Here is a 93,809-nt window from a genome sequence, read left to right as displayed (position 1 = left end):
CCAGCGCGCAGCCATCCATGTCCAGAGCTCGGGGCGGCAGGAGGTGACCGGCGCCAATGTGCTGGTCGCGATCTTCGCCGAACGCGAATCGAACGCGGCCTATTTCCTGCAGGAAATGGATATGACCCGCTATGACGCGGTGAATTACATCGCCCATGGCGTCGCCAAGAACCCGTCCTTTAACGAGCCGCGCAAGGTCGTGGGCGCCGAAGAACCGGTCGAACAGAAGGCCGAGGCCGCGCAGGAGCCCAAAGAGGAAACTGCGCTTGGTAAATATTGCGTCGATCTGAACGCCAAATCCCGCAAGGGCGATGTGGACCCGCTGATCGGCCGCGAATCCGAGGTCGAGCGTGCGATCCAGGTCCTTTGCCGCCGCCGCAAGAACAACCCGCTGCTGGTGGGCGATCCGGGCGTGGGCAAGACCGCCATCGCCGAGGGGCTGGCGCTGAAGATCACGCGGGGCGAGACGCCTGACGTGCTGGCCGGTGCCACGATTTTTTCGCTGGATATGGGGGCGCTGCTGGCCGGCACCCGCTATCGCGGCGATTTCGAGGAACGGCTGAAAGCGGTCGTCAAGGAACTTGAGGCGCATCCCGACGCGATCCTGTTCATCGACGAGATCCACACCGTGATCGGTGCGGGCGCGACCTCGGGCGGGGCGATGGATGCCTCCAACCTGCTGAAACCGGCGCTGGCCGGGGGCAAGCTGCGCTGCATGGGCTCCACGACCTATAAGGAATACCGCCAGCATTTCGAAAAGGACCGCGCGCTGTCGCGCCGGTTCCAGAAGATCGACGTGAACGAGCCTTCGGTGCCCGACACGATCAAGATCCTGATGGGGCTCAAGCCGCATTTCGAGGCGCATCACGACCTGCGTTACACCAATGATGCGATCAAATCGGCGGTGGAACTGGCCAGCCGCTATATCAACGACCGCAAGCTGCCCGACAGCGCCATCGACGTGATCGACGAGGCGGGCGCGGCGCAGCATCTGGTCGCGGAAAGCAAACGCCGCAAGACGATCAGCCCCAAAGAGATCGAGGCCGTGGTGGCCAAGATTGCGCGCATTCCGCCCAAGAATGTCAGCAAGAACGATGCCGAGGTGCTGCGCGATCTGGAAGCCTCGCTCAAGCGGGTGGTCTTTGGTCAGGACGATGCGATCAGCGCGCTGTCATCGGCGATCAAGCTGGCGCGTGCGGGTCTGCGCGAACCGGAAAAGCCCATCGGCAACTATCTGTTCGCGGGCCCGACCGGCGTCGGCAAGACCGAGGTCGCCAAACAGCTTGCCACCACGTTGGGGGTCGAGTTGCTGCGCTTCGACATGTCCGAATATATGGAGAAACACGCGGTCAGCCGGTTGATCGGCGCGCCTCCGGGCTATGTCGGCTTTGATCAGGGCGGGCTGCTGACCGATGGCGTCGACCAGCACCCGCATTGCGTGCTGCTGCTGGACGAAATCGAAAAGGCGCACCCGGATGTTTATAACATTCTGCTGCAGATCATGGATGCGGGGCGTCTGACCGACCATAACGGCCGCCAGGTCGATTTCCGCAATGTGATCCTGATCATGACCTCGAATGCGGGCGCCTCGGATGCCGCCAAGGCCGCGATCGGCTTTGGCCGCGACCGGCGCGAGGGCGAGGACACCGCCGCGATCGAGCGGACGTTCACGCCCGAATTCCGCAACCGTCTGGATGCGATCATCAGCTTTGCGCCGCTGTCGCGCGAGGTTGTGGTGCATGTGGTCGAAAAGTTCGTGCTGCAGCTGGAGGCGCAGCTGATGGACCGCAATGTCCATATCGAGCTGACGCCCGAGGCGGCGGACTGGCTGGCGGAAAAAGGCTATGACGACCGCATGGGCGCCCGCCCGCTTGGCCGGGTGATTCAGGAATACATCAAGAAACCGCTGGCGGAAGAGCTGCTGTTCGGCCGCCTGACCAAGGGCGGCATGATCCGGGTGAAGATCGAGGACGACAAACCGGCGTTTGACATCACCGGCCCTGAGGCTCCGCGGATCGGTCGGTCAAAGACGCCGCTGCTGACGGCGGAGTGATTGCTGCGGTGAGGTGAGAGAGACGGCATGGCGTTCTTTTGGGGGCGCCATGTCGGGGTTTTTGGGGTGAGCGAAAGTGCTTCGTGTGAGACGGTTTTAGCGCGTTGACTCTGATACTTGGCTGAGAGTGTTCTAGAAAGAGTGAGCGCGCACTCAGGCAGCGGCACATTAGCGACTTCGCATCGAATGAGTCGCCTGGCTATGTTGCCATCCTTGACCTCTCTCCTCACAAAATGGTTACCAAAAAATCTGTTTCTGCTTTAGTGTGCTCTCAAGCTGTATGGGAATCAACGCGACGAGCGGAGCACCGCAATGGCAGAGGCATTTCCTGTCGCCGCAGCCACATCTGTCGTGGCATCCGGCGTCTATCTGTGTGGATATCGTTATCTGGGCGGATACTTTTCCTTTTACGATCTTTCATCAATTGGCGGCGACTACGGATTTCAAACAGTTCTGGCGCATGCTCTTCCGTCAATATTGTCCACGCTAAATAATTCCTGGATTTTGTTAATACTCGCTGTTCTCGCTGCAGCTCTTATCACAATTTACACTAGAACTATTTCCGTCCCCTTATTTGCAGTTGCTTCTTTTATCTTTTACGCCGTATGGGATGCCCCAAGGCAAGGATTCTTGACGGCACAAGAAGACTACCCGTTCTTGAAGCCTGCTAATGTCATTTCCGGACCAGCAAAAATAGAATTAGACAAGTTTCTTTCAAAAAACACCGGAACCACCCTTCATCATTTGATCAGCACGACCAACGACGTATACCTAATTTCAAAATGGAGTGGGAGCAAAAGACGATGGATATATCACTTCCCAAAAAACTCAGGCCATGTGATAAGAGTATATCAAGACACACACCCCGAAAGAAACTCATACTAGCCTCACTAGGGCTTTCGCTATCACCGCTTCATCTCGCGCTCGCTTCACCTGAAGCGGAGAAATCAACGCGAGCGGCGTTAGATGGAATTATCTCGTTTCCGTCAGAAGAATACCAATATTATAGAATAAATAACTCAGACGATCCGAGAAAGGTCCGTGTCAACGCATTTGCTGAATTGAAAGATGGCAAGGTCTTGGTGGAGTTCTGTGGAAACGAAGGCTCTGCAGAGGTCGATTTTTCAACTCTCATTCTGGCCGATAGCGACTGCAACAACAGGACGACCGGTCCATTCACTTTAGCAAATGCAGAAAATCGAGCCATTTTGAGCGTCGGATCGCACGTTCTTACCTCCAATGGAGTTTTGATAGGCGAGATCTCAGCAGTTGGAAGCGAGTTTCCGTATGCAGTGCAGGTCGAACTAATGCCCGAATTCGACAACGGATCAACTATAGTAAAACCGCTCTCAGACTTCGCTATAATTCAAAAGCCCACGGGGGAGTTCAACGCAGTCACAACTTACGAGATGCCCTTTTTACAAGATGCCCCTTCTTAATATGTAGCTACTCTCACCCATCCATCTTCAACGCCTGAATAAACGCCGTCTGCGGGATCTCCACCTTGCCGAACTGGCGCATCTTCTTCTTGCCCGCCTTCTGCTTCTCCAGCAGCTTCTTTTTCCGCGTCGCGTCGCCGCCATAGCATTTGGCGGTCACGTCCTTGCGCATGGCCGACAGGGTCTCTCGCGCGATCACGCGGGACCCGATGGCGGCCTGAATCGGGATCTTGAACATGTGCCGGGGGATCAGCTCTTTCAGCTTTTCCACCATGACCCGGCCCCGCGATTCCGCGCGGTCGCGGTGGACCATGATCGACAGGGCGTCGACGGGCTCATCGTTCACAAGGATCGACATCTTGACCAGATAATCCTCGCGGTATTCGCTGATCTGATAGTCAAAGCTGGCATAGCCCTTGGTCACCGATTTCAGGCGGTCGTAGAAATCGAACACGACCTCGGCCAGCGGCAGGTCATAGACGACCATCGCGCGGGCGCCCGCATAGGTCAGGTCCAGCTGGATGCCGCGGCGGTCCTGGCACAGTTTCAGCACATCGCCCAGATAATCGTCAGGCACCATGATCGTGGCCTTGATGCGCGGCTCCTCGATATGGTCGACCAGCGTCAGGTCGGGCATGTCGGCGGGGTTGTGCAGCTCGCGCATCTCGCCGTCGCGCATGTGCAGGCGGAAGACGACCGAGGGGGCGGTGGTGATCAGGTCCAGATCGTATTCGCGTTCCAGACGGTCGCGGATGACCTCAAGATGCAGCAGGCCCAGGAAGCCGCAGCGGAAGCCGAAGCCGAGGGCGGCCGAGGTTTCCATCTCGTAGCTGAAGCTGGCATCGTTCAGGGCCAGCTTTTCGATGGCGTCACGCAGGGGTTCGAAATCATTGGCGTCCACCGGGAACAGGCCGCAGAAGACCACGGGTTGCGCCGGTTTGAAGCCGGGCAGCGCGGTGGTGCAGGGCTTGCGTTCGTGGGTGATGGTGTCGCCGACGCGGGTGTCGCGGACCTGCTTGATCGAGCCGGTGAAGACGCCGATCTCGCCCGGCCCCAGCTCGTCGATGTCGACCATGGCGGGGGTCAGCACGGCCAGCTTGTCGATGCGGTGGGACGCGCCCGTCTGCATCATCTTGATCTGCTCGCCCTTGCGGATGACGCCGTCCATGACGCGGATCATCACGACGACGCCCAGATAGGCGTCATACCAGCTGTCGACCAGCATGGCTTTCAGCGGTGCGTCGCGGTCGCCTTTCGGCGCGGGCAGGCGCGTCACGATCGCCTCCAGCACGTCGGGGATGCCGAGGCCGGTCTTGGCGCTGATCGGGATGGCGTCCTGTGCGTCGATGCCGATCACATCCTCGATCTGGGCCTTCACGCGGTCGGGCTCGGCGGCGGGCAGGTCGATCTTGTTCAGGACCGGCACGATGTCATGGCCCGCGTCGATGGCCTGATAGACATTGGCCAGGGTCTGCGCCTCGACGCCCTGCGTCGCGTCCACGACCAGCAACGAGCCCTCGACCGCGCGCATGCTGCGGCTGACCTCATAGGCAAAGTCCACATGGCCGGGCGTGTCGATCAGGTTCAGGACATAGGTGTGACCATCCTTCGCCGGATAGGCGATGCGGACGGTGTTGGCCTTGATGGTGATCCCCCGCTCGCGCTCGATGTCCATGCTGTCCAGCATCTGGGCTTTCATGTCGCGGTCGGCGACAGTGCCCGTCGACTGGATCAGCCGGTCGGCAAGGGTGGATTTTCCGTGGTCGATATGGGCCACGATCGAAAAATTGCGGATGAGGGAAAGCTCGGTCATGGCCGGGCTATACAGGGGCGCGCGGGCCACGAAAAGAGGGTTTCGCGGGCCGCGCGCGCTTTGCGGTCACGGCATGGCGGGCTGGTCGGCCACCGCCAGCATCAGCCGTGCCACCTCGGCCGAGGAGGCCGGGTTCTGGCCCGTCACCAGCCGCCCGTCGGCCAGTGCAAAGGGCTGCCAGTCGGGGCCGGTCTGGTGCTGCGCGCCCTGCGCCTTCAGTTGATCGGCCAGCAGGAAGGGGACGGTGCCGGTGAGGCCCGCCGCGTCTTCCTCGGCATTGGTAAAGCCCGCGACGCGGCGGCCCTTGACCAGCGGATCGCCTGACGCGAGGCGCGCCGACAGCAGCCCCGCCGGGCCGTGGCAGACGGCGCCGATGACCGCGCCCTTGTCCCAGGCCTGCGCCAGCAGAAAGCCCAGGGCGCGCGAGTCCGGCAGATCCCACATGGTGCCGTGGCCGCCGGGCAGAAAGACGATGTCGCAGCCCGAAACCTCGACCTGATCGACGGCTTCGGTGTTGCGCAGCTTGTTCATGGCGGGTTCGTCGGCCATGAAGCGGCGCACATCGTCGTTCAGCGCATCGCCTTTGGCCGAGGCCGGGTCGGCGGGCGGCTCGCCGCCCTTGATGCTGGCCAGCTCGACCGTCCAGCCAGCGTCGGACAGGGCCCAATAGGGGGTGGCCAGCTCTTCCCAGTAAAAGCCGGTGGGGGTGTCGCTGTCGCCAAGGCTGTCATGCGAGGTCAGAATGAAAAGCGCGCGGGGCATGGAAGGCTCCTGTGTGGTCGGGGCCTGCGGGGGCAGGCCGTTGCCCGCTCAACCATTGGCGGCGCGCAAGGTTCCCGGCCAGGCCCGCGGGGCGGTGCCGCGCGGTCCCGCAGGGCCGCGCAGCCGCCAAGGCCCCTCGATGGGGCCGCAGGCGGCTGCCCCTGCGGCGGTCGCGCCGCGTGGGCTCAGCGCCGGCCGGGACGGGTCAGACCGTCCACCGCCACAGCAACCGGGCGCCGCACCTGCGCCTCGCGCCACATCGCATAGCCGCCCGCCAGCGCGATCAGGGCCGCACCCGCAAGGGTCAGCGCATCGGGGCGTTCACCAAAGACCACCACCGCGACCAGCAGCGCAAAGCCCAGCCGCGTATAGCGGAACGGCGCCACAACGGACGCCTCGCCCAGCCGCGAGGCCGCCACCAGCGCGCCATAGCCCAGCACCCCGAACAGCACCGTGCCCGCCAGCAGCGCCAGCTGCACAGCCCCCGGCACCACGACCGGGCCACCGCCCAGCAACGCCAGCACGATGCCCGCAGGCACCATCGCGCCAAAGGCCGAGGCCGACAGCTGGTCCGACGGGACATGCGCCGGGATCCGCCGCGTCGCCAGATCGCGCAACGTCAGCCCCGCCACGCCCAGCACCGCCCAGAGCATCGCCATGTCGACATCGCCCGAGCCGGGCCGCAGGATCAGCAGCACGCCCGCAAACCCCACCGCGACCGAGGCCCATCGCCGCCAGCCCACCGCCTCGCCCAGAAACAGCGCCGCCCCCATCACCAGCGTCAGCGGCAGCACCTGCAGAATGGCCGAGGTCACCGCCAGATCGCCCACCGCCAGCGCCGTGACAAAGGCGAAGGCGCCCACCAGCTCGCCCAGATTGCGCGCCAGAACCATCGGATGCAGCAGCGCCCGCGTCCACAGCGCCCGCCGCCGCCGCGCCAGCAGCCCCCAGAAGACCAGCGCCCCGCCCAGCCCGGTCAGCGCCAGAAGCTGCGGCACCGGCAGGCTCAGCGTCAGCGTCTTGATCAGCGCATCCTCGACCGCGAACAGCGCCATGGCGCCGGTCATCAGCAGCGCCGCGCGGCCATTCTCGGTCACGCCGCCCCCTCCTCGATCGCCGCGACCAGCGCGGGCAGTCCGGTCAGGGAGGTCAGCTGGTGCAGACGCGGATGATCGGGCGCATCGGCATGTTCGGCCACCCAGGTCTGGTCGTGGGGGATGAACACCCCCCAGCCGCCCAGGTCCAGCACCGGGATCACATCGCTTTTCATGGAATTGCCCGCCATCAGGAATCGCTCACCCGCCACCCCCTGCGCCCAGAGCACGCGGGCATAGGATTCGGGCGTCTTGTCGGCCAGAATCTCGACCGAGGCAAAGCGCTCGGCCAGCCCCGAGGCGGCGATCTTGCGCTCCTGATCCATCAGGTCGCCCTTGGTGATCAGAATCAGCCGCCGGTCGGCCAGCGCGTCCAGCGCCGTCCCGACACCGGGCAACAGATCGACCGGATGGGCCAGCATCTCGCGCCCCAGATCCAGGATGCGTCCGATCGTGCGGCCATCGGCGCGGCCATCGGTCAGCTCGATCGCCGTCTCGACCATCGACAGCATGAATCCCTTGATCCCATAGCCATAGCGGACCAGATTGGCGCGCTCGACATCGTAAAGCCTTGCGGCAATGTCTTCGGGGGCCGCGTGATCGGCCAGAAGCGTGCAGAATTCGGCCTCGGTCAGGCGAAAGAAGGTCTCGTTCTCCCACAGCGTGTCGTCGGCATCCAGCCCGATGGCCTCGATCATCCACGCCTCCTGTCCCGGTTCATCCTGTCAGGACCATGCGGCCACGCATTTGTCAAACCGCCCCGAGCGTCGGAGATGATTGAGCGTCGACGCCGTTTTTGCTATGGCTGGTGGCACAGGGCATGCAGACTGGGGCAACCGGCGGCCCGACCGCGAATGAGGAACCCCGAGGAGACAGTCCATGCGCAAGCAATCCATGCTGAACCGGCTGGTGATCGCCGCCGCCGCCGTGGTGATGACCGCGCCCCTGGCGATGGCCGGGCCGATCGACAGCGCCTGTGTGCGCTCGGACCGTGCGCGCGGCAATGCGCCGCTGTGCGGTTGCATCCAGCAGGTCGCCAACCAGACCCTGTCGCGCGCCGACCAGCGCCGCGCCGCGGAGTTCTTCCGCGACCCGCACCGCGCGCAAGAGGTCCGCACCTCCAAGCGCAACGGTGACAGCGAATTCTGGCGCCGCTATCGCCATTTCGCCAGCCAGGCCGAGGGGCTGTGCCGCCGCTGAGGCGCCGCATCGCGGTTCTGACCGGGGCGGGCGTCTCTGCCGAAAGCGGGCTGGCGACGTTCCGCGCCGCCGACGGCCTGTGGGAGCGCCACCGGATCGAGGATGTGGCCACGCCCGAGGCCTTTGCCCGCGACCCCGCGCTGGTACATCGTTTCTACAATGCGCGCCGGGCGGCGGCTGCGGCGGCCCAGCCCAACGCGGCCCATTTCGCGCTGGCGCGGCTGGCGCAGGCGCATGATCTGGTGCTGATCACGCAGAATGTCGATGATCTGCACGAACGCGCGGGCAGCCCAGATGTGATCCATATGCATGGCGCCCTGTCGCGCGCGCTGTGCGCGGCCTGCGGGCATCGCTGGCCCGCGCCTGCGGTGATGGCGCCCGGTGACCCCTGCCCCGCCTGCGCGGCGCCCGCGACCCGCCCCGACATCGTCTGGTTCGGAGAGATCCCGCAACAGATGGAGACAATCTGGCAGGCCCTGCAGGACTGCGAGATTTTCGCGGCCATCGGCACTTCGGGTCAGGTCTGGCCTGCGGCGGGCTTTGCCCAGCATGCCGCGCGCATGGGCGCCGATTGCGTCGAGCTGAACCTTGAGGCCAGCGCCGTGGCGCGCGATTTCGACCGCCATATCACCGGCCCGGCCTCAAAGACCGTGCCGGAATGGGTCGAGGGGCTGACCGGCGGCTGACCCTCAGCCGAGCCGGGCCAGAACCTCGTCCAGCAGCGCCGCCATCTCATCGCGGGCGGCGGCTGTGCCGCTGCCTTCGATCACGCCCAGGCCCTGCCCCAGCGTCTCGGCATAGGCGACGCGGTTGGCGACGCGCGTTTCGGCCACGATGGCGCCCAGTTCGGTCGCCCGCTCGGCCACCTCGACCGACAGGCGGGTGTTGGGGCGGGTGCGGTTCAGCACCACCAGCACCTCGGCCCGCTCGCGCCGCGCCAGATCCAGCACGCCCTCGGTCGCCCACAGATCGACATGGCTGGTCGCCACCGGCACCAGCACCAGATCGGCCACCCGCAACGAAGGCCGCAGGTCGCTGTCGATCTTGGGCGGCGTGTCGATGATGACATAATCGAACCGCTTCTTCAGCTTTTCCGATTCGTAGCTGGCCCCCCAGGCCGACGAGGTCGAGAAATCCAGCGCCTCATCCTCGCCCCGCGCGGCAATGCGTTCGAGGAACCAACGCCCCATGCTGCCCTGCGGATCGGTGTCGACAAGGGCCACCGAACGGCCCCGGCCATGCAGCGCGACCGCCAGATTGACCGCCAGCGTGGTCTTGCCCGAACCGCCCTTTTGCTGCGCCACGGTGATGATCCGGCCCGTCATGTGCTGCTCCTCCTTGTCGGTTGGGTGACGTTATCAGGCAGCAGAGCGATTGCACGGGGTTTCTGCATGTGCAGCATCAGGGATGCACCGATTGCACCTCGTACATGACCGGCTCGAAACTTTTGCACATGGCGTGGATCTCGCGGTTGCGGCGGCGCATCTCGGGGTGGCGCAGCATGGCCTGATAATCGCGCCGGTCGCGCCATTGCGAATAGGTGGCGATGCGGGTCTGCGCGTCGTTCAGATGGATCGCGCCGGACAGGCAGCCGGGCTGCTGGCTGATGACCTGCGCCCAGGCATCGGTCAGCGCGTCCAGCACGTCATGGGCATTGCCGGGCGTGACCTCGAAGGTGGTGATAACGGTCTGGCCGTCGAAATCAGGGCGGATATGGGGCATGGGCTGGCCTTTCGCTGGCAGGGCTGTGCCCGGCCAGCCTAACCGGGCACGCCCGCCGCGCAAAGCGCATTGCGGCGGGCTTGCACGACGTGCATCCTGCGCGCGGATGGCAGAAGGATGGCAGAATGATCCCGGTTTTTGACGGTCACAACGATACGCTGCAACGGATTGTCGCAGCAGGTGAAGGGGGTGCTGCGCTGTGGCAAGCAGGCGGCGGGGTTGGCCATCTGGACCTGCCGCGCGCACAGGCGGGCGGGCTGGTGGGCGGATTTTTCGCGATCTGGATCCCCTCGCCCCAGACGCTGGACGATGTCGACCATGTCCACGCGATGGAGAACCCGCCCTTTGCCCTGCCGCTGCCCGATGAAATCCCCGCCGCCACCGCCCTGCCCCATGCCTTTGCGCAGGCCGCCGCCCTGCGGATGCTGGAACGGACCGGCACGCTGTCGGTCGTGACCACGGCGGCTGAACTGCACGCAGCACTGGCCGCCGGACGCTTTGCCGCCGTGCTGCATATGGAGGGGGCCGAGGCGATCGCCGACCCCGACGCGCTGCATCTGTGGCACGGCATGGGGCTGCGCTCGCTGGGGCCGGTCTGGTCGCGGCCGACGCGGTTCGGCCATGGCGTGCCCTTTGCCTTTCCCGCCTCGCCCGATCTGGGCGGCCCGCTGACCGAAGCGGGCCGGGCGCTGGTCCGGGACTGCAACGCGCTGGGGATCATGCTGGACCTGTCGCATCTGAACGAGGCCGGGTTTGACGACATCGCCCGCCTGTCGGATGCGCCACTGGTCGCCAGCCACAGCGCGGTGCACGCGATCTGTGCCAGCAGCCGCAACCTGACCGACCGGCAGCTGCGCCAGATCGCGGACAGCGGCGGGCTGGTCGGGCTGAATTTCGCCTCCAGCTTCCTGCGGCCCGACGGGCGGCGGCTGCCCTTGCAGGATCTGGGCGTGATGCTGCGCCATCTGGACCATCTGCTGGGCATTCTGGGCGAGGATGGCGTGGCGCTGGGGTCGGATTTCGACGGCGCGCTGATGCCGCGCGACCTGCCCGATGCCGCCGCCCTGCCCCGCCTGCTGGAGGCGATGGCGGCGCATGGCTATGGCGAGGCACTGATCCGCAAGATCGCTTGCGGGAACTGGATTTCGATGCTGGAACGGACCTGGCGCAGCTGACGCAAGAAAAACGGCGCCTCGCGGGGCGCCGTTCTGCTGTCAGGTCTAGTCGCCTTCGGGCGTCCCGGCGGGACCAGCCTGCGCCACCGCGATCAGTTGCGCCAGTTCCGGCTCGGCGCCCAGATCGGCCAGCGCAAAACGTTCGGTCAGGCTGTCGGGCGACAGTTCGACATTGCTGACGACCTGCGCGCCGGGCGCCGCCGGGCCGTAAGCCTGCCCGTTGACGGCGAAATAAACCGCACCGGAATTGCCGGTCCGCAGGCGCGGCGGCTCTTCCAGCTTGGGCAAGGCAAAGCGTTCGCCGGCATCCATAATCTTTTCCAGCAGCACAGTGCCATCCGCCGAGGTCACGCGCACCCAGGCCGGGCGCACCGCCAGAAGTTCGGTCTGCGGCGCGTCGGGGGCCAGCGTGCGCACACCCGCATCGGCGGTGGTGGTGGCATCTGCCGGCGCCGCGTCAGGCGTGTCCGCAAGCGCCGGGCCGAACATCTCGGACATCGTCTGCGACATATCGGGCTGCGGAACCGCCGTCACAAGGCCCGCATCGGCAATGATCGTCTCGACCGACAGGGCACCGTCCATCAGGCCGGGGTCGATCGCGGCAATCGGGCCGTCGCGCGCGGTCAGGACCGGCGCCTCAAGAATCTGGGGACGATAAAGGCGGTCCATCGCTTCGGGCTGCGGCAGGCTCTGGGCGATCTGCGCCGGATCGCGGGTCTCGATTTCAGGGCCACCAAGGCCTGCGCCCTGCGTCGGGTCCAGATCGGTGACCAGCCGCGGCAGATCATCGCCCGGCGTCAGGGTCACGCGCTGAACCTCTTGCAGGACCGCATAGCCGCCATAGCCCAGCCCGGCAATCAACGCCATCAGCACAACCAGCGCGCCCACGGCACGCGGCTCAAGATCCGACCAGAAGTTGCGTTCCTGCGGGATGAACAGCGCGCGGGGATTTGCCAGCGCCTCGGCGGGGTCAGAGGGGCGGCGGCCGGGTTTCGGCCCTGCGGCCGAAGGCGCCATGCCATGGGTCGGCTGAAAGCCCGATTCCACGCAGAAGCGACGGAAGGTCCAGTCAGGGTCCATCCCCAGATAGCGCGCATAGGAACGCACATAGCCCGAGATGAAGCTGGGGGCGTCAAAGGCCGAAATATCGCAATTCTCGATCGCCGCGACATACGAGGCACGAATCCGCAACTCGCGCTGAACATCCAGCAACGACTTGCCAAGTGTCGCGCGCTCGCCGCGCATGATGTCGCCTAGGCGGGTGTCATCGTCGTAGAAATGCTGGATTTCCCCGACCGCCGCACCGTCCTCTGCCGGGTACTTTGCCCGCAGCCTGCTCATCCCGATTGCCTCATCTGCCCGCCGTGCAGCCGGTGACGAATCACCGTCTGCCGCTCTTCTTTACAGGTAGGGTATCACGCAGACGAGAGCAGTTCACCCGTCATCGGGCTTACGCACTCAATTCAGCGCGATTCAGCGCACAATGCGACCAAAGCGCATCCATGGCGCGAACCAGATGGTCAATCTGCTTCGGATCGTGCACCGGAGAGGGGGTAAAGCGAAGCCGCTCGGTCCCGCGAGGCACGGTGGGATAGTTAATTGGTTGTACATAAATATTATAATCGCGCAAGAGCATATCTGACAGCGCCTTGCAATGAACCGGATGACCGACATGGACGGGCACGATGTGGCTGCCATGGTCGATGATCGGCATGCCAAGCGATTTCAGCCGCATCTTGAGGATACGCGCGTGCAATTGCTGGGCATCGCGCAGCTTCTGCCCCTCGGGCGTCTTCAGCAGGGCGATGGCGGTCGCGGCCCCGGCAGCCACGGCAGGCGGCAGCGAGGTGGTAAAGATAAAGCCCGGCGCATAGGAGCGGATCGCGTCGCACATGCGTGCACTGGCCGCGATATAGCCGCCAAAGACGCCGAACGCCTTGCCAAGCGTGCCGTTGAAGATGTCGATGCGGTCCACCAGCCCGTCCCGCTCGGCCACGCCGCCGCCGCGCGGACCATACATGCCGACCGCATGCACCTCGTCCAGATAGGTCAGGGCGCCGAATTCGCGCGCCAGATCGCAGATCGCCTCGATCGGGGCGAAATCGCCGTCCATGGAATAGATCGACTCAAACGCGATCAGCTTGGGCGCATCGGGATCATCCGCCGCCAGCAAGGCACGCAGATGGGCCACATCATTGTGACGGAAGATGCGCTTGGCGCCGCCATGACGCTTGATCCCCTCGATCATCGAGGCGTGGTTCAGCTCATCGGAATAGATGATCAGGCCGGGAAACAGCTTGGGCAGGGTCGAAAGCGTGGCGTCATTGGCGATATAGGCGCTGGAAAAGACCAGGGCCGCGTCCTGCCCGTGCAGATCGGCCAGCTCGGCCTCCAGCCGCTTGTGATAGACGGTGGTGCCGCTGATATTGCGCGTGCCGCCCGATCCGGCGCCGGTCGCATCCAGCGCCTCGTGCATCGCGGCCAGAACGGCGGGATGCTGGCCCAGACCCAGATAGTCGTTGCCGCACCAGACGGTGATTTCCTGCTGCTGACCATCGGGACGGTTCCAGACGGCCTGCGGAAAACGGCCCTTTGCCCGCTCGATGTCAATGAAGGTCCGATAGCGGCCTTCGTCGTGCAGGCGGGCAATGGCCTGATCCAGAGCAGCGTTATAGTTCATTGCGGGCGTTCCCTTGCATAGCTGGCTGGGTGCAATCATTGTCGATTGCGCGCGGCCCGGCTTTGATAGAGGTCAAGTCGCGAAATTGACAGGCCCAAAAATGTCATCTTCGACGAAAGGCGCATGTCAAAACCCAAGGTTTACACTCGGAAAGGTAGGAAACATGGCGGATCAGGCAAGGCTGCGAGACATCCTGACGCAGCTTGACGCAGGCCGGGATCAGGCGCTTGACCGGCTGATGGCGTTTCTGCGCATCCCCTCGGTCTCGACCGACCCGGCCCATGCGGGCGATGTGCGCCGCGCGGCGGACTGGCTGGCGGCGGAACTGACGGATCTGGGCTTTCAGACGCAGATCCACGACACGCCGGGGCACCCGATGGTCACGGCGCGCTCGGCCCCCGGCGGGGCGCGGCCCTTGCTGTTTTACGGCCATTACGACGTGCAGCCGGTCGATCCGCTGGATCTGTGGGACAACCCGCCCTTTGCCCCCGCCATCGAGGACACACCCACGGGCCCGGTGATCCGCGGCCGCGGCGCCTCGGATGACAAGGGCCAGCTGATGACCTTCATCGAGGCGTTCCGGGCGTGGAAGGCCGTCCATGGCCACCTGCCCACCGACCTGATCCTGCTGTTCGAGGGCGAAGAGGAATCCGGCTCGCCCTCGCTGCGCCCCTTCCTGCAGGCGCATGCCGACGATCTGCGCGCCTCGCTGGCGATGATCTGCGACACCGGCATGTATGCCGATGGCCGCCCCGCGATCACCACGCAGCTGCGCGGTCTGGTGGGACAAGAGGTGGTGATCCGCGCCGCCGACCGCGACCTGCATTCGGGCAGCTTCGGCGGGCTGGCCGCCAACCCGATTCTGGTGCTGGCCCAGGCGCTGGCGGCGCTGAAGGACGATCAGGGCCGCGTCACCCTGCCGGGCTTTTACGACGGCGTCGCGGACCTGCCCCCCGATCTGGCCCGCGACTGGCAGGCGCTGAACTTCGATGCGGGCGGTTTTCTGGGCCGCATCGGGTTGTCGCAACCCATCGGTGAAACCGGCCGCACGCCGCTGGAAATGGTCTGGAACCGCCCCACGGCCGAGATCAACGGCATCTCGGGCGGCTATACGGGCGAGGGCTTCAAGACCGTGCTGCCCGCGACGGCCCGGGCCAAGGTCAGCTTCCGCCTGACCGGGCGCCAGAACCCCGAGTCCATCCGCGCGGCGTTCCAGTCCCATATCCGCCGCTTTGTCCCCGCCGATTGCCAGGTCGAATTCCACGACCACGGCGCCAGCCCGGCCAGCGTCATGGACATCTCCGACCCGGCATTCGGGCTGGCGAAACAGGCGCTGACCGAGGAATGGGGCCGCGAGGCCGCCTTTATCGGCGCCGGCGGCTCGATCCCCATCGCGGGCGATTTCAAGGACATCCTCGGGATGGATTCGATGCTGGTGGGCTTTGGCCGCGACGACGACCGCATCCATTCCCCGAACGAGAAATACGACATCGAAAGCTTCACCAAAGGCGCCCGCTCATGGGCCCGCATCCTCGCGGCGCTGCGCCCCTGACTGCCCACCGCAACGAAAACGGGGCGCGCCACCGGCCCGCCCCTTCTTCTTCACCAAAATATCCCGGGGTGAGGCCCGGAACGGGCCGAGGGGCAGCGCCCCTCACCCCGCCCTCAGCCTCAGCCTCAGGCCCGGCAGTAGTTTTGCGACGAGGTCCATGCCGCAATATCGGCCCGTTTCGCAGCACTGCGCATCGGCGCCCAGTCCCGTGCCACGCCGCGCCAGCCGCTGCCGTCATGGGCCACGGCATTGTCGCGCCCGACCTGCCGCGACATGATCCGCACCGCGCAGCTCATGTTGTCGGCGCCGTTGCGGATATTGCCGTCGCAGCCGTAATGCCGCCATGTCGCCGGCGCGATCTGCATCAGCCCCAGCCAGCGCCCGCCACCGCCCGCGGCCTGCGGGTTATAGGTGCTTTCATGCTTGGCCACCGCCGACAGCAGCCCGGCCCAGAAGGCGCGGCGCCCGGTCCCGTCCAGCGCCGCATATTGCGGGCAATAGGTCTCGACATCGGCGGGCACGCGCGACATGATCGTCACGCCCTCGCGGTCCAGCGCGGCCAGCGTCGCGCGCGTCCAGTCATCCGCGCCCTGCCGCTGCCCCCAGCGCATCGGCGGGGTCGCGGCCAGCGACATCTGCTGCGCCTGCGCCTCGGCGCGTGCGGCAGTGTCGGGCGAGGGGGCGGTGGAACAGGCGGCAACCAGCGCCAGAACAACAAGGGACAGCGCAGCGCGCATTCAGGGCCTCATCAGGCAGTTTCATTCCCTTCTGCGCATAGAGCAGTCTGGTCATCGCGCAATCGCCCATCTGACCCGCGCCAGACCCTCGGCAGATTCACGCCACCGCAGCTTGCCGGAATCGACGGTTTTCCGCCGACGCCACCCGCAGGGCGCGCCCCTGGGCCGGATCGCGGTGATTTTCCTGTGATCGCGGCGGGGCTGCGCGGCAACCCGTGACAAGCCGCGCGCACTGTCCTAAAACCCGCGCCAGACCGTATGACTGCCGGAAAGGCCCGCATGATGCTTGACCATCTGACCTATACCGCCCCCCAGCCCAAGGTGATTCAGGGCGCGCAAAGCGAATGGGAACTGGTGATCGGCCTTGAGGTCCATGCGCAGGTCGCCTCGAAGGCCAAGCTGTTCTCGGGCGCCTCGACCACCTTCGGGTCCGAGCCCAACAGCAATGTGGCCTTTGTCGATGCGGCCATGCCGGGCATGCTGCCGGTGATCAACGAATTCTGCGTGGCCCAGGCCGTACGCACCGGTCTGGGGCTGAAGGCCGCGATCAACCTGCGCAGCGCCTTTGACCGCAAGAACTATTTCTACCCCGATCTGCCGCAGGGCTATCAGATCAGCCAGCTTTATCACCCGATCGTGGGCGAGGGCGAGATCATCGTCGACATGGCCCCCGGCGTGGCCCGCCGCGTGCGGATCGAGCGCATCCATCTGGAACAGGACGCGGGCAAGTCGATCCACGACATGGACCCGACGATGTCTTTTGTGGATCTGAACCGCACCGGCGTCGCGCTGATGGAGATTGTCAGCCGCCCCGACATCCGCGGCCCTGAAGAGGCCGCCGCCTATGTCGTGAAACTGCGCCAGATCCTGCGCTATCTGGGCACCTGCGACGGCAATATGCAGAACGGCAACCTGCGCGCCGATGTGAACGTGTCGGTCTGCAAGCCCGGCGATTACGAGCGTTTTACCGCAACGGGCGATTTCGGCCATCTGGGCACGCGCTGCGAGATCAAGAACATGAACTCGATGCGCTTCATTCAGGCCGCGATTGATTACGAGGCCCGCCGCCAGATCGCCATTCTGGAAGACGGCGGCAAGATCGTGCAGGAAACCCGCCTCTATGATCCCGACCGCGGTGAGACGCGGTCGATGCGGTCCAAGGAAGAGGCGCATGACTACCGCTATTTCCCCGATCCCGACCTGCTGCCGCTGGAAATCGAACAGGCTTGGGTCGATGACATTGCGGCCTCGATGCCCGAACTGCCCGATGAGAAAAAGGCCCGCTTCGTGCGCGACATGGGCCTGTCGGAATATGATGCGGGCGTGCTGACCGCCGAGGTCGAGAATGCCGATTACTTCGAGGCCGTGGCTGCGGGCCGTGACGGCAAGATGGCCGCCAACTGGGTCATCAACGAGCTGTTCGGGCGGTTGAACAAGGAGGGGCTGGTGGTTGCCACCTCGCCCCTGTCAGCCGCCCAGCTTGGCGGCGTGATCGACCTGATCGCGGATGGCTCGATTTCCGGCAAGATCGCCAAGGACCTGTTCGAGATCCTGTGGACCGAGGGCGGCGACCCGGCGGCCATCGTCGAGGCGCGCGGCATGAAGCAGGTCACCGATCTGGGCGCCATCGAGGCGGCGGTCGATGAGATCATCGCGGCCAACCCCGCACAGGTCGAAAAGGCCAGGGCGAACCCGAAACTGGCGGGCTGGTTCGTGGGTCAGGTGCTGAAGGCCACCGGCGGCAAGGCCAACCCCGCCGCCGTCAACGAGCTGGTCGCCCGCAAGCTGGGCCTGTGACACCACCCGCGCGCCCGGCATCTGGCGCGCGCCCCCTTCCCCGGCGCCGCAGATGCGCCCCATTCCCGCAGGTTCCCCATGGGCTATGAATACCACGCCATCCCGGCCCCCATGCGCGGGGAAAAGGCGCGCGACGCCAAGACCCCGACCGACCGCTATGCGCTGGCGCTGACGACCGAACTGAACCGCATGGCCGCCGGGGGTTGGGAATATCTGCGCGCCGATGTGCTGCCCAGTGAGGAACGCAGCGGGCTGACCGGGCGCACGACGCTGTACCACAACCTGCTGATCTTTCGCCGCCCGGTTGTTGTGGCTGCCGCGCCGGAGCCGCTGGCGCTTGCGCGCCCGGACGAGGCTCACGCCGAGGTCGCGACCCCTGCACAATCCGAAGCGGCACCCGCCCCCGCTGCTCCCGACACCGCACCCGAAAAGTAAGGCTCAGGCGGCGCAGGCGCTGTCGGTCAGGGCAAAGGGCAGGATCTGCACCCGGTCACGCTCGAAGATGCAGAAACTGCCGGGCGGCACCTCGCGCCAGTCTTCCTGATCCGTCTCCAGCGGCTCAGAGACCACCGCCCAGCCCTGCCGCGACACCGACCAGCGATGATAGAGCGAGGGCGCATGTTCGTCGCTGGCATGGCGCAGCGCATAAAGCCGCTGCCCGTCGGAAAAGGCGCAGGCCGCGCGCACATGCGGCGCGCTGCCCCGGCGCAGGGCCAGCGCCGTCAGCCGCGCCATCGCCCGCTGCATCGCGCCCTGCGGATCATCCTCCAACCCCTCGCCAAGCGCGATCAGAAACAGCGCCTCGCTGTCGGTGGCGCCCTTGCGATGGCTGTAGAATGCATCCGGGATCAGCACATCGGCATCGCGGCGATAGCTGTCATACCCGCCGAACTGACCGTTATGCATGAAGCTCCACCGGCCGACGGCAAAGGGGTGACAGTTGTTGCGGCTGGTCGCGGTCCCGGTCGAGGCGCGCACATGCGCCATGAACAGCCCCGACCGCACCTGCGTGACAAGGCTGCGCAGATTGGGGTCGGACCAGGCGGGCATGACATCACGGTAAAGACCGGGCTCGGGCCGCTCGCCATACCAGGCCAGACCGAACCCGTCCGCATTCACCGGCGTATGGCAGCGCAGCGCACCCTGCGCCTGCCGGATCAGCGAATGCGCGGGCCTGCTGACAATATCCTCGATAAGGATCGGCTGGCCCATATAGGCGGCCCAACGGCACATGATCCTGCCCCTTTTGCGACTGCTTTGTGTCAGCCCTAGCACAAAAGTATGAAGGCTTCATCTATTCCGCAGCGGTCGGAACCTCTTCGACGATAACAAGATCGCGTTCGCTTGCGCCTTTGGCATGTTCCAGCGCGGCCTGATAGTCGCTGCTGTTGTAGCAGGCAACCGCCGCATCAAAGCTGGGAAAGCGCGCCACGACATTGCGCGGACGATCCCGCCCCTCCATCTGCTGATAGCGCCCGCCACGGGCCAGAAACACCCCGCCATGGGCGGCGATGGCCGGCCCGGCGGCCTGCGCATAGCGGCCATAGGCCTCGGGGTCCGACACGGTCACATGGGCAATCCAGAGGGCGGTCATGCGCTTTCCTCGATCAGCTTGCGTGCGTCCGAGAACGCCTGATCCGCGGCCGCAAGACTGGGGGCGCCCCCCTGCGCGCGGTCGGGGCGGCCGCCTCCGCCCTTGCCGCCAAGCGCCGCGGTGGCTGCCTGCACCAGCGCCACAGCGCTGATCCGCCCGGTCAGATCCGGCGTCACACCGGCGGCGACCGTCGCCTTGCCCTCGGCCTCGGCCAGAACCAGCACGACACCGCTGCCCAGACCGGCCTTCATCTCATCGACCAGCGCGCCCAATTCCTTGCCGCCGACACCCTCGACCTGACGGCCGATGAATTTCAGCCCGCCGACCTCCTGCGCCTGCGCCGCGTCACCGCCGCCCATGGCCAGTTGCCGCTTGAGCTGCGCCACCTCATTGGCCAGCGCCTTGCGCTCATCGGCCAGCGCGCGGACCCGGTTCACCACCTCGGCGGATTGCGCCTTGAGGATGCCCGCAATCTCGCCCAGACGCCGTTCGGCATCGCGCAGATGGTCCAGCGCGGCCTGCCCCGTCAGCGCCTCGATCCGCCGCACCCCGGCGCTGGAGGCGCTGTCGCCCAGCAGCGCAAAGGCGCCGATATCGCCGGTGCGCGCGACATGGGTGCCACCGCACAGTTCCAGCGAATAGGTCGCGCCGTCATGGCCCTTGCCGCTGCCGGGCAGCTGGCCCATCGACACGACCCGCACCTCATCGCCGTATTTCTCGCCAAACAGCGCCTGCGCCCCCAGCGCGCGCGCATCGTCGGGCGTCATGATCCGCGTCTCGACCGGGGCGTTCTGGCGGATAAAGCCGTTCACCTCGGCCTCGACCTGCGCCAGTTCGTCCGCTGTCACGGCATGGTTGTGGCTGAAATCAAAGCGCAGCCGGTCGGGCGCGTTCAGGCTGCCGCGCTGCGCGACATGATCGCCAAGCGCGCGCCGCAGCGCCTCGTGCAGCAGATGCGTGGCCGAGTGATTCGCCCGGATCGCGCCGCGCCGCGCAGGGTCCACGGTCAGCGTTGCCCCCTGCCCGCGCGCGATGGTTCCCTCGGTCACCTCGGCCTGATGGATAAAGATGCCCGCGACCTTTTTCGTGTCGCTCACCCGCGCGGCACCTGTCTCGGTGCGGATCAGACCGTGATCGCCGACCTGCCCGCCGCTTTCGGCATAAAACGGCGACTGGTTCACCACGATGGCGACGGCAGCACACTGCCCCGCCTCGGCCAAATCGGCACCCTCCGCGACCAGCGCCAGCACCTGCCCCTCGGCCTCTTCGGTGTCATAGCCCAGGAATTCGGTCGCGCCATGCGCCTCGGCCAGCTCATACCAGATCGTCGCATCCGCCGACTCGCCCGAGCCGGACCAGGCCGCCCGCGCCATCCGCTTCTGCTCGGCCATGGCGGCGTCAAAGCCCGCCACCTCGACCGCGCGGCCCTTTTCGCGCAACGCATCCTGCGTCAGATCCAGCGGAAAACCATAGGTGTCATACAGCTTGAAGGCGGCAGCACCCGGCAGGTCGGCCCCCTCGGGCAGGCGCGCGACCTCATCATCCAGCAGCCGCAGACCCCGGTCCAGCGTCTGGCGGAACCGCGTCTCCTCGCTGCGCAGCGTCTCTTCGATCATCGCCTGCGCGCGGGTCAGTTCGGGATAGGCCGCCCCCATCTGGCGCACCAGCGCGGGCACCAGCTTGTGCATGACCGGATCGGCCGCGCCCAGCATATGCGCATGCCGCATCGCCCGGCGCATGATCCGGCGCAGCACATAGCCGCGCCCCTCATTGCTGGGCATCACCCCGTCCGCGATCAGAAAACTGGTGGATCGCAGATGATCCGCGATCACCCGGTGATGGACCTTCCCCGGCCCGTCGGGATCGGCGCTGGTCGCATGGGCGCTGGCCTCGATCAGGGACCGCATCAGGTCGGTGTCATAGTTGTCGTGCTTGCCCTGCAGCAATGCGCCGATCCGCTCCAGCCCCATGCCGGTGTCGATCGACTGCATGTCCAGCGCCCGCATGGACCCATCCTCGAACTGCTCGTTCTGCATGAAAACAAGGTTCCAGATCTCGATGAAGCGGTCGCCATCCTCATCGGCGCTGCCCGGAGGCCCGCCCCAGATCTTGTCGCCATGATCGAAAAAGATCTCGGTGCAGGGACCGCAGGGGCCGGTCGGACCCATCTGCCAGAAATTGTCACTGGTCGGAATGCGGATGATCCGGTCGTCCGACAGGCCCGCGACCTTCTTCCAGATCTCCACGGCCTCGTCATCGGTGTGATAGACGGTGACCAGCAACCGGTCCCTGGGAATATCGAATTCCTTCGTCAGCAATTCCCAGGCAAAGGGAATCGCACCCTCCTTGAAATAATCGCCAAAGCTGAAATTGCCCAGCATTTCAAAGAAGGTATGATGGCGGGCGGTATAGCCCACATTGTCCAGATCGTTGTGCTTGCCCCCCGCGCGGACGCATTTCTGCGCGGTCGTTGCGCGGGTATAGTCGCGCGTTTCCAGACCCGTGAACAGGTTCTTGAACTGGACCATGCCCGAATTGGCAAACATCAGCGTCGGGTCGTTTCGCGGCACCAGCGGGCTGCTGTCCACGACGCGATGGCCGTTCTTCTCGTAATAACCAAGGAAGGTCTGGCGGATGTCATTCAGACTGGGCATGGCGGGCCTTCATCGCAAAAACGGGTCTCTCCGGCCGGGCCGGTCTGGACCTTGGTCTACCCCCCGCCCGCATCCCTGTCCAGCAATCGCCCGCAGCTTCTTCGGTCAGAAAAATATCCCGGGGAGTCCGGCGCCCGCGCCGGACGGGGCAGCGCCCCCTCCTGAAAAAAACAGCGCGCGGAGGCCCTGCCTCCGCGCACCGTTTCCTCCGCGCTTCAAGCGGTCAGATCACTCTTCGGTCAGCGCGTCATCCGCACCGCCCGCAATCCCGAATTCCAGCCCGTGACTGGCGCGGATCTTGTCCTCGATGGCCGTGGCGATCTCGGGGCGGTCGCGCATGAACTGCTTGGCATTCTCGCGGCCCTGCCCGATGCGCTCATCGCCATAGGAATACCAGGCACCCGATTTCTCGACCACGCCGGCCTTGACGCCAAGGTCGATCAACTCGCCGACCTTGCTGATGCCCTCGCCATACATGATGTCGAACTCGACCTGCCGGAAGGGCGGTGCCACCTTGTTCTTGACCACCTTGACGCGGGTGGCGTTGCCCACCACCTCATCGCGGTCCTTGACGGCACCGATGCGGCGGATGTCCAGACGCACCGAGGCGTAGAATTTCAGCGCATTGCCGCCCGTCGTCGTCTCGGGATTGCCGAACATGACGCCGATCTTCATGCGGATCTGGTTGATGAAGATCACCATACAGTTGCTGCGCCCGATCGAGGCGGTCAGCTTGCGCATCGCCTGGCTCATCAGGCGGGCCTGGCTGCCCATCTGCATGTCGCCCATATCGCCCTCGATCTCGGATTTGGGCGTCAGCGCCGCCACCGAGTCGATCACGACCAGACTGACCGCGCCCGAGCGCACCAGCGTATCGACAATCTCCAGCGCCTGCTCGCCGGTGTCGGGCTGGCTGATCAGCAATTCGTCCAGATTGACGCCCAGCTTGCGCGCATAGAGCGGGTCCAGCGCATGTTCGGCATCGACAAAGGCACAGACGCCGCCCTTTTTCTGTTCCTCGGCCACGACATGCAGGGTCAGCGTCGTCTTGCCCGAGCTTTCCGGCCCGAAAATCTCAATGATGCGGCCCTTGGGCAACCCGCCGATCCCAAGCGCGATGTCCAGACCAAGCGAGCCGGTCGAGGTCGACTCGATCTCGGCCACGGGATTGTCCTTGCCCAGCTTCATGATCGAGCCTTTGCCGAACTGCCGTTCGATCTGGGCCAAAGCGCTGTCGAGCGCCTTCTGCTTGTCCGCGCTGCGCTTGTCAGTCATGTCGAAAATGCTCGCCTGTGCCATGTCGTCACCCTTGTTATTTCACAGCCCTCCCGGCGGGGCAATCACTTCGACCGACCGGATGTTCATGTCTTGTTCACCACTAGATGCGCCATTCCCCGCCGGTTTTCAAGCACCATCGTCACCACATCCGATTCGTTGTCTCGCACCATGCACCCGTCAGGTTAACAAAGCGTTTACACCCCACCGGCGCGCCGCTATCCACATCCGGCACTGCACAGGATACGGGGCATCATGCTGATTTTCTGGGACGAGCGGCTCGTGTTTCTGGCGACGCCCAAGACGGCGTCGACCGCGATCGAAATGTCGCTCGAGTCACTGGCCTCGGCCTCACTTCAGCGCCCGGCCGCGTTGAAGCACACCGGCATCGGCGGCTTTCACCGCCATCTGGGGCCGTGGCTGACCGAGCAGACCGGAGAGACCTTTACCACAGTGGCGCTGATGCGCGAGCCGGTCGACTGGCTGCGCAGCTGGTATCGCTTCAAGCTGCGCGACGAATTCGAGGATCCCCGCCACCCGATGGAGGGCGTCAGTTTCACCGATTTCGCGCGCCGTTTCGCCGCGCCGGGCGGTCAGGCCGCGCTGGGGATCACCAGTCAGGCAGGCTTTCTGACCGATGGCGCCCACCGGACCGACCGCATCTTTCGCTATGAGCAGATCGGCGATTTCGTCGATTTCCTCGAAACCCGTCTGGACTGCGCGATCGAACTGCCACGCATCAACGTCCCGCCAAGCGTGGACGTTCACCTTGACCCGGCGCATGAGGCGATCCTGCACGAGGCCATGGCCGCCGATCTGGCGCTGTATCGCGCGCTCTAGCGTCTACAGATCGCAGGGCCGGTCGATGTCGCGCAACTGCCCCGACGCATGGACCAACTGCGCCGGGGGCAGATCGCGCAGCAACCGGCCCGCGCCCTGATCGCCGCGCAGGCGGCGCAACGCCGGCAGACAGGCGCGCGGAAAGCAGGCCGGGGGCATCGGGGGGCTGCCCTCATGGCTGGCGTCAAAGCTGGCTGAGGGCAGGTCATCCGTCGCGCGCGCCAGCACCTGCGACAGATGGCCGGACGTCACATCGGGCATATCGCCAAGCGCGATCAGCAGCCGGTCGGGCGCACCCAAAGCGGCCAGCCCGGCCCGCAGGCTGTCGGATTGCGCCGCCGGGGCAATGGTCACAATCTCGAACCCGGCCAGATGAGGCGCCAGCGCCGGATTGGCGATCACGGCGATGCGGCGGTCCAGCGCCAGCACGCGCAGCGCTTGCGCGGCATGACCGATCAGGGGCTGTCCGCGCAGGGGCGCCAGCAGCTTGTCACCCGGCCCGAAGCGGCGCGACGCACCCGCGGCCAGCAGCAGGCCCGCGCGGATCATCGCTCAGGCAAAGCGGATATGGTTGCCAAAGGGCATCTCGCGCAGGCGCTGGCCGGTGGCGGCGCGGATGGCATTGGCCAGAGCGGCGGCAGCAGGCGGCAGGCCCGGCTCGCCCAGCCCCCGGATGGGCCCGTTTTCCAGCAGCCGCACCGTGACCTCGGGGGTCTGGGGCAGCCGCAAACCTTCGTAATCATAGTAGTTCTGCTGATCGGGGCGGTGCGCCTGCCAGGTCAGCTGGCAATTCATCGCATGGCCCAGCCCGAACAGCATCCCGCCCGACAGCTGCGCCTGCGCATTGACCGGGTCCAGCACGGCGCCCACATCGGCCACCGCAAAGGCGCGGGTCAGGCGCAGGCCCTGCGGGCTGTCCGCGACCTCGATCACCTCGGCGCAGGGCACGCCGAAGCTGAGGCAGAAGGCCACGCCCCGACCGACCCCGTCACGCGGCTGCCGCCCGCGCCAGCCCGACAGGCGCCGCGCCTCTTCCAGCACCGCGCGCGAGACATCGTGATTGCACAGCCGCAACAACCCCTCGAACGGGTCGATCCCCGCCGCCTCGAACATCTCATCCAGAAAGCTGCCAAGGAAGAACCCGTTGGTCGATGCCCCGACCGAGCGCCAGCTGCTGACCGGCACCGTCTCATCGGCGCGCAGGCCGGTGACGCGGAAATCCGGGATGGCAAAGGGCTGTTCCCACGCGCCCGCGACAATGCTGATGTCGGGGCCGGGCGGGCTACGCCAGACGCGGCTGAACCACGAGGCCATGACCGAGGGCGAGGCCACCGCCAGATCCAGCGCCGCGATGGCGCCACCCTCGATCCGGCCCCGCGCGCGGGCGATCTGGGCCGGGCGCGGGCGGCTCTGGGCGAAATCCTCTTCGCGGGTCCAGGTCATCTTGACGGGGCGACCGGGGACGGATTGCGCAATCTCGATGGCCTGAAGGATGAAATCCAGCTCCAGCCTGCGCCCGAAACTGCCGCCGATCATCTGGTTGTGCAGCCGGATCGCCCCGCGTGGCAGGCCGGTCAGTGCGGCGGCCTTCGAGACGACGAAATCGGGGATCTGCGTGCCGGTCCAGATCTCGCAGGCGGTGTCGGTCACGCGGACGGTGGCGTTCAGCGGCTCCATCGGCGCATGGGCCAGAAAGGGCACGCGGTATTCGGCCTCGATCACCTGACCCGGCGTCTGCGCGGCCCGGGTCAGCGCGGCCTCGACATCGCCGTCATCGCGGTTGCGGCTGTCGGGGCGGGCTGCCTCATGCGCGGCGGTCAGGCTGTCCCAGATCGCGGCGCTGTCGCCGGGGCGGTCATTGGGCGCGGTCAGCTCCAGATCCAGCGCCTCGGCTGCACGAAAGGCGTGCCAGGTGGTCTGCGCCAGCACCGCCACGCCGCCGGTGATCGCCACGACGCTGTGAACGCCGGGCATGGCGCGGGCGGCGCTGTCATCGCGGATCTGCGCGGCCCCGCCTTCGGGGGCGCCGCGGACGGTCGCGTGCAGCATGTCAGGCAGGGACAGGTCGATGCCATAGATCTGCCTGCCGGTGGATTTCGCCACAATATCGCCGCGCTGCATCGGCTGGCCCAGATAGCGCCATTGCGCCCGGTCGCGCAAAACGATCTGGGTCACCGGCTCCAGCGTGGCGGCCTCAGCGGCCAGCGCGGGATAGGGGATGCGGCGGCCATCCGGCAGGATGACATGGCCGTCTTCGGTCGTCAGATCGGCGCGGTCCAGCCCTTCGCGCCGGGCTGCGGCCTCTTTCAGCGTCTCACGCGCGACGGCGCCCGCCTCGCGCAGCTTCTGGAACCCGTCGGGCACGGTCGAGCTGCCGCCGGTCATCTGCAACCCCAGCAGCCGCGCCGGGATGTCGGCGGCACTGCGGGCCGCGTCGGCCAGCCAGCTTTCGTCTGTGGGCAGAAAGGGCAGATTCTCGGCCAGCAGCGCACGGTTGTAATAGGCCGGGCTGACCGGGCCGGGCTCGATCCGGGCCGAGGCGGGGTCGATGTCCAGTTCCTCGGCGATCAGGGCGGCCTGCACCCAGCGGCTGCCCTGCCCCTTGTCAGCGCGGGGCGCGATCAGGGTGATGCCCGCCGCGTCGATCACCACATAGGGGGTCAGGGCCACGGCATCGGCGGGCAGTTCCCCCTCGAACGGGTCGGGCAGCGGGCGGGTGTAGCGCCAGGCGCCAAAGGCCACGCCCCCCGCCACCGCGACCGAGCCGATCAGGAACCCCCGCCGCGCAATGCGCCCGGCGCGGGCCAGCCCGCCCTTGCGCGGACGGCCATGAGAAAAGCCGCTCCGCGCCATCAGGAGCCACCCATGCGCAGCGCCGCGCCGCGGATCGCGGCGCGGATGCGGGGATAGGTGGCGCAGCGGCACAGATTGCCCTCCATCGCGGCGTCGATCTGGGCGTCGCTGGGGGCCGGGCTTTCGGCCAGAAGGGCGGCTGCGGCCATGATCTGGCCCGACTGGCAATAGCCGCATTGCGCGACCTGCGCCTCGATCCAGGCGGCCTGAACGGGATGGGGGTCTGCGGGCGTGCCCAGCCCCTCGATCGTGGTCACCTCGCCCGCGACATCGCCCAGAGCGGTCTGGCAGGCGCGCACGGCCTGGCCGTCCAGATGCACCGTGCAGGCGCCACAGGCGGCGACGCCGCAGCCGAATTTCGTGCCGGTCAGGCCCAGAATGTCCCGCAAGACCCAGAGCAGGGGCATGTCGGGATCGGCCTCGATCCGGTGGGTCTGTCCGTTGACAATCAGGTCCATGACGGGAGGCTAGGACAGAGCCACCTGCCCTGCAAGCACCCGCCGCACGCTTTGCAGCTGCGGCATACGGAAAGGACCGCGATCCTTGCGGATGCGGCCCTTTGTCTACCCCGTGGGGTCCGGCGGAGAGGCAGATCTTACTTGATCTTGCCTTCCTTGTATTCGACATGCTGCCGGACGACCGGATCGAATTTACGAACGGTCATCTTTTCGGTCATGGTGCGGGCGTTCTTCTTGGTCACGTAGAAATGCCCGGTGCCGGCGGACGAGTTCAGCCGGATCTTGATGGTGGTCGGCTTCGCCATGATTATCGCTCCTGCTTCGGGGCAATCGCGCGCCGCAAACCCCGTGGAATTCTGTAAGGAAGCCGCCTTTTAGCCGTGGGGGCGGTGAAGTCAACCGTGAATCGGGCGATTTCGGCCGATCTGACAGGATGAGTTGCGCGGAGGGCCTGTAAGCCGGATTTTGTCCACCGCTTGCGCGGCTGGATGGCCATTCCTCTGGCCCGCCCGTTGCCGGACGGATCTAGCTGCCTACCCGGATCTGCTGGGGCAAGGCGGCCCTGCGGGGTTGCCCCCGCGCGCGATCCCTATTCGGCATTGCTCCCGGTGGGGCTTGCCATGCGGGCGCTGTTGCCAGCCCCCCGGTGGGCTCTTACCCCACCGTTTCACCCTTGCCTGCCCATGACCCGAAGGCTGGGGCGAGGCGGTCTGTTCTCTGTGGCGCTGTCCCTGGGGTTGCCCCCGCCGGGCGTTACCCGGCACCGTTGCCTCATGGAGTCCGGACTTTCCTCGACAGGTCGCCCTGCCGCGGCCATCCGGCCCTCCGCGCGTGGCCGATATGACGGGGTGGCGGGCGGGCGTCAAGTGGGGGCGGTCAAGTGGGGGCGCTGCCCCCGGCGCGCTGGCGCGCGCCTCCCCCGGGATATTTATGTGAAGAAGAATCGGCAAGGCGGGCAGCGATCTGGCGGTCGGACGCGGTTTCCGGGCCATGGCCCCAGGGGCGGTGGCGCAGGCGGAAGGCGGTGAGGCGGGTGTGGGGGTCTGCCTGTGGATAGCCGAGGCGGTCGAGGCTGGCGCCGAGGGGGGCCGCGGGGTCGTCGGGGGCCGGGCGCGCGAAGATGGCGAGGCCTTCGCGGGCGAGGCCCTCCCAGTCGAAGCGGGGGCCCGGATCGGATTTGCGGCCCGGTGCCATGTCGGAATGGGCGATGACGCCTGCGGGGGGGATCTGCCAGCGGGCCATGATCGCGCGCAGCAGCGTGGACAGGGTGGTCATCTGGGGGGCGGTGAAGGGGCGGGTGCCGGGATTGGCGATCTCGATCCCGATGCTGCGGGAATTGACATCGCCCTGCCCCTGCCACGCCCCGGCCCCGGCATGCCAGGCGCGGCGGGTTTCGCAGACGAGTTGTTCGGCCCGGCCTGCCTCGTCGATCAGCCAATGGGCGCTGACTTCGGCGCTGGGGTCGCAGAGACGGGCGCGGGCCTGCGCCGCATCCGGCATGCCGGTATAGTGCAGCACGATCAGGCGGGGGCGCTGGCCGCGCCGGTCGCCGTGATTCGGGCTGGGAAAGCCGGGCACGGGTGGATCAGGGGCGGAGCGGCGGGCGGGCGGTTCCGGGCGCCGCCGACGACGCCGCCGGGGTGCCCGCAATCTGCTCTGCGGTCGGCGCATAGGTCGGGCGGGCGACCGGGATGGTGGCGGGCGCCTCGGCCTTGCCCGTCAGGGCGGCCTCGCGGGCCGACCGATACTGGCCGTAGGGACTGGCCGAGGCCGCGTAATTGGGGTTCCAGCCCGCATGTTCATTGCAGCCCGCAAGGGCCAGCACCGTCAGCATCATCACACCGCGCATCGTGTTTCCCATTCTGTCTGGCCCCATCCCGTCTGGCCGGAGGTTACCACCAGCGATCCGGTCTGGCCACAAAGCCCGCCGCCCGTTCCAGCGCCAGCGCCTGATTGAGCAGATCGCCTTCGTCGAAGGGGCGCCCGAAGAGCTGCAGCCCCAGCGGCAGGCCCTGCGCGTCCTGGCCCACCGGCACCGCGATGCCCGGCAGGCCCGCGAGGTTCAGCGTCACTGTGAAGACATCGTTGAGATACATCTGCACCGGATCGCCCTTGTCCACCGATCCCAGCGGGAAGGCCGCCGAAGGGGTCGCGGGTGCAAGGATCGAATCAATCCCCGCCGCAAAAGCCTGATCGAAATCGCGCTTGATCAGCGCGCGGACGCGGCGGGCGCGGTTGTAATAGGCATCATAGAAGCCCGCCGACAGGACATAGGTGCCGATCATCACGCGGCGCTGCACCTCGGGGCCGAAGCCCTGCGCGCGGGTCTTTTCGTAGAGCTGGTCGATGCCGTCGCCCTGCCCCAGCGTCGCGCGGTGGCCATAGCGGACCCCGTCATAGCGGGCGAGGTTCGAGGAGGCCTCGGCCGGGGCGATCACGTAATAGGCGGGCAGCGCGTATCTGGTGTGGGGCAGCGAGATATCGACGATCTCGGCGCCCGCGTCGCGCAGCATGTCGGCGCCCTGACGCCACAGCGCGTCGATCTCGGCGGGCATGCCGTCCACGCGGTATTCGCGCGGGATGCCGATGCGCTTGCCGCGGATGTCGCCGGTCAGGGCGGCCTCGAAATCGGGCACGGGCAGGTCGGCGCAGGTGCTGTCTGCCGGATCGGCGGAGGCCATCGCGCCCAGCATGATCGCCGCGTCGCGCACGGTCCGCGTCATCGGCCCAGCCTGATCGAGGCTGGAGGCATAGGCGATCACGCCCCAGCGGCTGACCCGGCCATAGGTGGGTTTCAGCCCGACGATGCCGGTGAAGGCCGCAGGCTGACGGATGGACCCACCCGTATCGGTGCCGGTCGCGCCAAGGCACAGGTCCGCCGCAACCGCGGCCGCCGACCCGCCAGAGCTGCCGCCCGGTGTCAGGGCCGCGCCATCCGCCGTTTTCCACGGGTTCACAGCGGGGCCATAGCAGCTGGATTCGTTGGTCGAACCCATGGCGAATTCGTCCTGGTTCAGCTTGCCCAGCATGACGGCGCCTGCGTCCCACAGGTTGCGGGTCACGGTCGATTCGTATTCGGGCACAAAGCCCTGCAGGATGCGGCTGCCTGCCTGAGACGGCACGCCCTTCACGCAGAACACGTCCTTGACGCCCACCGGGATGCCGGTCATCGGGGCCGCGTCACCGGCAGCAATGCGCGCATCGGCGGCGCGGGCCATGTCGCGGGCCATCTCGGGGGTGTGATGGACGAACGCGTTCAGTGCGCCCGCGCCCTCGATGGCGGTCAGGCAGGCGTCGGTCAGCTCGACCGAGGTCAGATCGCCGCGCTTGAGCGCGTCGCGGGCGTCGGAAATGGTCAGTCGGTTCGGATCGGTCATTCCACCACCTTCGGCACGGCAAAAAAGCCCTCGCGCGCGTCGGGGGCATTCGACAGGATCTGCGGCGCCATGCCGCCCGAGGTCACGACATCCTCGCGGCGTTTCAGCCGCATGGGCGTCACGCCGGTCATCGGTTCGATGCCTTCGACATCAACCTCGTTCAGCTGTTCCATGAAATGCAGGATGCCGCTGAGTTCGCGCGCCAGCGCCGGCAGGGCGGCCTCATCGACCGCGATCCGCGCCAGATGGGCGACCTTGCGGGCCTCGTCTTGGGTGATCGACATGACGTTTCCTTTCGTTCGCAGGCGGGTCTATATCGCTGTGCGCGCTGTCGCAAGCAGCAGGAGTGACGGTTTGCGCTGCAGGTGCCGCTGACGTAACCTGCCCGCGTGACAGCTGCCTGAAAGGACCGCGCCGATGGACTGGTTTGCCCCGGTGAATGCCTATTGTGAACGGACCGGCCCGGATTACTGGTCCGAGCCGATCAACGCGCTGACCAATCTGGCCTTCATGGTGGCGGCGCTGATCATGTGGCGGCGGTTGCAGGGGCCGGGCATGGCGATGGGCCGGGCGCTGGCGGCGAACCTGTTCGTGATCGGCGTCGGATCGTGGCTGTTTCACACCCATGCCAACCGGCTGACCGGGCTGATGGATGTGCTGCCGATTCTGGCGTTCATCCTGCTGTATGTCTTTGCGGCCACCCGGGATTATTTCGGCGCACGGCCCTGGGTGGCGGGGCTGGTGACAGCGGGGTTCATCCCCTACGCGGCGGCGACGGTGCCGCTGTTCGAGATGATCCCCGGTCTGGGCTCATCGGCCAGCTATGCGCCGGTGCCGCTGCTGATCGCGGTCTATGCGCTGCTGCTGCGCAATCGCCTGCCTGACACGGCGCGCGGGCTGGCGATTGGCGCGGGCCTTCTGGTCGTGTCGCTGACTTTCCGCACGCTGGATCAGCCGTCCTGTGATCTGGTGCCCATGGGCACGCATTTCATGTGGCACATCCTGAACGCCGTCATGCTGGGCTGGATGATCGAGGTCTGGCGCAGGCACCGGACCGCGCAAAGCGGCCCGGTCTGAGCATTCAGATGTCGAAGGTCACACCCTGCGCCAGTGGCAATTCGCGCGAATAGTTCACCGTGTTGGTGGCGCGGCGCATATAGCCCTTCCACGCGTCCGAGCCGCTTTCGCGCCCGCCGCCGGTTTCCTTTTCACCGCCAAAGGCCCCGCCGATCTCGGCGCCCGAGGTGCCGATATTGACGTTGGCGATGCCGCAATCCGACCCCGCCGCCGACAGGAACAGCTCCGCCTCGCGCAGATCGGTGGTGAAGATCGACGAGGACAGGCCCGCCCCCACCGCATTATGCTGTTCGATGGCCTCGGACAGGTCGCTGTAACGCATCACATACAGGATCGGCGCAAAGGTTTCCTCGGACACCGGCCCGGTCTGGGCGGGCATCTCGATCAGCGCCGGGCGGGCATAGAAGGCCGCATCCGGCCCGGCCTCGGGCACGCGCGCGCCGCCATGGACGGTGCCGCCTGCGGCCTTTGCCGCCGCGATGGCGGCCTGCATTGCCTCAAAGGCCGCACGGTCCACCAGCGGGCCGACCAGCGCTTGCGTGCTCAGCGGATTGCCGACCGAGACCGAGGCATAGGCCCGGATCAGCCCCGGCACCAGTGCGTCATAGACGCTTTCATGCACGAACAGCCGCCGCATCGTGGTGCAGCGCTGTCCCGCCGTGCCCATCGCGCCGAAGGCAATCGCGCGCAAAGCCATGTCCAGATCGGCCGAGGGGCAGACGATGCCCGCATTGTTGCCGCCCAGTTCCAGGATCGTGCGCCCGAACCGCGCCGCCACGCGCGGCCCGACCTGCCGCCCCATCCGGGTCGAGCCGGTGGCCGAGACCAGCGCCACGCGCGGATCATCGACCAGCGCCTCGCCTGTCTCGCGCCCGCCGATGATGACCTGCGACAGCCCCTCGGGCGCATCGCCGAACCGGGCCAGCGCCCGGTTCAGGATCGCCTGACAGGCCAGCGCCGTCAGCGGGGTCTTTTCCGACGGCTTCCAGACAACCGGATTGCCGCAGACCAGCGCCAGCGCCGTGTTCCACGACCAGACCGCCACGGGGAAGTTGAAGGCCGAGATGACGCCCACGACGCCAAGCGGGTGCCATGTCTCCATCATCCGGTGGCCGGGGCGTTCGGTCGCGATGGTCAGCCCGTACAGCTGCCGCGACAGGCCGACGGCGAAATCGCAGATGTCGATCATCTCCTGCACCTCGCCCGCGCCTTCGGACGGGCTTTTGCCCGCCTCGATCGACACCAGACGGCCCAGATCATCCTTGGATGCGCGCAATTCCTCGCCCAGCAGGCGCACCAGCTCGCCCCGCCGGGGCGCGGGCACATTGCGCCACGCGCGGAACGCGATGGCCGCGCGGTCGATGGCGGCGGTGACGGCTGCGGCGTCATGCTGGGGCAACTGGGCTGTCTGCTCGCCGGTCAGCGGCGAAAAGCTGGCCAGCGTGCCGCCGGTATGGCTGGCCGGATCGACGCCAAGGCGGGTCAGGATCTCATGGGTATTCTGGGCGATGTCGGTCATGTCATGCTCCGGTCAGGGGATCGCGATTGCGCGCAGCTTACCCCGGCGCGGCGTCAGGTTCATCTGGATATGGCATCAATCTTCGGGTTAAGCGTGACGTGTCAGACTGACTTAATGCGAGACCGGAATGAAGATCAGCCGCAGCCAGATGCCCGACCTTGCCGCCCTGCAGGCCTTCGAGGCCGCCGCCCGCCATGGCAGCTTTACCCGCGCCGCGATCGAGCTGGACCTGACGCAAAGCGCCGTCAGCCGCCAGATCAAGGATCTGGAGACGCAGCTGGGCATCGCCCTGTTCGAGCGCATCCGCCAGCGCATCGTGCTGTCCGCCGCAGGCCAGCGCCTGCGCCCCGAGATCGAGGCGCTGCTGGCGGGCATGGCCCATCTGACCCTGCGCGCGGCCAGCGGGCGCGATGTGACCGGGCATCTGTCGGTGGCGACCCTGCCGACCTTTGGCAGCCGCTGGCTGATGCCGCGTCTGCCGGGGTTTCTGGCGGCGCATCCGGGGTTGCAGGTCAGCGTCACCTCGCGGCAGGGCGCCTTTGATCTGGGCGCCGAGGGGGTGGATCTGGCGATCCATTACGGCAAACCGGCATGGCCCGGCGCCAGTTGCACCTATCTGTGCGCCGAAACGGTGCTGGCCGTCGCCGCGCCCTCGGCCATGACCGCAGGCATGCTGCCCGATGATCTGCCGCTGCTGCATCTGGACTCGCGCCCGATGCTGTGGCCCGAATGGCTGGGCGCGCAGGGTCAGCCGGTTGCGCGCGGCTTTCAGGGCCATCGCTTTGACCAGTTCTCACTGCTGATCGAGGCGGCGCTGGCGGGCATCGGCGCGGCGCTGCTGCCCAGCTATCTGATCGAACGGGAGCTGCGGGCGGGCGACATGCGCCCGTTGCCGGGCGACGCACTGACCACGGATGCGGCCTATTGGATCGTCATCCCCGATGCCCGCGCCTCGGACCCGGTGGCGCTGGCCTTTCGCGACTGGATCACCGCTCAGGTGGCCTAGCGCCGGGCATCGACCAGATGAAACGCCTGCGCGCCGAATTCATAGAAGGCCCCGCGCAGGGCACGCAGCGCGGCGGGCCGAGGCGCGGTTGACGGCAAGGGCAAATCCTCATTCCCGCCGGTCAGCCAGCCCGCCAGCGCCCGGCCAAAGACCGTGCCCGGCGCAATGCCACGCCCGTTATAGCCGCAGAACGCCACCACGCCCTCGGCCAGTTGGTGAAACCGGGGCAGGTTGTCGCTGGTCATGCCGATGGTGCCGAACCATTCGGATTCGAATTCTACCGGCCCGATCTGGGGAAAGATCCGCGCCAGCGCCCGCCGCGCCCAAGCCCGGTGGATCGCCGCGCCGGTATTCCTCAGCGCGCCGACCGAGCCAAAGATCAGCCGGTTCTGGTGGTCAAACCGGAACGAGGATAGCACCTCGCGCGTGTCCCAGACCCCTTCGCGGCCCGGCAGGATCGTGTGCGCAACCTCATCGGGCACAGGCGCGGTCGCCATGTTGAAATAGGGCAGAAACACCTGCTGCGTGGACAGTTCCGGCATCAGGTGCCGGGTATAGGCATCGGTGGCAAAGACCACCTGCCGCGCGGTCACCGCGCCCTGCGGGGTCGAGACCCGCCAGCCGCCATCCGCAGGCGCCAGCGCCGTGGCGGGCGAGCCGGTGAAGATCCGCGCCCCCTGCCCGATCGCCGCCCGCGCCAGCCCGCGCGCATAGGCCAAAGGCTGGATCGTCCCCGCCCGCCGGTCCAGCAGCGCGCCGTGATACTGCGCCGATCCCAACCGCGCGGCAGTGGCCTCGCGGTCCAGCAGTTCCACCGGGGCACCGCGCGCGGCCCATTGGCGGTGGCGCTCGGTCAGTTCGGCCAGGCCGGAGGCGTCATGGGCAACATGCAGCGTGCCTGCGTGGTTCGCCTCACACGCGATGCCGTGGCGGGCGATGATGTCCCAGACCTGCGCGGGCCCCTCGCCCAGAAAATCCAGCAGCCGGTTGCCCTGCTCGGGGCCAAGGCTGCGGACCAGTTCGTCCGGCATCACCCACATGCCCGCATTGACCAGCCCGACATTGCGCCCGGCACCGCCAAAGCCGATCTGAACCGCCTCCAGCACCACCGCATCCGCGCCACGCTCGGCCAGATGCAGCGCGGTGGACAGGCCGGTATAGCCGCCGCCGATGATGACCACATCGGCGCGGATCTGATCCGTCAGGATCTCGGTCGCGGAGGCTGCGGGGGCTGTCGCCTCCCAAAGACCATGGCTGCGGGGATCGTTCTGCATCGGGGACCGTCCGTGACTGCGGCGTGACTGCGCCGCCGGTGGGCGCACCCGTCAGTCTGTCATCGCGCGGGCGGAAGATGCCAGTGACGATTTCTGCGGACGTCATTCCAAACCGGAATGACCCGCAGGGCAACGCCGCCCGCGATCAGGCGGGCGGCGTGTGGTGGCGTGGCGATCAGGCGCCCTTGTAGATCTCGACCAGCTTTTGCAGCATCTCCAGCGCATCCGCGCGCGAGCGTTGAAAGCTGTTGCGCCCGATGATGCTGCCATTGCCGCCGCCGTCGCGGATCGCGCGGGCATCGTCAAAGACCGCATCCGCGCCCTTGGCCGCCCCGCCCGAGAACACCACGATGCGACGGCCGCCGAACGAGGCCTGCATGCAATGCGCCACCCGTGCGGCCTGCGTCGCGATGTCGATCTGCTTGTCCTCATAGACCTTCCTGGCCTCGGGCAGCATCAGGTGGTCGGTGGACAGCTTGATCTTGATGATATGCGCGCCGATCAGGGCCGCAATCTGGGCGGCGTAGGCGGCCACGTCGATGGCGGTCTCGCCGTCCTTGGTGATCGCCTCGCCGCGCGGATAGGACCAGATCACGGTCGCCACGCCCTTGGCGGCGGCCTCGCGGCGCATCTCGACGATCTCTTCGAACATATCCAGCGCCATGTCGCTGCCCGGATAGATGGTAAAGCCGATGGCCGCGCAGCCCAGCCGCAGCGCATCATCGACCGAGGCGGTGACGGCCTGATTCTTGCCCGCCGTGTCCGACATCAGGCTGTTGGCGCTGTTCATTTTCAGGATCGTCGGGATCTGGCCCGCGAAAGTGTCGGCGCCCGCCTCGATCATGCCAAGGGGGGCGGCATAGGCGTTCAGCCCCGCGTCAATGGCCAGCTGATAGTGATAATGCGGATCATAGCCCGCCGGGTTGGCGGCAAAGGTCCGCGCGGGGCCATGCTCAAAGCCCTGATCGACGGGCAGGATGATCATCTTGCCGGTGCCGCCCAGCTTGCCGGTCATCAGCATCCGCGCCAGCTGCGCCTTCACGCCCGGCGTCTCGCCCTCGTAATTGGCCAGAATGCGGCGCACCGTGTCGGTCATCTGCATGAAACATCTCCTGTGGGTGTGGGCTGCTGGATAGCATGCACTAAAGCAGCGGCAATGCTGGTTACGCTAACAGAATCAGGGAGATGGGGATATTCGCCGCAGTGCGGCGCAGCCCTGCCCGCAGATGGAGTGACGGATGGCTAAAACCTTAATGACAGAACAGTGGATATCATTGCGATTCCATCACATTACTTAATCCGGGGATTCTCCCGGAAAGGAGTTATCATGTTCATGACCACCACCCTCGCGCATTACCAGCTGCCAGTTTTCGGCACGGGTTCGACGGCGCTTCAGACCGAAATCGGCGCAGATCAGCGCAGTCTGCTGCTGCGTCCCATCACCTCGGGCGCCGAGCGGACCGAGCTGCCACCGGGCTTCACGGTTCAGGCCAGCGAAAAGCTGACCACCCCGATGGAGTTCAAGCAGTGGATGAAGGTTCTGTTCGATTACGAGGCCAGCGCAAACGGCAGAAACGCCTCCGCATCCGAACCCGCGTCCGATCCCGAACAACAGGTATAGGCGCCCGAGATGATGCTGACAGACAAGATGCGGCGGCCTGGCTGAGCCTGCCGCCGCATGATCCGTTCAGCGACGCGCGCCTTCCAATGCCGCGACGCCGGGCAGAACCTTGCCTTCCATCCATTCCAGAAACGCGCCGCCTGCGGTCGAGATGAAGGTGAAATCATCCGCCACGCCCGCCTTGTTCAGCGCGGCCACCGTATCGCCGCCCCCGGCCACCGAGACCAGACCACCCGCCCGCGTCAGTTCGGCCGCGGCATTGGCTGCGGCATTGGTCGCGCGATCAAACGGCTCGATCTCGAAAGCACCCAGCGGGCCGTTCCAGATCAGCGTCTTGCAGGCCGACATGGCCTGACGCAGGGCCTCGACCGTCTCGGGTCCGGCATCCAGAATCATCGCATCGGTCGGGCACTGATCCACCGGCAGGGTCTCGCTTTCGGCGCCTGCCTTGAACTCACGCGCCACGACGATGTCGACCGGCAGGTGAATGCGGCAGCCGGTCGACTGTGCCTTGTCCATGATCGCGCGGGCGGTTTCGGCCATGTCGCGTTCGGCCAGCGACTTGCCGACTTCGACCCCCTTGGCGACGAGGAAAGTGTTCGCCATGCCGCCGCCGATCACCAGATGATCGACCTTCTCGATCAGGTTCATCAGCAGGGCCAGCTTGGTCGAGACCTTGGCGCCGCCCACCACGGCCATGACCGGGCGCTGCGGGTTGCCAAGGGCTGCGTCCAGCGCCTTGAGCTCGGCCTCCATCAGTCGCCCCGCGCCCGAATTCAGCAGCCGCGCCAGCGCCTCGGTCGAGGCATGGGCCCGGTGCGCCGCCGAAAAGGCGTCATTCACATAGGCCCCGCCAAGCGCCGCCAGGGACGCGGCAAAGGTCGGGTCATTCGTCTCTTCGCCCGCATGAAAGCGGGTGTTTTCCAGCAGCGCCACATCGCCCGGCTTCAGCGCCGCGACCGCACGTTTGGCGGTGCCGCCGATGCAATCCTCGACAAAGGTGACGGGCTGGCCCAGTGCGGCCTCCAGCGCGGGCAGGATCTGACGCAGGCTCATCGCCTCGACGCGCACGCCCTTGGGCCGGTCGAAATGCGCCAGCAGGACCGGGATGCCGCCCCGGGCCTGAATGTCCTTGATCGTGGGCACGATCTTTTCGATCCGGGTGGCGTCGGTCACGCGGCCGTTCTCGACCGGCACGTTCACATCCACGCGGGTCAGCACGACCTTTCCGTCAATGTCCAGATCGTCGATTGTATTGAATTTGGCCATGTCGCGTCCTCTCGGGCTTTGAGCGGGGTTGTCCCGCATGGCGGGGGCCGCGTCAACTGCGGCGAAAGCATGCCGTCGCGGGTCTGATCGCGCATCCGTAATGGTTTCGCGCGTTGCCCTTGGCGCGCGCAGCCCCTAGATCATGGGGCGAACCTGGCAGAGGAGAGCCACATGGCCGAGATCAGAGACCCGGAAAACACCATCATCATCGAACTCAAGGATGGCCCCGTCATCATCGAGCTGCTGTCCGATGTTGCCCCCAAACATGCCGAACGGATGAAGGAACTGGCCCGCGCCGGGGCCTATGACAACGTGGCCTTCCACCGCGTGATCGAGGGCTTCATGGCCCAGACCGGCGACGTGGCGCATGCCAATATGGAAAAGGACTACAATCCGGGCCGCGCAGGCACGGGCGGGTCGGACAAGCCCGACCTTCCGGCGGAATTCTCGAAGCTGCCGCATGACCGGGGCACGATCGGGGCGGCGCGGTCGCAAAACCCCAACAGCGCCAACAGCCAGTTCTTCATCAACTTCAAGGACAACCATTTCCTGAACGGTCAGTACACGGTCTATGGCCGCGTGATCGGTGGAATGGAGCATGTCGACAAGATCGCGCGCGGCGAGCCGCCTGCGAACCCTGACCGCATGATCAGCGTCAAGGTGGCCGCCGATGCGTAAACTCGCCCTGATCCCCGCCGTTCTGGCACTGACCGCAGGCGCCGCACTGGCACAGAACCCGGCGGTCGAGGACGGCCCCGGCCCCAATATGGTCATCGAGATCGCCGATGCCGAAGGCACCGCCAAAGGCACGCTGGTTCTGGACCTCTATCCCGATCTGGCCCCCGGCCATGTCGAGCGTCTGACCGAACTGGCCGCCTCGGGCGCCTATGACGGCGTGGTGTTTCATCGCGTGATCGAGGGCTTCATGGCCCAGACCGGCGATGTCCAGCACGGCAAGCAGGATGGCGATGTCTCGATGGCGGGCACCGGCGGTTCGGATCTGGACGACCTGCCCGCCGAATTCAGCGACCGCCCGTTCCAGCGCGGCACCGTTGGCATGGCCCGGTCGATGGACCCCGACAGCGCCAACAGCCAGTTCTTCATCAACTTCGACCGCACGCCCTCGTTGGATGGACAATATACCATCGTCGGCCAGCTGATCGAAGGCTGGGATGTGCTGGACGAGATCCGCAAGGGCGACCCCTCGCGGGCGGGCAATGGCCGGGTTGATTCGCCCGATTATATGGCCAGCGTCACCATCACCGAGGCTGCCGAGTAAGCAGTTTGCTGAAAACACAGGAAAAAGGGGGCGCAGGCCCCCTCTTTTCGCACTTGCGGCATGACTTGCCCCTTGCCTAGACTGTCCGCCCATGGACATGCGCGACATCACCGAGACGACCCGGATCACGCCCTCGGCAGGCGTCACCCGCGACCGGCATGGCTGGCGGGCAAAATGCCTTCAGCGGCTGGTGCGGATGGACCTGCCCGTGCCGCTGAGTTTCGCCCTGCCCTGCGAGACGGTCGGCGCCATTGCGGCGGGCCGGCATCTGCGGCTGGAGGCGCTGCGCCATGTCTTTGAGGCGGGCAGCGGGCTGGTCAGCGTGCGCCCCTCGGCGCTGATGCCGGAATGGGGCGGGCCGGGCACGGTGCTGAACGTGGGCATCAACGACACGCTGCATGCCCGCCTGTGCGACGTCATCGGGCGCGACAGCGCCGATGCGATCTATCTGTCCTTTGTCCAGAGCTACGCGATCAACATCGCCCGGCTTGACCCCGACATGTTCGCGCAAGAGGGCAAGGACGCCCTGCCCCGCGCCCTGCGCGCCTTCGAGGCCGAGACCGACGAACCCTTTCCCCAGGACCCCGCGCAGCAACTGGCCGAGGTGCTGCGCTCGATGGCGCGGGCCTGGGACGGGCCGACCGCGCGGCTGCTGCGTCAGGCCAAGGGGGCGCCTGCGGATGCGCCGCTGGGGCTGGTGGTGCAGGATATGGCGCTGGCCCTGGGGCCGGGCCTGTGCGGCTCGGGCACGATCCAGTTCGTCGATCCGGTCACCGGCAACCCGCGCGTCACCGGACGCTTTCGCGGCCAGAGCCATGGCGCCGCCGTGGGCACCGGCGCCGAGACGCTGTATCTGACCCATGACGAGCGCGGCCCGTCACTGCAGGACATCGCGCCCGAGACATTCGCCGATCTGATCCGTTTCGGCATCGCCGCCCGCGAACGCCTGCGCGAGGAAATGCAGATCGAATTCGTGGTGACGGGCGGGCGCATCTCGGTCATCGACGCGACGCGGGTGGTGCGCGGCTCGCGCGCGGGCGTGCGCATCGCGGTCAGCCTCGCGCGCGACGGCATCATCCCGGCAGAAGAGGCGCTGATGCGGGTCGAGCCGCGCGCGCTGGCCGATCTGCTGCACCATCAGGTCGATCCGCGGGCGCCGCGCGATCTGATCACGCGCGGCATCAATGCCAGCCCCGGCGCCGCCACCGGGCGCATCGTGCTGACCGCCGCGGCGGCGCAGGCCGCCAATGCGCGCGGCGAGCCCTGCATTCTGGTGCGCCGCGAAACCGTCCCCGAGGACATCCGCGGCATGCACGCCTCGGTGGGCGTGCTGACCGAACGCGGCGGCACCACCAGCCATGCCGCCGTGATCGCGCGCGGTCTGGGCCTGCCCTGCATCGTCGGCGCGACCGGCATCCGTGTCGATCTGCGCAACCGCACGCTGACGGCGGGCGGGCGCGAGCTGCGCGAGGGCGACGAGATCACCATCGACGGCAGCTCGGGCGAGGTTCTGGCAGGGGCCGCCGCCCTGCTGCCCCCGGCGCTGGACGACAATTTCACCCAGCTTCTGGACTGGGCCAGTCAGGCCGGGGGCATCGGCGTGCGTGCCAATGCCGACACGCCCGAGGATGCGCTGACCGCGCGGCGCTTCGAGGCGCAGGGGATCGGGTTGTGCCGGACCGAGCATATGTTCTTTGACGCCGAGCGCCTGCCCGCCATGCGCGAGATGATCTTTGCCGACAGCGCCGATGACCGCCGCCTTGCGCTGGCCCGTATCCTGCCGATGCAGCGGCAGGATTTCACCCAGCTGTTCGAGATCATGGCCGGGCTGCCCGTCACGATCCGCCTGTTCGATCCGCCGCTGCACGAATTCCTGCCCCATGACCGCGAAGGGCTGCGCGAGCTGGCCGAATCCATGGACCTGCCCCTGTCGGACGTGACCCGGCGGGTCGAGGCTTTGTCGGAATTCAACCCGATGCTGGGCATGCGCGGCGTCCGCCTGGGCATCACCATGCCCGAGATCTATGACATGCAGGCCCGCGCCATCTTCGAGGCGACGGTCGATGCCAGCCGCAAGGGCGATCCGGTCGTGCCGGAAATCATGATCCCGCTGGTCAGCGCCATGCGCGAGGTCGAGCTGGTCAAGAACCGCGTCGATGCCGTCGCCGCCGCTGTGCGCAACGAACGCCGCACCGATTTCACCTATAAGCTGGGCGTCATGGTCGAGACGCCGCGCGCCGCGCTGCGGGCGGGCGATATAGCCGCGCATTCGGCCTTTCTGTCCTTTGGCACGAACGACCTGACGCAGATGACCTATGGCCTGTCGCGCGACGATGCCGGGCGCTTCATGGGAACCTATGTGGCGCAGGGGGTCTATTCCGAAGACCCGTTCCATGTGCTGGATCAGGACGGCGTGGGAGAGTTGCTGCTGACCGGGGTGCAGAGGGCACGCAGACAGGCACCCGGCATCACCATCTCGGTCTGCGGCGAACATGGCGGCAATCCGGAATCCATCGCCTTTTGCCACGAGGCGGGGTTCGACTATGTGTCCTGCTCGCCCTTCCGCGTTCCGATCGCGCGGCTGGCCGCTGCCCAATCCGCGATCCGTGCGCGGCTGTCGGGCGTCGAGGACTGATTCGCCCACCCAACCCCCTGATTTTTAGGTCCGAAACGGCCTGAAAGACGCGCGCATCAGCCAGATGTCGCGCGAATCCGCTGATGGGGTCGGCGGGTTCCTGCCCGACTCGGGGTAATTCGGGGCATTCAGGCGTCTCACGTCAAAGTGGGATAGCCTCAACCATTAATAAAAACTTAACCATCATCCGGTTCCGGCACCAACGCTCTGCTCGTGGGGGTGGCGGGATTAACGACCTGTCAACAGGTTGACGTTACATAGGACTGACAATGCAAAAGCTGCTTCAACGGCTGGTGCGCGCCTGTCTGTGCGCTGCGACCGCCATACCCTTATCTACGACCATCGCCGCGGCCGGGGGCAGCGGGTCGTTGTTCTCGTCCGACACCGGGCTTTTCGCAGCTGCCGCGATGCCTGCTGCTGCCGCGATTCAACTGGAAAGCGCGCGCCGCTCGCCGCTTCTATATGCCAACAGTGATGCTGTGAAGATCGAAATCTCTGCCGATATGGATATCGAGGACCTGCATCTGGCCAGCGTCAACCGTGTCTCGCAGGCCGATCTGGACTGCATGGCCGAGGCGCTTTATCACGAAGCCCGTGGCGAAGGCGTACAGGGCCAGCAGGCTGTGGCCGAGGTGATCCTGAACCGCGTCGACAGCCGCGTCTTTCCCGGCTCGGTCTGCGGTGTGATCAACCAGCCCAGCCAGTTCAGCTATACGATCGGCGGCGCCAAACCGATCCGCAACAAAAGCGCCTATCTGCGCGCCCGCGACATTGCGCAATCCGCGCTTGCCGGTGCCCCCCGCACCCTGACCGGCGGCGCAACCTATTTCCACACCCCGGCAGTCCGGCCCGCGTGGTCCAGCCGCTTTCAACGCACCACCCGGATCGGGCGCCATATCTTTTACCGCGACAACCGGCGCCTTGCTTCGAACTGAGGCACGGGCGCGGTGACGGGGCTTGCCCAGACGCGTAAATTGCTGTGAATGGCGGGTATGGAACATCCCGACCGCATCTTTCTGCGCGATTACGTCATTCTGGCCGAAATCGGCGCCTTTCAGTCCGAGCGAGGTCGCGACCAGCGGCTGCGCTTCAATCTCACCGTCGATCTGCGACAGCCTGTCAGTGGTGCGGATGATCATGTGGACGCGGTCCTGTCCTATGACGTGCTGACGCAGGCGGTCGGCACTGCGCTGGCCGATCAGCGCTATAATCTGGTCGAAACTCTGGCCGAACGGATCGCCGCCGAGGTGCTGGCCCATCCCGCTGCGGCGCGGATCAACGTCACGGTCGAAAAGCTGGACCGGGGGCCGGGCGCGCTTGGCGTGTCGATCGTCCGCGATGCGGGCCGTGTCGGCGCGACCGGCGTTCCGACCGAGGCGCGCGTGCTGATCTGGCAGGCGCCCGCCGCCGCGTTTGCCTGCCCCCCTGACGCTGTGGTGATCGTCCCCGACGCGCCCGCCCTGCCCGTGCCGCCGGGCGGTGACGTCCGGCGCATTCACCTGCTGGCGCTGGATCAGGCCGCGTGGGCGCTGGCGGGTCAGCTGGCGCTTGAGGTCGCCGAGACCCGGACCGAGCTGGACGCCGCAATCCATTCGCGCCGACCCGTGGTCTGGGCGCCCGCGCGTCTGGCCGCCACTGCGACTGAGGCCGGGCAGACGCCCCAGGATCTGGGACTGTGGCTGGCCGGCCGGATCAGCGCGTGCCGGATTGATTTTGCGCTGCCGGCGGACCGCGACCTGCCCACGCTACCCGAAGGGCTGGACCTGCCCGTCGGGCGGGTGACGGTCTAGGCCGTCCATGCCCGCGACCACGGAATATTACCGCCCCATCCCCCAGCCCGAGGGCGGACGCTGGCGGCTGGCCGGTGGCTGGACCGGATTTTCGCAGTTCGAGCGCCTGACGCGCGGCGCCGCGCCCCAGATCGTGGACACAGCGCCCGACGCCGTGATCGAGGCGCTGACCGCGCCGCGCGCGGCCTTGCTGGGTCTGTCGCTGGACCGGCCCCGCCTGATGGGCATCGTCAATGCCACGCCCGACAGCTTTTCCGATGGCGGGCGCTATGACGCGCCCCGGCACGCGGCGGCGCTGGCGGCGGCGGGGGCCGACCTGCTGGACATCGGAGGCGAGTCGACGCGGCCCGGCGCAGGTGAGGTCGCGGCCGCCGAGGAAACCGCCCGCATCCTGCCCGCGATCCGGGCAGGAGCGGCGCTGGCCCCGGTCTCGGTCGATACGCGCAAGGCGGCGGTGGCGGGGCCTGCGCTGGATGCAGGCGCGGGGATGATCAACGATGTGTCCGGGCTGGACTTCGACCCTGCCCTGACCGGGCTGGTGGCGGCGCGCGGGGTTCCGGTCTGCCTGATGCACGCGCAGGGCCTGCCCCAGACCATGCAGGATGATCCGCGCTATGACGACGTGCTGCTGGATGTCTATGACGCGCTGGCCGCCCGTATCGCGCGCGCCGGGGCGGCGGGAATCCCCCGCCACCGGATCGTGATCGATCCCGGTATCGGCTTTGGCAAATCGCAGGCGCATAATCTGGCGATCCTGCGGCGGCTGTCGCTGTATCATGGGCTGGGATGCGCGATCCTTCTGGGCGTCTCGCGCAAGCGCTTTGTCGGTGCGATCGGCGGCGCCGCTGCGCCCGGGGACCGCGGCCCCGGCACGCTGGCGCTGACGGTGATGGCGGTGGCCCAGGGGGTGCAGATCCACCGGGTCCATGATGTGGCAGCGCACGCGCAGGGCCTGCGTCTGTGGGGCGCGGTGAACGGTAACGACAATAAGAACGAGAGGGCGGAGACATGAACAGGAAGCTATTCGGCACCGACGGCGTGCGCGGGCGCGCCAACACCTACCCCATGACCGCCGAGATGGCGCTGCGCCTTGGCGCCGCCGCCGGGCGCTATTTCCGCCGCGACGGACGCAACCGGCACCGCGTGGTGATCGGCAAGGACACCCGCCTGTCGGGATACATGCTGGAAAACGCGCTGACGGCGGGCCTGACCAGCACCGGCATGAATGTGCTGCTCCTGGGCCCGGTGCCGACCCCTGCCGTCGGATTTCTGACGCGCTCGATGCGCGCCGATCTGGGCATCATGATCTCGGCCAGCCACAACCCCGCCGAGGATAACGGCATCAAGTTCTTCGGCCCCGACGGCTTCAAGCTGTCCGACGAGGCCGAAACCGAGATCGAGGCCATCGTCGCCGACCAGATCCAGCCCGCCCAGCCCGCCAATATCGGTCGCGCGCGGCGGATCGAGGACGGGCGGGGGCGCTATATGGAATATGCCAAGACGACCTTTCCGGCGGGTCTTCGGCTGGACGGTCTGCGCGTGGTGCTGGACTGTGCCAATGGTGCCGCCTATCGCGCCGCGCCCGAGGTTCTGTGGGAACTGGGCGCCCATGTGATCCCGCTTGGGGTCAAGCCCGACGGGTTCAACATCAATGATGGCGTCGGCAGCACCCATCCCGAGGCCTGCGCGGCGGCTGTGCGCGAACATGGCGCCGATCTGGGCATCTCTCTGGACGGGGATGCCGACCGGGTGGTGATCGTCGACGAACATGGCCGGGTGGCCGATGGCGATCAGATCATGGCGCTGCTGGCCGGGCGCTGGGGCGCGCAGGGGCGGCTGGCGGGCGACACGCTGGTCGCCACCGTGATGTCCAATCTGGGGCTCGAGCATTTTCTTCAGGCGCGCGGGCTGAAGCTGGAGCGGACCCGCGTCGGTGACCGCTATGTCGTCGAACGGATGCGCGAGGGCGGGTTCAATCTGGGCGGCGAGCAATCGGGCCATATCGTGATGACCGACCACGCCACGACCGGCGATGGGCTGATGGCCGCGATGCAGGTCCTCGGTTCCATGGCCGAGACGGGCGCGCGGGCCAGCGAACTCGTTCGCCAGTTCGATCCTGTGCCGCAGCTTCTGAAAAACGTCCGCTATGCCGAAGGCGCCGACCCTCTGTCCTGCGAGCCGGTCCGCCGCGTCATCGCCGAAGCCGAAGCCCGTCTGGCCGGTTCAGGCCGCGTGCTGATCCGGAAATCCGGCACCGAGCCGCTGATCCGGGTGATGGCCGAGGCCGAGAACGAGACGACGCTGCGCGAAGTGGTGGACGGGATCGTGGCAGCCGTGGAAACGGCTGCCTGAGCAGTCGCGCCCGAGCCGAATGCGCAGACTTTCAGAGGCCGGGGGCCTTGGGTTGCTCGGGCAGCGGCGACGCCGCCGTCACGTTCCGTTATTCGCTTTTGCATGGTCGATGATGGGGGGCAGGCCATTTCGATCCCACGCGTCGGTTCCCCAAGCAGCTGCCGGACAACGATGGGATCAGACTGATCACGCGCCTGTCCCATGACCGGCTGCACCATTCGGCGGGAATGCGGCGGAACAAGGTGTCGGGAAGCATCTTGTGTCGGCCAGCTGCGGGCGAAGCGGATCGAAGAGCGGCAGGGCCGGAAATATGTCTGGTGCATCGGCCCGATCCCGGCAGAGGCGCGGGGCGCGACGTGGGGTTTGCAGCACGCGCTGCCGCCAGAGATCATCTGCCGATGCCAACAAGACCCGCAGGAGGTGCCGCCATTGCGGCAAGGCCCTCAGGGGGCGCGGGAAGTTCTGCGGTCACGCCTGCCGTAGCAAGAGCAAGCTGACGCGGCACCCGAAGGATTGTCCGGTTTGCGCCAGGAGCTTCCACCCGGTTCTGCTGCCGGTCACGCGTGATGCGGGCGCGGCAACAAAAATGACGGTGCGCAGTCCAGGCACCGGATTCCCGGACGCTTCCCCGAAACAAAGCATCGCAGCGTCGGGGAGGCCCGTTCTATCGGCAAGTCTTTTATTTTAATGGTGGAGCCAAGGGGAATCGAACCCCTGACCTCTTGAATGCCATTCAAGCGCTCTACCAACTGAGCTATGGCCCCACCGGAGGTCTTGGTGGCGCCTCGGCGCCGCCTGATGACAGCCGTATAGGCGGGGCAACCGAGAGCCGCAAGCGAAAAATTCACCAATCTGTTGCAGTCACAAAACTACCGTTATCGGCCTGTGAATGATGATAAATATCGCGGCCTGCGGCATGATCGCGTGCGGTATCCTGGCCTCGGTCAGACAGACACAGTCTTCTCGCCCTTGCCCCGGCGCGCCACAGCCTGGCGGGACCGCGAACCAGTGACATACCGCGCCGGGCCGGGTTGCAGTGCTCACTGCGAGATGTCAGGGCGCGGGCTGTCGCGGGGTTTTCGACCGGACGCTTGCGGAACTGTCGGGCTTCGCGGACCTCTGCCCGATCACATCGTCTGGGGCGCAATTCCAATGTCCGGCCATGCCTCCGTGGACCGCGACGGCGGCAGTTCGGGTTTCGCATGCCCGTGTCGCGGTGGGTCGCGGTGGGTCGCGGGCCGGTACAATCACCATTCCGGCGGCGGCGATCCTGCCACGACAGGTCCTCGGCTTTCTGCGCCTGACCGCACACGCGATGTAGCGCAGCCAGCGTGTGTGCGGTCACGTCAGAATCGGAACGCCACTCTCCGCCCGCCGACCGGGCGCAAACATCATCGGTGCATCGGACCAGCCCGTATCCGAACAGCGTCACCCGAACGCGCCCTCAGAGCAGCATGAAACCCGACGACATCTCGGCACGATGCTGACTGGCCACCTCCGGCGCGACCGGCAAACCGAATAGTCGATCATGGACAGACCGCTCGGCCCCCATCGTGCACTGCCTCCTGAGGCCCGAGAGAATTGCCGCCAGATCCTCTGAAGGATGGTCCGGCAGATCGTCGGATGCCATATCCGCAAGCCGCAGGCCAGAACTGCCCACCGCCTCGGAGAAGCTGTTCAGGCTGTCCAGCCCATGTGCCGCCATGCGAAGCAGTCCGATCACCTCTGCGCCGTCAGCGTCCAGACTGCTCAGCGCTGCGGCAAGCCGCTGATCCAGCCCGGACAGCAGGGCCAGCGCCAGGCTGGCGCCCTCCTCCAGCTGCCTGCTTTCGCTGATCCCATCATGCGACGATGTTGCGCCAAAGGACTGGGCCAGCCGCGAAGAACGCTCCAGCCATTCGACCGCGGATCCGGCGGCTGTCACCGTCTCGCCGGTCAACTCGCGCAGCTGCCCCGCGATCACATTCAGCGAGGCGCCGCGCGGACCGAACTGCGCACAGCGCAGAGCCGCATTCAGGCTGACCATACGCATGTCGCTTTCGATGTCCTGAACGGCATCGACATGCCGCAACAAAACAGCAACCGTCTGCTGCACCGTTGCGGCGACGGCCTCGATCTTGGCACGTTCGGCCTCGAAAGTGCGCAGCATCGCGACAGCGGCCCGCAGCTGATCACTCAGGCTGGCGACGGCCGAGGCCTCGCCCCTCTCTGATCCATATTGTCCGCGACCGCGTGACATGATCGTCTCCGCATCCGCAGCCAGGGCCGACATCGCGCGCCGGGCCTCAGACATCTCGACCTCGAAATCGCTGGCCGTCGCTGCGAGCTGATGGCGCTCCAGCGTCGCGATCGCGGTCAGCGCATCCGCATGGTCTTGCGCCGCAAGGTGAATATCGAACGCCGGTTGACCGGACAGGATCGCCGCGAGGTGTTCAAGCCCGGTCTCGACATGTTCAAGCCGCTGGCGTGTGGCGTCACCCACCTGCAGCGCCATGACCGCGTTGCCGATCTGGCCGACGATCTGGCGCGACAACCTGCTGGTCTCGGCGCTTCCTTCGACGGCTTGTATGCGCTGTCTTTCCAGTGCCCGAAGGGTCGCGGTCAGCCGGGCCGCAAGATCGGACAGCGTATGGGCATGGGCCATTTCAAAACGGCTTCGCTGACTGACCGCAGCGGCCACTTCGGTGACAAGCTGCCGATAATCCTGAACGAATTCCTTCAATGTACGCGTGGCAGATTCGGAAATCGCCGCCACATCGGTGGTAAAGACCCCGAAGTCGTCGCTGTCCTGCGCAATCCCGGCGGCAGTCACGCGCGCATTTATGGAAACAATGCTCATCATTTTGACCGCCCGCTGCAGATCCGAGATCGGCAGACTGGCGGCCGACACCGCCTCGGACAGGCGCCGCAGGTCATCCCTTTCCTGACCGAACCGTTCGGACAGCAACGAAGCGCGATGGGCGACAGCCTCAAGATGCGTTGTCGCCTCATCGACTTCGGCGCCCTGAAGCGCACCGGCAAGCGCGTCGAACAGCGCGATGAGCCGGTTCAGCAGCGTCGCCCCCTCGGTCAGCCGCCCCCCGACCGAGACAAAGGCCGTCTCAATGCGGTTTCGCTGCCCGCTCAGGTCGTCGGCTAGCTGGCGAAGGATGTGCGTCTTGTCCATCACTTGCCCTCTCCGCGTCGGGGTGCCTTCTGCCCGAAGGCGACAATCTCATCGGCCATTCTGGCCAGCGGCAGAACCTTTCCGACAGCGCCATGCTGTATCGCCTCTTTGGGCATGCCGAACACGATCGAGCTTTCCTCGTCCTGAGCGACGGTCGGGCTTCCCATCTGGCGCATTTCCAGAAGACCGCGCGCGCCATCATCGCCCATACCCGTCAGAATCATGCCAAGCGCATTGCTGCCAGCCATTTGCGCCGTCGACCGGAACAGGACATCCACCGAGGGGCGATGGCGCGCGACATAGGGCCCCTCGACAATTCTCACAGTATAGCGCGCTCCGTTGCGCGCCAGCATCATGTGGTGGTTTCCGGGCGCCAGCAAAACCTGCCCTGCCCGCACCAGATCACCGTCCCGCGCCTCTTTGACGGTCACCGCGCAGCCGCCGTCAAGGCGCCGCGCAAAGGCCCCCGTGAACTTTTCCGGCATATGCTGCACGATCAGAATGGGCGGGCATGCGGCCGGCAGCGCCTCCAGAACCTCGCGCAGAGCCTCTGTCCCACCCGTCGAGGCGCCGATGGCCACGATCGGCTCGGTGACCGGCATACGCTCGATCATGCTTTTGCGTCGGCTTTCGGAGACAGGGGGCAGCACCGCGTCCGCCGTCAGCTTGGATTCCACCGTCAGCGTCGGCAGCCTCTGCTTCTGCCCCCTCATTCTGGCATGGGCCGCAGCCTTGGCCGCATCGCAGATCCGCATCCGCGATTCGTGCAGGAACTGGGCTGTGTCAACACGCGGCTTGGCCACGACATCGACAGCCCCCGCCTCCAGCGCCTGCATGAAGGTATCTGACCCCGATTGCGCCAGACTTGAACAGATCACGACAGGGATCGGGCGCTGCGACATGATCTTGCGCAAGAAGGTCAGCCCGTCCATGCGCGGCAGTTCAATATCGAGAAAGATCACATCGGGGATTTCCTGCCGGATGCGTTCGGCGGCAATATAGGGGTCCGAGGCCGTGCCCATGACCATAAGGTCTGGATCGGCCGAGATGATCTCGCTCAGGGTCAGCCGGACCGAGGCACTGTCATCAATGATCAGGACGCGGATCTTCTGGGTCACTGTGATGTCCTTCCGGCCTTTTTGAATACGGCGGGCGCCACCTGGGTCAGGCTGACCGGCGTTCCGATCATCGATTCCGAGTGACCCAAAAGAAGAAATCCCCCCGGCCGCAGATGCCCGGCCAGTCGCGAGACGACGGCTTCCTGATCTTTTTTCTCAAAATAGATCAGAACATTGCGCAGAAGGATGATGTCTACGTCACGGTCCATGGGATAGCTGTCGGCGATCAGGTTCTGGCGCTCGAAGCGAACCAGACGGCGCAGTTCCGGCACAATCCGCACGTCGGAGCGCGGGCCCGGCTTTTGCGAAAACATCAGATAGCGGCCCTGTCTTGCGGCGGAAACAGGCGCAATCTGATCAAGCGGATAGACGGCCCTCAGCCCCTGCTCGAGCACTTCGGTCGAGATGTCGGTGCCCAGGACCGCAAAGCGGAAATCGCGGCGTTGGGCTGCCATATCTGCCAGAACCATGGCCGCGGTATAGGCTTCGGCCCCGGTCGAGCTGGCCGCGCTCCAGACCTTGATCACCGGCATATGCTCGCCGCGCCGTGCCGCCAGCAGTTCAGGCACCATTGTTCGTTCCATGAGGTCGAAATGCTCGGGCTCGCGGAAAAAGTCGGTCTTGTTGGTCGTGACAGCGTTGATGAGATGATCCATCTCGCTTTCCAGCCCGTCCTGCCGGAACAGATGGTCGCCATAGGCCGCAATTCCGGGCAGCCCCAGTTGTCGCGACCGGCGGCGCAACCTGCCCTCGACCATCATTTTCTTGGTGGGCGTAAGCTTGATGCCGACCTCGCGGCCGATCAGGGCGGCAATGCGTTGAAAGTCAGCGTCGCTCAGCCGGTCGGCAGCTGCACTGCCGGAAAGTCGCGTTAAATCGGACAAAAGAACCTCCATGTCGGGTGGTTGGCCGGAACGTCCGGCCAACCAGGGGCAGGATCAGGCGGCAAGAAAGGGCTGTCCGGCGAGGTCACCGAGCAAGCCATCGAAATCGAGCACGGTCACGAAACTGCCGTTGCGCCGGCCAATGCCCTTGATGCAATGCCCGCTCCAGCGCGCACTGATCGCAGGCGGCGGATCGAGGGTTTCCGTGTCCAGAACGGTCACCTCGAACACCTTGTCCGCCCGCAACCCGACCGTCAGCGGCCCCTCGGGGCCACTGATGATCAGGACTGCGATCCGGGTATTTTCGGTATCGCAGGCCGGTTCCATGCCAAGCGTCAGCCGAAGGTCAAGCACCGGAACGCCCATGCCCCGCACATCAATCATGCCCAGCAGGTTTTCAGGCGCGCGCGGCAGACGGGCGATGGGCAGCAGGTCCAGGATTTCCTGAACCGCGGTCACCGGGGCCGCGAAGACTTCCTCCGCGACGCCGATGGTTACATACTGGATGCGCTCTGCCATGTCCGGCTCCGGGATCAGGCCGCGCTGCGACGAGAGAATTGCCCGTCCAGCTCGTCCTGCCCCTCTTCCATCTCCAGTTCGAACCCGCCCGCAGAAGGCGTGGGCCGCTTTGCCGCAGCCTTGGCCGCACGAGCAGGCTTGGCGGGGGTCTCACGTCTGGCTTCGCGGATCGCCGGGGCCGGGGCCGCAGTCCTGGTATCGAGGCGGAAGTACCCGATCGCAGCCTGCAACTGTTCGGCCTGGCTGGCCAGTTCCTCCGAGGTGGCCGACATTTCCTCGGCCGCAGAGGTATTCTGCTGGGTGACCTGATCCAGCTGCTGGATGGCCGTGTTGATCTGGGCTGCACCGGCGTTCTGTTCGCGGCTCGCGGCCGAGATTTCCTCGACCAGTTCCGCTGTGCGCTGAATATCAGGCACCAGCTTGGACAGCATCTCGCCCGCAGTCTGCGCCGCCTGAACAGTATCGCCCGACAGGGTCGAGATTTCTGCGGCAGCTGCCTGCGAACGCTCTGCCAGTTTGCGCACCTCCGAGGCGACGACCGCAAAGCCGCGTCCGTGTTCGCCTGCACGGGCGGCTTCGACAGCCGCGTTCAGTGCCAGAAGGTCGGTCTGGCGGGCGATTTCCTGCACCACCATGATCTTTTCCGCAATCGTGCGCATGGCATTGACCGCGTTGTCGACGGCCTCGCCCGAGGCGATGGCATCCGCGGCCGAACGGCGGGCAATCTTTTCGGTCTGGGCGGCATTGTCGGCCGATTGCTTGATCGTGGCCGCAATCTCTTCGACCGAAGCCGAGGCCTCTTCGGTTGACGATGCCTGTTCGGTCGCACCCTGGCTCAGTTGTTCGGCAGTTGCCGACATTTCCTGACTGCCCGAGGCCACGTTGCGGGTCGCCGTCGTCACCTCGCCGACGACTTCGCGCAGCTTTGCGGTCATCGCGTTCAGCGCCTTGATCAGGTCGCCCACTTCGTCATCCGTCTTCACGCTGGCGCTGGCATTCAGATCGCCATCGGCCACTTCGCTGGCCAGTCTGACCGCGCTGGCCAGGGCACGGGAAATCGCCACAACGATCCAGGTCGCTGCAATGACGGCAATCGCAATCGACGCGATCAGCAGGCCGATCAGCATCATCCGGCTGTTCTCGTACAGCTCGCTGGCATTTGCGACAGTCCGCGAAAGCTGGGCCTGATTGCGTTCGACGATCGTGTCGACCAGGCTGCTGATCTGCGTACGCAGGGGCGCAAGTTCAGTCTCGAGCAAACTGATGGCCTGTGCATTGGAACGCAGTCCGGCCAGGGCATTGGTGTCGTCCATCACCTGGGTCAGCGCTGCCATGCCGGTGCGGATGCGGGCCATTGTCTGCTGGTCGGCCGGACCGGCTGCACGGGCAAGACCGTCGACCAGGGCCACCAGCTTCTCTGTCTCGGTCCTGTAGTTGTCGATCCATTCGGTCTGCATCGCCTCGTCGCCCGCCGCCAGCAGGATATTGCGGTGCTGCCGGAACGTCCGGGCGACCTCCAGCATGAGGTCGTTCACCGCCCGATAGGCTTCGAAGGCGCCGGGTTGACCGGCTTCCGTGCGGGCGGCCAGTGACGTGCGCAGATCAGTCATCGACAGCTCCAGCGCCACAAAGGCCTCCTGGGCTGCGCCAAAAGACATCTCAAAGGCGGCTTCATCCGAATTGGCCATCGCCGCGTCCTGAAAACGGGGTGTGGCCGCGCGGTATTTCGCCAGCGCCTCATTGATCGCTACCATGTCGGCGTTGGACTCGGGCAGTACGAACTTGCCCGTGATTTTCTGGGCATGCTCGATCACTTCGCCCAGTCGCGTGTCCATCTCGGCGCGGATCTGGCGCAGTCGATCCATGTCATCTTCGATGATCATCGCACGCGAGTCATTGGCGATCGCCGCCATGTCGTATTGCAGTTCCTGGACCACACCGGACCGCAAGACGGGCCCGTTGATGGTGCGCTCCATCTCATCGTTGATCGCGCCCAGATTTCCCAGGGCCATGAACATGCTGACCCCCGATATCCCCACGACGATCGTGAAGACCGCCGCCAGTTTTGACTTGATTGTCAGTCTCACGATGCAAACCTTTCCTCTGATGCGGCCAAGGGCGATTTGCCTGCCCCCGGCGTTTCGAAAATCCGTTCCATGTCCGGAATGATGATGAAGCCGCCGTCACGTTTGCCGATGGCCCGGACGAGCTCTGGCTTCCAACGCATCCCCACCTTGGGTGCCTCTTCTATGCAGTCGGCTTCGATATCGGTGACGTCGTGGACCTTGTCGGCCAGAATGCCGACGACTGTCGGCTCTCCGCCAAGGTCCAGCTCCATCACGACGATGCGGGTATCCTCGTCGGGTTCGGGCCGCCGCATGCCGAAAATCACCCGAAGGTCGGCCAGCGGAACCACACGGCCACGCACATTGATCAGCCCGCCCACAAAGGGCGGAGCGTCGGGCATGTCGGTGATGGTGACGAGTTCAAGAATCTCGCGCACCTGACTGGCTTCGATGGCGAAAAGCTCATCGTCCAGCCGGATGGTCAGCGCGTTCATTGCCTGTGCGCGGGCGTTCATGCCGCTCTCCCGGTGATGTCATGGGGGATGGCGCGGTGCTGCCCGGATGCGACCAGATGCGCCGTGTCGAGGATCAGCGCCACGGTGCCGTCCCCAAGGATCGTCGCGCCGGAAAACGACTTGATCCCCGCATGCAGTCTGGACAGCTGTTTGATGACCGTCTGATTGTTGCCGATGATCTGGTCCACGACCAGACCCACCCGCCCCTCGCCCGACGAGACGATGACCACCTTCTGAAAGGGCTCTGGCGGGGTCGGGATGCCAAAAGCCTCGCGCAGCCGCAGATAGGGCACCAGACTGCCACGAATATCGAGGAAATTCCGCCCCTTCGCATGGCCTTCCAGACCGTCTGGCAGTTCCACGCATTCTTCGACAGCCGCCAGCGGAATGGTATAGCGGCCCGTGCCCACGCGGACGAGCATGCCGTCGATGATGGCCAGGGTCAGCGGCAGGCGCAGCGTGGCGGTGGTCCCCTGCCCGCGCACCGAGGTCAGGTCGATGGTGCCGCGCAGCCCGTCGATGGTGCGCTTGACCACGTCCATCCCCACGCCGCGCCCCGACAACGAGGTGACCTTGTCCGCTGTCGAAAATCCCGGCGCAAAGATCAGATGATGCAGTTCCTGTTCGGTCAGCTTGGCGTCGGGGGTGATGATGCCGCTTTCCTCGGCCTTGGCGCGGATGCGGGCGGCATCCAGCCCGGCCCCGTCATCCGAAACCGAAATGGCGACCTCGGCCCCGGAATAGACGGCCGACAGGCGCACCGTGCCTCTGGCCGGTTTGCCCGAGGCCGCGCGCGTCTCGGCGTCCTCAAGGCCATGATCCATGGAGTTGCGGATGAGGTGAACCAGCGGGTCGGCAAGCCGTTCGATCATGGTCTTGTCCAGTTCGGTATCCTCGCCCGAGGTCACGAACTCGATCGGCTTGCCCAACTCGCCCGACAGGTCATGCACCAGCCGACGGAACCGGCTGAACAGACTGCCGATCGGCACCATCCTGATGCCCATCGAGGTGTCGCGCAGGCCCGAAGACAGACGCTCCAGCTCTTCGGCGATGGTTTTCAGCGCCGGGTCCGGGCTGGAGGCCGCAATCTGCGTCAGGCGGACCTGAGCAATGACCAGTTCGCCGACACGGTCCATCAGCTCGTCAAGACGCTCGGCCGGGACGCGCAGCGAGGTGGAGGCGGATCGGTTGGCGTCGATCCGTTCCGCCGGTTTCGCACGCACCGGCGCCGCCCGAGAGACCGGGACCGCGTCAGAGGCCCGCGCCGCGGCGGCAGGTTCCCCGGCCTGCGGGACGGCGGGGGTGTCCGGCGCCCAGGGTGCCTCATCGCGCGGCGACAGGCTGAACTCCATGCTGTCACGCAGGAACAGGAAGATGTCGTCGATGGCCTCGGCGGGATCGGCGGCCTCGATATCGACCTGCCAGCCGAGATAGGGCGTTTCCGGTTCCAGCACGTCCAGATCGGGAATGCGGTCGGTCAGGGCGGTGATCTGCGTCGGACCGAGATCGGCCAGCTCTTCCAGAAGCAGCACCGGATTGGTGCCAAAGGCCAGGCAATCCGATGGCAAGTGAAAGACCAGCCGCCACCAGCGACGCGCCCCGGCCGTCAGGGGGACGCAGGCGGCCGCGACCGGTCCGGATCCGTCAGCCCCGTCCGGCGCGCCGCCATCGACGATGTCACGCAGCGCCGCAAGAATGCGGGCACCGCCCGGCACGTCGGTATCGGGATCCTCGATCAGGTGGTGGATATGGTCCTTGGCCTCCAGCGCGATCTCGATCAGGGCCTTGTTTGCCGGGCTTTCGCCCTTGCGGACCCGGTCGAATGCGGTCTCGAAATTGTGGACGAAATCGGCCACCTTCGTGAAGCCGAACATCGCGCCCGATCCCTTGATCGTATGCAGCGCCCGGAAGGCAGAGTTGATCAGATCGTTGTTGCCCGGATCCTGCTCGAGATCGAGCAGGCCGGATTCCAGCTGTTCAAGAAGCTCTCGCGCCTCTTGCCGGAATGTGTCGGTAGGGTCTGACATGGTCATGCGCCGATCACCTTCTTGATGGTCGCCAGCAGCTGATCCTGCTTGAACGGCTTGACGATCCAGCCTGTCGCACCGGCCTCTTTGGCCTGGCGCATCAGCTCTTCGTCGGATTCCGTGGTCAGCAGAATGACCGGTATCCCCTTGCTTGAGGGGTGCTGGCGATACTTGCGGACGAATTCGATGCCATTCAGCACCGGCATGTTGAGGTCGGTCAGAACCGCATGGATCGGCCGGCTGATGGCCCGGTCGTATCCTTCGGCACCGTTGACCGCCTCGACGACCTCGAAACCCGCGGCCGTCAGCGTCATGGAAACCATCTGGCGAATGGATGCGGAATCGTCGATGGACAGAATTGTCTTGCTCATGGCTCAGGGGTCCGCCTGCGGTTGGGGGGTGGTGATCCAGAACCCGGCATGGTCCTGTTCCGGATGGAGAAACCCGGCAGAGGCGAGCAGGTCCTGCAGCGCGGCACCGAGCGGATGAAGCATCAGCAGCGTCTTGCCCGTCCGCGCGGCTTTGATCCGCGCGGCCAGCAATGTCTGAGCGGTGGTGATGTCCGCGCCCGTCAGGCCATCCGTCCGGACCCCGACCCGGTCATGCCGGGACAGGGCGTCATTCAGGGCCCGGGCAACACCGGATGCGGCTCTGATGCCTGCGTCGTCGCTGAGAACAAGCGTATGGCCGACATCACCCGACATCGGAAACACCCATGAGGCAAAGGGGTCTGAATGACATGCGATCTCTCCTGCGGTTGCGATGGCCGGGGTGGCAACCGCAGCATCCGCGCCCGAGAGGCGAGAGTGCCGGGACGGCGATTCCCGAACCATGCAGAGACAATCGCACCAACTGCTTAAAAAACCGTTCCCGTGGACTGGCTGATCTGTGGCATTCGATTCAAAGGCCTGGCGGATCTTCTATCCGGTCCTGCCCGCGCATTGCCTGCGCCATGCCTGCCACTGACAAGAAAATGCCCGCGCCGCGATGATGTCGCGGGCGGGCATGGGGATCAGCGATCATGCGGCGCTGCGGCGCCGAGGGGACGCCGCGACCTAGACCGTATCGAGATACAGCTCGACCGTCTCTTCGTCGGACAGTTCGGCCATGTAATGCAGCTCTTGCCGCTTGGTCATCAGGTAATTCTCGATCAGATGTTCGGGCAGGATGCGGCGGATTTCCGGGCAGGTGTCGAACGCCTCGATCGCCGCGCCCCAGTCACCCGGCAGCTGCGCAAGGTTCTTGTCATAGGCGTTGCCCTTGAAGGGCGCGGGCGGTTCCAGCCCGTCCTGAATGCCGTTCAGCGCCGCCCCCAGAATCGCCGCGATGGTCAGATAGGGGTTCACGTCGCCCCCCGCCACCCGATGCTCGATCCGGCGCGAGCGGGGCGGCCCCGAGGGGATGCGGATCGCCGCCGTGCGGTTCTCATAGGCCCAGCCGATGCCGGTGGGGGCATGGGCGTTGGGGACCAGCCGGTCATAGCTGTTCTCGTGCGGGGCAAACAGCAGGGTCGAACCGGGCATGGCGCGCAGGCAGCCGGCGACGGCGTGGCGCAATGCCTCGGTGCCATCCTCTCCGCCATTGTCAAAGATGTTGCGCCCGTCCTCGGTCAGGACCGAGAAATGCATGTGCAGACCGTTGCCGGAAAACGCCTCGTAGGGCTTGGCCATGAAGCTGGCGGCAAAGCCGTAGCTGCGGGCCACGCCCTTGACCAGCATCTTGAACAGCCAGGTGTCATCGGCGGCCTTCAGCGGGTCGGACTGATGCATCAGGTTGATTTCGAACTGGCCCGGCCCGGCCTCGGAAATCGCGGTATCGGCGGGAATATCCATCGATTCGCAGGCGTCATAGAGCGAGGTGAAAAACTGGTCGAACGCATCCAGCGCGCGCAGGGACAGCACCTCGCCGCCGGTGCGGCGCTTGCCCGACCGGGGGCTGGGCGGCACGCGCAAGGTCTTGCCGCTGTCGTCGATCAGGAAGAACTCCAGCTCGGTCGCGACCACGGGCACAAGGCCCGCCGCCTTGTAGCGATCCACCACGCGGGCCAGCGCCTGACGCGGATCGCCGTCATAGGGGGTGCCGTCGGGGTGGAACATCCACAAGGGCAGCAGGGCCGTGGGCGCCGCGTCCAGCCATGGCATCGGCAGAAAGCCGCGTTCCGTGGGCAGCAGCAGCCCGTCGGGATCACCGGATTCAAAGACCAGCGGGCTGTCCTCGACATCCTCGCCCCAGATGTCCAGATTGAGCACCGAATAGGGAAACTTGGTCCCCTCATCCAGCAGCTTGGAGGCATAGCGGGCCGGGATGCGCTTGCCGCGCGCCACCCCGTTGAGGTCGGCGGCGGCGACGCGGATGGTCTTGACCTCGGGATGTTCTTTCAGCCAGTTCATCGGTTCATCTCAGCAACAAGGGGCGATAGCGCAGCTTTTTCACCGCGCCGGGAAGGTGCCGGTTCAGTCTGCGGTTCACCCTGCCGAAAAGCCAGATCAAAGCCAAGGTCGCCAGCACGAAATAAAGCGCGGCAATGGGATAGGCCACAAACGGGTTGAAGGTGCGGTCGGCGAAATAGCGCGCGTAATAGAGCGCGTCACCCTGTTGCTGAAACGCCGGAAAGCCGGAAAAGAACACCAGCGTCGTGGCGTGGAAGAGGAATATCGCCTCGTTGGTATAGCTGGGCCATGCCAGCCGCAGCATCGAGGGCCAGATGACGCGCCGGAACCGGGTCCAGCCGGTCATGCCATAGGCATCCGCCGCCTCGACATCGCCGCGCGGCACCGACATCAGCGCGCCGTGAAAGATATTGGCGGTGTAGGCGGCGGTGTTCAGGATCAGAACGATCAGCGCCCCCGCCCATGCCCGCGTCACCCAGCTGGTCTGGACGGTGAAGCCGAAGATCTCGATACCCGCGCGGGGCAGCAGGACCAGCAGTTCGTAGGCCAGAAAGAACTGGATGAACAAAGGGCTGCCGCGGAACAGGAAAATGAACGCGTTGGCGGGGCGGTTCAGCCAGCGGCTGGGGCTGGCCTTGCCAAGCGCCACCAGCGTCGCGATCACAAACCCCACGGCCAGCGCGAGGATCGCGAAATAGAGGTTCCAGATCAGCCCCGAGCCGATCAGCGTGAACTGCTGGCACAGCGTATAGTCGCTGCGCGGCAGCAGCCGTTCGCCATAGCCGATCGAGCGCAGGCCGTAATCGAGGATCGTCTGCGCGCAACTCATGCGGCGGCCTCCTTGCGCATCGCCTCGCCGCCAAGCGTCGCCTGACCGCGCGACAACCGGCGCGTGAGACGGGTCAGAACCCGCTCGGACAGGAATGTCATCAGCAGATAGAAGACCAGCAGCGCGAGGAAGTAATACAGCCGCCAGTCGGGATGGGGATAGGAAAACGCGCTGGTCTTGGCGCCGCCCAGCTCGCGCGCCCAATAGACGATGTCCTCGATGCCCAGAATGAACAGCAAGGGCGTCGCCTTGATCAGGATCATCCACAGGTTCGACAGGCCCGGCAGCGCAAAGATCCACATCTGCGGCACCAGCACCCGGCGCGTGACCTGACGGGGCGACATGCCGTAAGCCTCGGCGGTTTCCAGCTGCGCGCGGGGCACGGCCTGCATCGCGCCGTAAAGCACATTGGCGGCGAAGGCGCCGAACACCACCGAAAACGCAATCACCGCCATCATCAGCCCGTAGGCGTCATGCACCCAGGGGTCGGCATTGCTCAGCGGCAGTTTGGCGGCGGGGCAGACGACGAAATCGCTGCCCTGCCGCACCGGCTGATCGCTGTCGCAAAGCACCTGATGGCGCAGCCATTCCAGCCCCTGATCCAGCGCGATCGGCACGAACAGAAAGAACAGCACATCGGGGATGCCGCGCACCATCGAGGTGTAAAGCTTGCCCAGCCAGCGCAGCGGCGCAAGCTGCGAGCGTGAGGCCAGCGCACCGGCATAGCCAAGCGCCAGCGCGGTCGGCGCGGTCAGCGCCAGCAGCAGGAACACGGTCCCGAAGCTGGCATAGAACAGCAGATGCGTCCCCGAGGTCAGGTAGCATGACAGCCAGACCAGCCCCTCGAGTTGCGAGGGATCAGAGCAATAGGAAAACATCGGCCACCCCCGCACGACACTGCCCAAAGCCGCCTCCCGGACAGACCGGGCGGCGGCGGGTTCAGATCACTCGAAGACCAGTGCGTCGTCGCCGAACCATTTGACGATCAGCGCGTTCAGGCTGCCGTCTTCCTTCATCGCGGTGATCTGGGCGTCGAACGTGTCGCGCAGCTCGTTGTCGGACTGGCGCAGGCCCATGCCGATGCCCTCGCCCAGAACGATGCTGTCATAGCCCTCGACCCAGACCAGTTCGCCGCCCGATTCTGCCACGATGGGGGCCAGGAAATCCTTGTCGGCAAGCACCGCATCAACCTCGCCATTGCGGACGGCGGCGATGGTCTCGTCAGGGTTCGGGAATTCCAGCAGCGTGGCGTCGGTGCTGGCGACATGGCCCGCCTGAATCGTGTTGGTCTGGGCCGCGACCACGCCGCCCTCGACATCGACATCCGCCGACAGCGCCGCATAGGCCGACGGCATGGGCGGCGTGTAGGGCTGGGTGAACTGGATCACCTGCTTGCGGTCCTCGTTGATGTTCATGCCGGCCATGATTGTGTCATAGTTGGCCGAGACGAGGTTCGGAATGATCGAATCCCAGTCGTTGCGCACCCAGGTGCAGGTCAGGCCCGCGCGTTCGCACAGCGCATTGCCCAGCTCGACCTCAAAGCCGGTGACCTGGCCCGTGGCGTCGTCGATGAAGTTATAGGGGGCATAGGCGCCCTCGGTTCCCATGCGGACGGTCTGAGCCTGTGCAAGCCCTGCGGTCAGGGCCAGAGCAGCGGCGGCAAGTGTGAGGGATTTCATGCAGTTCTCTCCTGTTGGGTCGTTTTTTTATTCAGCCATCGAGGCGGACAGGAACTGGCGCAGACGGTCGGTCTGCGGGTTCCCGAACAGCTGCGCGGGCGGGCCTTCTTCGCAGATCAGGCCCTGATGCAGAAACAGGACATGGTCGCTGACATCGGCGGCCAGCCGCATGTCATGGGTGACGAGGATCATGGTGCGGTGCTCGGCGGCCAGATCCTTGATGACACGCACGACCTCTTGTTGCAGTTCGGGGTCAAGCGCGCTGGTGGGCTCGTCAAACAGCAGCGCATCGGGCTGCATGCACAGGGCGCGGGCGATGGCGGCGCGCTGCTGCTGACCGCCGGACAGCTGCGCGGGCCATGCGTCGGCCTTGTCGGCGATGCCGACCTTGGCCAGCAGGGCGCGGGCGCGGGTCTCGACCTTTGCGCGGTCTTCGCGCAGGACGGTGACGGGCGCCTCCATCACGTTTTGCAGGATGGTCATGTGCGACCACAGGTTGAACTGCTGGAACACCATCGCAAGATTGGTGCGCATCCGCGTCACCTGCGCACGGTCGCCGGGCGTGCGGGCCGCGCCCTGCCCTTTCCAGCGCACAGATTCGCCCTGAAACAGGATCTCGCCGTCCTGACTGTTTTCCAGCAGGTTGCAGCAGCGCAGCAGCGTCGATTTGCCCGACCCGGACGAGCCGATCAGGCTGATCACATGCCCGCGCGGGGCCGTCATCGACACGCCTTTCAGCACCTCGAGCGGGCCATAGGATTTGTGCAGGTCACGGATCTGGATGACCGGAACGGCACCGGAGACGGCGCTGGCAGAGGGAACGGAATCTGGGTTCATCATCGGGGTATTGGGCGTCAAACGCGGACAATTTGCAACAAGGTCCGGCAGGCATCCCGCCGATAAGGGCAGGATGCCGTAGCGTCAGATCAAAGCTTACGCAATCTCGATGGAATATTTCTCGATCACGGTATTGGCCAGCAGGCCCTTGCACATCGCCTCGACCTCGGCGCGGGCGGCCTCGGCGTCGGTGGCGGTCAGGTCCAGCTCGATCAGCTTGCCCTGACGGACGCCGGAAACGTCCTTGTGGCCCAGACCGCCAAGCGCGTGGCGGATCGCCTCGCCCTGCGGGTCCAGAACGCCGTCTTTCAGCATGATGGTGACACGTGCTTTCATGGGGGCGTTCCTTCTCAGTTGATCGCGGTCGGTTTGAGGCTGGTGGTGTTGGCGGGCATCAGGCCCAGCCTGCGGGCCACCTCGGTATAGGCGTCGGTCAGGTTGCCCAGATCGCGGCGGAACACGTCCTTGTCCAGCTTTTGCCCGGTTTTCACGTCCCAGAGGCGGCAGCTGTCGGGGCTGATCTCATCGGCGACGATCAGGCGCATGAAGTCGTTGTCCCAGACCCGGCCCACCTCGATCTTGAAGTCGATCAGCTTGATGCCGGCGCCGTAGAACACGCCCGAGAGGAAGTCGTTGACGCGCAGCGCAAGGCTGATGATGTCGTCCAGATCCTGCTGCGTGGCCCAGCCAAAGGCGATGATATATTCCTCGGAGACCATCGGGTCGCCCAACTCGTCGTTCTTGTAGCTGTATTCCACGATCGGGCGCGGCAGCAGCGTGCCCTCTTCCAGACCGAGGCGCTTGGACAGCGAGCCTGCCGCGAAATTGCGCACGATCACCTCGAGCGGGATGATCTCGACCTGGCGGATCAGCTGCTCGCGCATGTTGATGCGGCGGATGAAGTGATTGGGCACGCCGATATTCGTCAGCCCGTTCATGAAGAACTCGGACAGGCGGTTGTTCAGCACGCCCTTGCCCTCGATCGTGGCCTTTTTCTGGGCGTTGAAGGCGGTCGCGTCATCCTTGAAATACTGGATCAGCGTGCCCGGCTCGGTGCCTTCATACAGGATCTTTGCCTTGCCTTCGTAAACTTTCTTGCGCCGCGGTGCCATGAGCCGGCCGTCCTTTCGCATGTCCCCAAAGTGGCGGCTTATCCCAGAACGCCCCCCTTGGGCAATACGAGCCGTGCGAAGGGCTTGCGAGGCGGGCGCGGCACGGGCATATCTGGAACAGCAGACAGCAGGAGGGACCAGATGTCCACATTCGACGACCGGGAACGCGCCTATGAGGCCAAGTTCGCCCATGACGCCGATTTGCGATTCAAGGCCGAGGCCCGACGGAACCGCCTGCTGGGCGAATGGGCGGCGGGGCTGCTGGGCAAGACCGGCGACGACGCCCGCGCCTATGCGATGAGCGTGGTCACCTCGGATTTCGAGGAGCCGGGCGAAGAGGATGTGTTCCGCAAGGTCGAGGCCGATCTGACCGGCCATGCCGACGCGGCGACGATCCGGGCGCAGATGGCGGCGCTGATGGATGAGGCCCGGCGGCAGGTGATCGACGAAAGTTGACCCCCGCATGAGCGGCCACAGATCCGGTGACGGCGGGGGGCGGTGACGCCCCCTTTTTCATGCGCAACAGGCACCGCGCGTTGCGCGGTGACCGCCGGGGCGCGCAGGGCGGTTAAAACCCAGCATTTGCTGGGTTTTAACCCTCACAACCCGTACACCGGGGCGGCACCGGGCGGGCACAGGGCGTACACCGCCTGCGGGCGGTGGGTTCAGGACATCGCAGGATCTGGCGCCGTCGCGGCGGCGTGACATCAGCGTGATACCGGAGCGGGCGCGCCCCAGGGCCGCGCAGGGGGCGGTGTGATTGTCACTTGCGGGCGGCGGAACCTGTGTAGAGGTGCCTGCGGAGAGTCCGGCTTTGGAAAATCCGTTTCATGTCCTTGAGTTAGAGGGTCTTATGTCTGATGTTATGACGCGCAGCTTGCTTGCCGGTGTGGCCGTGATGGCTGTGATGGCTGTGATGGCCGCGAGCTGGTCCCTGCCCCTGCAGGCGCAATCCCGGACCTATGAATGCGTGAACGAAACGCTTTCCATCAATATCACCCGCCAGCCGCTGGAGACGGCGCTGGAGGCGCTGTCGCAGCAGACCCGCTGCCCGGTCTCGGTCGAAACCGATATTGCGGGCCTGATCGGCAATCCGGTCCGGGGCCGCATGACGCCGCATCAGGCGCTGGTTGCGCTGGTCGAAAATACCGGCCTGACGGGCGAACCGGTGCGGCAGGGGCTGATGGTGTCGGAACAGACGGACCACGCCATGGACGACATGGGTGAGGGCGATCAGGGCGCGATCGACTATGATTGCCAGAACGATCCGGTCCGGGTCGATGTGGCGCAGATGGATCTGGAGGCGGCGATTGACAGCCTCAGCCGCCAGACGCTGTGCCCGGTCTCGGTCGAGATGGACATCGCCGACCTGCTGTCGGTGCCGGTCAGCGGCACCTATGCGCCGGTCGAGGCGCTGGCGATCATGGTGGGCGGGGTCGGTCTGGGCGCCGCCTCGATCAGGCAGGGGCTGGAGGTTCTGCCCGCCCGCTGAGCGCCCCCGATCAGACCGCAAAAAGGTCAGCCCGATGACGGGCTGACCTTGTCTGATCCTGCCGCCGGCTCATATGAGCCGGGTCGTGTTGTGCGTATTATATTGTCCGGCTCATATTGGCGCGTTGAAAGTGCAGGGTTATTCCGCCGCGCTTTGGGCTGACAGGGGCGCGGTTTTCTCGCCCAGCTCGACCGCAAATCCCATATGGCTGACCGCCAGCGCCTTGTAGGTAAATCCGGTGCGCGCGATCATTTCAAGAAATGCCTTGTGCTCGCCCCCGCGCCAGTCGGAATATCCGAAATATTCGTCGAAGAGGATAATGGTGCCGGGACGGAACCGGTCCTCAAGCTCGGTGAATATCGTGACGGTCGAGGAATAGAGATCGCAATCGACATGGCAGAATGCAATCGGGCCGGTGTGGTCGCGCTTCCAGACCGGAACCGATTCGTTGAACCAGCCCGGCACCAGTTCGACATTCGGCGGCACCTGCGGCATCTGGCCGCCCCGGTCAAACCGGCCGCGCGTCAGGCCGGTGCCGCTCCAGTTTTCGGGCAGGCCGCGGAAGCTGTCGAAGCCGAAGACCTTGCGCTCGGGGCGGGTCTTGGCGATCTGGTTGATCGTCGCCCCCTGATCGACGCCGAATTCGACGAATATGCCGTCGATATGGGCGGCCTTTGCGGCAAAACCCACGGTTTCATGGCGATGGATAAAGACCTGAACTTCGCGGAAATTCTCGTAAATATAGCGCGCGGAATCTTCGGCGGCCAGACGCTTGAGAATGAATGGCGTTGACGGCATCGAGGACTGCTTGTCGATGGCAGTGTTCAGTTTCTTGAGTTCGGCCAATATGGCGGACAGAACTTCGTTATTTTGATTGGACATATTATCTGACACGGCCACCCCTGATATTCCGCTGAAGAATCATATTCCGACCACGCTAGAATATGGTCTGCAATCTCACAAGGCGGCGTTCTGTGCGGCGTTCTGCGGGGCGTGCTGCGGAGGGGCGGTGGCGGCGGCCTCGGCCCTTGGATAAAGCCGCAGCATCGTCACGGCGCGGGCCAGGTTCAGCGCCATCAGCGACGCCCACAGCCCGTGATTGCCCCAGAGCGGCGGCAGGATCAGCACGCAGGCCACGAAGACCGCGACCGAGCGGATCATGGCCACGCGCATCTCGCGCGTCAGGGTGGCGCCGATGAAGATGCCGTCGAGCATCCAGCCTGCGACGCCTGCCAGCGGCGCCATGCCCAGCCATGGCAGGTAGGTGCGGGCCTCGGCGCGGACCTGCGGAGAGGTGGTCAGGATGTCGATCAGGGCGCCGCCGCCGAGGATGAAGGCCGCGCCCAGGATCAGCGCACCCCCCAGCCCCCAGGCGGAGGTCATCAGGCTGGCGCGGCGCACCCGGTCGGGGCGGCGCGCGCCCACCGCCTGACCGACAAGGCTTTCGGCGGCGAAGGCGAAGCCGTCCAGCGCATAGGCGGTCAGCGCCAGAAACTGCAGCAGCACCTGATTGGCGGCCAGGGGCACGTCGCCCTGCCCCGCGCCCAGGAACAGAAAGCTGGTCATGCAGCCCTGCAGCAGGACCGAGCGGATCATGATGTCGCCGTTCACCCGCGCGAGACGGTTCATCTTGTCGGCGGCAAACAGGCTGGCGGTGGTGCGGGCGGCGTGCAGGGCGCGGGCCAGCACGTGGCGCGCCAGCCACAGCCCGCCCAGCAGCCCCGCCATCTCGGCGATCAGGGTGGCCCATGCGACGCCCGCCACGCCCCAGCCAAGGCCCAGCGCGAAGGCGAAGCTGAGCGCGATGTTCAGCCCGTTCTGCACCAGTTGCAGCGCCAGCATGGCGCGCGTGCGCTCGACCGCGATCAGCCAGCCGGTGATGGCGTAGAGCCCGATCGTGGCGGGCGCGCCCCAGATGCGGATTGCCAGATAGTCGCGGGCCAGCGCCTCGACCGCATCCGAGGCGGGGGCGAGGCGAAAGGCCGCCCAGGCGATGGGCACCTGCAGGGCGATGAAGGCCAGACCCGCCGCCATGGCGATGGCCAGCGCGCGCAGCAGATGGGCGCCGACCTCGGGCTGATCGCCCGCGCCGTGCGACTGCGCCACCAGACCCGAGGTGCCCATGCGCAGAAAGCCGAACACCCAATAGACCGAGGTCAGGATGATGGCGCCGATGCCCACGGCGCCGATGGGTTCGGGCGCGCCCAGCTGGCCCACGACGCCGGTATCGACCAGCCCCAGCAGCGGCACGGTCAGGTTCGACAGCACGATGGGCACCGCGATATGCAGCACCCGGCGGTGGGACAGGCGGTCCAGCGTGATCGTGCTCATCCCTGCGGCCCTAGCCCTGCGGCATCAGGAAATGGCCGGTGGCCTGCGCGATCAGGCGGGCGCGGTTGTCCTGCCATGCCTCGACATGGACGCTGGCATAGCGCCGCCCCGAGCGGACCACGCGGGCACGGGCATAGGCATCGCGCGGCAGGCCCGAGCGCAGGTAATCGACGGTAAAGTCGATGGTCTTGGGCAGGCGCGGCAGGCTGCCCTCGACGGCGGCATCGGGGGCGATGCGACCGGATTCCAGATCCTCCCACATGGCGGCCCAGCCCAGTTCGATGATCGCCGTCACCTCGAGGAATGCCGCCGTCACGCCGCCATGGATCGCGGGCAGCAGCGGGTTGCCGATCAGCTTGTCGTCATATGGCAGGATCGCCGTCAGCTCATCGCCGCGGCGGTCAAAGCGGATGCCCAGCCAGGTCATGTAGGGCACGCCCGAGACCAGCGCGTTCAGCGCCGAATCGCGGCGGGACTTGATCTGGTGCAGGGGCTCGTTGCGGTCGGCCATGGCTTACCTCTCTGCCGTAAAGGCGCCGGTGGCGGTGGCGACGGGGTTGTCGCCGTCCTCGTCCAGCGCGACGGCGCGCAGGAAGGCCACCGAGCGGGTCATGTGGTAGCATTCGGCCCGCGCGGTGATCCGCTGGCCGGGCGTGGCCGCGCGCATATAGTCGATGCGCAGGTCAATCGTCGCGGTCGAGCGGGGCTGGGTCGGATGCGCCATCACCGCGGCGCCGCAACAGGTGTCCATCAGCGCCGAGACGACACCGCCATGAATGACCCCGGTGCGGGGATCGCCGACCAGATGTTCGGCCCATGGCATCGAAATCACCGCCCGCCCGGCCCCGATCTGATCGACCCGCATGCCCAGCGCGCGGGCGTGCGGGATCGCCTCGATGAAGGCTTGCGCAATGCGCGCCTGATCTTCGGCACTGGGGGCATCTGTGGGCCCGTCTGTGGGGCCGGGTTTGTCGCTGTCGTCGCTGTTTTCGGGCATCGCGTCCTCGCGGGCTGGGGTGCAACAGGCTTAGCCGCCGGAGGGGGCGATGCTCAACCCCTTCCCCGGCCCTTCCCCGGCCCTTCCCCGGCCCTTCCCCGGCCCTTCCCCGGCCCCCGCTCCACCCCCCTCCCCGGCCGCAGGCGCCCCCGCCGGTTGCGCGATTCGGTTGAGAAACGCGCCGTGATTGCCTACCTTGACGTGAAGGGAAGGTCAGGAGGACCGGACATGACGGATCAGATGATCAGCTTCAAGGAGATGTGCGCCCGCTTTGAAGTCACGCCGCGCACGCTGCGCTATTACGAATATATCGAACTGCTTCAACCCCACAAGGAAGGCCGCGCCCGGTTCTATGGCCCGCGCGAGGTGGCGCGGATGACGCTGATCCTGCGCGGGCGGCGGTTCGGCTTTTCGCTGGAGGACATCCGGCAATGGCTGCTGATCTACGACAAGAAGGGCTCGCGCCAGCAATACGAGGTCTGGATCGACATGTCCGACCGGCAGCTGAGCGTGCTGGACCAGCAGATCGCCGAGCTTGAGGCCGCCCGCGCCGATCTGCGCCAGCTGCGCGATGTCACGGTGCGGGAACTGGGCGCAATGGAGGAGGACCGGCGCTGACGCGACGGCAGGGCGCTGCTGTGACGCCGCGTCTTGCCTTACGTTCGCGTCAACTTTGACTATAGTGACATCAAGGACGGGAGGCCTGTGATGGAGGAGAAGCCGCAGATCATGTCCGAAGAACTGATGACCATCCGCCAGATGTGCGATGCGTTCGAGGTCACCCCGCGCACGCTGCGGTTCTATGAGGCGCGCGAGCTGATCTTTCCGCACCGCCGCGGCCAGCACCGGCTGTATGACCGGCGCGACCGGGCGCGGCTGACGCTGATCCTGCGCGGCAAGCGCTTTGGCTTCAGCCTCGAACAGATCCGGCAGTTGCTGGAACTGTATCAGCCCGGCGGCGCCAACGGCAGCCAGATCGCGGCGACCATCGCCGTGGCGCGTGAGCGACTGGCCGACATGGAGCGCCAGTATGCGGAACTGAACGAGGCCATCGCCGATCTTCGCCACCAGCTTTCCGATGCCGAACAGCGGCTTGCCGCCGCATCACCCGAACAGCCGACAGGATAAGCCATGCCGATTTATGACCCCCCCGTCCGCGACCTGCAATTCGTCCTGCATGACGTGTTGCGCCTGTCGCATTCCGACCTGCCCGGCCATGACGAGCTGGAGGCGGATTTCACCGAAGCCGTGCTGGAGGCGGCGGGCAAGCTGGCCTCGGAGGTGCTGACGCCGCTGAACATTGTGGGCGACCAGCAGGGCTGCCGGCTGGAAAACGGCGTGGTGCGCACGCCCGAGGGTTTTGGCGCCGCCTTCGAGCAGGTCAAGGAGGGCGGCTGGACGGCGCTGGACTGCGATCCGGCCTATGGCGGTCAGGGCATGCCCTATGTGATGGGCGTGGCCACGGGCGAGATGTTCGTCTCGGCCAATATGGCGTTCAACATGTATCAGGGCCTGACCCATGGCGCCTATTCGGCCATCCATGCCCATGGCACCGACGAACAGAAGCAGACCTTCCTGCCGAAGATGGTCAGCTGCGACTGGACCGGCACGATGAACCTGACCGAGCCGCATTGCGGCACCGATCTGGGCCTGCTGCGCACCAGGGCCGAGCCGCAGGAGGATGGCAGCTATCTGATCACGGGCCAGAAGATCTTTATCTCGGCCGGCGATCACGACATGGCGGAAAACGTCATCCATCTGGTGCTGGCCAAGGCGCCGGGCGGCGGCGAGGGCACCAAGGGCATCAGCCTGTTCATCGTGCCCAAGGTGCTGGTGAACGCGGATGGCTCGCTGGGCGCGCGCAACGGCGTTTCGGTCGGCGCGCTGGAACACAAGATGGGCATCCATGGCAATGCCACCTGCGTGATGAATTTCGACGGCGCGCAGGGCTGGCTGCTGGGCGATCTGCACAAGGGCATGCGGGCGATGTTCACGATGATGAACGAGGCGCGCCTCGGGGTCGGCCTGCAGGGCTATGCCTGCGCGGTGCCCGCCTATCAGAACGCGCTGGCCTATGCGAAAGACCGGCTGCAGGGGCGCGCGGTCACGGGGGTGCAGAACCCGTCAGGCCCCGCCGATCCGCTGATCGTGCATCCCGACATCCGCCGCAGCCTGATGGACCAGAAGTCGTTTCTGGAAGGGGCCCGCGCGCTGGCCCTGTGGGGGGCGCATCTGATCGACCGCAGCCATCTGGCGGATGATGCCGAGGCCGACGGGCTGATCTCGCTGATGACGCCGGTGATCAAGGGCTTTCTGACCGACAAGGGCTTCGAGACGACGGTGCTGGCCCAGCAGGTGCTGGGGGGCCACGGCTATATCGAGGAATGGGGCATGAGCCAGTTCGTCCGCGACGCCCGCATCACCATGATCTACGAGGGCGCCAACGGCGTGCAGGCGCTGGATCTGGTCGGCCGCAAGCTGGCGCAGGACGGCGGCAGGCATGTCATGGCGTTTTTCGGGATGATCAAGGCCTTCTGCAGGGACAATGCCGGGATCGAGGCGATCTCGGCCGGTTTCATCGACCCGCTGAAAGCCGCGTCAAAGGATCTGCAATCGGCGGCCATGATCTTCATGGAACGCGGCATGAAGAACCCCGATGACGCGCTGTCGGGCAGCTATGATTTCATGCACCTCTTCGGTCATGTGACGCTGGGCTTCATGTGGGCGCGGATGGCGGTCGCGGCGCAGGCGGCGCTGGACAAGGGCACCGGCGACGCGGCGTTCTACCAGACCAAGCTGGTGACGGGCCGCCACTACATGACGCGGCAACTGCCGATGACCGCGACGCATCTGGCCCGCATAGAGGCGGGCGGCGAGACGGTGATGGCGCTGGAACCCGAGGCTTTCTGATGCAACGGACCCGCGCCCGTCATCCGTTCGGGCGCGGCCTTGAGGCCGGATGCCTCCGGCGGGGATATTTAAGTGAAGAAGAAGCGGCATTCCCGGCCCGCGCAGGGCCATCGGCATCAGACGCGCGAGCCGGGAACTTCTCCTTCAGCGGTCATCGGCTTCCCAGCCTGTACCGCATCCCCGATCCTGAGACGCAAACCTTGAGGAAAGGTTAACCCGCCCTTTCTTCTTCATGAAAATATCCCGCGGGGGGTCCGGGGGGCGCGAAGCCCCCCGGCTGTTTCGGCCCGGAGCCACGATCCGGGCGACCTTAGGAGGAACCATGACCGACGCATTCATCTATGACGCCGCACGCACCCCGCGGGGCAAGGGCCGGCCCGATGGCAGCCTGCACGAGGTGACCTCGCTGGCGCTCTCCGCCCGGCTGCTGAACGCCGTCAAGGCGCGCAATGGCCTCGAAGGCCACGCGGTCGAGGATGTCATCTGGGGCAATGTCACCCAGGTCAAGGAGCAGGGCGGCTGTCTGGCGCGCTCGGCCGTGCTGGCCTCGGATCTGGACGAACGGATCCCCGGCCTGTCGATCAACCGCTTCTGCGCCAGCGGCATGGAGGCCGTGAACCTGGCCGCCAATCAGATCAGGGGCGGCGCGGGTCAGGCCTATATCGCGGGCGGGGTCGAGATGATGGGTCGCGTCGCCATGGGCAGCGACGGGGCGGCGATTGCCGTCGATCCCTCGCTGGCGATGAACACCTATTTCGTGCCGCAGGGGATCAGCGCCGACATCATCGCCACCGAATACGGCTTCAGCCGCGACGATGTCGATGCGCTGGCGCTGGAAAGCCAGCGGCGGGCGGCGCAGGCGTGGAAGGAGGGCCGGTTCAGCAGGTCCATCGTGCCGGTGCTGGACCAGAACGGGCTGACCATTCTGGACCGCGACGAATACATGCGCCCCGCCACCACAGCCGAGGATCTGGCCCGCCTGCGTCCCGCCTTCAAGGAGATGGGCGAGATGATGCCCGGCTTCGACAAGGTGGCGATGCTGAAATACCCGCATCTGTCCCATATCGAGCATATCCACCATGCCGGGAACAGCAGCGGCATCGTCGATGGCGCCGCCGCCGTGCTGATCGGCAATGCCGAGTTCGGCAAGGCTTACGGGCTCAGGCCCCGCGCGCGGATCCGGGCCACCGCCAAGATCGGCACCGATCCCACGATCATGCTGACCGGGCCGGTGCCCGTCACCGAAAAGATCCTGCGCGACAGCGGCATGTCCATCGGCGACATCGACCTGTTCGAGGTGAACGAGGCCTTTGCCGCCGTCGTGCTGCGCTTCATGCAGGCGTTTCAGGTGGACCCGTCGCGCGTCAACGTCAATGGCGGCGCGATTGCGATGGGGCACCCTCTGGGCGCCACCGGCGCGATCATCATCGGCACGCTGCTGGACGAGCTGGAGCGGCAGGACAAGCAGGTGGGTCTGGCGACCCTGTGCATCGCCTCGGGCATGGGCGCGGCCACCATCATCGAGCGCGTGTGATGGCGATTTTCCGCAAGGACAGCGTACCGCTGACCGACGGCGTGTCGGGCTATCCCGAACCCTATAATCTGGGGCGGGGCAACCTGTCCTACCGCCATATCACCGAGGCCGGCGGGCTGACCCAGTTCGGCGCGGCGGTCGAGACGCTGCATCCCGGCGGCCAGAGCAGCCAGCCGCATTGGGAGGAGCATGAGGATGAGTTCCTGCTGATGCTGTCGGGCGAGCTGACCGTGATCGAGGATGGCACCGAGACGGTCATCGGCGCGGGCGATGCCTGCTGCTGGAAGGCGGGCGTGCCGGTGGCCCACAGCCTGCGCAACCACACCGACCAGCCTGCGACCTATCTGATCGCGGGCGCGCGTCAGCCCCATAACATCTGCCATTATCCGGGCCTTGACCTGCTGGCTGTGCCGGGCGGGTACACGCATCTGGACGGCACCCCCTACCCCACAAAGGGAGACACCGAATGACCGATTTCACCATGAAGACCGGCGATGATGGCGTGGCGATCATCACCTGGGACGTGCCCGGCAAGTCGATGAATGTGCTGTCGCTGGACGGTGCGGCCACGCTGAACGGGCTGATCGACGACGCGCTGGCCGATGAGGCCGTCAAGGGCATCGTCATCACCAGCGGCAAGAAGGACTTTGCCGCCGGGATGGACCTGAATGTCATTGCAGGCATGAGGGATCAGGGCGGCGCGCAGGGCGTCTTTGACGGCGTGATGATGCTGCACCACATGCTGCGCAAGATCGAACGCGCGGGCATGGACCCGAAGACGCTGAAGGGCGGAAAGCCGATTGCCAGCGCCCTGCCGGGCACCGCGCTTGGCATCGGGCTGGAACTGCCTCTGGCCACGCATCGGATCTTTGCCGCCGATAACCCGAAGGCCAAGATCGGGCTGCCCGAGATCATGGTCGGGATCTTTCCCGGCTCGGGCGGGACCACGCGGCTGGCGCGCAAGCTGGGCGCGATGATGGCCGCGCCCTTCCTGCTGGAGGGCAAGCTGTCGGACCCCAAGAAGGCAAAATCGGCCGGGATCATCGACGAGGTGGTCGAGAACCCGCTGGAGGCCGCGCGCGAATGGGTGCTGGCGGCCAAGGAGGCCGATCTGGTCAAGCCGTGGGATCAGAAGGGCTACAAGATGCCCGGCGGTGAGCCGTTCCATCCGGCGGGTTTCATGACCTTTGTCGGTGCCTCTGCCATGGTGCATGGCAAGACGATGGGCGTCTATCCGGCGGCCAAGGCTTTGCTGAGCGCGGTCTATGAAGGCGCGATGGTGCCATTCGATCAGGCGCTGAAGATCGAGGCGCGGTGGTTTACCCATGTGCTGATGAACCCCTCCAGCACGGCGATGATCCGCAGCCTGTTCATCAACAAGGAGGCGCTGGAAAAAGGCGCGAACCGGCCCGAGGCGCCCGATCAGACCGTGCGCAAGGTCGGCATTCTGGGCGCGGGGATGATGGGCGCGGGCATCGCCTATGTCAGCGCCATGGCCGGGATCGAGGTGGTGCTGATCGACGCGGCGCAGGACAGCGCCGACCGGGGCCGTGCCCATTCCGAGGCACTGCTGGACAAGGCGATCAGCCGGAAAAAATCGACGCCCGAGAAGAAGGCCGAGGTGCTGGCGCGGATCACCGCCACCACCGATTATGCGGCGCTGACGGGCTGCGATCTGGTGATCGAGGCTGTGTTCGAGGACCCTGCCGTCAAGGCCGAGGTGACGAAGAAGGCCGAGGCGGTGATCCCTGCGGATGCGATCTTTGCCACCAATACCTCGACCCTGCCGATCAGCGATCTGGCGGGCGCGAGCGTGCGGCCCGAGCAGTTCATCGGCATCCACTTTTTCAGCCCCGTCGACAAGATGCTGCTGGTCGAGATCATCAAGGGCCAGCAGACCGGCCCGCTGGCCGTCGCCAAGGCGCTGGATTTCGTGCGCCAGATCCGCAAGACGCCCATTGTCGTCAATGACGAGCGGTTCTTTTATGCCAACCGCTGCATCATCCCCTATCTGAACGAGGGGATGCGCATGGTCGCCGAAGGGGTGAACCCGGTGCTGATCGAGAATGCCGCCAGGATGATGGGCATGCCTCTGGGGCCGCTGCAGCTGGTCGATGAGACCTCGATTGATCTGGGGGTCAAGATCGCCAAAGCGACGCGGGCGGCGATGGGCGATGCCTATCCCGATGGTGCGGTCGATGAGGTGCTGTTCTGGATGGCCGATCAGGGCCGCATGGGGCGCAAGTCGAAATCGGGCTTTTACGCCTATGGCGAGGACGGCAAGCGGCAGGGGATGTGGGAGGGGCTGGAGGCGCAATATCCGCGCGCCGGGGAACAGCCCGACCTGCATGAGGTGCAGCACCGGCTGATGTTCGTGCAGGCGCTGGAGGCGGTGCGCGCCTTCGAGGCGGGTGTGCTGGAAGACATCCGCGAGGGCGATGTGGGCGCGATTCTGGGCTGGGGCTTTGCGCCCTGGTCGGGCGGGCCGTTCGGCTGGCTGGACATGCTGGGCGCGGCCCGCGCGGTCGAGATCTGCGACCGGCTGGAGGCGGCGCATGGCGAGCGCTTTGCCGCGCCTGCGCTGCTGCGCGAGATGGCGGGCGCGGGCGACAGCTTTTATGGCCGCTATGGCCAGCCGAAGAAAGCCGCCTGACATGTGACCGGGTGCCGGGCCAGCGAATGGCCCGGCACCGCCCCTTTTTTCTGGCCCCCTTTTTCTGGCCCCTTTTCTGGCCGATTCTGTGTCTCTGCCGCAATGCGGCGAAACTTTCGCCCGGTCAGGTCGTTGAATCCGCATGGCTTCGCCATATGCTAGGATCAACGCGATGCGCCCCGCCCGTGGCGCCGCCGTCCGGGGGACAAACCGATGACCGACGATACCCGCAGCCGTGCCTTGGCCGTTCAGGCCGAAATCGACGCGCTGACCAGCGTGGCCCTGCCCGATCCGGCGGAACCGCCCGCCACCGTGGCCCAGGCCGACCCGGCCACGCAGGCCGAGATCCGCCGCCGCATGGCCGAGATCGACCTGAAGGACAGCAACTCGATCCTGCGATTCGGCACCCGCGCGCAGGGCGATCTGCAACAGATCAGTCAGGCGATGCTGGCCGATGTGAAATCCAAGGATGTCGGGCCTGCGGGCGACAGCCTGCGCGATGTGGTCACGACGATCCGCGGATTCTCGACCAGCGAACTGGATGTCCGGCGCGAGCGCAGCTGGTGGGAAAAGCTGCTGGGACGCTCGGCGCCGTTTGCGAAATTCGTGGCGAATTACGAACAGGTGCAGACCCAGATCGACCGGATCACCGCCGAGCTGGAATCGCATGAGCAAAAGCTGCTGAAAGACATCAAGTCGCTGGACATGCTGTATGACCGGACGCTGGCGTTTTATGACGAGCTGGCGCTGTATATCGCGGCGGGCACGGAAAAGCTGCGCGAGCTGGACACTCAGGTGATCCCGGACCGCGAGGCGGCGCTGGCGGGCACGGCGGATGAGCAGCAGGTGATGGGGGCGCAGGAATTGCGCGACCTGCGGTCCTTGCGCGACGACCTGGACCGGCGCGTGCATGACCTGAAGCTGACGCGGCAGGTCACCATGCAGTCGCTGCCCTCGATCCGGCTGGTGCAGGAAAACGACAAGTCGCTGGTGACGCGCATCAACTCGACCCTCGTGAACACGGTGCCGCTGTGGGAGACGCAGCTGGCGCAGGCCGTCACCATCCAGCGCAGCGCCGAGGCCGCGCGCAGCGTGCGCGCCGCCAGCGATCTGACCAACGAATTGCTGACCCGCAATGCCGACAATCTGCGGCAGGCCAACGCCACCATCCGCACCGAGACCGAACGCGGCGTGTTCGACATCGAGGCCGTGGGCGCCGCCAACGCGCAGCTGATCGCCACGATCGAGGACAGCCTGCGCATCGCTGATGAGGGCCGCACCCGCCGCGCCGCCGCCGAAACGGAACTGACGCGGATGGAGACGGACCTGCGCGACACGCTGGCCTCGGCCCGCGCCCGCACAGATGGCCGCGCAGATGGCCGCACAGACGGGGGCGCCTGATGCTGGCAGATTGCCGCCGGATCGGGGCGGGGCTGCTGACGGCGCTGGCGCTGGCGGCCTGCCAGCCCGCGCCGCCTGCCACGGATGCGGCCCGCCCGCAGCCGCGCCCTGAAACCGCGCCCGCGCCCGACGACACGCAGGCCCGCCTGCGCGCCGCGCGGGCCGAACGCAACCGTGCCGCCAATGCCGCAGCGATCCGCGCCCGCGCAGGCGCCAGCGATGCCAGCCTGACGCAGCGCGACTATTACGACCGGATGCAGCAACGGCTGCTGTCGCAGGGCCGGTTGCGCCGCGACCGGGTGCCTGCCGATGCGCCCATCGACGCCGAGATGCTGGCGCGCAATTTCGTGCAGATCGCGCTGCGCGACGAATATACCCGCCGCGACGGCGCGCTGGTGGCCGAGGCGCAGGCCGCCCCCCTGCGCCGCTGGGATGTGCCGGTGCGCATTCAGCCGGAATTCGGCGCCTCGACCGATATTGCCGCACAGCGCGCCTGGCGCAGCGAGATCGCGGAATATGCCGCGCGCCTGGCGGGGGCCACGCGCCACCCGGTCCAGATCGCGGCCGATCGCGGCAATTTCGTGGTGCTGGTCGTCACCGATGACGAACGCCGCCGGATCGGGGCGCGGCTGGCCGAGCTGGTCCCCGGCATCCCGCCCGAGGATGTGGCGATCCTGCGCGACCTGCCCCCCGGCATCGCCTGCACCGTATTCGCCTATTCCGAAGGCGGCAGCCCGGTCTATGCCCATGCGGTGGCCGTGATCCGCACCGAATTGCCGCGCCTGCTGCGCACATCCTGCATCCACGAGGAACTGGCGCAGGGTCTGGGTCTGGCCAATGACAGCCCCGGCGCGCGCCCCTCGATCTTTAACGACGATGAGGAATTCGCGCTGCTGACCCGGCATGACGAATTGCTGCTGCGCATCCTCTATGACCCGCGCCTGCGCCCCGGCATGACCGAGGCCGAGGCCCTGCCCGTGGTGCGCCAGATCGCCGCCGAGCTGCTGGCGCAGCCGGTCTGAAGCCGGGGGACAGGTGAGAGGGGGTCGGGCGCTTGATCCGCCGCCCCCGCCCGGTCATACAGGGCGGGCCTGACACATGCAGCAAGGGGAAGCGCCATGTCCATTTTCGACATTCTGGGCGGTGAGTTCATCGAGGTCATCGAATGGGTCGAGGACAGCCGCGACACGATGGTCTACCGCTTTCCCACCGTGGGCCGGGCGATCAAATACGGCGCCAAACTGACCGTGCGCGAGGGCCAGGCGGCGGTGTTCATCCACGAGGGGCAGCTGGCCGATGTCTTTGGCCCCGGCCTCTATATGCTGGAGACCAACAACCAGCCGGTGATGACGCGGCTGCAGCACTGGGATCACGGCTTCCGCAGCCCGTTCAAATCCGAGGTGTATTTTGTCAACAAGACCCGGTTCAACAACCTGAAATGGGGCACGCGCAACCCGATCATCGCGCGCGATCCCGAATTCGGCCCGGTGCGCCTGCGCGCCTTTGGCACCTATGCGATGCGGGTCAGCGACCCGGCGCGCTTTATGTCGGAAATCGTCGGCACCGATGGCGAATTCACCCGCGATGAGATCACCTATCAGATCCGCAATGTAATCGTGCAGGAATTCTCGCGCGCGATTGCGGCGGCGAATATTCCGGTGCTGGACATGGCGGCCAATACCGATGAGCTGGGGAAACTGGTCGCCAAGGCCATCGCGCCGGTGATCGAAGGCTATGGCCTGATCCTGCCGGAATTCTACATTGAAAACATCAGCCTGCCCGCCGAAGTTGAGAAAATGCTGGATAAGCGCACCAGCATGGGGATCATCGGCGATCTGGACCGTTTCGGCCAGTATGCCGCCTCCGAGGCGATGCTGAACGCAGCGCAGAACGAGGGCGGCGCAGGTGCCGGTTTCGGCGCCGCGATGGGGGCGGCCATGGGCATGGGCGCGGCCCGGCCCGGCCCCTGGGGCGCGGCACCCCAGCAGCCCGCAGCCGCGCCGCCGCCGCTGCCGGGCCGCGCGGTGGAAACCGTCTGGCATGTGGCACTTGACGGCGCGGCGCAGGGCCCGTTCGGGCGCGGTCATCTGGGGCGCATGGTCTCGGATGGCAGCTTCGCGCGCGACACGCTGGTCTGGGCGCCGGGACAGGACGGCTGGCTGCCGGCCGAGGATGTGCCCGAGCTGGCGCAGCTGTTCACCACGCTGCCGCCGCCCTTGCCGCAGTGAGGCCCGGCTGAATGCCCGCGCCTGCCGAACACCGCTTTCCCTGCGCGCAATGCGGCGCCAGCCTGCGCTTTCAGCCGGGCCAGCAGCAGCTGGTCTGCGACTGGTGCGGCCACCGGCAGGACATCGGCCCCGGCCCCGCCCGCGCGCCGGGCCGCCATGACGATGGCAGCAGCGGCGCGGACGAGCCCGCGCTGCAATGGGCGCCGGGCCCCCGCAATGCGGCCGCGCTTGAGGAAATCCCGCTGGACAAGGGCCTGCATCTGGATGCGGGCGCGGGCGATATCGTGCAGATGGTGCGCAGCCTCGCCTGCCCCAATTGCGGCGCGCGGGTCGATCTGGACGAGACCCATCACGCCAGCGCCTGCCCGTTCTGCGCCACCCCGGTCGTCACCGATACCGGCGCCACCCGGCGGATCAAACCGCAGGGCGTGCTGCCCTTCAAGCTGACCGAGGCGCAGGCCCATACGGCAATGAAATCATGGCTCAAGGGGCTGTGGTTCGCGCCCTCGGGGCTGACCGCCTATGCGCGCAAGGACCGGCGGCTGACAGGGGTGTATACGCCCTTCTGGACCTTTGACGCGCGCAGTGTCAGCCGCTATCGCGGCCAGCGGGGCGATGCCTATTACGTCACCGTGCAAAGCACCCGGCAGGTGAACGGGCGCAGCGAGACCGTCAGCCGGCAGGAACGCCGCATCCGCTGGCGCCCGGCCTCGGGTCAGGTGGCGCGCGATTTCAACGATGTGCTGGTGGGCGCCTCGACCGCCCTGCCGCCACGGTTTGCCACGGCGCTGAAACCCTGGGATCTGAACGATCTGGCGCTGTATGATCCGGCCTTCCTGTCGGGTTTCGAGGCCGAGGGTTATACCGTGGCGCTGGCCGACGGCCACCAGACCGCGCGGGCGCAGATGGCGCAGGTGATCCACGCCGATGCCCGCCGCGACATCGGCGGCGACGAACAGCGCATCGAGCAGATCGACAGCCGCTTCTCGGATGAGACGTTCAAGCATGTGCTGCTGCCGGTCTGGTCGGCGGCCTATCGCTATAATGGCAAAAGCTATCGTTTCGTGGTGAACGGCCAGTCGGGCAAGGTGATGGGCGAACGCCCGTGGTCGGTCTGGAAAATCGCCGGGGCCACAGCCGTCGCGCTGGTAGCGCTAGCGGTTTTCCTGTATCTGACTCAGGGCTGAAGGGGGAGGACGGACATGATCCTGTGCGCAGGCGAATCGCTGATCGACATGGTGCCGCAGAACGGCGCCTTCCGGCCTCTGGCGGGCGGGGCGGTCTATAACACCGCCATCGCGCTGGGGCGGCTTGGCCGGGACACCGGCTATCTGTGGCCGATCAGCCGCGACCCGTTCGGCCAGCAGATCCTTGCGCCTCTGTCCGAGGCAGGCGTGAACACCGATCTCTGCCCCCGCACCGACCGGCTGACCACGCTGGCGCTGGTGACGCTGGAGAATGGCGAGGCGCGCTATTCCTTCTATGATGAGGGCTCGGCGGGCCGGATGCTGGCGCCCGAAGATCTGCCCCCCCTGCCGCAGGCGGTCACGGCGCTCTTCGCGGGCGGCATCAGCCTGGTGCCCGACCCCTGCGGCGCCACGATCGAGGGGCTGATCGCGGCCCATCACGCCCGCCTGCCGGTGATGATCGACCCCAATATCCGCCCCTTCTTCATCACCGACCCCGACGCCTACCGCGCCCGCCTGTGGCGGCTGCTGCCGATGGCCGACATCGTGAAACTCTCCGCCGATGATCTGGACTGGCTCTCTCCCGGCATGGCGCCCGAACAGGCCGCCCGCGAAATCCTCGCCCGCGGCCCGAAACTGGTGCTGCTGACCGGCGGCGAGGCCGGTGCCCGCGCGATCTGGGCGGGCGAGACGGTCCACGCCCCTGCCGTGCGCACCACGGTCGCCGACACGATCGGCGCGGGTGACACGTTCAACGCGGGCGTTCTGGCCAGCCTCGACCGCCAGAACCTGCTGAACAAGGACGCCATCGCCCGCCTCACCCCCGACCAGATCCACGCGGCGCTGACGCTTGGCGCGCAGGCCGCCTCGATCACCGTCTCACGCCCCGGCGCCAACCCGCCCTGGGCCCATGAAATGCCCGCCAGCTAGCCCAGCCGGGCATGCCCTCGTCATCTTCTTCATAAAAATATCCTCGGGGGGTCCGGGGGGCGAAGCGCCCCCGGCACGCGCGGGACGCAAAACAGCGCCACCAGCCAATCCGCGGATCAATCCGCCGGATGCCACCCGCCGGTGCGCCGCTCTTCGGGTTCGTCGTCCTCGCCGGGCTCGTCCGCCGTGCCAGAGAATGCCTCAAAGCCGCCCTTCTGCCGCGCGGTCCAGCGCAGATGCAGATGCAGCCCGTCCTCGCCCGCCTCTTCGCGCTCGACCACGCCCGCCTCGTGCAGCCAGGCGCGCCCGCGGCCATCGCCGAAGGGCAGCACCACCTCGGCCTCAAGGCGCGGCTCGTCCAGAACCTCGCCCAGCAGGTGGTCCATGGCGGCGATCAGATCCTCCAGCCCCTCGCCCGACAGGGCGCTGACGGCCTGTACGCCCTCGGTGCGCCGGTCGGTGCGGCGCAGGGCTGCGCGGGTGTCGGGGCCAAGCGCGTCGATCTTGTTCCAGACCTCGATGGCGGCGACATCCTCGTCCACGCCAAGCGAATCGAGAATATCGGCCACATCGGCGGCCTGCTCTTCGGTCTCGGGATGGCTGATGTCGCGGATATGCAGGATCAGATCGGCCTCCAGCACCTCTTCCAGAGTGGCGCGGAAGGCTGCGACCAGTTCGGGCGGCAGGTCGCTGATGAACCCCACCGTGTCCGACAGGATGATCTTGCGCCCCGAGCTGCCACCCTGGGCATCGGGCAGGCGGATGGCGCGCATCGTCGGGTCCAGCGTCGCAAACAGCATGTCTTTCGCAAACACCTCGGCCCCGGTCAGCCGGTTGAACAGGGTCGATTTGCCGGCGTTGGTATAGCCCACCAGCGCCACGATCGGATAGGGCACCTTGGCACGCGCGGCACGGTGCAGGGTCCGGGTCTTGACCACGCGTTCCAGCTGACGGCGCAGCCGGGTCATCTGTTCGTCGATGGCGCGACGGTCGGCCTCGATCTGCGTCTCGCCGGGGCCGCCGACAAAGCCAAGCCCGCCGCGCTGACGTTCCAGGTGGGTCCAGGCGCGCACCAGCCGCGTGCGCTGATAGGACAGGGCCGCCAGCTCGACCTGCAGCACGCCTTCACGGGTGCGCGCGCGGTCGGCGAAAATCTCAAGGATCAGCCCGGTCCGGTCCAGCAGCTTGACGCCCCAGTCCTTTTCCAGATTGCGCTGCTGCACAGGCGTCACCGGGCCGTCGATCAGCACCAGCTCGACCTCAAGCGCCTCCAGCCGTTCCTTGATCTCGGCCAGCTTGCCCTTGCCGAACAGCTTGCCGGGATTGGGCTCGCGCAGGTTCGCAACCTCAGAGCCCACCATCTCGATGCCCGGCAGCGCCAGCGCCAGCGCCACGGCCTCGGCCAGCGAATGCTCAGGATCGCGCCGTTGCGTGCGGGCGCGGCCCAGATCGGGATGGATCACATAGGCGCGGGTCGGGCGGGCGGCGGTTTCCGTCAGTTCGGCCAATCAGTCGTCGCCTTCATACAGCGTGATGGGCTGGCCCGGCATGATCGTGCTGATCGCATGCTTGTAGACCAGCTGCGACTGGCCATCCCGGCGCAACAGCACGCAGAAATTGTCGAACCAGGTGATCACGCCCTGCAGCTTGACGCCATTGATCAGGAAAATGGTGACCGGCACCTTCGCCTTGCGGACGTGGTTCAGGAACGCGTCCTGCAGATTCTGCTTGTCGCCAGCCATTTTTATATCGTCCGTTTTTACACTGTCCCCATCCATCTGACATGTAAGCGGTTGTTCCCAGCCATGCAAGCGCACCCGGACCCGATGCCGCGGCGATCAGCGCCGCCAGAATTCGGGCGAGAACAGGGCCAGAATCGCCAATGTCTCGATCCGGCCCAGAATCATCGCCCCCGCCAGCACCCCTTTGGTAAAGCGGGGCAGGCCCGACCACCCCTCCCACGGGGCCGAGGCCACGCCTGCCGTGCCCTCGAATGCCGGGGTCAGCGGGATCGCCCCCGCCAGTGGCCCGGTATTGGTCAGCGCGGCGATGGACAGGATGGTCGCGGTCTCGAATTCGACCGACTGGATCGAGACCAGCGAGACCACGACCGCGATGGAAATCGCGAACAGCATGAAGAAGATGAACGCCAGATAGGCGCCCTCGCGCCGCAGATGCCGGGAAATGCGGCCGCCGCCCGAGACGGCCGAGGGATGGACGATCCGCTGCATCTCGCGTTCGCCGTGGCGGGCCAGCGCATAGACGCGCAGCAGCTTGACCCCGCCCGCCGTGGTGGCGATGCCGCCGCCCATCATGGCCAGCCCCGCAAGGATCAGCCCCGGCGCCGTCAGCCCCGACCAGGCCCGCGCGCCCTGCCAGTCGACCGAGTTCCAGCCGGTCGTGGTCAGATAGCTCAGCGCGTTGAACATCCCCCCCCACATCGCCCGCAGCCCCGAGGTGACGCCCGCCAGCGCCGCCTGCCCCTCGGCCCCCACCTCGATGGCGCCCAGAAAGTGGCGCAGAAACAACACCAGCGTCACCATCAGCACCAGCGCTGCCGCCATGCGCAGTTCGGGGTCGTCGCGCATCCGCGAGGTGGCGCGCAACTGCCCGCCGCCCGGCCAGAAGCGCCGCGACAGGGCGGGCAGCAGGAACAGAAACACCAGCGCCTCGCCCGCAAGGCCCGACACCTCGCCCGCCTGCCCCAGCACCGGTGTGATCCCCGAGGTGGACAGCGTGCCAAGCGCCCGGCACAGCGCCAGAAAGGACGGATCGCCCGCCAGCAGCAACCCCACCCACAGCGCCAGCGTCAGGCCCAGATAGGGCGGCAGCACCGCCTCGGCGCCGCGCGCCAGCCGGGTCAGCGGATCATGCACGCGGCTGTCAAAACCCGGCTCGGACAGGTGGCGCGGCACCCGCCGGGGATCGGCGGACAGGGGCAGCGCCTCGAACGCCTCTTGCCGGCCATAGGGGCTGGACATGATCTCGAACCCGCCAAGGCGCAGCGGCGCCAGGATCGCCACCGCCGAGACCAGCACGAAAAACCCGCCCATCCAGCCCACCAGCGCCCGCCACAGATGCAAGGGCGCAGGCAGCAGGTCGGCCGAATAGAGCGAGGCGCCGGTCGTGGTCAGCGCCGAGACCATCTCCCACCAGGCATTGAACCAGCCGGTATCGGGCAGGCTTTCGGCAAAGGGCAGCGCCAGCAGCAGCGGCAGACCGACAAAGACCGCCAGCATGTTCAGCAGCATCTCGCGCGCGCCACGGGCGCGGGGATTGGCATGGGTCGCCAGCCCGATCAGCCCGCAAAACACCATGATCAGCAGCCCGGCATAAAAGAAATGCCGCGCGATGGCCGCATGTCCGGTGACCGAGGCATGGGCCGCCGGGATCAGCATCATCAGCGCCGCGATCCCCGAGACGAGGACCAGAAGCGGCAGCCTGAGCAGGGTGTCGCGCATCGCGGGCCTTCAGAAAAAGTCGATCGAGACCTGAAGCAGGCGCTCGACCTCGGAGACATCGGCGGACAGGGCAAAGATCAGCACGATATCGCCCTCTTCGATGCGGGTGTCAGAACTGGGCATCAGGATGCGGTCGCCCTTTTGCACGGCACCGATCAGCGCGCCTTCGGGGAATTCGATGTCGCGGACGGCGCGGCCCGACATGGGGCTGGTCGACAGGACCTGCGCCTCGATCACCTCGGCCTCGGCATCGCCGATGGAATAGATGTCGCGCACCCGCCCGTGACGGATATGGCGCAGGATGGTCGAGACGGTGGTGGCGCGCGGGTTGATATAGGCGTCGATGTCCAGCGCCCCCATCAGCGGCACCAGCGTCGGGTCATTGATCAGCGCGATCGCCATTTTCGCGCCCGCCTGCTTGGCCCGGACCGAGGCGAGGATATTGGTCTTGTCGTCATCGGTCACCGCCAGCACGGCGTCGGCGCGCGGCACGGCGGCCTCTTCCAGCAGTTCCGCCGACAGCCCGTCGCCGTTCAGAACGATGGTGCGTTCCAGCCGGTCGGCGGCATATTCGGCGCGCGCCCGGTCACGCTCGATCAGCTTGGCGCGGATGCGGTCGGGGCGGGCCTCCAGCGCCTGCGCCACCGCAAGGCCCACATTGCCCGCGCCGATGATCGTCAGCCGTTCCTGTTTCTGCGGCGGCTTGCCGAAGATATCCAGCGTGCGGGCCACATCGTCGACATGGGCAAAGACATAGATCTGATCGCCCGCAAACAGCTGATCGCCCGGCTCGGGGGCAAACAGCCGCCCCTTGCGGCGCACCCCCGCCACGATGGCGCGCAGGCTGGAGAACAGCTCGGTCAGCTGGCGCAGGGGCGTGTTCAGTGCCGGGCAGTCGGCTTCCAGATCAATGCCCAGCAGGTGGATGCGGTCCTTGAGGAAGGTTTCCACATCGAATGTCGAGGGCGCCGACAGGCGTTGCAGCGCGGCCTTGGCCACCTCGCGTTCGGGGCTGATCACCACGTCGATGGGCAGGTGTTCGGTGCGGTAAAGGTCGGAATAGATCGCGTCCAGATAGGCGCCGCTGCGCAGCCGCGCGATCTTGCGCGGCACCTGAAAGACCGAGTGGGCCACCTGACAGGTGACCATGTTCACCTCATCGGAATGGGTCGCGGCGATGATCAGATCGGCGTCACGCGCGCCCGCCCGGTCCAGCACATCGGGATGGCTGGCAAAGCCGGTCACGCCCTGCACGTCCAGCGCATCGGTCGCACGGCGGATCAGTTCCGAGTTGTTGTCGATGACGGTGACGTCGTTGCGCTCGCCCGACAGGTGGCGCGCGATCTGCCAGCCGACCTGGCCCGCACCGCAAATGATGATCTTCATCCACAGACCCCTTGCCGCCACGCCCGCAAGGCGCAGCCCTCTGCCTATGCCGGGCGGGCGTCAGGCGCAAGCCGGGCCGCTATTTGCCCATCATCATCTCATCGTCGCTGCGCATGCCGCCGACCACGCCCAGCGATTTCAGCTTGCGGTGCAGGGCGCTGCGCTCCATGCCCACGAATTGGGCGGTGCGGCTGATATTGCCGCCGAAGCGGTTGATCTGGGCCACCAGATATTCCCGCTCGAACATCTCGCGCGCCTCGCGCAGCGCCATGGCGGTGACCTGCGGCCCAAGGCTCAGCGCATCGCTGTTGTCCAGCGCGGCGCCCTGCGGTTCCAGTTCTGATGGCTGGATCGCGCCGGTCCCCTCGGCCAGAATCAGCACCCGTTCGATCACGTTGCGCAGCTGGCGGATATTGCCCGGCCAGCGCATGGACTGCAGCGCGGCGACGGTTTCCTCGGGCAGATCGCGCGGGGTCAGCCCCTGCGTGGCATGGAACTGGTCGATGAAATGACGCGCCAGCAGCGCAATGTCATCGCGCCGGTCGGCCAGCGAGGGCACGGCGATGGGCACCACGTTCAGCCGGTCGAACAGTTCCTGCCGGAACCGCCCGGCGGCGATTTCCGTCATCAGGTCGCGATTGGTCGAGGACAGCACCCGCAGATCGACCCGCACCCGGTCGGCGCCCCCCGCCCGCACGAATTGCTGTTCGGTCAGCACCCGCAGGATCTTGGGCTGGGTGCCAAGGGGCATGTCGCCCACCTCGTCGAAATAGATCACGCCGCCATGGGCCTGTTCCAGCAGCCCCGGCTCGACCCCGCGTTCGGCGGTTTCGCGGCCGAACAGCACCTCTTCCATGCGTTCAGGCTCGATCGTGGCGCAGGGGACGGTGATAAAGGGCGCGTCGGCGCGGGGTGAATGGGCGTGGATATAGCGGGCGGCCATTTCCTTGCCGGTGCCCGGCTCGCCGGTCAGCAGCACGCGGCCATTCGAGCGGGCGACCTTGTCCAGCCCCTCGCGCAGGCGGCGGAAGGCGGCGGAATTGCCCAGCAACTCGCCCGGTTTCTCGCCGCCCCGGCGCAGGCTGCTGTTTTCGCGGCGCAGGCGGCTGGTTTCCATGGCGCGGTTGATGACCACCATCAGCTGGTCGATGTTGAAGGGTTTTTCAATGAAATCATAGGCGCCCTGCTTGATCGCGGCGACCGCGATCTCGATATTGCCATGCCCCGAGATGATGATGACCGGCACGGCCGGGTTGTTGCGCTTGACCTGTTTGAGGATGTCGATGCCGTCCATCCGGCTGTCCTTCAGCCAGATGTCCAGGATCATCAGCGCCGGTTCGCTGTCATTCAGCGCGGCGACCGCCTGATCGGAATTGGCGGCCACGCGGGTCTCGAACCCCTCGTCGCGCAGGATGTCCGCGATCAGTTCGCGGATGTCACGTTCGTCATCGACGATCAGGATATCGCTCATGGTGTCGCCTCGTCTTTTTCTTTGCTTTTGGTCCTGGCCGCGCGCACCGGATGGCGTTCACGCGGAAGCCGGATCTCGGCTTGCGCACCCGGCGGGTCGGGCGCATCGGTCAGGGACAGGCTGCCGCCATGTTCCTCGACGATCTTCTTCACGATGGGCAGGCCCAGCCCGGTGCCATGGCTTTTCAGCGTCACATAAGGCTCGAACAGGCGCGAGCGGTCGGCGGGCAGGCCGGGGCCATTGTCGGTGATGCGGATGCAGACGGCCTCGGCCTCGGCCTCCAGCGTCACGCGGATCCGGGGCTGCCAGCCCTCGGGGGCCTCAAGCGCGCGTTCCTCGACCGCTTCGCCTGCATTCTTCAGCAGATTGGTCAGCGCCTGCCGCAGCATGCCCGCATCGCAATCGACAATGACCGGCTGATCGGGGATCTGGGTCACCAGCGCGCCATGCAGCGCGTCCTGTTGCAACAGGGTCACCTCGCGCAGCAGCAGGGCCATGTCGGTCTCGGCGCGGTTGGGTTCGGGCATGCGGGCAAAGCGGCTGAACTCGTCCACGATGCGGCGCAGATCGCCGGTCTGGCGGATGATGACATCGACATACTGATCCAGCGCGGCGCGCTCACCCTCGGGCGCCACCGGCCCGAATTTGCGGCGCAGGCGTTCTGCGGACAGCTGGATCGGGGTCAGCGGGTTCTTGATCTCATGCGCGACACGGCGGGCGACATCGCCCCATGCGGCCATGCGCTGCGCGCTGACCAGTTCGGTCACATCGTCAAAGGCCACCACATACCCCTCCAGCGCGCCGCCGGTGCCGCGCCGCACGGCCATGCGCACCAGCAGGCTTTCGACCCGGCCCTGCCGCATCAGGCGCACCTCGTCCTGCACCGTTTCCGCGACCGAGGCCGACAGGCGTTCGAACAGAGGCGCGAATTCGGGCACCAGTTCCGACAGCAGCGCGTCAATGTCGCGGACCGGGTCCAGCCCCAGCAGACGGCTGGCCGAGCGGTTCACAAAGTCGATCTCGCCCGCCGCATCCAGCCCGATCACGCCCGAGGTCACGGAACTGAGCACATTGTCGAACAGCCGCCGCTGATCGTCGCTGACCCGGTAGCTTTCGACCAGTTCCGCCCGCTGCGTCTTGAGCTGCCGCGTCATGCGGTTGAAGGCCCGCCCCAGCGTCTGGATCTCATCGCCGGTATCGGGTTCGGGCACCTGCACGTCCAGATCGCCGTGCCCCACCCGCGCGGTCGCCTGTGCCAGCAGGCCGATGGGGCGCGACAGGCGGCTGGCAAACCACATGCCCAGCCAGATCGCCGCCGAGACCAGCAGCAGCGCAAAACCCAGATAGACCAGCGAGAATTCGAACAGCACGCGGGCGCGCATCTCCTCAAGCTGGCGGTAATCGCCGACCGTGGCGCGGGTGTCGTCCAGCAGGCCCAGCAGGCTGCCATCGACATCGCGGGTCACATACAGATAGCGGTCGGCCAGCGGCGGCAGCGCGACCAGGGCGCGGAATTCGTCGTTGTCCCAATCCTCTATCAGCGCCAGACCGCCTGCCTGCGCCTCGTCCAGCTGGTCGCTGCCCGGCTGTTCATACCAGAACAGATAGCTGCGGTCGCCGCGCGCGCGGATCTCGCCCGCGCCGTTGATGATATAGGCCTCGCGCAGGCCCCGCTGGATCAGGCCCTGCCCCTGCACCAGCAGCTGGCGCATCTCGGCATCCTCGATCAGCGGATTGGCGCGGCCCGCCTGAATGAGGATATTGGCCAGCGCGCGGGCATCTTCGGACAGGTCGCGGCGGTGTTCCTCCTGATAGGCTTCGGCGGCGGCCTGCGAGGTGGTCACCACCTGCTGCACCCGGTCCGAGAACCAGCCCTCCAGCCCGATATTGACCAGAACGCCCGCAAACAGCGCCACCAGCACCGTGGGCACCAGCGCCAGCCCGGCAAAGATCGCCACCAGCCGCCCATGCAGCCGCGAGGCGGGCCCGCTTGAGCGCCGCGCCTGAACCAGCCGCGCCATGCGCGCCATCACGAAACCGATCAGCAGGGTCAGATAGGCCAGATCCAGCAGCAGCACGACGCGCAGCGCCTGTGCCTGCAACCCGCGCCCGACCGGACTGAGCATGGCGATCGTCGCCAGCGCCAGCACGGCGCCCACGATCAGCATCACCCAGTTCAGCACCGCCCGCCATTCGCGCGGCAGCCGCAACCGTGCCAACCTGTCCCAGCCAAAGGCTGATACGGACCCCGCCATGTCCCCCACATCCGCCGTCTGTCGCGGCTTTCCCGAAGGCAGCGCCCGCCGGACGGCGTGTCCGTGGCGCTGCGACCTGTGGCGGTTTTACATCAGTTTGCGGCGCCGTGTCACCTCGATATTCAGCTCGGTCAGCTTTTTCCGCAGCGTATTGCGGTTGATTCCCAGCAAATCGGCGCAACGCAGCTGATTTCCGCCGGTCGCGTCCAGCGCCACCTGCAGCAGCGGACGTTCGATTTCGCGCAGGATGCGGTCATACAGGCCCGGCGGCGGCAGCGCGTCGCCATGCAGGTCGAAATAGCGCTGCAGATGCGCCTCGACCGAATCCGACAGGCGGGCATTGGCCGAGGGCATGGGGATCGCCTGTTCCGGCTCGAAGGCGGACAGGGAGGGGCCGGGGGCCGAGGCCGCGGCGGTCGTGGCGGCCGGGGCGTGACGCGCGCCGGTCTGCTGGCTCAGCGCCTCGCGCATCTCGGCGGCGCTGATGGCGGGGCCGCTGGCGGTCAGCGCCAGACGGCGCATCATGTTTTCCAGCTCGCGCACATTGCCGGGGAAGGGATGGGCGCGCAAGGCCGACGAGGCCTCGTCGGACAGGGTCCTTTCGGGCAGGCCCTGCGCCGCCGCCCGCGCCAGCAGGTGGCCGGCCAGCGGCAGGATGTCATCGACCCGCGCGCGCAGCGGCGGCACGCTGATCGTCACCCCCGCCAGGCGGTAATAGAGGTCCGAGCGCAGCCGCCCCGCCGCGACATCGGCCTGCGGATCGGGGCCGGTCGTGGCCACGATGCGCGGCGCGGTGGCGCGGTCGGGGCCGGATTCCACCGCCTCGATCATGCCGATCAGGCGGGCCTGCGCGGCCGGGTCAAAGCCCGCCGGGTTCTCGATCACCACGGTGCCGCCGCGCGATTTCTCGGCCGCGCGTGCAATCGATTCGTCGCTGGCATCGGCCGAGGTCAGCACCGCCAGCCCCCGGTCGCGGCGGTCGGACAGCTCGTGAAAGCTGCGCGCGATGGTGGTCTTGCCCACGCCCGCCTCGCCCGCGATCAGCACCGGCAGATCGGCGTTCAGCACGCGGGCGACCATGCGGAACAGGGCCTGCATGCTGGGCGCGTGCCCGATCAGCGGCATGGCCGGGTCGGCGGTCTCGCGCGGGCCGGGCAGCGGTTCGGGCACCGGGTCGGATTTGCGCGGGCGCCGCGACAGGGCTTGCCCCGCCTTGGACATCAGGTCGGGCAGGTCAAAGGGCTTGGGCAGATATTCGAACGCCTCGGCCTCGGTCGCGCGGATCGCGGTGACGATGGTGTTCTGGGCCGAGATCACGATCACCGGCAGATCGGGGCGCATCTCGCGGATCTCGGGGATGCGGTCGATGCCGTTGCCGTCGGGCATCATGACATCGGTGATGACCAGATCGCCGCGCCCCTCCTCGACCCATTTCGACAGCTGTGCGAGGCTGCCTGTCGCATGGACCCGGCAACCCGCGCGGGTCAGCGCCTGTGTCAGCACCGTTCGGATGGTGCGGTCATCGTCAGCGATCAGAACGGTTCCGTCCATGGGGTCGGTCCTTATGCCTTTGGCAGGGAAATGCGAAACACGGTGCGACCTGGCCTGCTGTCCACCCGGATCAGCGCGCCATGGTCGGTGATGATCTTGCTGACCAGCGCCAGCCCCAGCCCGGTGCCGTTCTCACGCCCCGACACGAAGGGCTCGAACACCTGATCGGCGATGGCGGGGGGAAAACCGGGGCCGTTGTCCTCGATCTCGATCTGCAGCGGCAGCGGGCAGCCCGAGGGGTCGGTATCGTCGGGCGGGCGGCGCAGGGTGTGGTCGTAAAAGCTGTGCAGCCGGATGGTGCCGCCCGCCTTGCCCTTCAGCGCTTCGGCGGCGTTCTTCACAAGGTTCAGGCAGACCTGCACCAGTTGATCGGCATCGGCCAGCGCCATCGGCAACGAGGGGTCGTAATCGGTGCTGATGCTGATGTCGCGCGCAAAGCCCACCTTGGCCGAGCGGCGCACCTGTTCCAGCACGTCATGGATGTTCACCGGCGCCAGATGCGGGGCCGAGGTGTCGCCGAACCGTTCGACCTGATCCAGCAGCGCCACGATGCGGCGCGATTCGCTGACGATCATCTCGGCCATTTCGCGGTCTTCGGGGGTCGCGTTCATCGCCATCAGCTGCGCCGCGCCCCGGATGCCCGCCAGCGGGTTCTTGATCTCATGCGCCAGCATCTCGGCCATGCCGATGGCGCTGCGCGCGGCGCTGCGGACATTGCGGGCCTGATGCAGCCCGTCGACCTCCTGCGGCACCACGAGGATGCTGACGGCGCCGCCCGTCTCGGTCGCGCGGGCCAGATGCACCGCCGCGCGCCGCGCCAGATGGCCGCCCACCCGGTCGCCGATCTCAAAGCTGATCGCGGGGTGATAGACCGACTCGTCGGTGGCCTGCACCCGCGTCGCCAGCGGCCGCAGCGCGGGCAGGATGCGCAGCCGCGCGGTCATCTCATCGCCCTCAAGCGATTTGCCCAGGGTCGAGTTGCGCGACATGTTCAGCCAGATTTCCGCCGCCTCGTTCATCGCCGCCACCCGCCCGCAATCATCGAGGATCAGCGCGGGCAGCGGCAGGCTGTGCCAGCCCGGCCCCGGCGCGGCCTCGGTAAAATCGCTGCGGCCCGGATGGGTCATGCGGCCTCCTGCGCGGGGGAAGCGGACGCGGGCGCACCGGACGCGGGGCCACCGGTCGCGGGCGCACCGGAAGCGGTATCGGCAAAGGCACGGGCGATCAGGGCCAGCGTGGCGGCGGGGGTTTCGGCCTGCACCAGCTGCGCGCGCAGCGGCGCGCGGGCGGCCTCGGCATACCAGCCCAGATGCTTGCGCGCGACGCGCAGGCCCAGATCGGTGCCGTAAAAGCCCAGAATATCCTCGTAATGCGCGGCCACCAGATCGGCCAGCGCGGCGCCCTGCGGCACCGTGGGCGCAGGCGTGCCCCACAGATCATGCGCGATCTGCGCCAGCAGCCAGGGCCGCCCCTGCGCGCCGCGCCCGACCATCACCGCCTCGGCGCCCGAGGCCGCCAGCGCCGCCCGCGCGCTGTCTGCGTCCACGATGTCGCCATTGGCCACCAGCGGCGGGCGCCCGGCCAGACCGGCCACTGCCCGGATCGCGGCCCAGTCGGCGCGGCCCTTGTAGAACTGCGCCCGCGTGCGGCCATGCACGGTTAACATCGCCACCCCCGCATCGCGCGCCCGCGCCGCAAGATCGGCGGCGTTGAGGCAGTCATCGTCCCAGCCCAGCCGCATCTTCAGCGTGACCGGAACGCCCACGGCGCCCACCACCGCCTCGATCAGCGTCAGCGCATGGTCGGGGTCGCGCATCAGCGCCGCACCCGACAGCCCGCCGGTGACCTTCTTGGCCGGGCAGCCCATATTGATGTCGATGATCCGCGCGCCCATCGCCTCGACGATGCGGGCGGTCTCGGCCATGGCGCCCGCCTCGCGGCCCGCGATCTGGACGCTGACGGGCAACCCGCCCTCGGTCAGCG

The 93,809-nt window shown here is 66.5% G+C and carries 87 protein-coding genes, 1 tRNA gene and 1 other RNA gene; 33 read left to right on the top strand and 56 right to left on the bottom strand.

All coding sequences use genetic code 11. From position 1 onward, the window contains the following. From clpA to ACK41U_RS06715, 3 genes are all read left to right on the top strand, one after another. Positions 1–2,053, top strand: a 2,053-nt coding sequence (clpA, locus tag ACK41U_RS06725) for an ATP-dependent Clp protease ATP-binding subunit ClpA (RefSeq protein ID WP_409677535.1), incomplete at its 5' end; no start/stop codon positions are given. 312 nt (positions 2,054–2,365) lie between these two features. Further along, positions 2,366–2,938 (top strand): hypothetical protein, encoded by a 573-nt coding sequence (locus ACK41U_RS06720; protein WP_409677533.1) that lies wholly within the window; start codon positions 2,366–2,368, stop codon positions 2,936–2,938. Beyond that, on the top strand, positions 2,857–3,492 hold the full coding sequence (locus ACK41U_RS06715) for a hypothetical protein (protein ID WP_409677531.1): 636 nt from the start codon (positions 2,857–2,859) through the stop codon (positions 3,490–3,492). Before ACK41U_RS06720 ends, ACK41U_RS06715 begins: the two co-directional genes overlap by 82 nt. Before the next feature lie 13 nt (positions 3,493–3,505). On the opposite strand, the gene lepA is transcribed toward ACK41U_RS06715, so the two are convergent. From lepA to ACK41U_RS06695, 4 genes are all read right to left on the bottom strand, one after another. Next, positions 3,506–5,305 (bottom strand): translation elongation factor 4, encoded by a 1,800-nt coding sequence (gene lepA, locus ACK41U_RS06710; protein ID WP_409677529.1) that lies wholly within the window; start codon positions 5,303–5,305, stop codon positions 3,506–3,508. Between the two features lie 66 nt (positions 5,306–5,371). Then, a complete protein-coding gene (locus tag ACK41U_RS06705) occupies positions 5,372–6,067 on the bottom strand; it encodes a type 1 glutamine amidotransferase domain-containing protein (protein ID WP_409677527.1) in 696 nt (231 codons plus the stop codon). A 185-nt stretch (positions 6,068–6,252) separates the two neighbouring features. Further along, a complete protein-coding gene (locus ACK41U_RS06700) occupies positions 6,253–7,164 on the bottom strand; it encodes a DMT family transporter (protein WP_409677525.1) in 912 nt (303 codons plus the stop codon). Next, positions 7,161–7,859: an HAD family hydrolase gene (locus ACK41U_RS06695; protein ID WP_409677523.1), complete on the bottom strand. Its 699-nt coding sequence runs from the start codon at positions 7,857–7,859 to the stop codon at positions 7,161–7,163. The genes ACK41U_RS06700 and ACK41U_RS06695 overlap by 4 nt, the downstream gene beginning before the upstream one ends. Before the next feature lie 181 nt (positions 7,860–8,040). Between ACK41U_RS06695 and ACK41U_RS06690 the strand changes: the two genes are divergently transcribed. Beyond that, complete coding sequence (locus tag ACK41U_RS06690; protein WP_409677521.1) at positions 8,041–8,361, top strand: hypothetical protein; 321 nt, start codon at positions 8,041–8,043, stop codon at positions 8,359–8,361. Further along, positions 8,349–9,047 carry an NAD-dependent deacylase gene (locus ACK41U_RS06685; protein WP_409677519.1) on the top strand — a complete coding sequence of 233 codons (699 nt, stop codon included), beginning with the start codon at positions 8,349–8,351 and terminating at the stop codon, positions 9,045–9,047. Before ACK41U_RS06690 ends, ACK41U_RS06685 begins: the two co-directional genes overlap by 13 nt. 3 nt (positions 9,048–9,050) lie before the next feature. Here ACK41U_RS06685 and parA read toward each other — a convergent pair whose 3' ends face one another. Then, positions 9,051–9,686: a ParA family partition ATPase gene (gene parA / locus ACK41U_RS06680; RefSeq protein WP_409677515.1), complete on the bottom strand. Its 636-nt coding sequence runs from the start codon at positions 9,684–9,686 to the stop codon at positions 9,051–9,053. 76 nt (positions 9,687–9,762) lie between these two features. Next, positions 9,763–10,083, bottom strand: coding sequence for an antibiotic biosynthesis monooxygenase family protein (locus ACK41U_RS06675; RefSeq protein WP_409677513.1), 321 nt, complete (start codon positions 10,081–10,083; stop codon positions 9,763–9,765). Positions 10,084–10,208: 125 nt separating this feature from the next. Between ACK41U_RS06675 and ACK41U_RS06670 the strand changes: the two genes are divergently transcribed. Next, entirely contained in the window at positions 10,209–11,258 is a 1,050-nt protein-coding gene (locus ACK41U_RS06670) for a dipeptidase (RefSeq protein ID WP_409677511.1), read from the top strand. A gap of 45 nt (positions 11,259–11,303) precedes the next feature. Here the strand turns inward: ACK41U_RS06670 and ACK41U_RS06665 are convergent, their stop codons facing one another. Both ACK41U_RS06665 and hemA read right to left on the bottom strand, forming a co-directional pair. Beyond that, positions 11,304–12,599 (bottom strand): helix-turn-helix domain-containing protein, encoded by a 1,296-nt coding sequence (locus ACK41U_RS06665; protein ID WP_409677509.1) that lies wholly within the window; start codon positions 12,597–12,599, stop codon positions 11,304–11,306. A 109-nt stretch (positions 12,600–12,708) separates the two neighbouring features. After that, on the bottom strand, positions 12,709–13,938 hold the full coding sequence (hemA, locus tag ACK41U_RS06660) for a 5-aminolevulinate synthase (protein WP_409677507.1): 1,230 nt from the start codon (positions 13,936–13,938) through the stop codon (positions 12,709–12,711). A 163-nt stretch (positions 13,939–14,101) separates the two neighbouring features. Here hemA and ACK41U_RS06655 point away from each other — a divergent pair, with 163 nt between their 5' ends. Beyond that, on the top strand, positions 14,102–15,490 hold the full coding sequence (locus ACK41U_RS06655) for a M20/M25/M40 family metallo-hydrolase (RefSeq protein WP_409677505.1): 1,389 nt from the start codon (positions 14,102–14,104) through the stop codon (positions 15,488–15,490). Positions 15,491–15,615: 125 nt separating this feature from the next. On the opposite strand, the gene ACK41U_RS06650 is transcribed toward ACK41U_RS06655, so the two are convergent. Further along, positions 15,616–16,227, bottom strand: coding sequence for a transglycosylase SLT domain-containing protein (locus ACK41U_RS06650; RefSeq protein WP_409677503.1), 612 nt, complete (start codon positions 16,225–16,227; stop codon positions 15,616–15,618). A gap of 282 nt (positions 16,228–16,509) precedes the next feature. Here ACK41U_RS06650 and gatB point away from each other — a divergent pair, with 282 nt between their 5' ends. After that, a complete protein-coding gene (gatB, locus tag ACK41U_RS06645) occupies positions 16,510–18,024 on the top strand; it encodes an Asp-tRNA(Asn)/Glu-tRNA(Gln) amidotransferase subunit GatB (RefSeq protein WP_409677501.1) in 1,515 nt (504 codons plus the stop codon). A gap of 78 nt (positions 18,025–18,102) precedes the next feature. Beyond that, the gene (locus ACK41U_RS06640) at positions 18,103–18,459 is read left to right on the top strand and encodes a DUF4177 domain-containing protein (RefSeq protein WP_409677499.1); all 357 of its coding nucleotides are present in this window, start codon (positions 18,103–18,105) and stop codon (positions 18,457–18,459) included. 3 nt (positions 18,460–18,462) lie between these two features. Here the strand turns inward: ACK41U_RS06640 and ACK41U_RS06635 are convergent, their stop codons facing one another. The 4 genes from ACK41U_RS06635 to recA form a co-directional block, all read right to left on the bottom strand. After that, positions 18,463–19,257, bottom strand: a complete 795-nt coding sequence (locus tag ACK41U_RS06635) for a class II glutamine amidotransferase (RefSeq protein WP_409677497.1) — start codon at positions 19,255–19,257, stop codon at positions 18,463–18,465. A 61-nt stretch (positions 19,258–19,318) separates the two neighbouring features. Then, the gene (locus ACK41U_RS06630) at positions 19,319–19,618 is read right to left on the bottom strand and encodes a DUF1330 domain-containing protein (protein ID WP_409677495.1); all 300 of its coding nucleotides are present in this window, start codon (positions 19,616–19,618) and stop codon (positions 19,319–19,321) included. Continuing rightward, entirely contained in the window at positions 19,615–22,272 is a 2,658-nt protein-coding gene (alaS, locus tag ACK41U_RS06625; RefSeq protein WP_409677494.1) for an alanine--tRNA ligase, read from the bottom strand. The genes ACK41U_RS06630 and alaS overlap by 4 nt, the downstream gene beginning before the upstream one ends. Before the next feature lie 228 nt (positions 22,273–22,500). After that, a complete protein-coding gene (gene recA, locus ACK41U_RS06620; protein WP_409677492.1) occupies positions 22,501–23,571 on the bottom strand; it encodes a recombinase RecA in 1,071 nt (356 codons plus the stop codon). Between the two features lie 231 nt (positions 23,572–23,802). Here recA and ACK41U_RS06615 point away from each other — a divergent pair, with 231 nt between their 5' ends. Continuing rightward, positions 23,803–24,387, top strand: coding sequence for a hypothetical protein (locus ACK41U_RS06615; RefSeq protein WP_409677490.1), 585 nt, complete (start codon positions 23,803–23,805; stop codon positions 24,385–24,387). A gap of 3 nt (positions 24,388–24,390) precedes the next feature. On the opposite strand, the gene ACK41U_RS06610 is transcribed toward ACK41U_RS06615, so the two are convergent. From ACK41U_RS06610 to gatC, 9 genes are all read right to left on the bottom strand, one after another. Then, positions 24,391–24,936: a nucleotidyltransferase family protein gene (locus tag ACK41U_RS06610; protein ID WP_409677488.1), complete on the bottom strand. Its 546-nt coding sequence runs from the start codon at positions 24,934–24,936 to the stop codon at positions 24,391–24,393. 3 nt (positions 24,937–24,939) lie between these two features. Beyond that, on the bottom strand, positions 24,940–27,240 hold the full coding sequence (locus tag ACK41U_RS06605) for a xanthine dehydrogenase family protein molybdopterin-binding subunit (RefSeq protein ID WP_409677486.1): 2,301 nt from the start codon (positions 27,238–27,240) through the stop codon (positions 24,940–24,942). Then, positions 27,240–27,698, bottom strand: a complete 459-nt coding sequence (locus ACK41U_RS06600) for a (2Fe-2S)-binding protein (protein WP_409677484.1) — start codon at positions 27,696–27,698, stop codon at positions 27,240–27,242. The genes ACK41U_RS06605 and ACK41U_RS06600 overlap by 1 nt, the downstream gene beginning before the upstream one ends. A gap of 137 nt (positions 27,699–27,835) precedes the next feature. Next, entirely contained in the window at positions 27,836–28,003 is a 168-nt protein-coding gene (gene rpmG, locus ACK41U_RS06595) for a 50S ribosomal protein L33 (RefSeq protein WP_409677482.1), read from the bottom strand. Positions 28,004–28,136: 133 nt separating this feature from the next. After that, positions 28,137–28,527, bottom strand: an RNA gene (gene rnpB, locus ACK41U_RS06590) — RNase P RNA component class A. 47 nt (positions 28,528–28,574) lie between these two features. Further along, positions 28,575–29,276 carry an N-acetylmuramoyl-L-alanine amidase gene (locus ACK41U_RS06585; protein WP_409677480.1) on the bottom strand — a complete coding sequence of 234 codons (702 nt, stop codon included), beginning with the start codon at positions 29,274–29,276 and terminating at the stop codon, positions 28,575–28,577. A gap of 7 nt (positions 29,277–29,283) precedes the next feature. Then, the gene (locus ACK41U_RS06580) at positions 29,284–29,547 is read right to left on the bottom strand and encodes a hypothetical protein (protein ID WP_409677478.1); all 264 of its coding nucleotides are present in this window, start codon (positions 29,545–29,547) and stop codon (positions 29,284–29,286) included. 43 nt (positions 29,548–29,590) lie between these two features. Beyond that, positions 29,591–31,075 (bottom strand): Asp-tRNA(Asn)/Glu-tRNA(Gln) amidotransferase subunit GatA, encoded by a 1,485-nt coding sequence (gatA, locus tag ACK41U_RS06575; protein ID WP_409677476.1) that lies wholly within the window; start codon positions 31,073–31,075, stop codon positions 29,591–29,593. Then, entirely contained in the window at positions 31,072–31,359 is a 288-nt protein-coding gene (gene gatC, locus ACK41U_RS06570) for an Asp-tRNA(Asn)/Glu-tRNA(Gln) amidotransferase subunit GatC (RefSeq protein ID WP_409677474.1), read from the bottom strand. Before gatC ends, gatA begins: the two co-directional genes overlap by 4 nt. Before the next feature lie 133 nt (positions 31,360–31,492). Between gatC and ACK41U_RS06565 the strand changes: the two genes are divergently transcribed. Continuing rightward, on the top strand, positions 31,493–32,152 hold the full coding sequence (locus ACK41U_RS06565; RefSeq protein ID WP_409677472.1) for a ceramidase domain-containing protein: 660 nt from the start codon (positions 31,493–31,495) through the stop codon (positions 32,150–32,152). Between the two features lie 4 nt (positions 32,153–32,156). Here the strand turns inward: ACK41U_RS06565 and ACK41U_RS06560 are convergent, their stop codons facing one another. Next, the gene (locus tag ACK41U_RS06560) at positions 32,157–33,671 is read right to left on the bottom strand and encodes an aldehyde dehydrogenase family protein (RefSeq protein WP_409677470.1); all 1,515 of its coding nucleotides are present in this window, start codon (positions 33,669–33,671) and stop codon (positions 32,157–32,159) included. A 127-nt stretch (positions 33,672–33,798) separates the two neighbouring features. Here ACK41U_RS06560 and ACK41U_RS06555 point away from each other — a divergent pair, with 127 nt between their 5' ends. Then, complete coding sequence (locus tag ACK41U_RS06555) at positions 33,799–34,677, top strand: LysR substrate-binding domain-containing protein (protein ID WP_409677468.1); 879 nt, start codon at positions 33,799–33,801, stop codon at positions 34,675–34,677. Here ACK41U_RS06555 and ACK41U_RS06550 read toward each other — a convergent pair. Further along, positions 34,674–35,951, bottom strand: a complete 1,278-nt coding sequence (locus ACK41U_RS06550; RefSeq protein WP_409677466.1) for an NAD(P)/FAD-dependent oxidoreductase — start codon at positions 35,949–35,951, stop codon at positions 34,674–34,676. The genes ACK41U_RS06555 and ACK41U_RS06550 overlap by 4 nt on opposite strands. 175 nt (positions 35,952–36,126) lie before the next feature. Further along, positions 36,127–37,053: a class I fructose-bisphosphate aldolase gene (locus tag ACK41U_RS06545; RefSeq protein ID WP_409677464.1), complete on the bottom strand. Its 927-nt coding sequence runs from the start codon at positions 37,051–37,053 to the stop codon at positions 36,127–36,129. Positions 37,054–37,278: 225 nt separating this feature from the next. Here ACK41U_RS06545 and ACK41U_RS06540 point away from each other — a divergent pair, with 225 nt between their 5' ends. Beyond that, entirely contained in the window at positions 37,279–37,572 is a 294-nt protein-coding gene (locus ACK41U_RS06540; RefSeq protein ID WP_409677462.1) for a hypothetical protein, read from the top strand. A 66-nt stretch (positions 37,573–37,638) separates the two neighbouring features. Here the strand turns inward: ACK41U_RS06540 and ACK41U_RS06535 are convergent, their stop codons facing one another. Next, positions 37,639–38,841 carry a phosphoglycerate kinase gene (locus tag ACK41U_RS06535; protein ID WP_409677460.1) on the bottom strand — a complete coding sequence of 401 codons (1,203 nt, stop codon included), beginning with the start codon at positions 38,839–38,841 and terminating at the stop codon, positions 37,639–37,641. A gap of 171 nt (positions 38,842–39,012) precedes the next feature. Here ACK41U_RS06535 and ACK41U_RS06530 point away from each other — a divergent pair, with 171 nt between their 5' ends. The 7 genes from ACK41U_RS06530 (at position 39,013) to glmM (ending at position 46,897) form a co-directional block, all read left to right on the top strand. Next, positions 39,013–39,519: a peptidylprolyl isomerase gene (locus ACK41U_RS06530; protein ID WP_409677458.1), complete on the top strand. Its 507-nt coding sequence runs from the start codon at positions 39,013–39,015 to the stop codon at positions 39,517–39,519. Next, positions 39,512–40,120 (top strand): peptidylprolyl isomerase, encoded by a 609-nt coding sequence (locus ACK41U_RS06525; protein ID WP_409677456.1) that lies wholly within the window; start codon positions 39,512–39,514, stop codon positions 40,118–40,120. The genes ACK41U_RS06530 and ACK41U_RS06525 overlap by 8 nt, the downstream gene beginning before the upstream one ends. Positions 40,121–40,211: 91 nt before the next feature. Continuing rightward, a complete protein-coding gene (locus tag ACK41U_RS06520) occupies positions 40,212–42,755 on the top strand; it encodes a putative PEP-binding protein (protein ID WP_409677454.1) in 2,544 nt (847 codons plus the stop codon). 269 nt (positions 42,756–43,024) lie between these two features. Then, a complete protein-coding gene (locus ACK41U_RS06515; RefSeq protein ID WP_409677452.1) occupies positions 43,025–43,690 on the top strand; it encodes a cell wall hydrolase in 666 nt (221 codons plus the stop codon). Positions 43,691–43,747: 57 nt separating this feature from the next. Beyond that, on the top strand, positions 43,748–44,545 hold the full coding sequence (locus ACK41U_RS06510) for a dihydroneopterin aldolase (RefSeq protein ID WP_409677450.1): 798 nt from the start codon (positions 43,748–43,750) through the stop codon (positions 44,543–44,545). A 7-nt stretch (positions 44,546–44,552) separates the two neighbouring features. Then, positions 44,553–45,557 carry a dihydropteroate synthase gene (gene folP, locus ACK41U_RS06505; RefSeq protein WP_409677448.1) on the top strand — a complete coding sequence of 335 codons (1,005 nt, stop codon included), beginning with the start codon at positions 44,553–44,555 and terminating at the stop codon, positions 45,555–45,557. Beyond that, positions 45,554–46,897 carry a phosphoglucosamine mutase gene (glmM, locus tag ACK41U_RS06500; RefSeq protein WP_409677446.1) on the top strand — a complete coding sequence of 448 codons (1,344 nt, stop codon included), beginning with the start codon at positions 45,554–45,556 and terminating at the stop codon, positions 46,895–46,897. Before folP ends, glmM begins: the two co-directional genes overlap by 4 nt. Positions 46,898–47,585: 688 nt before the next feature. Here the strand turns inward: glmM and ACK41U_RS06495 are convergent. The 17 genes from ACK41U_RS06495 to purC form a co-directional block, all read right to left on the bottom strand. Further along, positions 47,586–47,661 (bottom strand) — tRNA-Ala (locus ACK41U_RS06495). Between the two features lie 680 nt (positions 47,662–48,341). Then, on the bottom strand, positions 48,342–50,063 hold the full coding sequence (locus ACK41U_RS06490; RefSeq protein WP_409677444.1) for a hypothetical protein: 1,722 nt from the start codon (positions 50,061–50,063) through the stop codon (positions 48,342–48,344). After that, positions 50,063–51,181: a chemotaxis response regulator protein-glutamate methylesterase gene (locus ACK41U_RS06485; RefSeq protein ID WP_409677442.1), complete on the bottom strand. Its 1,119-nt coding sequence runs from the start codon at positions 51,179–51,181 to the stop codon at positions 50,063–50,065. The genes ACK41U_RS06490 and ACK41U_RS06485 overlap by 1 nt, the downstream gene beginning before the upstream one ends. Beyond that, positions 51,178–52,077, bottom strand: a complete 900-nt coding sequence (locus tag ACK41U_RS06480; RefSeq protein WP_409677440.1) for a CheR family methyltransferase — start codon at positions 52,075–52,077, stop codon at positions 51,178–51,180. Before ACK41U_RS06480 ends, ACK41U_RS06485 begins: the two co-directional genes overlap by 4 nt. A gap of 42 nt (positions 52,078–52,119) precedes the next feature. Further along, complete coding sequence (locus tag ACK41U_RS06475) at positions 52,120–52,584, bottom strand: chemotaxis protein CheW (protein WP_409677438.1); 465 nt, start codon at positions 52,582–52,584, stop codon at positions 52,120–52,122. Positions 52,585–52,598: 14 nt separating this feature from the next. Next, complete coding sequence (locus tag ACK41U_RS06470) at positions 52,599–54,671, bottom strand: methyl-accepting chemotaxis protein (RefSeq protein WP_409677436.1); 2,073 nt, start codon at positions 54,669–54,671, stop codon at positions 52,599–52,601. After that, complete coding sequence (locus ACK41U_RS06465) at positions 54,668–55,165, bottom strand: chemotaxis protein CheW (RefSeq protein WP_409677434.1); 498 nt, start codon at positions 55,163–55,165, stop codon at positions 54,668–54,670. Before ACK41U_RS06465 ends, ACK41U_RS06470 begins: the two co-directional genes overlap by 4 nt. After that, positions 55,162–57,198, bottom strand: coding sequence for a chemotaxis protein CheA (locus ACK41U_RS06460; protein ID WP_409677432.1), 2,037 nt, complete (start codon positions 57,196–57,198; stop codon positions 55,162–55,164). Before ACK41U_RS06460 ends, ACK41U_RS06465 begins: the two co-directional genes overlap by 4 nt. Further along, positions 57,195–57,563, bottom strand: a complete 369-nt coding sequence (locus tag ACK41U_RS06455; protein WP_409677431.1) for a response regulator — start codon at positions 57,561–57,563, stop codon at positions 57,195–57,197. Before ACK41U_RS06455 ends, ACK41U_RS06460 begins: the two co-directional genes overlap by 4 nt. Before the next feature lie 3 nt (positions 57,564–57,566). Beyond that, positions 57,567–57,896, bottom strand: coding sequence for a hypothetical protein (locus ACK41U_RS06450; protein ID WP_409677429.1), 330 nt, complete (start codon positions 57,894–57,896; stop codon positions 57,567–57,569). Positions 57,897–58,247: 351 nt separating this feature from the next. Continuing rightward, on the bottom strand, positions 58,248–59,582 hold the full coding sequence (locus ACK41U_RS06445) for a glutamine synthetase family protein (protein ID WP_409677427.1): 1,335 nt from the start codon (positions 59,580–59,582) through the stop codon (positions 58,248–58,250). A gap of 4 nt (positions 59,583–59,586) precedes the next feature. After that, positions 59,587–60,411 (bottom strand): ABC transporter permease, encoded by an 825-nt coding sequence (locus tag ACK41U_RS06440; protein ID WP_409677426.1) that lies wholly within the window; start codon positions 60,409–60,411, stop codon positions 59,587–59,589. After that, positions 60,408–61,289 (bottom strand): ABC transporter permease, encoded by an 882-nt coding sequence (locus tag ACK41U_RS06435; protein WP_409677424.1) that lies wholly within the window; start codon positions 61,287–61,289, stop codon positions 60,408–60,410. Before ACK41U_RS06435 ends, ACK41U_RS06440 begins: the two co-directional genes overlap by 4 nt. A 66-nt stretch (positions 61,290–61,355) precedes the next feature. Then, on the bottom strand, positions 61,356–62,090 hold the full coding sequence (locus ACK41U_RS06430) for a transporter substrate-binding domain-containing protein (RefSeq protein WP_409677422.1): 735 nt from the start codon (positions 62,088–62,090) through the stop codon (positions 61,356–61,358). Between the two features lie 27 nt (positions 62,091–62,117). Beyond that, complete coding sequence (locus tag ACK41U_RS06425) at positions 62,118–62,927, bottom strand: ABC transporter ATP-binding protein (RefSeq protein ID WP_409677420.1); 810 nt, start codon at positions 62,925–62,927, stop codon at positions 62,118–62,120. Between the two features lie 96 nt (positions 62,928–63,023). Then, positions 63,024–63,263, bottom strand: a complete 240-nt coding sequence (gene purS / locus ACK41U_RS06420; RefSeq protein ID WP_409677418.1) for a phosphoribosylformylglycinamidine synthase subunit PurS — start codon at positions 63,261–63,263, stop codon at positions 63,024–63,026. Between the two features lie 14 nt (positions 63,264–63,277). Beyond that, the gene (gene purC, locus ACK41U_RS06415; protein ID WP_409677416.1) at positions 63,278–64,039 is read right to left on the bottom strand and encodes a phosphoribosylaminoimidazolesuccinocarboxamide synthase; all 762 of its coding nucleotides are present in this window, start codon (positions 64,037–64,039) and stop codon (positions 63,278–63,280) included. A gap of 141 nt (positions 64,040–64,180) precedes the next feature. On the opposite strand from purC, the gene ACK41U_RS06410 reads away from it, so the two are divergent. Then, a complete protein-coding gene (locus ACK41U_RS06410) occupies positions 64,181–64,495 on the top strand; it encodes a DUF1476 domain-containing protein (RefSeq protein ID WP_409677414.1) in 315 nt (104 codons plus the stop codon). Between the two features lie 442 nt (positions 64,496–64,937). Then, the gene (locus ACK41U_RS06405; RefSeq protein WP_409677412.1) at positions 64,938–65,531 is read left to right on the top strand and encodes a hypothetical protein; all 594 of its coding nucleotides are present in this window, start codon (positions 64,938–64,940) and stop codon (positions 65,529–65,531) included. Between the two features lie 138 nt (positions 65,532–65,669). On the opposite strand, the gene ACK41U_RS06400 is transcribed toward ACK41U_RS06405, so the two are convergent. The 4 genes from ACK41U_RS06400 to ACK41U_RS06385 all read right to left on the bottom strand — a co-directional run bounded on the left by ACK41U_RS06400 (position 65,670) and on the right by ACK41U_RS06385 (position 68,859). Continuing rightward, a complete protein-coding gene (locus ACK41U_RS06400; RefSeq protein ID WP_409677410.1) occupies positions 65,670–66,329 on the bottom strand; it encodes a TylF/MycF/NovP-related O-methyltransferase in 660 nt (219 codons plus the stop codon). Between the two features lie 159 nt (positions 66,330–66,488). Beyond that, positions 66,489–67,862 (bottom strand): MATE family efflux transporter, encoded by a 1,374-nt coding sequence (locus ACK41U_RS06395; protein ID WP_409677408.1) that lies wholly within the window; start codon positions 67,860–67,862, stop codon positions 66,489–66,491. Between the two features lie 10 nt (positions 67,863–67,872). Continuing rightward, entirely contained in the window at positions 67,873–68,373 is a 501-nt protein-coding gene (locus tag ACK41U_RS06390) for a PaaI family thioesterase (RefSeq protein ID WP_409677406.1), read from the bottom strand. Positions 68,374–68,376: 3 nt separating this feature from the next. Continuing rightward, the gene (locus ACK41U_RS06385; protein WP_409677404.1) at positions 68,377–68,859 is read right to left on the bottom strand and encodes a PaaI family thioesterase; all 483 of its coding nucleotides are present in this window, start codon (positions 68,857–68,859) and stop codon (positions 68,377–68,379) included. A 228-nt stretch (positions 68,860–69,087) separates the two neighbouring features. Between ACK41U_RS06385 and ACK41U_RS06380 the strand changes: the two genes are divergently transcribed. The 11 genes from ACK41U_RS06380 (at position 69,088) to ACK41U_RS06330 (ending at position 81,702) form a co-directional block, all read left to right on the top strand. Next, positions 69,088–69,477 carry a MerR family transcriptional regulator gene (locus tag ACK41U_RS06380; RefSeq protein WP_409677402.1) on the top strand — a complete coding sequence of 130 codons (390 nt, stop codon included), beginning with the start codon at positions 69,088–69,090 and terminating at the stop codon, positions 69,475–69,477. 111 nt (positions 69,478–69,588) lie between these two features. Continuing rightward, positions 69,589–69,987 (top strand): MerR family transcriptional regulator, encoded by a 399-nt coding sequence (locus tag ACK41U_RS06375; protein WP_409677537.1) that lies wholly within the window; start codon positions 69,589–69,591, stop codon positions 69,985–69,987. A gap of 3 nt (positions 69,988–69,990) precedes the next feature. Further along, positions 69,991–71,769, top strand: a complete 1,779-nt coding sequence (locus ACK41U_RS06370; RefSeq protein WP_409677400.1) for an acyl-CoA dehydrogenase C-terminal domain-containing protein — start codon at positions 69,991–69,993, stop codon at positions 71,767–71,769. Positions 71,770–72,091: 322 nt separating this feature from the next. Further along, positions 72,092–73,303: an acetyl-CoA C-acetyltransferase gene (locus ACK41U_RS06365; RefSeq protein ID WP_409677398.1), complete on the top strand. Its 1,212-nt coding sequence runs from the start codon at positions 72,092–72,094 to the stop codon at positions 73,301–73,303. Then, entirely contained in the window at positions 73,303–73,773 is a 471-nt protein-coding gene (locus tag ACK41U_RS06360) for a cupin domain-containing protein (RefSeq protein ID WP_409677396.1), read from the top strand. The genes ACK41U_RS06365 and ACK41U_RS06360 overlap by 1 nt, the downstream gene beginning before the upstream one ends. Further along, a complete protein-coding gene (locus tag ACK41U_RS06355; protein WP_409677394.1) occupies positions 73,770–75,956 on the top strand; it encodes a 3-hydroxyacyl-CoA dehydrogenase NAD-binding domain-containing protein in 2,187 nt (728 codons plus the stop codon). Before ACK41U_RS06360 ends, ACK41U_RS06355 begins: the two co-directional genes overlap by 4 nt. Positions 75,957–76,169: 213 nt before the next feature. After that, a complete protein-coding gene (locus ACK41U_RS06350; RefSeq protein ID WP_409677392.1) occupies positions 76,170–77,357 on the top strand; it encodes a toxic anion resistance protein in 1,188 nt (395 codons plus the stop codon). After that, complete coding sequence (locus ACK41U_RS06345; protein WP_409677390.1) at positions 77,357–78,379, top strand: DUF2927 domain-containing protein; 1,023 nt, start codon at positions 77,357–77,359, stop codon at positions 78,377–78,379. Before ACK41U_RS06350 ends, ACK41U_RS06345 begins: the two co-directional genes overlap by 1 nt. Before the next feature lie 96 nt (positions 78,380–78,475). After that, positions 78,476–79,585 carry an SPFH domain-containing protein gene (locus tag ACK41U_RS06340; RefSeq protein ID WP_409677388.1) on the top strand — a complete coding sequence of 370 codons (1,110 nt, stop codon included), beginning with the start codon at positions 78,476–78,478 and terminating at the stop codon, positions 79,583–79,585. A gap of 11 nt (positions 79,586–79,596) precedes the next feature. Further along, a complete protein-coding gene (locus ACK41U_RS06335; RefSeq protein ID WP_409677386.1) occupies positions 79,597–80,772 on the top strand; it encodes a zinc ribbon domain-containing protein in 1,176 nt (391 codons plus the stop codon). A gap of 15 nt (positions 80,773–80,787) precedes the next feature. Further along, complete coding sequence (locus ACK41U_RS06330) at positions 80,788–81,702, top strand: carbohydrate kinase family protein (RefSeq protein ID WP_409677384.1); 915 nt, start codon at positions 80,788–80,790, stop codon at positions 81,700–81,702. Between the two features lie 116 nt (positions 81,703–81,818). Here ACK41U_RS06330 and hflX read toward each other — a convergent pair whose 3' ends face one another. The 9 genes from hflX to ACK41U_RS06285 form a co-directional block, all read right to left on the bottom strand. After that, positions 81,819–83,210, bottom strand: coding sequence for a GTPase HflX (hflX, locus tag ACK41U_RS06325; protein ID WP_409677382.1), 1,392 nt, complete (start codon positions 83,208–83,210; stop codon positions 81,819–81,821). Continuing rightward, positions 83,211–83,444 (bottom strand): RNA chaperone Hfq, encoded by a 234-nt coding sequence (gene hfq / locus ACK41U_RS06320; RefSeq protein ID WP_119885907.1) that lies wholly within the window; start codon positions 83,442–83,444, stop codon positions 83,211–83,213. Positions 83,445–83,540: 96 nt separating this feature from the next. Continuing rightward, on the bottom strand, positions 83,541–85,163 hold the full coding sequence (locus ACK41U_RS06315) for a potassium transporter TrkG (RefSeq protein WP_409677380.1): 1,623 nt from the start codon (positions 85,161–85,163) through the stop codon (positions 83,541–83,543). Between the two features lie 9 nt (positions 85,164–85,172). Next, entirely contained in the window at positions 85,173–86,549 is a 1,377-nt protein-coding gene (trkA, locus tag ACK41U_RS06310) for a Trk system potassium transporter TrkA (protein ID WP_409677378.1), read from the bottom strand. A gap of 79 nt (positions 86,550–86,628) precedes the next feature. Beyond that, a complete protein-coding gene (locus ACK41U_RS06305) occupies positions 86,629–88,020 on the bottom strand; it encodes a sigma-54-dependent transcriptional regulator (RefSeq protein ID WP_409677376.1) in 1,392 nt (463 codons plus the stop codon). Then, positions 88,017–90,275 (bottom strand): ATP-binding protein, encoded by a 2,259-nt coding sequence (locus ACK41U_RS06300; RefSeq protein ID WP_409677374.1) that lies wholly within the window; start codon positions 90,273–90,275, stop codon positions 88,017–88,019. The genes ACK41U_RS06305 and ACK41U_RS06300 overlap by 4 nt, the downstream gene beginning before the upstream one ends. 87 nt (positions 90,276–90,362) lie before the next feature. After that, entirely contained in the window at positions 90,363–91,826 is a 1,464-nt protein-coding gene (locus ACK41U_RS06295) for a response regulator (RefSeq protein ID WP_409677372.1), read from the bottom strand. Positions 91,827–91,837: 11 nt separating this feature from the next. Beyond that, on the bottom strand, positions 91,838–92,953 hold the full coding sequence (locus ACK41U_RS06290; RefSeq protein ID WP_409677370.1) for a two-component system sensor histidine kinase NtrB: 1,116 nt from the start codon (positions 92,951–92,953) through the stop codon (positions 91,838–91,840). Continuing rightward, positions 92,950–93,809: tRNA dihydrouridine synthase (locus tag ACK41U_RS06285; RefSeq protein ID WP_409677368.1), on the bottom strand; the 860-nt coding region annotated here is incomplete at its 5' end. The genes ACK41U_RS06290 and ACK41U_RS06285, both read right to left, overlap by 4 nt.

The sequence above is a fragment of the Paracoccus sp. (in: a-proteobacteria) genome, assembly GCF_046289755.1.
Classification (GTDB): Bacteria; Pseudomonadota; Alphaproteobacteria; order Rhodobacterales; family Rhodobacteraceae; genus Paracoccus.
The sequence above is the reverse complement of the archived record's forward strand: the minus strand, read 5'-3'. Positions and strand labels throughout refer to the sequence as shown.

Coding starts and splice junctions, on each gene's coding strand:
- ACK41U_RS06720 (WP_409677533.1), top strand. CDS start 2,366: ATGGCAGAGGCATTTCCTGTCGCCGCAGCCACATCTGTCGTGGCATCC.
- ACK41U_RS06715 (WP_409677531.1), top strand. CDS start 2,857: ATGGATATATCACTTCCCAAAAAACTCAGGCCATGTGATAAGAGTATA.
- lepA (WP_409677529.1), bottom strand. CDS start 5,305: ATGACCGAGCTTTCCCTCATCCGCAATTTTTCGATCGTGGCCCATATC.
- ACK41U_RS06705 (WP_409677527.1), bottom strand. CDS start 6,067: ATGCCCCGCGCGCTTTTCATTCTGACCTCGCATGACAGCCTTGGCGAC.
- ACK41U_RS06695 (WP_409677523.1), bottom strand. CDS start 7,859: ATGATCGAGGCCATCGGGCTGGATGCCGACGACACGCTGTGGGAGAAC.
- ACK41U_RS06690 (WP_409677521.1), top strand. CDS start 8,041: ATGCGCAAGCAATCCATGCTGAACCGGCTGGTGATCGCCGCCGCCGCC.
- parA (WP_409677515.1), bottom strand. CDS start 9,686: ATGACGGGCCGGATCATCACCGTGGCGCAGCAAAAGGGCGGTTCGGGC.
- ACK41U_RS06675 (WP_409677513.1), bottom strand. CDS start 10,083: ATGCCCCATATCCGCCCTGATTTCGACGGCCAGACCGTTATCACCACC.
- ACK41U_RS06670 (WP_409677511.1), top strand. CDS start 10,209: ATGATCCCGGTTTTTGACGGTCACAACGATACGCTGCAACGGATTGTC.
- ACK41U_RS06665 (WP_409677509.1), bottom strand. CDS start 12,599: ATGAGCAGGCTGCGGGCAAAGTACCCGGCAGAGGACGGTGCGGCGGTC.
- hemA (WP_409677507.1), bottom strand. CDS start 13,938: ATGAACTATAACGCTGCTCTGGATCAGGCCATTGCCCGCCTGCACGAC.
- ACK41U_RS06655 (WP_409677505.1), top strand. CDS start 14,102: ATGGCGGATCAGGCAAGGCTGCGAGACATCCTGACGCAGCTTGACGCA.
- ACK41U_RS06650 (WP_409677503.1), bottom strand. CDS start 16,227: ATGCGCGCTGCGCTGTCCCTTGTTGTTCTGGCGCTGGTTGCCGCCTGT.
- gatB (WP_409677501.1), top strand. CDS start 16,510: ATGCTTGACCATCTGACCTATACCGCCCCCCAGCCCAAGGTGATTCAG.
- ACK41U_RS06640 (WP_409677499.1), top strand. CDS start 18,103: ATGGGCTATGAATACCACGCCATCCCGGCCCCCATGCGCGGGGAAAAG.
- ACK41U_RS06635 (WP_409677497.1), bottom strand. CDS start 19,257: ATGTGCCGTTGGGCCGCCTATATGGGCCAGCCGATCCTTATCGAGGAT.
- ACK41U_RS06630 (WP_409677495.1), bottom strand. CDS start 19,618: ATGACCGCCCTCTGGATTGCCCATGTGACCGTGTCGGACCCCGAGGCC.
- alaS (WP_409677494.1), bottom strand. CDS start 22,272: ATGCCCAGTCTGAATGACATCCGCCAGACCTTCCTTGGTTATTACGAG.
- recA (WP_409677492.1), bottom strand. CDS start 23,571: ATGGCACAGGCGAGCATTTTCGACATGACTGACAAGCGCAGCGCGGAC.
- ACK41U_RS06615 (WP_409677490.1), top strand. CDS start 23,803: ATGCTGATTTTCTGGGACGAGCGGCTCGTGTTTCTGGCGACGCCCAAG.
- ACK41U_RS06610 (WP_409677488.1), bottom strand. CDS start 24,936: ATGATCCGCGCGGGCCTGCTGCTGGCCGCGGGTGCGTCGCGCCGCTTC.
- ACK41U_RS06605 (WP_409677486.1), bottom strand. CDS start 27,240: ATGGCGCGGAGCGGCTTTTCTCATGGCCGTCCGCGCAAGGGCGGGCTG.
- ACK41U_RS06600 (WP_409677484.1), bottom strand. CDS start 27,698: ATGGACCTGATTGTCAACGGACAGACCCACCGGATCGAGGCCGATCCC.
- rpmG (WP_409677482.1), bottom strand. CDS start 28,003: ATGGCGAAGCCGACCACCATCAAGATCCGGCTGAACTCGTCCGCCGGC.
- ACK41U_RS06580 (WP_409677478.1), bottom strand. CDS start 29,547: ATGCGCGGTGTGATGATGCTGACGGTGCTGGCCCTTGCGGGCTGCAAT.
- gatA (WP_409677476.1), bottom strand. CDS start 31,075: ATGACCGATCCGAACCGACTGACCATTTCCGACGCCCGCGACGCGCTC.
- gatC (WP_409677474.1), bottom strand. CDS start 31,359: ATGTCGATCACCCAAGACGAGGCCCGCAAGGTCGCCCATCTGGCGCGG.
- ACK41U_RS06565 (WP_409677472.1), top strand. CDS start 31,493: ATGGACTGGTTTGCCCCGGTGAATGCCTATTGTGAACGGACCGGCCCG.
- ACK41U_RS06560 (WP_409677470.1), bottom strand. CDS start 33,671: ATGACCGACATCGCCCAGAATACCCATGAGATCCTGACCCGCCTTGGC.
- ACK41U_RS06555 (WP_409677468.1), top strand. CDS start 33,799: ATGAAGATCAGCCGCAGCCAGATGCCCGACCTTGCCGCCCTGCAGGCC.
- ACK41U_RS06550 (WP_409677466.1), bottom strand. CDS start 35,951: ATGCAGAACGATCCCCGCAGCCATGGTCTTTGGGAGGCGACAGCCCCC.
- ACK41U_RS06545 (WP_409677464.1), bottom strand. CDS start 37,053: ATGCAGATGACCGACACGGTGCGCCGCATTCTGGCCAATTACGAGGGC.
- ACK41U_RS06540 (WP_409677462.1), top strand. CDS start 37,279: ATGTTCATGACCACCACCCTCGCGCATTACCAGCTGCCAGTTTTCGGC.
- ACK41U_RS06535 (WP_409677460.1), bottom strand. CDS start 38,841: ATGGCCAAATTCAATACAATCGACGATCTGGACATTGACGGAAAGGTC.
- ACK41U_RS06530 (WP_409677458.1), top strand. CDS start 39,013: ATGGCCGAGATCAGAGACCCGGAAAACACCATCATCATCGAACTCAAG.
- ACK41U_RS06525 (WP_409677456.1), top strand. CDS start 39,512: ATGCGTAAACTCGCCCTGATCCCCGCCGTTCTGGCACTGACCGCAGGC.
- ACK41U_RS06520 (WP_409677454.1), top strand. CDS start 40,212: ATGGACATGCGCGACATCACCGAGACGACCCGGATCACGCCCTCGGCA.
- ACK41U_RS06515 (WP_409677452.1), top strand. CDS start 43,025: ATGCAAAAGCTGCTTCAACGGCTGGTGCGCGCCTGTCTGTGCGCTGCG.
- ACK41U_RS06510 (WP_409677450.1), top strand. CDS start 43,748: ATGGAACATCCCGACCGCATCTTTCTGCGCGATTACGTCATTCTGGCC.
- folP (WP_409677448.1), top strand. CDS start 44,553: ATGCCCGCGACCACGGAATATTACCGCCCCATCCCCCAGCCCGAGGGC.
- glmM (WP_409677446.1), top strand. CDS start 45,554: ATGAACAGGAAGCTATTCGGCACCGACGGCGTGCGCGGGCGCGCCAAC.
- ACK41U_RS06490 (WP_409677444.1), bottom strand. CDS start 50,063: ATGGACAAGACGCACATCCTTCGCCAGCTAGCCGACGACCTGAGCGGG.
- ACK41U_RS06480 (WP_409677440.1), bottom strand. CDS start 52,077: ATGGAGGTTCTTTTGTCCGATTTAACGCGACTTTCCGGCAGTGCAGCT.
- ACK41U_RS06475 (WP_409677438.1), bottom strand. CDS start 52,584: ATGGCAGAGCGCATCCAGTATGTAACCATCGGCGTCGCGGAGGAAGTC.
- ACK41U_RS06465 (WP_409677434.1), bottom strand. CDS start 55,165: ATGAACGCCCGCGCACAGGCAATGAACGCGCTGACCATCCGGCTGGAC.
- ACK41U_RS06460 (WP_409677432.1), bottom strand. CDS start 57,198: ATGACCATGTCAGACCCTACCGACACATTCCGGCAAGAGGCGCGAGAG.
- ACK41U_RS06455 (WP_409677431.1), bottom strand. CDS start 57,563: ATGAGCAAGACAATTCTGTCCATCGACGATTCCGCATCCATTCGCCAG.
- ACK41U_RS06450 (WP_409677429.1), bottom strand. CDS start 57,896: ATGTCGGGTGATGTCGGCCATACGCTTGTTCTCAGCGACGACGCAGGC.
- ACK41U_RS06445 (WP_409677427.1), bottom strand. CDS start 59,582: ATGAACTGGCTGAAAGAACATCCCGAGGTCAAGACCATCCGCGTCGCC.
- ACK41U_RS06440 (WP_409677426.1), bottom strand. CDS start 60,411: ATGAGTTGCGCGCAGACGATCCTCGATTACGGCCTGCGCTCGATCGGC.
- ACK41U_RS06435 (WP_409677424.1), bottom strand. CDS start 61,289: ATGTTTTCCTATTGCTCTGATCCCTCGCAACTCGAGGGGCTGGTCTGG.
- ACK41U_RS06430 (WP_409677422.1), bottom strand. CDS start 62,090: ATGAAATCCCTCACACTTGCCGCCGCTGCTCTGGCCCTGACCGCAGGG.
- ACK41U_RS06425 (WP_409677420.1), bottom strand. CDS start 62,927: ATGAACCCAGATTCCGTTCCCTCTGCCAGCGCCGTCTCCGGTGCCGTT.
- purS (WP_409677418.1), bottom strand. CDS start 63,263: ATGAAAGCACGTGTCACCATCATGCTGAAAGACGGCGTTCTGGACCCG.
- purC (WP_409677416.1), bottom strand. CDS start 64,039: ATGGCACCGCGGCGCAAGAAAGTTTACGAAGGCAAGGCAAAGATCCTG.
- ACK41U_RS06410 (WP_409677414.1), top strand. CDS start 64,181: ATGTCCACATTCGACGACCGGGAACGCGCCTATGAGGCCAAGTTCGCC.
- ACK41U_RS06405 (WP_409677412.1), top strand. CDS start 64,938: ATGGCTGTGATGGCTGTGATGGCCGCGAGCTGGTCCCTGCCCCTGCAG.
- ACK41U_RS06400 (WP_409677410.1), bottom strand. CDS start 66,329: ATGCCGTCAACGCCATTCATTCTCAAGCGTCTGGCCGCCGAAGATTCC.
- ACK41U_RS06395 (WP_409677408.1), bottom strand. CDS start 67,862: ATGAGCACGATCACGCTGGACCGCCTGTCCCACCGCCGGGTGCTGCAT.
- ACK41U_RS06390 (WP_409677406.1), bottom strand. CDS start 68,373: ATGGCCGACCGCAACGAGCCCCTGCACCAGATCAAGTCCCGCCGCGAT.
- ACK41U_RS06385 (WP_409677404.1), bottom strand. CDS start 68,859: ATGCCCGAAAACAGCGACGACAGCGACAAACCCGGCCCCACAGACGGG.
- ACK41U_RS06380 (WP_409677402.1), top strand. CDS start 69,088: ATGACGGATCAGATGATCAGCTTCAAGGAGATGTGCGCCCGCTTTGAA.
- ACK41U_RS06375 (WP_409677537.1), top strand. CDS start 69,589: ATGTCCGAAGAACTGATGACCATCCGCCAGATGTGCGATGCGTTCGAG.
- ACK41U_RS06370 (WP_409677400.1), top strand. CDS start 69,991: ATGCCGATTTATGACCCCCCCGTCCGCGACCTGCAATTCGTCCTGCAT.
- ACK41U_RS06365 (WP_409677398.1), top strand. CDS start 72,092: ATGACCGACGCATTCATCTATGACGCCGCACGCACCCCGCGGGGCAAG.
- ACK41U_RS06360 (WP_409677396.1), top strand. CDS start 73,303: ATGGCGATTTTCCGCAAGGACAGCGTACCGCTGACCGACGGCGTGTCG.
- ACK41U_RS06355 (WP_409677394.1), top strand. CDS start 73,770: ATGACCGATTTCACCATGAAGACCGGCGATGATGGCGTGGCGATCATC.
- ACK41U_RS06350 (WP_409677392.1), top strand. CDS start 76,170: ATGACCGACGATACCCGCAGCCGTGCCTTGGCCGTTCAGGCCGAAATC.
- ACK41U_RS06345 (WP_409677390.1), top strand. CDS start 77,357: ATGCTGGCAGATTGCCGCCGGATCGGGGCGGGGCTGCTGACGGCGCTG.
- ACK41U_RS06340 (WP_409677388.1), top strand. CDS start 78,476: ATGTCCATTTTCGACATTCTGGGCGGTGAGTTCATCGAGGTCATCGAA.
- ACK41U_RS06335 (WP_409677386.1), top strand. CDS start 79,597: ATGCCCGCGCCTGCCGAACACCGCTTTCCCTGCGCGCAATGCGGCGCC.
- ACK41U_RS06330 (WP_409677384.1), top strand. CDS start 80,788: ATGATCCTGTGCGCAGGCGAATCGCTGATCGACATGGTGCCGCAGAAC.
- hfq (WP_119885907.1), bottom strand. CDS start 83,444: ATGGCTGGCGACAAGCAGAATCTGCAGGACGCGTTCCTGAACCACGTC.
- ACK41U_RS06315 (WP_409677380.1), bottom strand. CDS start 85,163: ATGCGCGACACCCTGCTCAGGCTGCCGCTTCTGGTCCTCGTCTCGGGG.
- trkA (WP_409677378.1), bottom strand. CDS start 86,549: ATGAAGATCATCATTTGCGGTGCGGGCCAGGTCGGCTGGCAGATCGCG.
- ACK41U_RS06305 (WP_409677376.1), bottom strand. CDS start 88,020: ATGAGCGATATCCTGATCGTCGATGACGAACGTGACATCCGCGAACTG.
- ACK41U_RS06300 (WP_409677374.1), bottom strand. CDS start 90,275: ATGGCGGGGTCCGTATCAGCCTTTGGCTGGGACAGGTTGGCACGGTTG.
- ACK41U_RS06295 (WP_409677372.1), bottom strand. CDS start 91,826: ATGGACGGAACCGTTCTGATCGCTGACGATGACCGCACCATCCGAACG.
- ACK41U_RS06290 (WP_409677370.1), bottom strand. CDS start 92,953: ATGACCCATCCGGGCCGCAGCGATTTTACCGAGGCCGCGCCGGGGCCG.